The following is a 113,457-nucleotide window of genomic DNA, read 5'->3' on the forward strand; positions in this document are numbered from 1 at the left end:
CTCCCCCCCCAAAAAACGTTGCCGTGGCCCCCCCCCCCCCAACACACCCCCCCCCAGTGGGCGGCCCCCCGGGGCCTCCCCGCGGGGCGGGGCCCGCGCGCCCCCGCCCCGTTCGCATGCCCGCGGGCGGTGGCGTCCGCGGGCGGTGGCGCCTCGGGCAGGGGCGGCGGACGCGCTAGCCGGGCATCTCCGTCCGCTCCCACCACTCGTACACGGGCAGCCTGCCCTCCGGCGTGTCCTCGTGACGCGAGGTCGGCCGGAAGTGCTCGTAGCCGCCCCGCAGCTCGATCTTCACGTCCTCGCCCGGCGCCGGGAGCGCGACGATCCGTTCGGGCAGGTCCTGAGGACCGCCCTCCAGAAGTGCCTTGGCCGTGTCGTTCATGACCTCACCCGTTCCCGCGCCGCGCCGGGATGCCGCCTGCCGGGCCGAGGATCAGCCGGGTGGACGATGAGGGTCCGGCCCGCGGAGCGGCCCGCGGCGGCCGGGGAGAGCGGAGGCCGCCCCGCGTACGGCCCGCTCCCGCCGACGCGCACGGCCCCGGGCCGCACCACTCTCCGACCCGCCGAACCGAACAGCGCTCCGACCGGCGGCTACGGCGGTGTCCTCCGACCGGGTTCCGCTGAAACCCCAGCTCACAGCGGTGCGGCAGGGTGCGCCGTCTCAGATGGTAGGAAGTCCGAGTAATTGTGCAGACAGCCGCGCGCTCCTCGCATAGCTTTGTAGAAGCCGAACGTCACGCTCGATCCAGCGAAGGGCGGTCGTGAGCCGGGCCCCGTGCAGGCAACCCCTGCGGCACCGTGCTCCCCGCCCACTCCGGCGTCTCGAAACCCCCCTGCCCCACGCACTCCGTGTGTTCCTCGAAGGAGTCGATCCCCCATGGCCGAGACGACCGTCCGCCGCCGAGTCCGCCACGTCTCCCGTACGAGCGAGTCCGACCGCAAGAACGCCGCCGCCGCCCTCCAGCGCGCCCTCGACCGCCGCGACAACGGCGGCCAGACCGGACACTGAGCCGCCCCACGGGCGCCGGACGGTCCCGGTCCGGCGCCCGGCCGGGCGACAGCGGGTGTCCATATGGCGGACATCGTGTGTCATCTCTCGGGACGAGGAGTAGGGTGCCGACATGTCTCGCAGCATCGATCTCGCAGTGATCCCCGGTGACGGAATCGGCCAGGAAGTCGTGGCCGAGGGCCTGAAGGTCCTGACCGCCGTCCTCCCGCAGGACGTGAAGCTGGAGACCAAGGAGTTCGACTTCGGCGCCCGGCGCTACCACGCCACCGGTGAGACGCTCACCGACGCCGACCTGGACGCCCTCAAGGCGCACGACGCGATCCTGCTCGGCGCGATCGGCGACCCGTCGGTGCCCTCCGGGGTCCTGGAGCGCGGCTTCCTGCTCAAGCTCCGCTTCGCCTTCGACCACCACGTCAACCTGCGCCCGAGCAAGCTGCTGCCCGGCGTCGCCACCCCGCTCGCCGGCGACCCGGAGATCGACTTCGTGGTCGTCCGCGAGGGCACCGAGGGCCCCTACACGGGCAACGGCGGCACCATCCGCAAGGGCACCGAGCACGAGGTCGCCACCGAGGTCTCCGTCAACACGGCCTTCGGCGTCGAGCGCGTGGTGCGCGACGCCTTCGCCCGCGCCCAGGCCCGCCCGCGCAGGAAGCTCACTCTGGTCCACAAGAACAACGTGCTGACCTTCGCCGGCCACCTGTGGACGAACATCTTCAACAAGGTGGCCGAGGAGTACCCCGAGGTCACCACCGAGTACATCCACGTCGACGCGGCGACCATCTACCTGGTCACCCAGCCCGAGCGCTTCGACGTCATCGTCACCGACAACCTCTTCGGCGACATCATCACCGACCTCGCCGCGGCCGTCTCCGGCGGCATCGGCGTCGCCGCCTCGGGCAACATCAACCCGAGCGGCGAGTTCCCGTCCATGTTCGAGCCGGTCCACGGCTCGGCCCCGGACATCGCCGGCCAGGGCAAGGCCGACCCCACCGCCACGGTGCTCTCCGTCGCCCTGCTCCTGCGCCACCTCGGCTACGAGGCCGAGGCGACCCGGATCGAGGACGCCGTCTCCGCCGACCTCGCGGAACGCGGCGCCCTGCCCGCGCGCAGCACCTCCGAGATCGGCGACGCCCTCGTCGTACGAGTAGCAGGCTGACCCGCCGCCGCTCGAAACAGCGAAGCCGTCGGGTCGCATTCCGCGCCCGGCGGCTTTCCTGCGTCCGCCGCCGGGTGCCACCATCAAACCCCGGGTCGCCGCTCACCCCGATTCCGTTCACCGCCGGCCCCGCGCGATAATCGAACGCGGAGCCGCGGTATGAGGGAATGCTCGGACGTCCAACCACTGACCGGTCACGGTCGTGCGGGCGTGAATGCGGCCCGTCACGACAACCGGTGAAGGACATCCACTCATGACGACGCCCACGATCGAGCTCAAGCCCTCCGCCAACCCGCTGTCCGCCGCCGAGCGTGAGGCGATCCTGACCAGCCCCGGGTTCGGCCGCCACTTCACCGACAACATGGTGACGATCCGGTGGACCGAGGGCCGCGGCTGGCACGACGCGCAGCTCGTTCCGTACGGCCCGATCTCCATCGACCCCTCCTGCCACGTCCTTCACTACGGCCAGGAGATCTTCGAGGGTCTCAAGGCCTACCGTCAGCCCGACGGCTCGGTCGCGGTCTTCCGTCCGGAGGCCAACGCCCGCCGGTTCCGCAACTCCGCCCGCCGGATGGCCATGGCCGAGCTGCCGGAGGAGCTTTTCATCGAGGCGCTGGACGCGCTGCTGGCCCAGGACGCCGACTGGGTGCCGCCGCACGGCGGCGAGGAGGCGCTGTACCTGCGTCCGTTCATGTTCGCCTCGGAGACCGGGCTCGGCGTGCACCCGGCCAACGAGTACCTGTTCATGCTGATCGCCTCCCCGTCGGGCGCGTACTTCGCCGGCGGAGTGAAGCCGGTCACCATCTGGGTCGCCGAGGACCACGTCCGCGCGGTGCCCGGCGGCACCGGCGACGCCAAGACCGGCGGCAACTACGCGGCCTCCCTGCTGCCGCAGGCCGAGGCCGCCGCGCACGGCTGCGACCAGGTCGTCTACCTCGACGCGGTGACCCGCACCAAGGTCGAGGAGAGCGGCAGCATGAACGTCGCCTTCGTCTACGGCGACCGGATCGTCACCCCGGAGCTGAGCGGCTCCATCCTCGAAGGCATCACCCGCGACTCCCTCCTCCAGGTCGCCCGCGACCTCGGCCTCACCGCCGAGGAGGGCGTGATCACCCTGGAGCAGTGGCGGGCGGACGCCGCCTCCGGCGCGCTCACCGAGGTCTTCGCCTGCGGCACCGCCGCCGTGGTCACCCCGATCGGCCACGTGAAGACCAAGTCGGACTCCTGGACCCACGGCGACGGCACCCCCGGCGAGGTCACCCTGCGCCTGCGCGAGGCCCTGCTGGGCGTCCAGCGCGGTGTCGTCGAGGACCGGCACGGCTGGATGCACAAGATCGGCTGACCTTCGCCGGTCGTCAGGGCCGCCGCGGACTTCCGTCCGCGGCGGCCCTTCGGCGTTCTCGGCCGCCGAAGACGGGACCCGTGCCCGCGCGAGTTAGAGCAGCGCTCGATGTGGCATACCCAATACTGCCCTGCGCTGCTTCCCCTCCCGAGGATCTCGCACTTAGAGTGGTGTTCTAAAGTACGGATGCAAGGAGGTGCCGACGCGTGCGACTGACCCCCACCGAACGTGACCGGCTGCTGCTCTTCGGGGCCGCCGAACTGGCCCGCGCCCGCCGGGCCCGGGGCCTGAGGCTCAACGTGCCGGAGGCCACCGCCCTGATCGCCGACACGGTGTGCGAGGCCGCCCGCGACGGCGCCCGCCTCGCCGAGGCGATCGAGCGCGCCCGTACCGTGCTCGGCCCCGACGACGTCCTGCCGGGCGTCGCCGACGTGGTCACCGAGGTCCATGTGGAGGCCGTCTTCGACGACGGCTCCCGGCTCGCGATCGTCACCGACCCGCTGGCGGGCGGCGGCCAGGGCGAGGACGCGCCCGGCGCGCTGCTGCCCGGGCCGCGGCACGCCGACCCCGAGCCCGCCGTGTGCCTCACGGTCACCAACACCGCGGCCGTCCCCGTCTCCGTCACCTCCCACTTCCACTTCTTCGAGGCCAACCCCCGCCTGGACTTCGACCGCTCCGCCGCCTACGGCATGCGGCTCGCGGTGCCCGCCGGTTCGTCGGTGCGCTTCGGGCCCGGGGAGAGCGCCGAGGTGGGCCTCGTGCCGATCGGCGGCGAGCGCGTCGCGATCGGCTTCGCCGGCCTGGTCGACGGGCCGCTGGACGCGCCGGGTGCGAAGCGGGAAGCGCTGCGCCGGGCCGCCGCCTGCGGATACCTCGGCATCTCACCGGAAGGAGGCGACCGATGAGCCGCTCCAAGGGACGCGAGGTGAGCCGGGCGATCCACGTCGACCCGCACGCCTACGCCGCCACCCACGGCCCTCGCGCCGGCGACCGTGTCCGCCTCGGCGACTCGGGCCTCGTCGTCCGTGTGGAGTCCGACGCCCAGAAGTACGGCGACGAGTTCCTCGCCGGCTTCGGCAAGACCGCCCGCGACGGACTCCACCTCAAGGCCGCCGCCGTCCGCGAGACCTGTGACGTAGTGATCAGCAACGTCGTCGTGATCGACGCGGTGCAGGGCGTCCGCAAGGTGTCCATCGGCATCCGCGAGGGCCGGATCTCCGCGATCGGCCGGGCGGGCAACCCCGACACCCTCGACGGCGTGGACGTCGTCGTCGGCACCGGCACCACCATCGTCTCCGGCGAGGGGATGATCGCCACCGCCGGCGCCGTCGACACCCATGTCCACCTGCTGTCGCCGCGCATCATGGAGGCCTCGCTCGCCTCCGGCGTGACCACGATCATCGGCCAGGAGTTCGGGCCGGTGTGGGGGGTCGGCGTCAACTCGCCGTGGGCGCTCCGGCACGCGTTCGGCGCCTTCGACGCGTGGCCGGTCAACATCGGCTTCCTCGGCCGTGGTTCGTCCTCGGACGAGGCGCCCCTGATCGAGGCGCTGGCCGAGGGCGGCGCCTCGGGCTTCAAGGTGCACGAGGACATGGGCGCCCACACCCGCGCCCTGGACACCGCCCTGCGCGTCGCCGAGGAGCACGACGTCCAGGTCGCCCTGCACAGCGACGGCCTCAACGAGTGCCTGTCGGTCGAGGACACCCTGCGCGTCCTTCAGGGCCGCACCATCCACGCCTTCCACATCGAGGGCTGCGGCGGCGGACACGTCCCCAACGTGCTGAAGATGGCGGGCGTGCCGAACGTCATCGGCTCCTCCACCAACCCCACCCTTCCCTTCGGCCGGGACGCGGTCGCCGAGCACTACGGCATGATCGTCTCCGTCCACGACCTGAAGACGGACCTGCCCGGCGACGCCGCGATGGCCCGCGACCGCATCCGGGCCGGCACCATGGGCGCCGAGGACGTGCTGCACGACCTGGGCGCGATCGGCATCACCTCCTCCGACGCGCAGGGCATGGGCCGCGCCGGCGAGACCGTCCGCCGCACCTTCGCGATGGCCGGCAAGATGAAGGCCGAGCTGGGCCCGATCGACGGCGACGGCGAGGGCGACGACAACGCCCGCGTGCTGCGCTACATCGCCAAGCTGACCATCAACCCGGCCATCGCGCACGGACTCTCGCACGAGGTCGGCTCGCTGGAGGTCGGCAAGCTCGCCGACATCGTGCTGTGGCGCCCGGAGTACTTCGGCGCCAAGCCGCAGCTGGTCCTGAAGTCCGGTTTCCCGGCGTACGGCGTCGTCGGCGACCCGGGCGCGGCCACCGACACCTGCGAACCCCTGGTGCTCGGCCCGCAGTTCGGCGCGCACGGCGCCACCCCCGCCGAGATCTCGGTCGCCTTCGTCGCCCAGGCCGCACTCGACCAGGGCCACGACACGATGCCCACCCGCAGGCGCCGGGTCGCCGTCCGGAACACCCGCGGCATCGGCCCCGCCGACCTGCGGCTCAACTCCCGCACCGGAGCGGTCGACGTCGACCAGCGCACCGGCCTGGTCACCCTCGACGGCGACCCGCTGCGCTCCGCGCCCGCCGACTCCGTCTCCCTCAACCGCCTGTACTTCCTCTAAGGAAGCTCCTCTAAGGACCCGACACACATGACCACCCCCGCCGCCGACGGCTTCCGCATGCCCGCCGAGTGGACGCCGCACGAGCGCACCTGGATGGCCTGGCCGGGCCCCAACCCGACCTTCGACACCCCCGAGGACGTCGCCGGCTCCCGCGCCGCCTGGGCGTCCGTGGCCCGCGCGATCCGCCGCTTCGAACCGGTCACCGTGGTGTGCGGCCCCGGCCAGTCGGCCGACGCCCGCGCGCTGCTCGGCGACGGCATCGACACCGTCGAGCGCGACCTCGACGACGCCTGGATGCGCGACATCGGCCCCACCTTCCTCACCAACGACTCGGGTGAACTCGCCGCCGTCGACTGGACGTTCAACGGCTGGGGCGCGCAGGACTGGGCGCGCTGGGAGCACGACTCCAAGATCGGCGCGTACGTCGCCGACCTCGCGGGCGCGAAGACGTACGCCTCGGAGCTGGTCAACGAGGGCGGCGCGATCCACGTCGACGGCGAGGGCACCGTTCTGCTGACCGAGACCGTGCAGCTCGGCCCCGAGCGCAACCCGCACTGGACGAAGGAGCAGGTCGAGGCGGAGATCCACGCCCACCTCGGCACCGAGAAGGCGATCTGGCTGCCGCGCGGCCTCACCGGCGACTACCCGCCCTACGGCTACGGCACCCTCGGCCACGTCGACATCGTCGCCGCCTTCGCCCGCCCCGGCGTCGTCGTCGCCCACCACCAGCCCGACCCCGCCCACCCCGACCACGAGGTCACCAAGGAGGTCATCGGCCTCCTGCGCGCCGCCACCGACGCCCACGGCCGTCCCCTGGAGGTCGTCGAGGTCCCCGCCCCCACCGCCCTGGAGGCCGACGGCCACTGGGCCGACTACTCCTACATCAACCACTACCTCTGCAACGGCGGCGTCGTCCTGTGCGGCTTCGACGACCCCCGCGACGAGATCGCCGCGGGCATCTTCCGCCGTCTCTTCCCCGAGCGGACGGTGACCCTGGTGGACGCCCGCACGATCTTCGCGGGCGGCGGAGGCATCCACTGCATCACGCAGCAGCAGCCGAAGACCCGGTGACGACCGGGGTCGGGTAGAACAGACGGATGAACGTCCTGGTCTGCGCGGCCTGCGGCCGCCGTCTCAGCGAGCCGCTGCGGCTGCTTCCCGTGCTGCCCGAACGCCCGGGCCGCGACGGGCGCGAGGGCCCCGACGGCACGCGGCACGCCCCGTCGACCGTGCCGCGGGGCACCTGCGCGGTCGATCCCGAGCCCAGCGGAGCGCCGTACGTGCCGCACCCGGATCCGGAGTGGATGGGAGCCGCCGTCCCCGGCACGGTCGTCCTCGACCCCGACGGGCCGGGCTGCCTGATGTCCGCGGGCCCGCGCGACACCCTGGTGGTCCACCCCGACGACGCCCGCGGGTTCCTCGAACCCGACCCGTCCTCCACCGAGATCGGCTGCTGCGGCCCGCCCGGCCGGGAGGGGCCGAACGAGCTGTGCCCGGGGTGCGGGGCGCGGGTGGCGACGCTGTTCGCCGACTGTTCCGGGCCGTACGAGACGCATTACCTGCCCGGTGCCGTACGGACGGTCCTGGTATGAGCGCGAGCCCGTCGCCCCGCAGACGCACCCCCGCACCGCCCCGCGAGGAAGTCCTCGCCGCCGCCATGGAGATGATCGCCGCACGCGGTCTGGAGAAGCTCACCATGGCGGCGCTCGGCCGCGAGGTCGGCATGAGCAGCGGCCATCTGCTCTACTACTTCGGCTCCAAGGACGAGCTGCTGCTGCGCACCCTGGAGTGGAGCGAGAGCCGGCTCGGGGCCGAACGCGGACGGCTGCTGACCCGTGCCGCCCCCGCCCGCGAACGCCTGGACGCCTACGTCGACCTGTACGTCCCCGACGGCCACCGCGACCCGCACTGGACGTTGTGGCTGGAGGTCTGGAACCGCTCGCTGAACGCCGCCGACGACGCCCGCGACCGGCAGGCCGCCATCGAGGGCGCCTGGCACCGCGACCTGGCCGCCCTCGTCGCCGAGGGCGTCTCGCGCGGCGAGTTCCAGGCCGTCGACGCCGACCGCTTCGCCACCCGGCTGCGCGCCCTCCTCGACGGCTTCTCCATCCACGTCGCCATCGGCCTGCCGCGCACGGACCGCGAGCAGGTCCTCGGCCACGTACGGGAGTTCCTGGACGAGTCGCTGAACCCCTGAGGGCTGTCCGGCGGAGCACGCCGCGGACGCGGGACCTCGATCCGACCCGGGCGAAGGCGGCGGAGGAGTCCAGCTCCGCGCCCGCATCCTGAGACGGCGGGGAGTGCGGGGGTGGGACTGTGCCAAAATGCCCCCGTGCTCTCGTTCGCCATGATTATTGGCAGCAGGCGCGCCGGTCCGCAGTGACCGTCACGTACGACCAGGTACGGGCGGCCACCGTCGTCCTCGACCCGCGCGCAGACCTCTCGCACCCGCGAGGGGTTTTTCGTTTTCCTGGCCCACCTTCAGCCGGGGGCGAGGCGCGAGGGAGTATTGGGGGGACGGTGGAGCCGGTCATTCCGGTAAGACCGAGATCCCACTTCAGGAGCCCTGAGACATGACCGAAACCAGCCGGCTGGACGATTCGTTCCACGTCTTCGACACCACCTTGCGCGACGGCGCCCAGCGCGAGGGCATCAACCTCACCGTCGCCGACAAGCTGGCCATCGCTCGGCACCTCGACGACTTCGGCGTGGGCTTCATCGAGGGCGGCTGGCCCGGCGCCAACCCGCGGGACACCGAGTTCTTCGCCCGCGCCCGCGAGGAGATCGACTTCCAGCACGCCCAGCTCGTCGCCTTCGGCTCCACCCGGCGGGCCGGCGCCAAGGCGGCGGACGACCCCCAGGTCAGGGCGCTCCTGGACTCCGGCGCCGAGGTGATCACCCTGGTGGCCAAGTCGCACGACCGGCACGTGGAGCTGGCGCTGCGCACCACCCTGGAGGAGAACCTGGAGATGGTCCGCGACACCGTCTCCCACCTGCGCTCCCAGGGCCGCCGCGTCCTCGTCGACTGCGAGCACTTCTTCGACGGCTACCGTGCCAACGCCGAGTACGCCAAGTCGGTCGTCCGGGCCGCCGCCGAGGCCGGCGCGGACGTCGTCATCCTCTGCGACACCAACGGCGGCATGCTGCCCGCCCAGATCCAGGCCGTCGTCGCCACCGTCCTCGCCGACACCGGGGCCCGCCTCGGCATCCACGCCCAGGACGACACCGGCTGCGCCGTCGCCAACACCCTCGCCGCCGTCGACGCCGGCGCCACCCACGTCCAGTGCACCGCCAACGGCTACGGCGAACGCGTCGGCAACGCCAACCTCTTCCCGGTCGTCGCCGCCCTGGAACTGAAGTACGGCAAGCAGGTGCTGCCCGAGGGACGGCTGCGCGAGATGACGCGGATCTCCCACGCCATCGCCGAGGTCGTCAACCTCACCCCTTCCACCCACCAGCCCTACGTCGGCGTCTCCGCCTTCGCCCACAAGGCCGGCCTGCACGCCTCCGCCATCAAGGTCGACCCCGACCTGTACCAGCACATCGACCCCGAGCAGGTCGGCAACACCATGCGGATGCTCGTCTCCGACATGGCCGGCCGGGCCTCCATCGAGCTCAAGGGCAAGGAACTCGGCATCGACCTCGGCGGCGACCGCGAGCTGGTCGGCCGCGTCGTCGAGCGGGTCAAGGAGCGCGAGCTCAAGGGCTACACCTACGAGGCCGCCGACGCCTCCTTCGAGCTGCTGCTGCGCGCCGAGGCCGAGGGCAGGCCGCTGAAGTACTTCGACGTCGAGTCCTGGCGGGCCATCGTCGAGGACCGCCCCGACGGCACCCACGCCAACGAGGCCACCGTCAAGCTGTGGGCCAAGAGCGAGCGCATCGTCGCCACCGCCGAGGGCAACGGCCCGGTCAACGCCCTCGACCGCGCCCTGCGCGTCGCCCTGGAGAAGATCTACCCGCAGCTCGGATCACTGGAGCTGGTGGACTACAAGGTCCGCATCCTGGAGGGCAAGCACGGCACCTCCTCCACCACCCGCGTCCTGATCTCCACCTCGGACGGCAAGGGCGAGTGGGCCACGCTGGGCGTGGCCGAGAACGTGATCGCCGCCTCGTGGCAGGCCCTGGAGGACGCCTACACCTACGGCCTGCTGCGCGCCGGGGTGGAACCGGCCGCCTGATCCGCGCGCGGGGTCCCGGGTACGGCGGCCGGCCGCCGTACCCGAGACCGGAGCCGCCGCTCCTCGGGCGGGAGGCCCCTTGCCGGGCGAGCTCCCCCTTACGAGTGGGCGAGCTCCCGCGGGGCGAGCGAGACTGTGCTTCGGGGGCGAGCCGGGCCCCGCTCCTCAGGGCGAGCGCCAGATGTTCTGGAACGCGGCGTCCTCGACCGACCGCCGCTGCCGTACCGCCTCCAGCTCCGTCACCGCGTCGTTCACGGCGGCGAGCACCGTGACCGCGGCCTCGTCCTCGGGGACGGGGATCTCCCCGGCCCCCTCCGGCTCGATGCCCAGCGCGGCGGCCAGCCCGGCGAGGACCGGCTCGTGGAAGGCCCAGCGGTCGCCGGCCGCCCGCCGCGCCGTCCCGTCCACCGGCACCGGCCGCTCGGTCCCCCGGGGCATCAGCCGGCGGCGCGGCGTCGCGAGCTGCCCCTCCGCCTCCAGCGCGGAGACGTAGGCGGCGGCCAGCCCGCGCCCGCGCCGCCACAGCCACTCCTCGACCGGCTCGTACGGCGCCTCGGTGACCAGCGCGGCCGCCGCCTCGTCCAGCGGCCGGTCGCCCGTGGCCGACCCGGCCCCCGGCACGACACGGTCGCCGTCCAGCGAGACGCGGCCCGCCGCGAGCAGGTCGACCAGCTCGGCCCCGGCCAGGGCCAGCGACAGGTCGCCCTGCTCGACGGGGCGCGTACCGGGCACGTCCAGGGCGACGATCAGCAGGTCCCGCGGTGTGGTCATACGCACCAGCATGTCGCGGGCCCCGCCGATCCGCAGCACGGGCCGCCGGTCCGCGGCACGGGCCGCCGGTCCGCGGCACGGGCCACGAGTGCGCGGCACGGGCCACCGCCCGTGCCGCGGACCGCGATCCCCGCTCCCGGGGCTCCTACTGAAGCCGCCACTTCTGATTGGCCGCCCCCGTGCACGACCAGATCTGCGCCCGCGCCCCGTTCGCCGAGGAGTTGTCCGTGACGTCCAGGCACTTGTCGGCGGCCGTGTTCACCACATCCCCCGTGGAGGCGTTGTACGACCACTGCTGGGCGCCGGTCCCGTTGCAGCCGTAGAGCTGCACCTTCGCGCCGTTCGAGGTCGAAGCGGACGTCACGTCCAGGCACTTGCCGAGCGCCCGGACCGTCCCGTCGCCCCGCACGGTCCACTGCTGCGCGGTGCTGCCGTTGCAGTCGTAGAGCTGCACCGCCGTGCCGTCGGCGCTCGAACCGCCCGCGACGTCCAGGCACTTGCCCGCGAGCCCGCTGAACGTCCCGGTCCGGTCGCCGCCGCCGGACTGGGCGCCGGACCAGGTGAAGGTGGCCGAGGTCTTCGCGGGCAGCGAGTAGGTGGCGTGCTGGGAGCCCCAGTTCACCGTCACCGTCCTCGCGCTCGACGCGCCGTTGTAGGCGATCAGGGCCTTGGAGCCGTCCGGGTTGCGCCACGCCACGTTCGGCACGGCCGTGGAGGCGGTGGAGGCGATGCGCTGTGCCCCGGGCCGGACGAACTTGGTCAGGTGCCCCATGTCGTAGTACTCGACGGTGTAGTCCACCTGCCCGGAGCGCCCGTCCCCGTCGTGCACGGTGACCAGCCCGGTGCAGGTGCCGCAACCGCCGTTGTGCGGGCCCATGTTCTGGTCCACGGCCAGCGACCACTTGGTGACCGACTTCGCCCAGTTGCGGGTGTAGTCGATGATGTCGGACATGTCCTGGTGCTGCTGGTCGGTGATCCAGGTGCCGCCGGAGTGCTCGGTGCCGAAGGCGTCCAGCGAGGGGTACTGGTTGTGCACACTGGTCTGCTTGGTCACGTCGCCGCCGTAGCCGTGCCAGGCGATCCCGCCGAAGTTCGGGTGGGTGCGGATGGCCGCGTCGTCGACGCTGGGCGCGGCGTAGGAGTCGTACGTGTCCCAGTTCCAGTCGAGCGCGAGGACCTTGGTGCTGAGGCCCGCCGCCTGCAGCCTGGGCAGCAGCTCGCTCTTCAGGAAGTACTGCAGGCCGCTCGCGTTCCAGCTCATCGAGGGGTAGCCCGAGCAGCAGGTCGGCTCGTTCTGCGCGGTGACGTAGGAGACCGGCACGCCCTGGTCCCTGTACGCCTGGAGGTACTTCACGAAGTACGAGGCGTAGGCCCCGTAGTCCTCCGCCTTGAGCCAGCCGCCGTTGAGCTGTCCGCTGTCCTTCATCCAGGCCGGCGCGGTCCACGGCGAGGCCATCACCGTCAGGGACGGGTTCAGCTGGAGCGCCTGCCTGGTCAGCGGGACGACGTCCGCGAGGTCGTGCGCGAGGGAGAACTTCGCCAGCGAGGCGTCGCTCTGCCCGGCCGGCACGTCGTCGTAGGTGTACCCGGTGCGGGCCAGGTCCGAGGCGCCCATCGGGTTGCGCAGGAACGACAGCCCGATGCCGTCCGTGGGGGAGAACAGCTTGCGCAGGGTGGCGTCCCGGGTCGCCTGGGAGAGCGCCCCGCTGCTGTTCATCAGCCAGGCCGCGGTGTCGGTGAAGGACGCGCCGCCGCCGGTGAACGTCTGGTACCGGGTGTTCTCGTCGACGGTGATGTTCTCGCCGGCGCCGCCGGTCCCGGACTGGAAGGCGAACGGCGTCTGCGGCTCCAGGCCGCGCACCACGTGCCGGCCGCCGCTGTCGTCGGTCGTGGTCAGCCAGGCGGTGACCTGCTCGCCGGCCGCGTGCGCGGACGGAGCGGCCAGGGTTGTCAGCCCGGCGGTGGTGAGCAGCCCGGCCAGCAGCAGCCGGACCGCGCGCAGGGGTCTTCTCCTCATGTGCGCCGCCCTTTCGGAAGGTGGGGGAGGGGAGGCGTGCGAGCCGTGAGTAAATGACGGCGGCAACCGCCCGTCAAGGGGTCGCGCGTTCACAAGCCGAAGTGACAACGGTGCGGAACGGGCCGGGAGTTGAGACGCGTACCAGTTCCGGTGTGAAGTCTTGACGGATCGCCGCCACCCCATTTAACTCACGCCCTGATCTAAGTCATGAGTGAATCGTGAGCCTCAGGAAGTCCCTGAGACGAGGGAAGGTCCGTGCATGCGAAGAACCGCCCTGCTCGCCTCCGCCGCCCTGCTCACCGCGCTGGTGCCGCTCGCCACCGCGCAGGCGGCCCCCGCCTCCGACGACCCCGCCCCCGTGCCCGTCGACCGCTTCGAGGGTGAGGTGCCGTTCGCCGGCCAGCCGGCCGAGGGCATCTTCACCTGGGGCGGTGACAGCGACGACCCGCCCGCCCTCCAGCTCTCCGCCCGCTCCGACGCCCCCGAGGGCGAGAAGGTGCTGACCGGGACCTACGACATCAGCGGGTACGGCGGCTTCACCCACGACTACGCCGCCGACCTGCCCGCCCACGACTGGTCCGCCCACAAGGGCGTCCGCCTGTGGTGGGAGGGCCGGAACGACGGCAGGAAGATCCCGTTCGAGATCAAGGACGGCGGCGCGAACGGCGAGGCGTCCGAGCTGTGGACGACCTCCTTCACCGACGACTTCACCGGCTGGAAGCAGATCGAGCTGCCCTTCGCCGACTTCGCCTATCGCACGGACTACCAACCGGTCGGCGGCATCGACCACGTGCTGGGCCTGACCCGGATGTGGGGCTACTCCGTCACCCTGCCCACCGGCGTCAAGGGCCGCTTCGCCATGGACGGCGTGGAGCTGTACGGCAAGGCCGACCAGTCGCTGCGCGCCTCCGTCACCACCGACGCGACCGTCTACCCGGTCAAGGAGGGCGCCACCGCCAAGGTGCGGATCACCCTCGCCACCACCGGCTCCGCCCCGATCGAGGAGCCCGTGACGGTCGCCTACCGGACCGCGGGGGGCACCGCCGACGCGGGCAAGGACTACACCCCCGTCTCCGGCACCCTCACCTTCCCCGCCGGCACCGCCTCCGGGACCTCGCGGACCGTCGAGGTGCGCACCCTGAAGGACAGGCCCGCCGAGGCCGCCGAGACGATCCCGCTGGACCTCGCCGTCACCGGCGCCAAGGCCCCCGCGCAGCGGCCGCAGGTCGTCGTCGACGCCCACGGACTGCCGTACCTGGACGCGAAACTGCCGGTGAAGAAGCGCGTCGCCGACCTGGTGCCGCGGCTGTCGCTCGCGGAGAAGGCCGGGCAGATGACCCAGGCCGAGCGCGGCGCGATGAGCGACCCGGGCGACATCGGGACCTACGCCCTCGGCTCGCTGCTGTCCGGCGGCGGCTCCACGCCGACGCCCAACACGGCCGAGGCCTGGGCGAAGATGATCGACGGCTTCCAGCTCCAGACGCGGGCCACCCGCTTCCAGATCCCGCTGGTCTACGGCGTCGACGCCGTCCACGGCCACAACAACCTGTCCGGCGCCACGATCATGCCGCACAACATCGGGCTCGGCGCGAGCCGCGACGCGAAGCTCGCCGAGCAGGCCGCGTCGGTCACCGCCTCCGAGGTCCGCGCCTCCGGCCCGCAGTGGGACTTCGCGCCCTGCCTGTGCGTCACCCGCGACGAGCGCTGGGGCCGCTCCTACGAGTCCTTCGGCGAGGACCCGGCGCTGGTGGAGTCCATGGAGACCGTGATCCAGGGCCTCCAGGGCCGCGCCGACGGCAGCGACCTGGACCGTGCCGACAAGGTGCTCGCCACCGCCAAGCACTTCGTCGGCGACGGCGGCACCGAGTACGGCTCCTCGACCACCGGCACATACACCATCGACCAGGGCGTCACCAAGGTCACCCGGCAGCAACTGGAGGACATCCACCTCGCGCCGTACCAGGGCGCCGTGGACCGCGGGATCGGCACCGTCATGCCGTCCTACTCGTCCCTGGACATCACCGGCGACGGCGAGGGCGCGGTCAAGATGCACGCCCGCGGCGACATGATCAACGGCGTGCTCAAGGACCGGATGGGCTTCGACGGCTTCGTCATCAGCGACTACAACGCCCTCGACGCCCTGCCCGGCGCCTACCCGCAGCAGGTCACCGCGTCCGTCGACGCGGGCGTCGACATGATGATGGTCCCCTACAGCTACGCCCGGTTCACCTCCACCCTGATCGACGAGGTGAAGGCGGGCCGGATCAGCGAGAAGCGGATCGACGACGCCGTCTCCCGCATCCTCACCGAGAAGTTCCGGCTCGGCCTCTTCGAGCACCCGTACGCCGACACGGGCAACGCCTCCAAGATCGGCTCCGCCGGCCACCGCGCGGTCGCCCGCAAGGCCGCCGCCGAGTCGCAGGTGCTGCTGAAGAACGCCGGCGACGTGCTCCCGCTGAAGAAGAGCCAGAAGGTCTACGTCGCCGGTTCGAACGCCGACGACATCGGCAACCAGACCGGCGGCTGGACCATCACCTGGCAGGGCTCCTCCGGGAACATCACCAAGGGCACGACGATCCTTCAGGGCATGAGGAACGCCGGCGGGGACGTCACCTACTCCAAGGACGCCTCCGCGCCGCTGAAGGGCTACGACGTCGGTGTGGTCGTCGTCGGCGAGACGCCGTACGCCGAGGGCGTCGGCGACGTCGGCAACGGCCACGGCATGGAGCTGTCGGCCGCCGACAAGGCGGCCGTGGACAAGGTGTGCGCCGCGATGAAGTGCGCGGTGCTGATCGTCTCCGGCCGCCCGCAGCTGATCGGCGACCGGCTCGGGGACATCGACGCCCTGGTCGCCTCCTGGCTGCCGGGCACCGAGGGCGACGGCGTCGCCGACGTGCTCTACGGCAAGCGGGCCTTCACCGGGCAGCTCCCGGTGACCTGGCCGAAGAGCGAGGCACAGCTTCCGATCAACGTCGGCGACTCCTCCTACGACCCGCAGTTCCCCTACGGCTGGGGCCTGACCACGCTGACGAAGGTCCCGTCGGGCGGCGCGGTCACCCTGAAGGCGCTGGAGTCGGCGGCGACGCTCGCCGAGCGGACGCACGCCCATGAGGCGGGCCGTGCCCTGGTCGCCCAGGCCCGGCTGATCGTCCAGCGGAAGGCCGCGGACGGCATGAGCGCGGCGGTGGCGAAGCCCTTCGCCGATGCCGACCACCTGCTGCTCACCGGCGAGTACGGGGCCGCGGTGGAACGGCTGACGGCGGCCTACCGGGCGGCCTGACCGGGTAGCCGCACGCCAGGGCGGGCGCACCTCCGGGTCTCCCGGGGGTGCGCCTCTCCGTGGTGGCGCGTGGCGGCACCCCGCACCCCTCGCGGTCATCCCGCCTGAATAACCGATGCACACCCTTTCGGGTAATTTCCGGTAATTTCGAAGTATGAAGGCCGTCGCCGTGACTCGAGCACGCGTTCCCGTGCAGCTGCTGCTGGCGCTGGCGGTGGCCGTCATGGCCGCCCTGTCGACCGGTGTCTCCCCGGCCGCCGCCGACACCTCCGTCTCGGCGGTCGCCCAGGCGCTGCGCAAGAGCCCCGTCTACGTCGACCCGGCGGCCAGGGCGCAACTGTCGCCCGCCGACGCGGACGCGCTGGCCCGCACCGTCGAAGATGCCGACAAGCCCCTGTTCATCGCCGTCCTGCCCGCCGGCTACCCCACCCAGGACCTCTTCAGCGACCTGCGCACCGCCACCGGCGTCACCGGCGCCTACGCCATCCGCCTCGGCGACCGCTTCGACGCCCGCGCCGACTCCGCGGTGCTGTCCCGCACCGCCGTCCAGAACCTCGTCACCAGCGTCCAGGGCGAGGACGCGAAGACCCAGCTCACCGACTTCACGGACCGGGCCCTCACCACCATGCGCGGCTCGGCCCCCGCCTCCTGGGGCGGCTCCGCCCGCGGCGGCGCGTCGAGCACCGCGCTGATCACCGCCGGCGCGGTCCTGGTGGCGGGCGGCGTCGGCGCGTACGCCCTGGTCCGGCGCAGCCGGAACCGGAAGGCGGCGGAGCAGCGGGCCGCCCTGGAGCGGCTGCGGGTCGTCGTCGACGAGGACATCACCGCCTTCGGCGAGGAACTGGACCGCCTCGACTTCCACCCGGCGGAGGCCGGCGCGGACGACGCCATGCGCGCCGACTACGAACGCGCGCTGAACGCCTACGACCAGGCGAAGCAGTCCATGGCCGAGGCCCGCAGACCCGAGGACGTGCGGCCCGTCACCGAGGCCCTGGAGGACGGCCGCTTCTGCCTGGCCCAGCTCGCCGCGCGCCGCGAGGGGCGGCCCCTGCCCGTACGCCGCCCGCCCTGCTTCTTCGACCCCCGCCACGGCCCCTCGGTCACCGACGCCACCTGGACGCCCGCGGGCGGCGCACCGCGCGAGGTCCCCGTCTGCGCCGCCGACGCCACCCGCCTGGCCGACGGCCGCGACCCGGTGGTCCGCGAGGTCGACACCGACTGGGGCCGCCGCCCCTACTGGGACGCGGGCCCCGCCTACGGCCCCTGGGCCGGCGGCTACTTCGGCGGCGGCATCCTCCCCGGCCTGCTCGTCGGCACCCTGCTCGGCAGCATGATGTCCGCCCCGGCCTACGGCGCCTACTACGGCACCGGCTACGGCGACTTCGGCGCCTACGGCGATCCCGGGGGCTTCGGCGGCTACGACGGCGGCGACGTCTCGGGCGCCGACTTCGACCCGGGCGACTTCGACGGGGGCTTCGGGGGCGGGGACTTCGGTGGGGGCGGCGACTTCGGCGGCGGTGGCGGGGGTGGCGGGGACTTCGGCGGCGGATTCTGAGGCGGATCCGGCGCGCTTCACCGCGCCTGCTTCACCGTGCTCCCCTCACCGCGCCCGCCTCCACCGCACTCGGATCCACCGCAGCCGTCCCACCGCACCGGCCCGGCCCCGCCCTCTCTCACATGCGCGCGCCGAAGTCCTGCGTCCACCACGGGCCGCCCGAGCCCTTGTGGACGCCCACGCCGAGGTTCTTGAACGAGCAGTTGAGGATGTTGGCGCGGTGGCCGGGGCTGTTCATCCAGGAGTCCATCACCGACTCCGGCGTCTGCTGGCCCCTGGCGATGTTCTCGCCGTACGTCGACCAGCGGTAGCCCGCCGCGGTGATCCGGGCGCCGGGGTCCTTGCCGTCGGGGTTGGTGTGCTCGAAGAAGTTCCGGGCGGCCATGTCGTCGGAGTGGCCCTGCGCGGCCGCGTCCAGCTGGGAGTCCTCGGTGACCGGACCGCACCCCGCCTTGGCACGCTCCTGGTTGACCAGCGCGATCACCTGCGCGACGGTGCCGGCCGGAGCGGGCTGGGCGGGCGGGGCGCTGGGCGCGGTGCGGGTCGGCCGGGGCTGCGGCTTCCTCGCCGGCGAGGGCGTGCTCCTCGTGGGGCGCGGGCTCCTGGAGGCGCTCGGGCTCTTCGACGGGGAGGGGGACGGGGACGCGGAGGGCGAGGGGGAGGCCGACGTGGACGGCGAAGAGGATCCGGCGGGGCTGTCGGCGGGGGCGGCCAGGTCCGTGACCGGGGTGGTCGGGGCCCCGGCCACCGTGTCGCCGCCGTCCGTACCCGCGCCCGGACCACTGCTGAAGTACCAGGCGCCGGTACCGGCCAGGCAGGCGGCCACGACCGCGGCGGCCGTCGCGCGCCGCCGCACGCGCCGCTTGCGGCGGGCGGCGTCCCGGGCGGTGCCCCGGCCGCCGGCCCGCCGCCGCGCCGCCGCCCGGCCGGAGACGCTGTGGCGCGCGGTCAGGTCGGCGACGCCGCTCCCGCCGGACTCCTCACCGGCCGGTCCGGCCGATCCGGCGGGCGTGCCGTCGAAGCCGGACGGCGGGTGCGGCAGCAGTGCGACCGGGACCGGCACCAGGCCGAGGCCCGCCAGCAGCCCCTCGGCCGGCATCAGCCCGCTCCACAGGCCCGCGCAGCGCACGCACTCACGGGCGTGCCGGGCTATTCGCTTGCGCCACAGCGCGGTGGGCCGGCCGTCCCAGCCCGTCAGCACCTCCTCCAGCTCCGCGCAGCCGGGCCGCGTGTCGAGCGCCCGCACGACCACACGGGCCGCCTCCAGTTGGGCCTTCATCCGCTGCACCCGCACGGCGGTGTGCTGCGGCGACAACGACAGGGCCTGCGCGACCTCCGCGCGGGTCAGCTCACCGGCGCACTCCAGCCACCACAGCGACAGCAGCCCCCGGTCGTCCGGCTCCAGCCAGCGGGTCGCGCGCGCCGTCTCCTGGCGCTGCCCGGACAACTGGAGCCGCAGCATGGTCAGGTCCACGAAGTCGGCGCCCGGGTCCGGGACCAGGCCGGCCTCCTCGACGCCGCCCGGCGCGGACTGCCGGTCCTGCCAGTACGCCCGCACCCGGTTCATGGCGATCGCCACCAGCCAGGACCGGAAGCTCTCCGGGGCGCGCAGCTGCGTCAGCCCGTCCAGGGCGCGCAGCATGGTGTCCTGCACGACGTCGTCGACGTCCACGGAACCGTTCAGGGCGCGGCCCACGATGTTGTACACGAGCGGAAGGTGCGCGCTGACCAGGGCGTCCTGGGCCGCCGGGTCGCCGTCGCGGGCGGCCGCCACCAGCGCCGCCAGCTCCACCGTGTCCTGTGTGCTCATAGGAGAAGTTCCCTGTCCCTTGACGTCGGTCGATGATGTCCGATGCCTGGGAGACCGCTGAAGGCGGACCGAATAACAGTTCTTCGCAGATCTGGTCGATTTCTTCTGGGGGGGCCGAAGGACACGGGGACGGGGCCACGACGGCGTCCGGACACGCCGAAGCGCCCGCCCTCCTCGTACGGGGGAGTGGAGAGCGGGCGCGTTCCGGGGCGGCGGAGGCCGTGAGGCGGGCCCGCCGGGGCGGCCGGCGGCGGATCAGGCGTTCCGGATCGCGGAGATGTCGAAGTTCAGCTTGATCTTGTCGGAGACCAGGACGCCGCCCGTCTCCAGCGCCGCGTTCCACGTCAGGCCCCACTCGGAGCGCAGGATCTCGGCCCTGCCCTCGAAGCCGACGCGCTCGTTGCCGAAGGGGTCCTTGGCGGCGCCGTTGAACTCCAGGTCGATGGTGACCGGCCGGGTGACACCGAGGATGGTGAGGTCGCCGGTGATGCGGTAGTCGTCGCCGCCCACGGCCTTCGCCTCGGTGGAGCGGAAGGTCATCGCCGGGAACTCGTCGGTGCGGAAGAAGTCCGCGCTCTTGAGGTGCCCGTCGCGGTCCGCGGAGCCGGTGTCGATGCTGCCCATCACGATGTCGAGCGTGGCCGTGGAGGCGGCCGGGTCGGCGCCGTCCAGGTGCAGGGCGCCGGTGAACTCGGTGAACTTGCCCTTGACGTTGGTGACCATGGCGTGCCGGGCCACGAAGCCGAGCGTGGAGTGGGCCGGGTCGATGGTGTAGTCGCCGGTCAGCGCGGCGAGGTCCGGGTTCACGGCGGCGGGGGCGGTGGTGGTGGCGGTGTCGTTCTTGCGGCCGAAGATGCCCATGGGGTGCTCCTTGAGGACGGTGTTGCCGGGCCGGCGACGAGGCGGGACGCCGGTGATGTTGAATGTTCAACCACATCAACGAGGACGACCGTAGACCCATTCCGTTTAATTTTCAACATCGGGGACCGGTCGTCTTCTGCCGGCGAGACCGGGGCGGCCGCTCGACCGGCTCGGGAGGACGGCTCCTCGGCCGGAGCGGCGGCGACGCGCGGCCGCGCCGGGCGGCTCCGCGATACGGTGTGCCGGTCCGCCGTCCGGGTCCGCGCTTCACTCCACGGATGGCATCCGCGGCAGGAGAATGTGAGGCGCCTCTCGCGCCCCGGGTTTGTGTGCCCCCGACAACTCCGATCCCCTCTGAGCAGTCGGAAAGCCTCAATGGCGCCATGGTTCTGTTCAGTGGCACCAGGAAAACGGGCCGGAGACTGTACGGAGTCGACGGCTCGCTTTCCTTGGTGTCCTTCGTAAGGTCGCTACATGACCGTTTTGGAAGAGACGACGGGTGAGCCGACGGGCGAGCCGGCCGGGGAACCGGCGGACGCGCGCGGGCGGGTCGCCGAGCTGCACGGGATCCGTGCGCAGGCGGTGGCCGGCCCCAGCGAGAAGGCGACCGCGGCGCAGCACGCCAAGGGCAAGCTGACCGCGCGGGAGCGGATCGACCTGCTCCTGGACCCGGGCTCCTTCCAGGAGGTCGAGCAGCTGCGCCGGCACCGGGCGACCGGTTTCGGCCTGGAGGCGAAGAAGCCGTACACCGACGGTGTCATCACCGGCTGGGGCACGGTCGAGGGCCGTACCGTCTTCGTCTACGCCCATGACTTCCGCATCTTCGGCGGCGCCCTCGGCGAGGCCCACGCCACCAAGATCCACAAGATCATGGACATGGCCATCGCGGCCGGCGCCCCGCTGGTCTCCCTCAACGACGGCGCCGGCGCCCGCATCCAGGAGGGTGTCAGCGCCCTGGCCGGATACGGCGGCATCTTCCAGCGCAACACCAAGGCCTCCGGGGTCATCCCGCAGATCTCGGTCATGCTCGGCCCGTGCGCGGGCGGCGCGGCCTACAGCCCGGCGCTGACGGACTTCGTGTTCATGGTCCGCGAGACCTCGCAGATGTTCATCACCGGCCCGGACGTGGTCAAGGCCGTCACGGGCGAGGAGATCACGCAGAACGGCCTCGGCGGCGCGGACGTGCACGCCGAGACCAGCGGCGTGTGCCACTTCGCCTACGACGACGAGGAGACCTGCATCGCGGAGGTCCGCTACCTCCTGTCGCTGCTGCCGCAGAACAACCGCGAGAACCCGCCCCGCGTGGAGAGCGCCGACCCCGTCGACCGCCGCTCCGACGTGCTGCTGGACCTCGTCCCGGCCGACGGCAACCGCCCGTACGACATGACCAAGGTCATCGAGGAGATCCTCGACGACGGCGAGTACCTGGAGGTCCACGAGCGCTGGGCGCGCAACATCATCTGCGCCCTGGGCCGTCTGGACGGCCAGGTCGTCGGCATCATCGCCAACCAGCCGCAGGTGCTGGCGGGCGTCCTGGACATCGAGGCGAGCGAAAAAGCTGCGCGCTTCGTCCAGATGTGTGACGCTTTCAATATCCCGATCGTCACCTTCCTGGACGTCCCCGGGTTCCTCCCCGGCGTCGACCAGGAGCACGGCGGGATCATCCGGCACGGCGCGAAGCTGCTCTACGCCTACTGCAACGCCACCGTGCCGCGGATCTCGCTGATCCTGCGCAAGGCGTACGGAGGTGCCTACATCGTCATGGACTCCCAGTCGATCGGGGCCGACCTCACCTACGCCTGGCCGACCAACGAGATCGCCGTGATGGGCGCCGAGGGCGCCGCCAACGTCATCTTCCGCCGTCAGATCGCCGAGGCCGCCGACCCCGAGGCCACCCGGGCCCGCATGGTCAAGGAGTACAAGGCCGAGCTGATGCACCCCTACTACGCCGCCGAGCGCGGCCTGGTGGACGACGTCATCGACCCGGCCGACACCCGAGAGGTCCTCATCAGGTCCCTGGCGATGCTGCACACGAAGCACGCCGACCTGCCCTCCCGCAAGCACGGCAACCCCCCGCAGTAACCCAGCGGACGCTCCGCGGCGACCCCGCGGACCCCTCAGCCACGGAGACCGACTCATGGACATGCCTGACATCCGCGTCGAGAAGGGCCACGCCGAGCCCGAGGAGGTCGCCGCCCTCACGGCCCTTCTGCTGGCCCGTGCCGCGGCCCGCCCCGACGACACCGCCCCGGCCCACCGCGGCCGTGCCAGGGCGGGCTGGCGCCGCCTGGAGCGCGAGGGCGGCTTCCGCGCACCGCACAGCTGGCACTGATCCCACGGCTGCGTAGACAGCCTCGAAGGACAGCTCCGAAGGGGGCCACCCACCCGGGTGGCCCCCTTCCGCGCGTCCGCCGTCGGCCGCAGGACGAGGCGCGCATGACGAGCCGGCCCACGACGAAGGGGGCGTACGACGAAGGGGGCGTACGACGAAGGGGGCGTTCCCTCCCCGTGGGGAGGGAACGCCCCCTTGTCTTCGTCCTCTGCGCCCCGCGACCGGGCCGGGCGTTACCGCAGACGGGCCATCAGCGCGTGCTCGACCAGCGTGATCAGCGCCGACTTGGCGTCGGCGCGGTGCCGGGCGTCGGTGGTGATGATCGGGGTGTCCGGGCCGATCTGCAGCGCCTCGCGGACCTCGTCCGGGTTGTAGGGCTGGTTGCCGTCGAAGCCGTTGAGGGCGATGACGAACGGCAGGCCGCTGTTCTCGAAGTAGTCGACGGCCGGGAAGCAGTCGGCGAGGCGGCGGGTGTCGACCAGCACGATCGCGCCGATCGCGCCGCGCACCAGGTCGTCCCACATGAACCAGAAGCGGTCCTGGCCGGGGGTGCCGAACAGGTAGAGGATCAGGTCCTGGTCGAGGGTGATGCGGCCGAAGTCCATGGCCACCGTGGTGGTGGTCTTGTCCCCGGTGTGGGTGAGGTCGTCGATGCCCGCCGAAGCGGATGTCATGACGGCCTCTGTGCGCAGCGGGTTGATCTCCGAGACGGCGCCGACGAACGTGGTCTTGCCCACGCCGAAGCCGCCCGCCACCACGATCTTCGCGGACGTGGTGGAGCGACTTGGAGAAACCGGCCCTCCGCTAGAGCTTGCGAAGTCCACTGAGCACCCTTTCGAGCAGTGTCACGTCTGGCTGGCCGCCGGCGTTCTCGTCGCCGCCGGGCTGATGGATGGCGACCAGGCCCGCCTCCGCCAAGTCGGCGACGAGGATCCTGGCCACGCCGAGAGGAATCGTCAGCAGGGCCGAGATCTCGGCCACCGACTTGATCTCGCGGCACAGTTGGCAGATCCGCTGATGTTCGGGCAACTGGCCCTGCATCTGGTGCGGTTGCGCGGTGGTGTGCACCAGGGCCTCGATGGCGAGCTGGTAACGCGGCCTGGTGCGGCCGCCCGTCATGGCGTACGGGCGGACCAGGGGGTTGCCCGACGCGCCGGCGGGCGCCGGCTCGGGCGCACGGCGCTGCGGCTGCACCGGCTGGATGCGCGGCGCCTGCGGCTGGTCGTACGGCGAAGGGCCGGGGCCCTGCGGCGAGTACGGCTGCCGGTGACGCGGGACGGAGGGGTAGCCGTACTGGTTCACCGAACCGTCGCCCTGGCCCTGGGCAGGGCCGTACGACCAGTCGCCCGAATGCGAACCGCCTGGGGGTGTTGCCACTCTCTCTCCTCCTCCGATGGCGCCGGGCCTCCAACGGCGTGGAAGCCGCGTCCCGAAACCTTACGGCCACAGGACACCAAAACGCACCGTCTGACTTTCAGTTGAGAAGGCTCCCCTGGAGCTCCGCGCGGAGGTCCGGGGTGAGGACCGTGCCCGCGCGGTCCACCAGAAGGGCCATCTCGTACCCAATGAGACCGATGTCCGCCTCGGGGTGCGCGAGAACCGCGAGCGAGGAACCGTCGGAGATGGACATGATGAAGAGGAATCCCCGCTCCATCTCCACAACGGTCTGGTTCACGCTGCCGCCCTCGAAGATGCGCGAGGCACCCGCGGTCAGCGAGGTCAGACCGGACGCGACGGCCGCGAGCTGGTCGGCACGGTCGCGGGGAAAGCCTTCGGACATCGCCAGAAGGAGTCCGTCGGCGGAGACCACCACGGTGTGGGACACCCCGGGGGTGTTGTCCACGAAGTTGGTGATCAACCAGTTCAGGTTCTGCGCCGCCTGGCTCATCGGGCTCACACTAACGCTCCTGGTTGTAGGTGCTGTCAGGACCACTGTGTTCATTCCTTGTGGCCTGGCCGTTCTTGTCACTTCCTGCGGTGCGTCCCCGTTCGACGCCCCGGCGCAGGTTGCTCAGCCTGCCCCGGACGTCCTCGGGGGCGCGGGAGACCTGTGGGCCGCCCTGCGGGGTCGATTCCGCGGTCCCCTCGACCAGGTTGGCCTTGGGTACCCGCCGCGGCAGGCCGGAGGAGGTCACCCCGCCCGCCTTGGGCTTGCGGAGCTTGGAGGCCTGCTGCCACCGCTCGTCGTTCGCCGAACGCCAGCTGCTGTCGCCGTTGTTCTCCGGGGAGGGGGCCGGCGTCTCCTGGCGCTCGGTCCGCGCGCCGCCCGCACCGCTCGCGGGGGAGCCACGACGGGGAAGCCCCGCGTCGGTCAGCTCGTGGCCGACGGCCGGGTCCGCTCCCGGATGGCCGAAGCCTACGTGGTCCGCCTCGGCCGCGACAGCGGCCTGCGCGGATTCCGCTTGTGGAGCGTACTGCCCAGCGTAGCCGTTCTGGTATCCGTCGCCCTGCGGCCAGTCGTCCTGGTAGGGCTGCTCCTGGAAGCCGGCGTACTGGCCCTGCGCGGCGCCGTGGACGCCCGCGTGCTCCTCGCGCACCGGTTCCGCATAGGCGTCGGGGGCCGGGTAGCCGCCGTCCGCCGGGTAGCCGCCGTTCTGCTGCCCGGAGCCGTCCGGCGCGTAGTACGCCTGCTCGTACGACTGCTGTCCCTGCTGCTCGTACCGCAAGCCGCCGTGCTGGTCGTACGCGGCCTGTCCCTGGCCGTCGTAGGCCTGTGACCGGTCCTCGTAGCCGCCCTGTCCGTCGTAGCCGGCGTTCTGCTCCGGGTACGCGCTCCGGCCGGTGTCGTAGGCCTGCCGCTGACCGGTGGACTCGTCGGGGAACGCGGAGTTCTCCGGGGCCTCGGGCACGGCGCCCGACTGGGACTCCAGGGCGGCGCGGCGCTCCTCGCGCTTGCGCGAGCGGCCCACCGGGTCCAGGCCCCGGATGTCGTCGGGCACGTCGGCGTAGCGGCTGTCGTCGAAGCCGAGCTCGGCGGCGGTCCGCATCGGCGGCAGCTGGGTGAAGCTCTCGCCCTTGAGCTGCTGCTCGGGGATGATCTGGGAGACCGTGAACTCGTCACGCTCCAGCGCCTGTTCGCCGCCGCCACCGTGCGTGATCGCGTCCGGGAGCATCACCAGGGAGGTGGTGCCGGCCTGCTCGCCGGAGGGGCGCAGCTGGACCCGGATGCCGTGCCGGTCCGCGAGGCGGCCGACCACGAACAGGCCCATGCGCTGGGAGATCGCCACGTCCACGGTGGGCGGGTTGGCGAGCTTGTGGTTGATGTCCGCGAAGTCCTCGGCGGTCAGGCCGATGCCCTTGTCGTGGATCTCGACCATGACCCGCCCGTCGGGCAGCCGGGTCGCGGTGACGCGGACCTTGGTCTGCGGCGAGGAGAAGGTGGTGGCGTTCTCCAGCAGCTCGGCCAGGAGGTGCACGAGGTCGGTGACCGCGCGGCCGTGGATCTCGGCCTCGGGGACGCCGGACATCTCGATGCGCTCGTACTGCTCCACCTCGGAGGAGGCGGCGCGCAGCACGTCGACCAGCGGGACCGGCTGGTCCCAACGGCGGCCGGGCTCCTCGCCGGCGAGGACCAGGAGGTTCTCGCCGTTGCGGCGCATACGGGTGGCCAGGTGGTCCAGGCGGAAGAGGTTCTCCAGCTGGTCCGGGTCGGCCTCGTTGTTCTCCAGGTCGGTGATCAGGGTCAGCTGGCCCTCGATCAGCGACTGGTTGCGGCGCGAGAGGTTGGTGAAGATCGCGTTGATGTTGCCCCGCAGCAGGGCCTGCTCGGCGGCGAGCCGGACGGCCTCGCGGTGGACCTGGTCGAAGGCGCGGGCGACTTCGCCGATCTCGTCGGTCGAGGTGATCGGGATCGGCGCGACCCGGGTGTCGACCCGGCCCGGGTCGGTGCGGGAGAGCTGGTCGACCAGCATCGGCAGGCGCTGCTCGGCGATGCCGAAGGCGGCGTTGCGCAGCTGGCGCATGGAGCGGCTCATCTGGCGGGCGACCATACCGGCCAGCAGGAACGCGGCGAGCAGGGCGACCAGGACGACCGCGCCGGTGATGAACGTCGACTGCTTGGCGTCGTCGGCGATGCCGGACGCCTCGTTCACCGCGGTGTCGGCCATGTCCGACTGGATCTTGCGGTAGGCGTCGAACTTGAGGGTGTTGACGGCCCACCAGTTCTGCGCGGTGATGCCCTTCTGGGCGAGTTCCTGGCGGTCGCCGGCATCGGTGGACTTCAGCGTGGCGAGGGCCGTGACCATCTTCTGCGGGTCGGACGGCGGGGCCACGTAGGCGGGGTCCTGGCCTTTGGCCTCCTCGGCCATCGCCGCGGCCTTGGTCTGGATCTCCCGCTTCTGCGCGTCCAGCTTGTCCGAGTCGGCCTGGGTGCCGCCGCCGAGGTACTCCTCGATGGCGATGCCCTCCAGATAGGCGTAGGAGGAGAGGGCGATGCGCTGGCTGGCCAGGTTGCCGCTGTCCGGACCGGGCTTGACCAGCAGGTGCATGCCGATCGAGCGCTCCAGGGACAGGGCCGCCTGGGTGAGCGAGATGGCGTAGACCGTACGGCCGTAGGAGGTGATGTTTCCGGTGCCCAGGCCGAGTTCGTTGGCGAACTCCATCAGCGGGTGGCCGACCTTGACGTAGCCCTCCTCGGTCTGCACGCCGGTCAGCTTGGAGGTGAACGCGGCGGCCCGCAGCGACTGCAGACCGGGCTCGGCCTCGCGGAACAGCTTCAGCCGGCGGACCAGGCCGGGCTTCTGCGGCATGTTCTCGGCGGCCTGGTCGAAGGCGTCGGCGGCCTTGTCGGTGGCGGCGCGGGCCTGGGTGACCGTGGCGTCGTTCTGCCCCTTGCCCTGCAGCAGCGGGGCGGCGGTGACGTCGCGCTCGTTCCAGAGAGCGTTGGCGTAGGACAGGGAGGCGCGCACCAGGCGTGCGGTGTTCTCCGCGTCCTGGGCCTCGTTCCAGGTGTCGATCGAGCTCTTGACCTGGAAGCCGCCCATGACGAGGCCGACCAGCACGGGTATGAGCAGGATCGCGTTCAGCCTGGTCCGCACCCGCCAGTTGCGCGGTGAGAAGGGGCCGCCGCTCGCCGCGGGGGCGCTCGCCGACTCCGCACCGGGTACGTGCGCGGGCGCCGCTCCGCGCGGCGGCGGGGTGAAGTTGCCCCGGGCCGTCGACGGCTCGGGACCGTTCTTGCTTCGCCTCACTCGACCAACAACCTCTCGGCGGTCGGCACCTACGTTGTGCCGCAATGTCTCAAGCCCTGTGCGCCGGCGACGACGTCAGTACTCCTGAGTACGTCTTTGACTATTGGGCAGTTCAGGCATTCCAGCACGCGGGCATGCGGTCTTCCAAACAGTTGGAGCCGGCCGTGCGCACGCTTGTAAGCACCAGATAAAACGGTCATAAAGAGCGAGCGGCGTCAAAAGACGGGCGCGTCGTACGCGCAGTGACACCGGATGTGCGCGACGCGTTGCCGTACCACCCGATTCCTCTGCCGAAACGTTATGAACACCGGGGCCGACCGTGTCAAAGGACACAGTCGGCTCCGGTGCTGCTACGACAACTGGCGTATCGCCATCCCTGCCTGGGTGCTATGTGAGATGTGTCCGTGTCCGCGTCGTTACCGCAGACGGGCCATCAGCGCGTGCTCGACCAGCGTGATCAGCGCCGACTTGGCGTCCGCGCGGTGCCGGGCGTCGGTGGTGATGATCGGCGCGTCCGGCCCGATCTGCAGCGCCTCGCGGACCTCTTCGGGGCTGTACGGCTGCTGCCCGTCGAAGCCGTTGAGGGCGATGACGAACGGCAGGCCGCTGTTCTCGAAGTAGTCCACGGCCGGGAAGCAGTCGGCGAGGCGGCGGGTGTCGACCAGCACGATCGCGCCGATCGCACCGCGCACCAGGTCGTCCCACATGAACCAGAAGCGGTCCTGGCCGGGGGTGCCGAACAGGTACAGGATCAGGTCCTGGTCGAGCGTGATGCGGCCGAAGTCCATGGCCACCGTGGTGGTGGTCTTGTCCCCGGTGTGGGTGAGGTCGTCGATGCCCGCCGAAGCGGACGTCATCACGGCCTCCGTGCGCAGGGGATTGATCTCCGAGACGGCGCCCACGAACGTGGTCTTGCCCACGCCGAAGCCGCCCGCCACCACGATCTTCGCGGAGGTGGTGGCCCGGCCCCCGTCAGAGCTTGCGAAGTCCACTGAGCACCCTTTCGAGCAGCGTCACGTCCGGTGCGCCGCCGTTGTTCTCGTCACCGCCCGGCTGGTGGATGGCCACCAGCCCGGCCTCTGCCAGGTCCGCGACGAGGATCCTCGCCACACCGAGCGGCATGGCGAGGAGCGCCGAGACCTCGGCGACCGACTTCACCTCACGGCACAGGTGGCAGATCCGCTGGTGCTCCGGGAGCAGTCCCATCAGCGCTGCCGGGTCGGCCGTGGTACTGATCAGCGCCTCGATGGCGAGCTGATAGCGCGGCCGGGTCCGGCCGCCGGTCATCGCGTACGGACGGACCAGCGGCTGGTCGCCCTCGTCCCCGTACGGCTCGGCGTACGGATCATGATGGGCGGTGGGCGGGGTCATGAATCCTCCGGGCGGGACAGCAAGTCGGTCGGGCAAGCCGTCGGACGGGGCCGGTGGGGGGATTGTGGCGGCCGGACGGTGATTTGGTGACGTGGGTGGTACCAGGCCGGTCAGTGGAGCAGACTGCCCTGTAGTTCGGCGCGCAGGTCCGGGGTGAGCACCGCGCCCGCCCGGTCGACCAGCAGCGCCATCTCGTAGCCGACGAGGCCGATGTCGCACTCGGGGTGGGCCAGGACCGCCAGGGACGACCCGTCCGAGACGGACATGAGGAAGAGGAAGCCACGCTCCATCTCCACGACCGTCTGCGCCACGTTGCCGCCCTCGAAGATCCGGGAAGCCCCCGCGGTCAGCGAGGTGAGGCCGGACGCGACGGCCGCGAGCTGGTCGGCGCGGTCGCGCGGGAACCCTTCGGACATCGCCAGAAGGAGTCCGTCCGCGGACACCACGACGGTGTGGGACACCCCAGGGGTGTTGTCCACGAAGTTGGTGATCAACCAGTTGAGGTTCTGTGCCGCCTGGCTCATCGGGCTCAACTAACGCTCCTGCTGGTGAGTGGGGCTCGGGTAGCTGCCCGTCTGGCCGTTGCCGGCCTGACGACCCTGTGCGATGCCCCGACGGAGATTGGTCAGCCGGCCGCGTACGTCATCGGGCGCACGCGAGACCTGCGGACCGTTCTGGTGCTGTTGCTGCTGAGCCGTGCCCGGGACGAGGTTCGCCTTGGGCACCCGGCGCGGCAGGCCGGAGGTGGTGACGCCGCCCGCCGCCGGCTGCCGTACGCGCTCCGCCTGCCGGACGAGTTCGTCGTTCGGCGAGCTGCGCCAGGCCGAGGCCGCGGGACGCTCGGGGGCCGCAGGAGCCTGGGGCTGCTGCGGAGCGGGAGCCGGGGCCCCCGCCTGCTGCCGTTCACCGCGGAACCAGTTGGTCTCCAGGGTGTCGAACAGCGGGGTGCGGCCGTCGCCCGGACCCGCCGGCGGCAGCGCCTCGGGCTCCCGGCCCGCGGGCCGCTGCTGCGGGGCCGGCCGGCGCGGGGCGCCGAAGTCGGCGGGACCGCCGACCGCCTGCGGCCGCTCGAACTGGCCGGTGGACGACGGGTCCTGACGGCCCGGCAGCTGAGGCCGGCCTGAGGCTCCGTTGTCGTGACCGGGCTGCTGGTACTGGCCGGCGGAACCGTTGTCGTACGCCTGTGGGGTGGCGAACTGACCGGTGGAACCGTTGTCGTGACCAGGCTGCTGGTACTGGCCGGTCGAGGCGTTGTCGTAGCCGGGCTGCTGGAACTGCCCCGTGGGAGTGTTGTCGTAGCCCTGCTGCTGGTACTGGCCGTTCGTGCCGTTGTCGTACCCCTGCTGCACCGCCGGGAACTGGCCCGTGGAGCCGTTGTCGTAGCCCTGCTGGGCGGCGAACTGGCCGGTGGAGCCGTTGTCGTAGGCCTGGGGAGCGGCGAACTGGCCGGTGTCGGACGGGTTGTTCGGCCGGCCGCCCTGCGCGCCGGCGCCGAATATGTCCGGACGGACGAAGGAGCCGGTGTTCTGCCCGGCGTCCGCGCCGGGAGCCGCGAACCGGTCCGCGTCCCGGCCGCCGGCCGTGCCGGGCCGGGGAGCGTCGAAGTCGGGGCGGGGGAACGCCGACGTGTCCGCCGGGGCGCCCTGGCCCTGCCGGCCCTCGGGACGCGGCAGCGCCGGCATCTCCGCCGTGCCGCCCGGACCCGAGTGGTCCTCGAACCGCGGCGCGCCGGAGGCCTGTGCCTGCTCCGCCTCGTCGTGCCCGCGCGGGGCGTCGAGGGCGGCGGGGCCCATGGCGTTCTCGTTGCCCCAGCTGGGCGTACGCGGCTGGGGGTTGCCGCCCGGCAGCTCGGCGCGCGGACCACCGCGCGGCGGCAGCTGCGGGGTACGGCCCTGCTCGCCGCCGTTGCCCCGCTGCGGGGGCACGCCACCGCGCTGACCGCCGCCGAAGGCGTCCTGCCGGCCACCGTCGCCGAAGGCGTCCTGCCGGCCGCCCGTGCGCCGGCCGTCGCCGAATCCCTGCGCGGCGCCCGGGCCCGCGGCCTGCAGGCCCTGCGGGGCGCCCGGAGCCCGGCCGCCGAAGCCGGCGGCCGAACCCGCGCCGTTGAGGCCCGGACCGTTCTGGCCGGGAGGGTTCTGGCCGGGAGCGTTGTGACCGGGACCGTTCTGAGCCGGCCGGCCCTGCTGCGGCTGCCCCGGACCCTGCGGTCCGCGCGCGCCGCCCGGACCACCGGGACCACCCGGCCGGCCGCCCACGCCGGGCAGTGCGGCCCGCGGGCCCTGACCCGCGCCGACCTGACCGCGCTGAGCGGCACCGGGGCCGAGGCGCCCGGCGCCTCCCGCGCCGAGGGCGCCGCCCGCCTGACCGCTCTGGCGTCGCGCGGCAGCCGCGCCCGCGGCTGCGGCGGCGGCCGCCGGACCGCCGGCGGAGGGACCGCCTGGCTTGCCGGGAGCCGGCTTCTTGCCGCCCTGGGCGACGTCCACCGGCAGCATGACGAGGGCCGTCGTGCCGCCGGAGTCGGACGGACGCAGCTGGATGCGGATGCCGTGCCGCTGCGACAGACGACCGACCACGAACAGACCCATGCGCCGGGAGACGGAGACGTCCACGGTGGGCGGCGAGGCGAGCCGCTCGTTGATCGCGGCGAGGTCCTCGGGGGAGAGGCCGATGCCGGTGTCGTGGATCTCGATCAGGACGCGGCCGTCGGGCAGCGCGTGACCGGTGACCTTGACCTTGGTCTGCGGGGAGGAGAACGAGGTGGCGTTCTCCAGCAGCTCGGCGAGCAGGTGCACGAGGTCGTTGACGACGCGGCCGGCGACCTCGGTGGTCGGCACCGAGGCCAGCTCGATGCGCTCGTACTGCTCCACCTCGGAGGCGGCGGCGCGCAGGACGTCGACCAGCGGGACCGGGCGGGTCCACCGTCGGCCGGGCTCCTCACCCGCGAGGACCAGCAGGTTCTCGCCGTTACGGCGCATGCGGGTGGCGAGGTGGTCGAGCTTGAACAGCGAGGACAGCTGGTCCGGGTCGGCCTCGCGGGACTCCAGCTCGGAGATCAGCGACAGCTGACGCTGGATCAGGCCCTGGGAGCGGCGCGAGAGGTTGGTGAACATCGCGTTGACGTTGCCCCGCAGCAGGGCCTGCTCGGCGGCGAGGCGGACCGCCTCGCGGTGCACCTCGTCGAAGGCCGCGGCCACCTGGCCGATCTCGTCCCGCGAGTGCACACCGACCGACTCCACGGTGGTGTCCACGTCCTGCGGGTCCGACTCCGACAGCTGCTTGACCAGCTCGGGCAGTCGGTCCTGGGCGACCCGGGTCGCGGTGTCCTGCAGCCGGCGCAGCGAGCGGATCATGGACCGCGCCACGACGAAGGCGCCGATCAGCGAGACGCCGAGGACCAGCAGGATCAGCACACCGGAGATGATGGCGTCCTGCTCGGTGGAGCTGCGCAGCTCGCGCGCCTTCTGCTCCATGTTCTCGAGCAGCGTGTGCTCGATCTTCCGCATCTGCTCGATCTTGGTCGAGCTGTCGTCGACCCAGTCGCGGTAGGAGCGCTTGTTCAGCTGTGAGTCCAGGCCCTGCGCGCTGTCCAGCGCGCGCTTGGCGTACTGGTCGGCGGCCTGGATGGTGGGGTTGCCCTCCTCCACCGGCTTGAGGAGGTCCTCGGCGCCGCTGCCGTAGATGTTGCGGAAGCTGTTGAGCTCGGAGGTCTGGCTGTCCAGCGCCGACTGGGCGTACAGGCGGTCGTTGTCGGAGAGGTGGCCCCGGGTGGTGTTGTTGGCCGGCAGGGCCGCCGCGATGACGGCGCGCTGGACGGACGCGTACTCCTTGGCGGAGGAGAAGGCGGCCAGGGCGCGGGTGCGCTGGATCATCTCCGGGTTGCTGGTCGCCTCGGCCATGTCCTGGGAGAGGCCGAGCAGCTCGGTGATGAGGTGGTGGTAGGCCTCGACCGTCTGGGAGGAGTTGTCCGTGGACTCGTAGGCGCCCTTGCGGATCTTGGCCAGGCCGTTGAGCTCGCTGGCCAGGCCCACGAGTGTGTCGCGGACGCCGAGGAGGCTGCCGTTCTTGCTGGCGCTGTCGATCTCCTCGGAGGCCGACAGGAAGTTGGCCTTGGCGCGGTCCGTCTTGTCCCGGAAGCCCTTGACGGTGATGGCGCTCGCGCTGGAGGGGTGGGCCAGCGGGCCGGCGGACTGGTCGCGCTCCTCCTGGAGCGCGGCGGCCAGCTCGGTGGCCTGCTTGGTCATGTCCGTCAGCAGCTTCATGTTGTCGAGCTGCTGGATGTCGTCCAGGTTCTGGTTGATGCGCAGACCGCCCAGCGTGGTGGCCGCGACGACGGGGAGCGCGAGCAGCGACACCAGGCGGGTGGAGATGCGCCAGTTGCGCAGGGCCATGCGCGAGCCGGGGCCGGTGGGCGTCTGGCCCTTGGCCGGCTTCACCGCCGGATCGGGGCCGGCCGGGGCCTGCGCGGGGGCGGAGCCGGCGCGCTCCTTGTCGCCGGACTGGGCCGGACCCGGGTTCTGGGCGTGCTGGGGCGAGGAGCTGACGGCCATGGGGCCAGTCCCGCCGTGCGGCTCCGGCTCCGCCGAAGCGCTGCCATCCCTCTTGAAACGTCCCTGCACTAGCGTCGCAACCTCTGGACCAGGCGTCCTTCCGCACGAGAGGAAGGACGGTGTCGGCGTTGTGGGGGGCGCCCTGAAAACGCACCCCGGGTGGTCGTGAGTGACCGGCGCTGTCTCCCCCTGTCTCGCCGCCACTCGGCGCTGCGTTGCGCCCCTGCGCGCCGGGTCGATCCTGCGGCGGTCCGTGGCATTCCAGCACAGTGCAGGATCTCCAACAAGGCATGTGGGCCATGCTGTGACCTCTGTGACACCGTGTGAGTGACGAGTTACCGGTGGTGGAAAGTGATCTCCCGCATACCGGACATATGGCTACGAGCCGATGAGCGGGGTCAGGTGTCCCAGTCGCCATGATCGGGAGCGGAATGGCTGCTTCAGGCGGTGAATGTCCGTTTCGGCCGCGTGGGATCCGCCCATGAATTGTCCGGATTGTCGATACGTCCGTGAGCAAACTCACATGGAGATCACGGACTCTGCACGCCCTCGGCCGGGAATTGAATGTTTAGCCTGACGCTTTACATAAGGCGCAACGCTGCCAACCCGCGCGCGAGGGCCCTCCGACGCTCCCGGCGCCCGTAGACGACAAGGTCTCTGACAACCGTGAAGACGACGATGATGTTCCGCAACATAGCCAACCCCCGGCGCACGACCCTCGCCCACCTCGAGGACGCCGAGGCGCTGCAGACCCCGGAACTGCCGGAGCACCCCGTCACCCTCCCCACCCAGACCGCCAACCCCAGGCGCACCGTTCTCATGGAGGCGCCGGCCGCGGCCGCCGTCACGCAGTAGTACGCGCCCGGGCCGCGAAGCGCTCGGACCGGCCCGGCGTGCTCGCGCCGACGCACCGGCGCGCACATGGAGATCAGGGGCGTCCCCGGCCCAGGGGGCGCCCCTCCTTCGTGCCCGCTCTCAGGTCCGGGCGCCCCTCCACGGAGGGCCGTCCCCAGGTCCGGCGCTCCTCCTCCGGGCCCGCCCCCGGTTCCGCGGGGCCCGTCCGCACGGGGCCTCCGGGCGCGCGACCGGCCGCTCCGGCGGCGCGATGCGCGAGATGGGGGGCCCGCGCCGCGTTAGCCTGGAGCGTCAGACTCCAGCCGCTTCAGTCAAGGGGCCAAGCAACCCGTGCGCATCGCCAGGTTCTCCATCGACGGGAACGTCGCTTTCGGCGCGGTCGAGGGCGACCAGCCGGACGAGCTCGTCCTCGACATCATCAAGGGCATCCCGTTCGCGGACTTCGAGCTCTCCGGGACCAAGGTGCCGCTGAGCAAGGTACGGCTGCTGCCGCCGGTGCTCCCCAACAAGGTCGTCGCCTTCGGCCGCAACTACGCCGAGCACGCCCGCGAACTCGGCAACGAGGTGCCCGACGCCCCGTTCGCCTTCTTCAAGCCGTCCACCTCGGTGATCGGCCCCGGCGACCCGATCCAGTACCCCTCCTTCTCCGAGGAACTGCACCACGAGGCCGAGCTGGCGGTCGTCATCGGCCGCATGTGCCGCGAGGTCCCGCGCGACCGCGTCAAGGACGTGATCTTCGGCTACACCTGCGCCAACGACGTCACCGCCCGCGACGTCCAGCGCCGCGAGAAGCAGTGGGCGCGGGCCAAGGGCTTCGACAGCTCCTGCCCGCTCGGCCCCTGGGTGGAGACGGACCTCGACCTCGCCGCCGCTGCCGACCTGACCATCCAGCTCACCGTCAACGGCGAGCAGCGGCAGCTGGGCCGCACCAGCGAGATGATCCACCCCATCGAGGATCTGATCGTCAACATCTCCGAGGCGATGACGCTGCTCCCCGGCGACGTCGTCCTCACGGGCACCCCGGCAGGGGTCGGCCCCCTGAACGTCGGCGACGACGTCGCCGTCACCATCGAAGGCATCGGCACTCTCACCAACAAGGTTGTCAAGCGTGGCTAGCGCACCAGTCCGTGTCCGTTTCTGTCCCTCGCCCACCGGTAACCCCCACGTGGGGCTGGTCCGCACCGCCCTGTTCAACTGGGCGTTCGCCCGCCACCACCAGGGCACCCTCGTCTTCCGCATCGAGGACACCGACGCGGCCCGCGACTCCGAGGAGTCCTACAACCAGCTGCTCGAGGCGATGCGCTGGCTGGGCTTCGACTGGGACGAGGGCCCCGAGGTCGGCGGGCCGCACCCGCCCTACCGCCAGTCGCAGCGGATGGACATCTACCAGGACGTCGCCCGGAAACTGCTGGACGCCGGCCACGCCTACCACTGCTACTGCTCCCAGGAGGAGCTGGACGGCCGCCGCGAGGCCGCCCGCGCCGCCGGCAAGCCCTCCGGCTACGACGGCCACTGCCGCGAGCTGAGCGCCGAGCAGGTCGAGGAGTACCGGGCGCAGGGCCGCAGCCCCATCGTCCGCTTCCGGATGCCCGACGAGACGATCACCTTCACGGACCTGGTCCGCGGCGAGATCACCTACCTTCCGGAGAACGTCCCGGACTACGGCATCGTCCGCGCCAACGGCGCCCCCCTGTACACGCTCGTCAACCCGGTCGACGACGCGCTGATGGAGATCACCCACGTCCTGCGCGGCGAGGACCTGCTCTCCTCCACCCCGCGCCAGATCGCCCTGTACAAGGCGCTGATCGAGCTGGGCGTCGCCAAGTCGATCCCCGCCTTCGGCCATCTGCCGTACGTGATGGGCGAGGGCAACAAGAAGCTCTCCAAGCGCGACCCGCAGTCCTCGCTGAACCTCTACCGCGAGCGCGGCTTCCTGCCCGAGGGCCTGCTCAACTACCTCTCGCTGCTCGGCTGGTCGCTCTCGGCCGACCAGGACATCTTCTCCATCGAGGAGATGGTCGCGGCCTTCGACATCGCGGACGTCAACCCGAACCCGGCGCGCTTCGACCTGAAGAAGTGCGAGGCGATCAACGCCGACCACATCCGCATGCTCGACGTGAAGGACTTCACGGAGCGCTGCGCGCCCTGGCTGAAGGCCCCCTTCGCGCCGTGGGCCCCGGAGGACTTCGACGAGACCAAGTGGCAGGCGATCGCCCCGCACGCCCAGACCCGTCTGAAGGTCCTCTCCGAGATCACGGACAACGTCGACTTCCTGTTCCTGCCCGAGCCCGTCTTCGACGAGGCCAGCTGGACGAAGGCGATGAAGGAGGGTTCGGACGCCCTGCTCACGACGGCCCGCGAGAAGCTGGAGGCGGCCGACTGGACGTCCCCCGACTCCCTGAAGGAGGCCGTCCTGGCCGCCGGCGAGGCCCACGGCCTCAAGCTCGGCAAGGCCCAGGCCCCGGTCCGCGTCGCCGTCACCGGCCGCACGGTCGGCCTGCCCCTCTTCGAGTCCCTGGAGGTCCTGGGCAAGGAGACGACCCTGGCCAGGATCGACGCGGCGCTGGCGAAGCTCGCCGCATAACCGGCCGAACGCGACAGGGGCGGCCCCGGACCTCCGGGCGCCGCCCCCGTCGCATCGCGCTCATTGTGCGTCGGCCTCGTCGATCAGGTAGGCGCTCTCGTCGAAGACCTCCAGCACGACGACGACCATGATCGCACCGGCCACCATGTACTCCAGCACCACGCCCGGGGCCACGTACGCCTTGCGCAGGTTCTCGTCCGGGCCGAGCGGTGCGGTCGAGTTCTTCCGGAACGGATCGCGGGCCAGTATGCGCACGGCCCTGTCCAAGTGCGCCCGACGCTCCGCGGGCAGGGCGTCGTACGTGGCGTGCGCCTCGACGGTGAACTGGATGCGGTACTCGCTCATGGATCCACGCTAGGGCATCCGGCAACCCGGCAACCGCGAACCGGAACCGAAGGACCTGGAGCGGACGGCCACGCCGACGGCGCTCGCTGCCTAGGCTGGATCCCATGGCGATCCAAGCCGTCCTGTGGGACGTCGACGACACCCTCTTCGACTACACCACGGCCGACCGGACCGGGATGCGTACGCATCTGCTGGCCGAGCGCCTGCTGGAGCGGTACGGTGACGTGGAGCAGGCCCTCGCCCACTGGCGGCGGATCACCGACGAGCAGTGGGCGCGGTTCTCGGCGGGGGAGGCGACCTTCGAGGAGCAGCGGCGGGACCGGGTGCGGGTCTTCCTCGGCCGGCCGGAGCTGACCGACGCCGAGGCCGAGGCGTGGTTCGCGCGTTACCTGCGCCACTACGAGACCGCCTGGGCGCTCTTCCCGGACGTGCTGCCCGTCCTGGACGCCCTCGCCGCCAGCCACCGGCACGCCGTGCTCTCCAACTCCAGCCTCCGCGTCCAGGAGCACAAGCTGCGGGTGCTCGGCGTGCGCGACCGCTTCGAGCTGGTGCTGTGCGCCGCGGAGCTGGGGGTGTCCAAGCCGGCCGCCGGTGCCTTCCACGCGGCCTGCGAGGCGCTGGAACTCGCCCCGCACCAGGTCGCGTACGTGGGCGACCACCCGGAGATCGACGGGCGGGGCGCCGCCGAGGCGGGGCTGCTGTCGGTCTGGATCGACCGTGGCGGCGTGTACACCGTGGGTGACGCCGAGGGCGGTCCGCGTCGGATCTCCTCCCTCTCCGAACTGCCGGCGACGCTCGGTGCGGATAGTCGTTTTGGAGCCCCGTCCACCTTCGGGTAATGTTCTTCCTGCGCCGAGGGGAACGGGCCGAAAGGCCGGAAACCCGAAGCGCACTACTAGAACAAGAACCCCACAGGGGCTTGCGTTCCAGTGGCCTATGGTGTAATTGGCAGCACGACTGATTCTGGTTCAGTTAGTCTTGGTTCGAGTCCAGGTAGGCCAGCTCGCAGATGCTTCAATCTGCACCGCGGATCTGATCCGCGAGCCCCCGTTGTGTAGCGGCCTAGCACGCTGCCCTCTCAAGGCAGTAGCGCCGGTTCGAATCCGGTCGGGGGTACAGATCCTTCCCGCGAGGACAGTCAGGGTAGCTCCCGCCGTCTCTCGATGCAGGATCGCTAGGGCCCCCGTTGTGTAGCGGCCTAGCACGCCGCCCTCTCAAGGCGGTAGCGCCGGTTCGAATCCGGTCGGGGGTACGACTGGTCTAAACCATCATTGGTCTATGGTGTAATTGGCAGCACGACTGATTCTGGTTCAGTTAGTCTTGGTTCGAGTCCAGGTAGACCAGCTCGGACCTGCGGCGGAGCAGTATGAAACGCATGCAGTGTCCACGCCCCCGTTGTGTAGCGGCCTAGCACGCCGCCCTCTCAAGGCGGTAGCGCCGGTTCGAATCCGGTCGGGGGTACACCATCCGATGGGCCCCGCTTCGGCGGGGCCCATCGGCGTTCCCGCACCGGCTCACTCGAAGCCGTACCGGCGCGCCGACTCCTCCTCCTGGGCCAGCCGGCGCAGGGCCAGCAGCATCGGCTCGGCCAGGACCGCCCCCAGTACCGCGGTCTCCGCGCGCTCGGCCTCCGAGGGGCGCGTGTCCACGAAGTCCAGGTCGAGCACGGCCGCCTCGTGCATCAACCGCGCGTACGGCGCCATCCGTTCCGCGCCCCAGTCGTGCCCGAGCCGCCGGAACGCCGCGAGCGCCACCACCAGCGAGCGGTAGGAGGGCGAGATGGTCACCAGCGCCTGCGCGTTCGACCAGCCCAGGGTGTGGAGGAGTTGGTCCACCTCCTGCCGGGCGGTCCGCACGAACTCGTCGTCCTCGTCCGGCTCCGGCACCTGCGGCAGCGCCCACAGCGCGGCGCCCATCCGGATCGTGCGGCCCAGGGAGTCGTCGTCGATGTGCCCGAGCACCTCCCGGACCGTCGCCACGGGCAGCCGTCCCACCTGGATCAGCGAACGCACCAGCCGCAGCCGGCGCAGATGGTCCTCGTCGTACTCGGCGGTCGTCGCGTTGATCTGCCGGCCGGGCGCCAACAGCCCTTCGCGCAGGTAGTACTTGATCGTCGCGGCGGCCACACCGCTGCGCTCGCTCAACTCGGCCAGCCGCATCTCTTGCGTCCTTTCTCGGATACCGGCACTATCCAAGCATGCGGCGATTGGATAGCGTCGCTCACCGAACGGGGGAAGTCATGTCCGCACGCAAGGTCGTCGCCGGCCGCACCACCGCCGACGCGCGGGGGGAGGTCGCGGTCCTGCTCATCGGCATGCGCGTCAACCGCTTCTGGGCGGTCCACCAGTGGGTGCCCGTGATGGCCGCGATGCTGCGCATGCTGGCCGAGCTGGCGAAGGCCCCGGAGCGCGGACTGCTCGGCCGCGTCCTGCTGACGGCCTCGCCGCGCACGTACTACGTCGTCCAGTACTGGGAGTCCAAGGAGAAGCTCTACGCCTACGCGAGCGCGCCCGACGCCCACCACCACCGGATGTGGGCGCTGGTCAACCGCGAGGAGCGGGCCGGGAAGGTGCGCGGGCACGTGGGGATATGGCACGAGGCGTACGTCGTGCCGGAGGGCTCCTACGAGGCGATCTACGGCGACATGCCCGCCTTCGGGCTCGCCGCGGCGCACGGGCAGGTACCCGTCGAGCGGCGGGGACGCTCCGCGCGGGACCGGTTCGCGCACCGGACGCGGGAGCCCGCCGAAAAAGCCGTGTGACCGGGGGGATCGGGGGACGGGAAGGGCCTGCCGCGGCGTTGGGGCAGGCCCTTCCCGGCTGTACGGGAGGTGCGGGGAGGGGGAGGGGGGTCAGGCGGAGCGGCGCAGGGCCTCGGAGAGGCGGGCGGCGGCGTCGATGACCGCCTGGGCGTGCATCCGGCCGGGGTGACGGGTCAGCCGCTCGATGGGGCCGGAGACCGACACGGCGGCCACCACGCGGTTGGAGGGGCCGCGCACGGGCGCGGAGACCGACGCGACGCCCGGCTCGCGCTCGCCGATCGACTGCGCCCAGCCGCGCCGCCGCACGCCCGACAGGGCCGTCGCCGTGAAGCGGGCGCCCTGGAGGCCCCGGTGGAGGCGCTCCGGCTCCTCCCAGGCCATCAGGACCTGCGCGGAGGAGCCCGCCTTCATCGTGAGCGTCGAGCCGACCGGGACCGTGTCCCGCAGACCGGACAGGCGCTCCGCGGCGGCGACGCAGATGCGCATGTCGCCCTGGCGCCGGTAGAGCTGCGCGCTCTCGCCGGTGACGTCCCTGAGGTGGGTGAGGACCGGGCCGGCGGTGGCGAGGAGACGGTCCTCACCCGCGGCCGCGGCCAGTTCCGCGAGCCGGGGGCCGAGAATGAAACGGCCCTGCATGTCGCGTGCCACCATGCGGTGGTGTTCCAGGGCCACGGCCAGCCGGTGGGCCGTGGGTCGTGCCAGTCCGGTGGCCGCGACCAGACCCGCGAGGGTGGCCGGACCGGACTCCAGGGCGCTCAGGACAAGGGCTGCCTTGTCCAGGACGCCGACGCCGCTACTGTTGTCCATGCAACGATACTCGCGTCTCACTCTGTGAAACGCAAGTTCAATTTTCCGTGGAACACGCCACCCTGGTAGTCACAGCGGCCCGTGGACCGGCGGGCCCGGCGGCGGCTGCCCGTAGGGGGGCGCGGTGCCGCCTCCTCAAGATCTCTAGTTGGGCCGGTGCGCGCTGTCGCGTCCGGCCGGAGGGAAAGCGATGGGTAGGACACTCGCGGAGAAGGTCTGGGACGACCACGTCGTCCGGCGCGCCGAGGGCGAGCCCGACCTCCTCTTCATCGATCTGCACCTGCTGCACGAGGTGACCAGCCCCCAGGCCTTCGACGGCCTCCGCAAGAGCGGGCGCGGTGTGCGCCGGCTCGACCTGACCATCGCCACCGAGGATCACAACACCCCGACCCTCGACATCGACAAGCCCATCGCGGACCCGGTCTCCCGCGCCCAGCTGGAGACGCTGCGCAAGAACTGCGCGGACTTCGGCGTGCGGCTGCACCCGCTGGGCGACGTCGAGCAGGGCGTCGTGCACGTGGTCGGCCCCCAGCTGGGTCTGACCCAGCCGGGCACCACCGTCGTCTGCGGCGACTCGCACACCTCCACGCACGGCGCCTTCGGCGCTCTGGCGTTCGGCATCGGCACCTCCCAGGTGGAGCACGTGCTGGCCACCCAGACGCTGCCGATGGCCCGCCCGAAGACCATGGCCATCACCGTCGACGGCGAACTGCCCGAGGGCGTCACCGCCAAGGACCTGATCCTCGCGATCATCGCGCGCATCGGCACCGGCGGCGGCCAGGGCTACGTCCTGGAGTACCGCGGCTCCGCCATCGAGAAGCTCTCGATGGAGGCCCGCATGACCATCTGCAACATGTCGATCGAGGCCGGCGCCCGCGCGGGCATGATCGCCCCCGACCAGACCACCTTCGACTACCTGAAGGGCCGCCCGCACGCCCCCGAGGGCGAGGACTGGGACGCCGCCGTCGCGTACTGGAGGACGCTGCGCACCGACGACGACGCCCGGTTCGACGCCGAGGTCGTGATCGATGCCGCCGAGCTGTCCCCGTTCGTCACCTGGGGCACCAACCCCGGCCAGGGCGCGCCGCTTTCGGCCGCCGTCCCCGACCCGGCTTCGTACGAAGACGCTTCGGAGCGCCTGGCCGCCGAAAAGGCCCTGGAGTACATGGGGTTGGAGGCCGGTCAGCCGCTGCGCTCCATCGATGTGGACACCGTCTTCGTAGGCTCCTGCACCAACGGCCGCATCGAGGACCTGCGCGCCGCCGCCGACATCGTCCGGGGCCGCAAAGTCGCCGACGGCGTACGGATGCTGGTCGTCCCCGGCTCCGCGCGGGTCGGTCTGCAGGCCGTCTCCGAGGGCCTGGACGTGGTCTTCAAGGAGGCCGGCGCCGAATGGCGGCACGCGGGCTGCTCCATGTGCCTGGGCATGAACCCCGACCAGCTGGCCCCCGGCGAGCGCTCCGCCTCCACCTCCAACCGCAACTTCGAGGGCCGGCAGGGCAAGGGCGGCCGCACCCACCTGGTGTCCCCGCAGGTCGCCGCCGCCACCGCGGTCCTCGGCCACCTGGCCTCCCCGGCCGACCTGTCCGACGCCGACGCCCCCACGCCCGCTGGAGTCTGAGAGATCATGGAAGCCTTCACCACCCACACCGGCCGGGCCGTCCCGCTGCGCCGCAGCAACGTCGACACCGACCAGATCATCCCCGCCCACTGGCTCAAGAAGGTCACCCGCGACGGGTTCGAGGACGGGCTGTTCGAGGCCTGGCGCAAGGACCCCGAGTTCGTGCTCAACCGCCCCGAGCGGCAGGGCGCCACCGTGCTGGTCGCCGGCCCCGACTTCGGCACCGGCTCCTCCCGCGAGCACGCGGTCTGGGCGCTGCAGAACTACGGCTTCAAGACCGTGATCTCCGCCCGCTTCGCCGACATCTTCCGCGGCAACTCGCTGAAGAACGGCCTGCTCACGGTGGTCCTGGACCAGAAGGTCGTGGAAGCGCTGCAGGAGCTCACGGAGAGCGACCCGACCGCCGAGATCACCGTCGACCTGGTGGCGCGCGAGGTGCGCGCCGAGGGGATCACCGCCTCCTTCGAGCTGGACGAGAACTCGCGCTGGCGGCTGCTGAACGGCCTGGACGACATCTCCATCACCCTCCAGAACGAGGAGGACATCGCCGCCTACGAGGCGAAGCGCCCGTCGTTCAAGCCGCGCACGCTGCAGGTGTGATCCACCGCCCCGACCGGTGACGGACCGGTGAACCGGTCCGGTGATCCGGGACCGTGACAAGTCGAGTTTCGGCCACCGTGAAACGCCGCTGTACCCCCGATCGCCACGATCGGGGGTACAGCCGTTTTGGGGCCCTGCCCTTCGCCGCACCGTCGGGCGGCATGCCAACTTCCCACGTTAAACGGGTTGTTGCCGGGGTACGTGGGGTTCGAGGCCCCGGCCGGCGACGATGCCCGGAAGGCTGTCCGAGGCGGCAGTTGCCCCCTGCGCAGGCGACAACTCGCCCCAGATGGCACAATCTGTGCATGGACGACGACGGCCAACTCGAGCTCTATGCGGCGGTCGCGGCCCAGCTGAAGGAAGCGCACTCACGAGTGCGCGCACTGCAAGTCCCGGAGGGCGTACGGATGGCGCTGACCCGGAAGCTGCTGGTCATTACGGCCGCGGCCAAGCACGATCTCGCCGGGGCGACAAGGCGTCTGGAGCGGTTCACGGCGGACCTCGACGAGGGGCGAATCCCCGGCGAGGAAGCCTGAACAGCCCGAGACCGTCGAGTCTGTTGCGGCACAAGGGTGATTAGCCCGTTTCGTGTTTGATTTGCGGTATATATCTGCCTAACGTGCGAAAAAGCTTGAACATCTTCGTTCTGGCGAGGTCTCCGAAGGGGAAGACGTGAACAAGGCGCAGCTCGTAGAAGCGATTGCCGACAAGATGGGCGGCCGGCAGCAGGCAGCCGACGCCGTCGACGCGGTACTGGACGCCATCGTCCGAGCGGTCGTCGCGGGAGACCGGGTCTCGGTCACCGGCTTCGGGTCCTTCGAGAAGGTCGACCGCCCGGCCCGCTACGCCCGTAACCCGCAGACGGGTGAGCGGGTGCGGGTCAAGAAGACCTCCGTTCCCCGCTTCCGGGCCGGCCAGGGCTTCAAGGACCTGGTGAGCGGCTCGAAGAAGCTTCCGAAGAACGACATCGCGGTGAAGAAGGCGCCCAAGGGCAGCCTGTCCGGCCCGCCCCCCACCATCGCCAAGGCCGCCGGCAAGAAGGCCGCCGCGAAGAAGACCACCGCCGCCGCCGCGAAGAAGGCGACCGCGAAGAAGGCGACGCCGGCGGCGAAGAAGACCACCGCCAAGAAGACGACGACGGCGGCGGCCAAGAAGGCCACCCCGGCCGCCAAGAAGACGACGGCGACGAGCGCCGCGAAGAAGACCGCGGCGAAGAAGGCCCCCGCGAAGAAGGCGACGGCGAAGAAGGCCCCGGCCAAGAAGTCGACCGCCCGCAAGACCACCGCCAAGAAGACCACCGCTCGCGGCAAGTAGGCGCACCGCGGTTCTCTGCGCCGGGCCGGACTCCTGAGGGAGCCCGGCCCGCGGTGCGTTCGTGGGCCCGTGAGCGCCGGGCCCGCTCAGAAGGTCTGCAGCGTCACCAGGGTGATCCGCAGGGCCTCGCCCTCGCCCGCGGTCTCGATCCGCACCCGCTGGCCCGGGCGCAGCAGCCGCAGACCGCCCGCGTCGAACGCCGCGCTCGCGAAGGGCACCGGGGTGCCGTCGTCCAGGAGTACCTGCCCGCTGCGGCTTTCGGGGTCGTACGTGTATGCGGTCGCCTGCATGACCGCAGCCTACTGCTCCCGGCCGCGCCCCGCCCCGCGCCGTCGCGGGGCCGGCCTCGCCGCCGTCACGGCACACGCGCTTTCGGGGCCGCCCCCCGTCGCCGTGGGGCCGCGGCCCGGCGTCGCGGGGCCGGGCCGCCTCACTGTTCCGGGATCAGCAGGTGCGCGGCGGCCGCGGCCGTCCGAGGGCCCACGCCCAGGGCGAGGGCCGCGCGCAGATCGGCGCCGGTGTCGACGTCCTGGCGCACCGAGTCCACGGCGTCGAGTTCGAGTTCCGCGGCTCCCGAGGCGCGGTGCCGAAAGCGGGAGGCGCCTTCGAATGCCGGGCGCAATTCCTGGGCGGCCGACGCCGCCAGCAAGGTGGTGCCGACCCGCGCCGCGTCCGCGAGAAAGGCGCGCGGGAATTCGGCCGCCGCCCGCAGGACGCGGGCCAATTCCACGGGCCGCAGTGCCGGGAGATCGGCGTTGAGCGCGGCCACCGGACTTTCGGGACGCGCCGCCCGTACCGCCGTCGCGCCGTGCGCGAGCGCGGCGTTCAGTCCGGCGCGCGGCGCGTCCGCGACGATCCGGGCGCCCAGCGCCGCCAGCTCCCGCCCGGCCAGCGCGTCGTCCGTGACGACCGCCACATCCGCGACCGCCGGGCAGGCCAGGGCGGCCGCCACGGTGTCCTGCGCGAAGGCGAGGACGAGGCCCGGACGGACCCCGTCGCCGGCGGTGTCCGAGAGCCTGCTCTTGGCCCGCGCCAGGGGCTTCAGGGGGATGACCAAGGTCCACTGCACGGGCGTTCGTCCCTCTCTTCGTCCCGGACATTCTCCCCGGTCGGCCGGTGCCGCCGGGGCAGGGGGGTGGCACGCGAAGCTCCTTCCAAGGGCGGTGGCGGGCGACGGGCGGGCGTACGGTGTTCTCGACAGACCGGCGGCCTGGGGCGACACTTGTGCGGCTCCCGGCCCCCGGGGGCAGACCTAGAGGAAGGTGTCCGCGTGCCCCGCCGCAGAATCGGCTTCTGGTACCGCTTCGCAGCGGTGATCTGCAAACCGCCGCTGGTGGTTCTGATCAAGCGGGACTGGCGCGGAATGGAGAACATTCCGGCCGATGGCGGATTCATCACCGTGGTGAATCACAATTCGCACATCGACCCCTTCGCCTACGCCCACTTTCAGTACAACACCGGGCGGGTCCCGCGATTCCTCGCGAAGAGCGGGCTTTTCAAGAAGGGACTCGTGGGCGCCGCCATGCGCGGCACCGGCCAGATCCCCGTCTACCGCGAGAGCACGGACGCGCTGAGCGCCTTCCGCGCCGCCATCGACGCCGTGGAGCGCGGCGAGTGCGTCGCCTTCTACCCGGAGGGCACCCTCACCCGCGACCCGGACGGCTGGCCGATGACCGGCAAGACGGGCGCCGCCAGGGTCGCCCTGCAGACCAGGTGCCCGGTGATCCCGGTCGCCCAGTGGGGCGCCAACGAACTCCTGCCGCCCTACGCCAAGAAGCCGAACCTGCTGCCGCGCAAGACGCACCAGGTGCTGGCCGGTCCGCCGGTGGACCTGTCGCGCTTCTACGGCGAGGAGATGACCCCGGACGTGCTGAAGGAGGCGACCGAGGTCATCATGGCGGCCATCACCGGCCTGCTGGAGCAGGTCCGCGGCGAGAAGGCGCCCGCCGTGCCGTACGACCCGCGCCGAGAGCGGATCGAGCAGCGCCGCAGGACCCAGGCCCAAGCCCAAGCCCAAGCCCAGGCGCGGGCACACGGCCAGGCACGGACCCAGGACGCCGCCGTCCCGGTCGCCCCGCAGGAGCCGGCCGTCCGGGAAGCCGTGCGGGAAGAGGGGCAGGGCGCATGAGCCGGCCGGTCAAGGCGGCCGTCTTCGGGACCGGGTCGTGGGGCACCGCCTTCGCCGTGGTCCTCGCCGACGCCGGCTGCGACGTCACCCTGTGGGCCCGCCGCGAGGACGTCGTCGAGGCGGTCAACTCCACGCGGACCAACCCGGACTACCTGCCCGGCGTCGAACTCCCGCGCACCGTGCGGGCCACGACGGACGCCGCCGAGGCCGCCCGCGACGCGGACTTCACGGTCCTCGCCATCCCCTCGCAGACCATGCGCGACAACCTCGCGAAGTGGGCTCCGCTGCTCGCGCCGGACACCGTCCTCGTCTCCCTGATGAAGGGCGTCGAACTGGGTTCGGCGATGCGCATGAGCGAAGTGATCGAGGACGTCACCGAGGTCGCCGCCGACCGCGTCGCCGTCGTCACCGGGCCCAACCTCGCCCGCGAGATCGCCGCGCGCATGCCGGCCGCCGCCGTGGTGGCCTGCACCGACGAGGCGGTCGCCCGGCGGCTCCAGGCCGCCTGCCACACCCCGTACTTCCGGCCCTACACCAACACCGACGTCGTCGGCTGCGAACTCGGCGGCGCCGTCAAGAACGTGATCGGCCTGGCCGTCGGCATCGCGGACGGCATGGGGCTCGGCGACAACGCCAAGGGCTCGCTCATCACCCGCGGCCTCGCCGAGACCACGCGCCTGGGCATGGCGCTGGGCGCCGACCCGCTCACCTTCTCCGGACTGGCCGGCCTCGGCGACCTGGTGGCGACCTGCTCCTCGCCGCTGTCGCGCAACCACACCTTCGGCACCAACCTCGGCAAGGGCATGACCCTCCAGGAGACCATCGCCGTCACCAAGCAGACCGCCGAGGGTGTCAAGTCCTGCGAGTCGGTGCTGGACCTGGCCCGCCGGCATGGCGTCGACATGCCCATCACCGAGACGGTGGTCGCCATCGTGCACGAGGGCAAGTCGCCGGTGGTCGCGGTGAAGGAGCTGATGTCGCGCAGCGCGAAGCCCGAGCGACGCTGAGCGACCCCGCCTCGCCAACGCTGTCTCGGGGCACTACCACCGGGTACTCTCATCGCGATATGAGCACCGAGAACCTCCCCCAGAGTCCCGAGCAGCCGTCCCGCAAGCCGCGCGTGGCCGTCGTGTGCGGCGGACGCAGCTCCGAACACGGGATCTCCGTGGTCACCGCCGGAGCGGTGCTGCGCGCCATCGACCGGTCCAAGTACGAGGTCCTGCCGATCGGCATCACCACGGACGGCCGTTGGGCCCTGACCGCGGACGACCCGGAGCGCATGGCGATCACCGACCGCCGCACTCCCACCGTCGACGAACTCGCCGAGTCCACCGAGGGCGGCGTGGTGCTCCCCGTCGACCCGAACGACCGCGAGGTCGTCTACACCGAGCCCGGCTCGGTGCCCAAGGCGCTCGGCGAGGTCGACGTCGTCTTCCCGGTGCTGCACGGCCCCTACGGCGAGGACGGCACCCTGCAGGGCCTGCTGGAGCTGTCCGGCGTGCCCTACGTCGGCTCGGGCGTGCTCGCCTCGGCCGTCGGCCAGGACAAGGAGTACATGAAGCGGGTGTTCACCTCCTTCGGGCTCAGGGTGGGCCCGTACGTGGTGATCCGGCCGCGCGAGTGGGAGCAGGACCCCGCCGCCGCCCGCGGGAAGATCGTCGACTTCGTCGGCGAGCACGGCTGGCCGCTGTTCGTGAAGCCCGCCCGTGCCGGTTCGTCGATCGGCATCACCAAGGTGGACGACCTCTCCGGCCTCGACGAGGCGATCGAGGAGGCCCGCCGGCACGACCCGAAGGTGCTCGTGGAGGCCGCGGTGCGCGGCCGTGAGATCGAGTGCGGGGTGCTGGAGTTCGAGGACGGCCCGCGCGCCTCCGTGCCGGCCGAGATCCCGCCGCCCCAGGAGCACGCGTACTACGACTTCGAGGCCAAGTACATCGACTCCACCCCCGGCGTCGTGCCCGCCCCGCTGACCGAGGAGCAGACCGCCGAGGTGCGGCGGCTGGCGGTGGAGGCGTTCGAGGCGGCCTCCTGCGAGGGCCTGGTCCGCGCGGACTTCTTCCTCGCCGAGGACGGCGGGTTCGTCATCAACGAGATCAACACCATGCCCGGCTTCACGCCCATCTCGATGTACCCGAAGATGTGGGAGGCCACCGGCATCTCCTACGAGGAGCTGGTGGACCGTCTCATCCAGGCGGCGCTGCGCCGCTCGACGGGCCTGCGCTGAGGGACAGCACCCCCTTTTCGCGGCGGTGGGCGATCAGTCGGCGATCCCTTCGGGGATCGCCTTCTTGACGGCCGGGGCGAGACCCACCAGGACGGTGGAGCTGTCCCGGCCCTCGGGCACCTCGACCTCGACGTAGGCCTTGCGGTTGGCGGTGGTGAAGCGGTACGCGCCGCCGCCCTGCTTCTCCATCAGCCAGTCGACGCCGTTGACCGCGCCCGCCACCGCGTCGCGGTCCTTGCCCTCGGCGACCTTCGGGTCGATCATCTTCGGCGGCCGGGGGACACCGCAGCGCAGTATGATCACCGGGCTTCCCCAGCCCGCGGTCAGCGCGGAGGCGGGCCGGGGGTCCTTGCGGCCCAGTCCGTCCAGCTTCCGCGGCAGCGCCCCGTCCAGGTCCCGGCACAGCTTCGCGGCCGCCGCGCCCGGACTGGGAACCGCCGCGGTGGCACTGTCGTCGCTCGAGGAGCAGCCCGTGGCGACGATCAGCGCGGCGAGGGCGGGCAGGCCGTAAAGCCGGTGACGAGAAGAGCTCACCGGCCCAAGGGTAGACGGGGGCTACAGATGCACGACCGGGCAGGTCAGTGTGCGGGTGATGCCGTCCACTTGCTGGACCTTCGCCACCACCATGCGGCCCAGGTCGTCGACCGTGTCGGCCTGCGCGCGCACGATGACGTCGTAGGGACCGGTCACGTCCTCCGCCTGGATCACTCCAGGGAGTCCGCTGATCGTCTGGGCGACGGCCGAGGCCTTGCCGACCTCGGTCTGGATCAGGATGTACGCCTGTACCACGGAACCTCCAGGGCGGCCACGAGGATCATGTGGGGAAAAGGAACGCCACGGTATCGCGTCGCCGCGCGTCGCGGGGAGACCTGCGCGGGACGTGACCCGCGCGCCGTGGTGCAGGTAGGACAGAAGTTGACGGTCATCAGGGCCGCGGCGCGGACCGCGTGGACGCGCGACGGGGAACGCACAGGGACAGAAGGGGCGTAAGGGCTATGAAGGGCACTGTTGGTGAGCTCGGTGAGTTCGGGCTCATCAGGGAGCTCACCTCCCGTCTCACCACCACCCCGGCGGTCCGGGTCGGTCCCGGCGACGACGCCGCGGTGGTGGCCGCGCCCGACCGAAGGGTCGTGGCGAGCACGGACATACTCCTGGAGGGCCGGCACTTCCGCCGCGACTGGTCCACGGCCTACGACGTGGGCCGCAAGGCCGCCGCGCAGAACCTCGCGGACATCGCCGCCATGGGCGCCGTGCCGACGGCGCTGCTGCTCGGCCTGGTCGTCCCCGCGGAACTCCCCGTCACCTGGCCCACCGAGCTGATGGACGGCCTGCGCGACGAGTGCCAGGTCGCCGGCGCCAGCGTGGTCGGCGGCGACGTGGTCCGCGGCGACACCATCATGGTGTCCATCACCGCCCTCGGCGACCTGCGCAACCACGAGCCGGTGACCCGCGCCGGCGCACGGCCCGGCGACCTCGTCGCCGTCACCGGCTGGCTGGGCTGGTCCGCCGCCGGGTACGCGGTGCTCTCCCGAGGCTTCCGCTCGCCGCGCGCCTTCGTCGAGGCCCACCGCCGCCCCGAGCCGCCCTACCACGCGGGACCCGCGGCCGCCGGGCTCGGCGCCACCGCCATGTGCGACGTCAGCGACGGACTGATCGCCGACCTCGGGCACATCGCGGAGGCCAGCAAGGTCCGCATCGACGTCCGTTCCGGCGCCATCGACGTCCCCTCGCAGATGAACGACATCGGGCAGGCCGTCGGCGTCGACCCGCTGCAGTGGGTGCTGACCGGGGGAGAGGACCACGCGATCGTGGCGACCTTCCCCCCGGACGTGAAGCTGCCGGCCCGCTGGAAGGTGATCGGCGAGGTGCTCAACCTCTCGGCCCTGCCCCAGGTCACGGTCGACGGGGCGCCGTGGACCAAGAAGGGCGGCTGGGACCACTTCGGGGACATCGAGTCATGAGCGCCGCACCCGCACCCGCACCCGCCCCCGTGCCCGCGTCCCGGCCCGCACCGCCCACAGTCCTCACCGTCGCCGGCTCCGACTCCGGCGGCGGCGCCGGGATCCAGGCCGACCTGAAGACCATGCTCGCCCTCGGCGTGCACGGGATGAGCGTGCTCACCGCGGTGACCGCGCAGAACTCGCTCGGCGTGCAGGGCGCCTGGGAGCTGCCCGCCGAGGCGGTCCGGGCCCAGTACCGCAGCGTCGTCGACGACATCGGCGTCCAGGCGGTCAAGACCGGCATGCTGTCCTCGGCGGAACTGGTCGAGACGGTCGCCGACCTGATCGCCGCGACCGACGCGCCGGCGGTCGTCGACCCGGTCGGCGTCTCCAAGCACGGCGACCCGCTGCTGGCCGCCTCCGCGCTGGAGTCCGTGCGCGCGAAGCTGCTGCCCGCGGCGACCGTCGCCACCCCCAACCTGGACGAGGTGGCCCAGCTCACCGGCGTGCGCGTCACCCGCGAGGAGCAGCTGCCCGAGGCCGCGGCGGCCGTCCTCGCCTTCGGGCCCGAGTGGGTGCTCGTCAAGGGCGGTCACCTCGCCGGGGACGCCGTCGACCTGCTCACCGACGGCGCCGAGGAGTACTGGCTGCGCGCCCCGCGGCACGACAACCGCCACACCCACGGCACCGGCTGCACCCTCGCCTCCGCGATCGCCGCCGGGCTCGCCGGGGGACGGACCGTGCCGGAGGCGGTGACGGCGGCCAAGGAGTACGTCACCGGGGCGATCGCCGCCGGCTTCGCGCTCGGCGGCGGGATCGGCCCCGTCGACCACGCCTGGACCTTCCGCACCCCTCAGGCGGCCGGGTAGCCGGGCCGTCGGCCGTGGTGGCCACCCCCGGCCGGCTTCTCGAAGAGGCCGGGGGCGGCGGGCCGGCCGTTCAGGCATCGCCGGGGCGACCCGGCGGCGCCGCGGGCTCCACTCCGGCACGGGCCCTTGTCGGGGACCGTGCGGCCGGGTACGGCAAAAAGCCGGCCCACCAGAGGTGGACCGGCTTAGTGCAGCGAACCAGCAGTGGCCGCGCGCTTAGCTGTTGCTGTGCGTCAGCGCGAGACCTTGCCGGCCTTGATGCACGAGGTGCAGGCGTTCACGCGCTTCGGCGTCCCGCCGACCACGGTACGCACACGCTGGATGTTCGGGTTCCAGCGACGGGACGTACGGCGGTGCGAGTGCGAGATGTTGTTGCCGAAGCCCGGCCCCTTGCCGCAGACGTCGCAGTTGGCAGCCACGGGTCACTCCAAAGACTTCAGATGCACTTACGGTTGATCCCGGCATGCCGGGATCGGGGGCTCTAGGAGCACTCTGATCTGAGTGGCGTTGCCAGGGGGAAAGCCCGATCAGGATCGGGCAACCGGAGCAGCATACAACGACTGCTTCCGTGCCACGAAACTACCACGGCGCCGGAGGACTCCGCCCGGGCCCTCTTCCGGCGGGACCCGCCTCTGGGTCTACGCTGCCGTCCAGTCCAGCAGCTCAGGGAGGCGCAGGTGGCGCAGGTGCCGCAGACGTTCGACGCGCCGGCGGTGCGCACCTGGTGCGGGCTGGCCCTGCGGGCGCTGGGCCGGGCGCGCGAGGAGATCGACGCGATCAATGTGTATCCCGTCGCCGACGGGGACACCGGCACCAATCTGTACCTGACCGTGGAGTCCGCCGTCGCGGCGGTGGAGGCCGTGTTCACCGCCCACGAGACCGGCCCGGGCGCCTTCGGCGGACCGTCCGTCGCGGAGGCTGCGCGGGCGATGGCGCACGGCGCGCTCATCGGCGCGCGGGGCAACTCCGGGACGATCCTCGCCCAGCTGCTGCGCGGCATGGCCGAGGTGCTCGCCGCCGACGGTGACAGTGCTCACACCGACGGGCGCGGTCTGCGGACCGCTCTGCGACGCGCCGCCGACTCCGCCCGGCTGGCGGTGGCGCACCCGGTCGAGGGCACGGTCCTGACGGTCGCCTCCGCGGCCGCCGACGCGGCCACCGGGGCGGAGGGCGACTGCGGCACGGTCGCGCGGGCCGCCTACGAGGGCGCGCGCACGGCCCTGGCCGCGACCCCCGGCCAGCTGGCGGCCCTGGGGCGCGCCGGCGTGGTCGACGCGGGCGGACGCGGACTGGTGACGGTGCTCGCGGCGCTGGTCGAGACGTTCACGGGGGAGTCGGTCGCGGGGGAGACGTTCACGGGCGGGCTGTTCTCGGACGGGGCGGTCACGGGCGGGGTGCTCGCTGACCGGACGGCTCCGGACGGGACGCTGCCGGACGGTGCCGTCGCCGGGGGGCCGCCGGGGGCGGAGGCCGGCACGGCACCGTCCGGCATGGCGGCGGCCCGGCCGACCGTGCCGCACGCGCGCGCGGGCCGCGCCGACGCGGGCGAAGCCGGAGCGGAGACCGGTGTCGAGGGCGTCGAGGGCGTGTCCGGGACGGGTGGGGGAGCGCAGACCGAAGCGGCGGGGGCGGCCGTCGGGACCGGCGGGGGAACCAGGACCGGAACCGGCGGGGCGGAGCCGGCCGGGCCGGGCGGCTGCGCGTCCGCCGTCCCGCCGGCCGACGGGCCCGCCTTCGAGGTGATCTACCTCCTGGAGGCCGACGACCTCGCCGTGGCCCGGCTGCGGGAGCGGCTGGACGGGCTCGGGGACTCCCTCGTCGTGGTCGGCGGCGACGGCCTGTGGAACGTGCACGTGCACGTCGACGACGCCGGCGCGGCCGTGGAGGCGGGCGTCGAGGCCGGCCGCCCGCACCGCATCCGGATCACCCACTTCGGCACGGGCGACGCGCACGCGGCCGGCCCCGGCCGACCGCCCCGCGCGCGTGCCCAGCGCGCGGTGGTGGCCGTGGTCCCCGGCGAGGGCCTGGCCGGCCTGTGCGCGGAGGCCGGCGCGACCACGGTGCTCGCCCGTCCCGGGGAGCCCCCGGCCAGCGGCGAGCTGGTCGAGGCCGTACGGCGGGCCCACGCGCGCGAGGTGGTCCTGCTGCCCAACGACGCCGAACTGCGCGACACCGCCGCCGCGGCGGCCGAACAGGCCCGCGGCGAGGGCGTTCGCGTCGCCCTCATCCCGACCCGCTCGGCGGTCCAGGGTCTCGCCGCCCTCGCCGTGCACGAGCCCGGACGCCGCTTCGACGAGGACGTCGTCGCGATGACCTCGGCGGCCGGCGCCACCCGTCACGCCGAGGTCACCGTCGCCGAGCACGAGTCCTGGACCACGGCCGGCGTCTGCCAGGCCGGTGACGTCCTCGGCCTCATCGACGGCGACGTCGCCGTGATCGGCTCGGACGTCACGGCCACCGCCGAGACCGTCCTGGACCGCATGCTCGCCGCCGGCGGCGAACTGGTCACCCTCGTCCTCGGCGACGAGGCCCCCGACACCGTCGCCGCCCGCCTGGAGAGCCGCGTGCGCGACTCCTACCTGGCCGTGGACACGGTGGTCTACCACGGCGGCAGACAGGGCGCCCTGCTCCTCATCGGCGTGGAGTAGCCCCCGGCCGCCGGCGTGGGCCGCGCCTGCCCGTACGGCGACGCAGAGCGGCTTCGTGCCCGTACCGGCCTCACGCCCGGCACGGACGTGTCCGTGGGCGCGCGTCCGTACGCACGCGTCCGTACGGTGCCGGATCCGGGGCGCCGGCTCACCACCGGCCTGGCCCGCCCCCTGTCCCCGCACCGCCCGCCGGACGGCTGCACCGCCGCGTCCGGGCGGAGCCGTCGGTCCGCCCCGGTGCGCGACGCGCCCACCGGTGGCGTTCCGTCGCGTCCCGTGCGCCGCTCAGGACCCCCGCCGCTCCTCCAGGCGCCGCAGCAGCCGTGAGGCCTCCGCGCGGTGGGCCGCGGCCAGGTCGTCCGCGGCGTCCGCGGTCTCGCAGGCCGTCAGCGCGGCACGCGCGTGCGCCGTCGCCTCGGCGGGGCGGCCCAGGTCGGCGGCCAGCCGCGCGGCGGCGAGTTCCGCGCCGGTCCGGTCGTGCAGGGCGTCGGGGCCGAGCCGGGCGAACACGGCGACGGCCTGCTCCACCTGGGACAGCGCCTCCTCCAGGACGGCCCCGTCCCCACCGGCGCACCGGGCCAGCATGTCCCCGAACTGCCGGTGTGTGTGGGCGAGTTCGTCGGTGAGCCGGATCCGCTCCGCCTCGTCGGCCGCACGGCCCAGCGCCGTACGGCACTCCTCGACGGCGCCCGCCATCAACTCCCGCGCCGCGCCCGCGCCGGAGCCCGAACCGGATTCCGAGCCCGAACCGGATTCCGAGCCTCCGACCGAGCCGATGTCCGAGCCGGCGTCTCCGCCCGAGCCCGAGCCGATGTCCGAGCCGGCGTCTCCGCCCGAGCCCGAGCCGATGTCCGAGCCCGCGTCCCCGTCCGAGCCCGCGTCCCCCCGCGCCGCCAGCCAGGCGCGGGCGCGCAGGGCGCGGACCAGACCGTGGACGCTGTCCACCGACCGCCACAGCTCGCCCGCGCGCCGGTAGGCGGCGTCCGCCTCGGCGAGCAGTCCCGCGTGGCTCAGCGACTCGGCGGCGAGGTGGGCGAGCGTCGCGTGGTCCTGCTGCTCGGGCCAGTGCCGGGCGATCTCGGCGGCCTGGAGCCGCTGTTCGGCCGCCGCGCGGTGCTCGCCCAGCTCGCCCAGGGCGTCCCCGAGCCACCACCGCGTCTGCACCACCGCCCCGTCGCCGTGCGTCCGGGCGCTCAGGTCCGCGAGCGCCGATTCCAGCACCTCCGCGGCCTCCGCCCACCGTCCCAGCCGCAGCAGCAGGCCGCCCAGATGCTGCCGGGCCCACGCGCCGAGCACCGGCCCCTCGCCCGCCGCGTCGGCCCAGTGCGCCGCCTCCAGCGCGTGGTCCGCCGCCTCCGCGACCCGGTCCAGCCCGCCGAGGACCTCCGCCAGCTGGAGGTGCAGCCGGGCCCTGCCGGGGGCCTCCAGCACCGCCTCGCCGTGCTCCAGGGCCGCCCGCAGCGCCCGCTCGGCCCCGGCCGCGTCGCCCAGGTGGTGCACCAGCGCGGCGAGCCGGGCCTCGTACTCCACCGCGAACCACGGCAGACCCGCGCCCACGTACTGCGCCGCCGCCCGCTCGAACGACTCGGCGGCGCCCGGCAGGTCCCCGGCGCGCGCGGCCACCTCCGCGAGCATCGCCCGCGCCTCCGCCGACCGCGCGGCCAGCCGTACGTCCTCGCCGGTGCGGCCCCCGACGAGCGCCAGCACCTCCCGCGCGGCCTCCTCGGCCGCGGCCAGGACCGGCGGATCGACCGGGCCGTCCGCCTCGTGCACCGGCCGCATCAGGATCCGCGCCCGCGCCGTCAGCACGGACGCGGTCTGCCGCACCCCGGTGCCCTCCTCGGCGTACAGCGCGAGGACCGCCTCGTACGGCCCGGCGACCTCGGCGAGCGCGCCCTCCGGGTCGCCCGACAGCGCCCGTACGTACGCCGCACGAGCGCGGGCGGCCAGCGCCTCGCCCGGATCGCCCGCCGCCGCGTACAGCCCGGCGGCCCGCTCGAAGAGCGGCGCGCCCTCGGGGCCCCGGTCCATCGCCTCGTGCTCGGCGATCTCGGCCCGGTCCCGGTCGGTCAGCCCGGCGTCCCCGGCGCTCTCGGCGGCCCGCGCCACCGCCGCCCACGCCTCCACGGCGTGCGGCCGCAGCGTGTCCGACAGCCGCCGTGCCTCGGCCACCAGCTCGGCCAGGGCGGCCGGCTTCGGCCCGGCGGGAGCGGCGGCCACGGCGGCGGGCCGCGCCGCGGCGGGCCGGGCGGCCACCGGCCGGGCCGTGCGCACGCCCAGCGGCAGCCGCTCCAGCAGCGGCCGCCGCGCCATACGCGCGCGTGTCCACTCGCCGACGTGGGACGTGCCGTTGCGCGCGTCGAACCGGGCAGCCAGCGCCTCGGCCTGCCCGCGCGCGTGGACGGCCAGTCGGGCGGCCGTCCAGGAACGCCCCGCCGGCCCCGGCACCGCCTGCCCGCCCAGCCCCAGCTCCACCAGGCGCTCCATCAACAGCGCCACCACCGCCAGGAAGTCGAGCCGGCTGCGCGGATGCCCGGAGTCGGTGAAGTACGCCGGACGCTCGGCCAGCAGCTCCAGGGCGCGCGCCTCGTTGCCGGTCAGCGCGCAGAACTCCACGTGGGCGGCGTACGCGGCACGCATGCTCTCCATCGGCCGCACCAGCCGGAACCCGCGCAGATGGTGGGCGCGCGCCTCCTGCGCGCGGCCCAGCCGCAGCAGCGGCAGCAGCGACGACGCGAGCACCGTGTGCGGCTCGTGCGCGCAGGAGAACTCCCCCTCCAGCACCGGCCGCCACAGCCGTACCGCCTCCTCGTCCCGGCCGCGCTCGGCCTGCCACCAGCCCTGCGCGTGCAGCTCGCACGCGTGGCAGTCGGCCATCCGGTCCCGGTCGGCGGCCAGCCACGCCGCGTACGCCCGCTCCGCCCGCGCCACGTCCCCCACATGGGCGGCCACACTGAACTCCGCGCCGCGCACCGCCCGTTCGCTGTACCCGGCGAGCCGGTAGCGGTGCTCCATCTCGCCGAGCCACTTCTCCGTCGACGCCAGCGGGACGTGCGGCTGGTCCACCATGCCGGCCGACATCCACTTGAAGACCCAGTGCAGCGAATGGGCCTCGTACTCGTCGAAGTCCTCGGGGCGTTCGTCCCACAGGCGCAGCAGCCGCGCGAAGGGGACGAACATCTTGTCCTTCTCGGAGCTGTAGTTGTAGACCTTCAGCTGGTGCCCGAGCGCCTCGATCACGCCCAGGGGCACGCCCAGCCGCTCCGCCTCGGCGAGCAGCTCCTCCGCGCGCGCGTTGCGGGCCGGTCCCTCGGGCCGCTCGCCGTTCTCCGCCATCGCCCGCCGCAGCGAGTCCAGATCGGTGATCGCACTCATCGGCGGCCGTCCTCCCCGTGGGTGGCCCATTCCAGCAGGCCGATGAAAGCGCGGTTGAGCAGTGCCGAGTCCGCCGGCCGCAGCGGGCGCTGCGCCATCAGCAGCGCCTGCCCGTACAGGGACTCCGTCGCCGTGCCGATCAGCTCCGGCTCCGTCAGGGAGGCGATCCGGCGGATCAGCGGGTTGAGGTGGTTGAGCACCAGCCGCGCCCGCGGCGCGCCGCCCCGCAGCGAACCGAGGATGCCCGCCCACAGGTCGTCGGCCCGCTCCTCGGCCTCGGCGCGGGCCCGCTCGTGCCGCGCGGAGCGGTCGTCCAGGTGCAGCGCGGGCACCGAGAGCGGATGGAAGGCGCGCAGGACGACGTCGCAGCCCAGCGGGTCGAGCCTCGCCCGCGCGGCCGCCAGGAAACCGCCGAGGGCCAGCTCCTCGGCCGGGTCGACGGAGTCGAGGTGGGCGGTCACCGTGTCCGCGTCCAGCTCGGCGACCACCGTCCCCGGCCGCACCGACGGCAGCGCCTCGACCAGCTCGCTGTCGTAGGTGTAGCCGCCGTTGACGACGCCGACGCCCTGCGCGGAGGCGATCGCCGCGACCTGCCGGAACTCCTCCACCGTCCGCGTGAAGTGCACCACCGGGTGACGCTGCGCGAACTCCTCCAGGGACAGCCGCCCGTCGCTCGTCTCGAAGGGCAGCCAGGGCAGCATCGTGCGCAGCATCTCCGGGTCGTGCCGGGCCAGCGACTTCACGCCCAGGTGGTGCACCGACAAGAACGCGGCCAGCCGCTCCGGATCGCCGGCCGCGAGTCCCGTCAGCCACGACCGGATCCGCTCCCCGAGCGCGTCCCGCACGACGGCCAGCGTCTCGTCCTCGTACAGCGACTCCCGCGAGGCGGTGGGCCGCAGACTGTCCGTGTCCAGCACGCAGCGCACGAAGAACGCCCAGTCGGGCAGCAGCTGTTCGGCCCGCTCGGTCAGCAGCATGCCCTTCAGGTGCACCCGGTGGCCCGCCCGCTGCGCCGGGCCGACCGCGGCCGGCAGCACGTACGCCACCCCGCGCACCCCGGCCGGCGGCACGTCCAGGTCGACCGAGTCCAGCGGGGTGAAGCCGAACAGCTCGTGGCAGTGCCGGGCGAGCGCCGCCCGGCGGGCGGCGGGGGAGGGGTGCGAACGGTCCCAGGGCGCCGGCAGACCGGTGACACGCTCCTCGCCGACCCGCACGTCGTACGGCAGCAGCGACCCGAAGTCCCGCGCCAGGGCGAGCACCCGTTCCTCGGTCAGCCACTCGCCGGCCCCTGCCCGCGCCGTCAGGTGCACCGTGGTGCCGGGCTCCGGGCGGGCGGAGCCGGGCAGCGTCCGCACCGTGTACGAGCCGTCGTCGCGCGCCGTCCACTCCACCGGCGCCGCGTCCGGCGTACGGGCGCTGCGGCTGACCACCCGGATCCGCTCGGCGACCACGAAACACGCCAGCAGGCCGATCCCGAACTGGCCGAGGAACTCCGACCGGGCCTCGCGCAGCCCGTCGGCCCGCTTGGAGCTGCGGCCGATGGTGGCGAGCAGTTCGTGCACGTCGGACTCGGTGAGGCCGATGCCGGTGTCCTCCACCCGCAGCGCGCCGCCGTCCGCCGTCAGCCGCACCCGGGCGGGCGCGTCCGGCTGCTCGGCGCGCCGCGCGGTGACGGCGTCCACGGAGTTCTGCAGCAGCTCGCGCAGGTAGACCCGGGGACTGGAGTACAGGTGGTGCGACAGCAGGTCCACCAGACCACGCAGGTCGACCTGGAACGTGTGTGCGGACGGGGAGCCTTCGGCTGATGACTGTGGGGTCTGGGAGTCCATCGTCGCAGCGCCGCCGGGTGGGGGCTTGCCGACGGCGCGGGGTCGGGCGGCACCGGTGGGGCGGTGGACCGCGGGGGAAGGTCCGTGAGCGCGTCATCCTAGGGCCCACACGACCCTGCTGACCAGGGGTTTTGAGGGACGTATACGGCTTTGTCAGCGGTGTGGTGTGCAATGGGTCCCGTGCCCGCACTGCCAGAACCATTGCGCCGACCGCTGAAGTCGGTGCTCGGCCCCGCCACCGCGAAGGTGATGGCCGAGCACCTCGGCCTGCACACCGTCGGCGACCTGCTCCACCACTACCCGCGCAAGTACGAGGAGCGGGGCCGGCTCACCCACCTGGCCGACCTCCCCATGGACGAGCACGTCACGGTGGTCGCCCAGGTCGCCGACGCCCGCCTGCACACGTTCGCCTCCTCCCGGGCGCCCCGCGGCAAGGGGCAGCGCCTGGAGGTGACGATCACCGACGGCAGCGGCCGGCTCCAGCTGGTCTTCTTCGGCAACGGCGTGCACAAGCCCCACAAGGAGCTGCTGCCGGGCACGCGCGCGATGTTCGCGGGCAAGGTCTCCGTCTTCAACCGCAAGCTCCAACTGGCCCACCCCGCCTACGAACCGCTCCAGGGGGACGACGGGGAGAGCGTGGAGTCCTTCGCCGGCGCCCTCATCCCGCTCTACCCGGCCACCGCCAAGATGGAGTCCTGGAAGATCGCCAAGGCGGTCCAGACCGTCCTGCCGGACGCCCGGGACGCCGTCGACCCGCTGCCCGAGGCGCTGCGCGCCGGCCGCGGCCTGGTCGCCCTCCCCGAGGCCCTGCTCAAGATCCACCGTCCGCACACCAAGGCGGACATCGCCGACGCCCAGGCCCGGCTGAAGTGGGACGAGGCCTTCGTCCTCCAGGTCGCCCTCGCCCGCCGCCGGCACGCCGACGCCCAGCTCCCCGCCGTCGCGCGCCGCCCCCGCCCCGACGGCCTCCTCACCGCCTTCGACGACCGCCTCCCCTTCACCCTCACCGAGGGCCAGCGGAAGGTGTCCGACGAGATCTTCGCCGACCTCGCCACCGAGCACCCGATGCACCGGCTGCTCCAGGGCGAGGTGGGCAGCGGCAAGACCATGGTGGCCCTGCGCGCCATGCTCGCCGTGGTCGACGCGGGCGGCCAGGCCGCGATGCTCGCGCCCACCGAGGTGCTCGCCCAGCAGCACCACCGGTCGATCACCGAGATGATGGGCGAGCTCGCCGAAGGGGGGATGCTCGGCGGTTCCGAGCACGCCACCAAGGTGGTGCTGCTCACCGGCTCCATGGGCGCCGCCGCCCGCCGCCAGGCCCTGCTCGACCTCGTCACCGGCGAGGCCGGCGTCGTGATCGGCACCCACGCGCTGATCGAGGACAAGGTCCAGTTCCACGACCTCGGCCTGGTCGTCGTCGACGAGCAGCACCGCTTCGGCGTGGAACAGCGCGACGCCCTGCGCGGCAAGGGCAAACAGCCCCCGCACCTGCTGGTCATGACCGCCACCCCCATTCCGCGCACGGTCGCGATGACCGTCTTCGGCGACCTGGAGACCTCGGTCCTGGACCAGCTCCCGGCCGGCCGCTCGCCCATCGCCAGCCATGTCGTCCCGGCCGCCGACAAACCGCACTTCCTCGCCCGCGCCTGGGAGCGGGTGCGCGAGGAGGTCGCCAAGGGCCATCAGGCGTACGTCGTCTGCCCTCGCATCGGCGACGAGGAGGACGACCCGAAGAAGGCCGCCAAGAAGTCCCCGGACGCCGACGCCACCGCCGACAGGCGCCCGCCGCTCGCCGTCCTGGACGTCGCCGACCAGCTCGCGAAGGGACCCCTCCAGGGGCTGCGCGTGGAGGTGCTGCACGGCCGGATGGCCCCCGACGACAAGGACGCGGTCATGCGCCGCTTCGCCGCCGGGGACACCGACGTCCTGGTCGCCACCACCGTCATCGAGGTCGGCGTCAACGTCCCCAACGCCACGGTGATGGTGATCACGGACGCCGACCGCTTCGGCGTCTCCCAGCTCCACCAGCTGCGCGGGCGCGTCGGCCGCGGCTCCGCGCCGGGACTGTGCCTGCTGGTCACCGAGATGCCCGAGGCGAGCGCGGCCCGCCAGCGGCTGAACGCGGTGGCCGCCACCCTCGACGGCTTCGAGCTCTCCCGCATCGATCTCGAACAGCGTCGCGAGGGCGACGTCCTCGGCCAGGCCCAGTCCGGGGCCCGCTCCAGCCTGCGCGTCCTCGCGGTCATCGACGACGAGGAGATCATCGCCGAGGCGCGGCAGGAGGCCACGGCGGTCGTCGCCGCGGACCCGGAGCTCACCGGCCTGCCCGGCCTGCGGACGGCGCTGGACGCCCTCCTGGACGACGAGAAGGAGCAGTACCTGGAAAAGGGCTGAGGCAGACGCCTGGGGTGGTCGAGGCCCGCGAGCCGCCCGAGCCGCCCGAGGAGCGCGGGCCCCGCCGACCCGTGGCGCCCGAGGAGCGGGCCCCGCCGGCGCCGCGCGCGGACGCGACCCGTCCCGACCCGCCGACGCGTCGGCCGCCGCCCACAAGGCGCGGCACCCCGCGTCCCGCCTGCGAGACTGAACCCACAGCGCACCCACGACCAAGGACCCGAAGATGACTCGCGTGATCGCCGGCACAGCCGGCGGACGCCGCCTGGCCGTCCCGCCCGGGACCGGCACCCGCCCCACTTCCGACCGGGCGCGCGAGGGCCTGTTCTCCACCTGGCAGTCCCTCCTCGGCGGCCCCCTCGACGGCGAACGGGTCCTGGACCTGTACGCCGGCTCCGGCGCCGTCGGCCTGGAGGCGCTCTCCCGCGGCGCCGGCCACACCCTGCTCGTCGAGGCCGACGCCCGCGCGGCCCGCGTCATCCGGGAGAACGTGCGGTCCCTCGGCCTGCCCGGCGCCGAGGTGCGGGCGGGCAAAGCGGAACAGATCGTCCAGTCGCCGCCCCCCGCCGAGCCGTACGACCTCGTCTTCCTGGACCCGCCGTACGCCGTCTCCGACGACGATCTTCGCGAGATCCTGCTCACACTCCGCTCGCAGGGCTGGCTCGGCGGTCAAGCCCTCGTCACCGTGGAGCGCAGCACCAGAGGCGGTGAATTCAGGTGGCCGGACGGTTTCGACGCGCTCCGGGCCCGTCGCTACGGCGAGGGAACGTTTTGGTACGGTCGCGCCGCCTCTACGTGCGAAGACGCACGATGACCGGACCGGAGAGCGAGGGAACGCAAGTGCGCCGTGCCGTCTGTCCCGGGTCGTTCGACCCGATCACCAACGGACACCTCGACATCATTGCCCGCGCCTCCCGTCTGTACGACGAGGTCTACGTGGCGGTGATGATCAACCAGTCCAAGAAGGGCCTGTTCGAGATCGACGAGCGGATCGACCTCATCCGGCAGGTCACCGCCGACTACGGCAACGTCCGCGTCGAGGCCTTCCACGGCCTGCTCGTCGACTTCTGCAAGCAGCGCGAGATTCCCGCCATCGTCAAGGGCCTGCGCGCCGTCAGCGACTTCGACTACGAACTCCAGATGGCCCAGATGAACAACGGGCTCTCCGGCGTCGAGACGCTCTTCGTGCCCACCAACCCCACCTACAGTTTCCTGTCCTCCTCCCTGGTCAAGGAGGTCGCGGCCTGGGGCGGCGACGTCTCCCACCTGGTGCCGCCGCAGGTCCTGGAGGTCCTCACCGAGCGGCTGGCGCGGGACTGAGCCGCTGACCCGGCGTCACCCGGTGTCCCGCGGCCGCCCGGTGGTCGTACAGTCGTCCCGTCCGTTACCCGCACATCGGTAGAGAGTGGCGAGCACACCGTGGACGTGCAGAAGAAGCTCGACGAGATCGTGGCCACGGTCTCCGGCGCCCGGTCCATGCCCATGTCGGCGTCGTGCGTGGTCAACCGCGCCGATCTGCTCGCGCTGCTCGAAGAGGTGCGCCAGGCCCTGCCCGGCTCGCTCGCGCAGGCCCAGGAACTGATCGGCGACCGCGAGCAGATGGTCGAGGAGGCCCGGCGCGAGGCCGACCGGATCATCGAGTCCGCGCACGCCGAGCGCGGCTCGCTGGTCTCCGGCACCGAGGTCGCCCGCCGCTCCCAGACCGAGGCCGACCGGATCCTCACCGAGGCGCGCCAGGAGGCCGAGGAGGTCCGCGCCGAGGCCGACGACTACGTCGACTCCAAGCTCGCCAACTTCGAGGTGGTCCTCACCAAGACCCTCGGCTCGGTCGGCCGCGGCCGGGAGAAGCTGCTCGGCACCGGCCCCGGCCTCGACGAGGACGGCTACGAGGACGAGGACGCCCCCGAGCGCAGCCACGACCCCGAGACCCTGCGCCGCAACGCCGACGCCTACGTCGACGCCAAGCTCGGCGCCTTCGAGGCGGTCCTCGCCAAGACCCTGGAGGCCGTCGGCCGGGGCCGGCAGAAGCTGCACGGCCGCATCGCCACCGACGACCTCGGCGCCCTCGCCGACGACACCAGCACCGTCCAGCACTCCAGCGACGCCGACTACCTGGCCGACCTCGCCGCCCTCACGGACGCCCCCTTGGCACCGGCACCCCGGACGGCCCCGGCCGCCGAGCGGTCCGCACCGCCCCAGCCGCAGTACGAACCGCAGCCGGCCTACGGATACCAGCAGGCGCAGAGCGACCCGTACGGCTCCGGCTACGCCCCGGCGGCGGACGGCGCCCCCTTCCAGGGCTACGACGCCCAGCAGGACCCGTACGGCTACCAGCAGGCCGACCCGTACGCGGCCCCCGGCTACGCCCCGGCGGCGGGCGCCGCCTACCAGGGCTACGAGGAGGGCTACGACGCCGCGCAGCCGCCCGCCTACGACCCGAACCAGGCCCAGCACGCCCAGGCGGGCCACGCCCAGGGGCAGGGTCACCAGAGCCCGCAGCCCCAGCAGGGCTACGCGCTCGACGAGACCAGCCTCTTCGACACCAGCATGATCAGCGCCGAGCAGCTGCGGGCGTACGAGCAGGGCCGCGGACTCTAGCCAGGGCCTCTCGTTCGGATCACGCCGGGCTCGCGGGCTCTGGCACCGCACTCCAAGGACTTCAGGGGCCGGCCGGCCGGGGACCCCTGGACGGCCCCCGGGGCGGACTTCGCTGACTCGTCCGGCCCGATCCGCCGGGAGACCCCGGGCGCCGCACCGGCGCCGCCGGTCCCCGCACGGCCCGCCGGGGCCGGATTGGGACGAGAGCGAAAGGTCCAGTATCCTGGCTCTTCGGTCGCGTGTACGTCCGCGATCAGCGCTGCCCGGGCGACACCTCCCAGGCGGCGTCCCTCCTAGCTCGGAAACCGAAAGCAGGAATGGCTCAGAACGCCCGCCTCGACCACCGCAACCCTCTCGTGTTCGACACACATGAGCTGGGGCGGCGTCCTGGTGCGCTGCAGCGCCTGACCCGCACGGTCGCGGCCCCCCGGGACCTCGGCATCCAGTCGGTGATCGGAGTGCCGGAAGGCGCCCCGGTCGAGCTCGACCTCCGCCTCGAGTCGGTCATGGAAGGGGTGCTCGTCACAGGCACCGCCCGTGCACAGGCCGAGGGGGAGTGCGTAAGGTGTCTGGAGCCGGTCGAGCTGGAGCTCGAAGCGGACTTCCAGGAACTGTTCTCGTACCCTGACGCCGACGACCGGGGCCGTGTGATCGCGGAACCGGGCGACGACGCCGAGGACGACGAGGACAGGTTCTTCCTCGAGGACGGACTCTTCGACCTCGAACCTCTGCTGCGCGATGCGGTGGTGCTCGCACTGCCGATGCAGCCGGTGTGCCAGGAAGACTGCCCGGGTCTGTGCTCCGAGTGCGGAGCACGGCTCGCGGACGACCCGGACCACCACCACGACGCCGTCGACATCCGTTGGGCGGCTTTGCAGGGACTCGCCGGTTCACTCGAAGACGGCGAGAAGGACGAGATGAGCGGCGGCGCGCCTCGACCGGCACGCCCCGACGAGAAGCAGGAGAAGTAGCCGTGGCTGTTCCGAAGCGGAAGATGTCGCGCAGCAACACGCGCCACCGCCGGTCGCAGTGGAAGGCTGCGGTCCCCACCCTGGTTGCGTGCGAGCGCTGCCACGAGCCCAAGCAGCAGCACATCGCGTGCCCGTCTTGCGGCACCTACAACAAGCGCCAGGTCCTCGAGGTCTGAGCGGCTGGTGAGAGGCACCGTGTCCACTGCCAAGAAGGCGGCTGACGCCAAGGCGGAAATGTCCGCCAGGAAGAAGTCGGACAACACGGCCTCGTCCCACACGCTTCTGGAAGGGCGGCTCGGCTACAAGCTCGAGTCCGCCCTTCTGGTGCGCGCCCTGACCCACCGTTCCTACGCGTACGAGAACGGCGGCCTGCCGACGAACGAGCGGCTGGAGTTCCTCGGTGACTCCGTCCTCGGTCTCGTCGTCACGGACACGCTGTACCGGACCCACCCCGATCTTCCCGAAGGCCAGCTGGCCAAGCTTCGGGCCGCGGTGGTCAACTCGCGTGCGCTGGCGGAAGTGGGCCGCGGCCTCGACCTGGGTTCCTTCATCCGGCTCGGCCGCGGTGAAGAGGGCACGGGCGGACGGGACAAGGCATCCATCCTTGCCGACACCCTTGAAGCGGTGATCGGCGCGGTCTATCTCGACCAGGGCCTCGACGCGGCCTCCGAACTGGTGCACCGCCTGTTCGACCCGCTGATCGAGAAGTCCTCGAACCTCGGAGCCGGCCTGGACTGGAAGACGTCCCTCCAGGAGCTCACCGCGACCGAAGGGCTCGGCGTCCCCGAGTACCTGGTCACGGAGACCGGCCCCGATCACGAGAAGACCTTCACTGCTGCCGCCCGCGTCGGAGGCGTCTCGTACGGCACCGGCACCGGCCGCAGCAAGAAGGAGGCGGAGCAGCAGGCCGCCGAGTCCGCGTGGCGGGCCATCAAGGCCGCCGCGGACGAGCGCGCCAAGGCGGCCGAGGCCGCCGGAGACGCTCACGGCGCCGACGAGGCTCCGGCCTCCGCCTGACCCGCAGCACGATCCGAGCGCCCGCCCCCACCCGGGGCGGGCGCTCGGCGCATGTCCCATACAGTTCATATGACGAGTAACTGTTCCGAACGACCGCGGAAGTGAGGGCGGGGGAGCGATGCCCGAGTTGCCCGAGGTGGAGGTCGTACGGCGCGGCCTGGAGCGGTGGGTCGCCCACCGCACCGTCGCCGACGTCGCCGTGCTGCACCCGCGCGCGGTCCGCCGCCACCTGGCGGGCCCGGACGACTTCGCGCGGCGTCTCACCGGCCACCGCGTCGGCACGCCCAGCCGCCGCGGCAAGTACCTGTGGCTGCCCCTCCAGGACAGCGGCCAGGCGATCCTGGCCCACCTCGGCATGAGCGGACAGCTGCTGGTCCAGCCGAGCGAGGCGGCCACCGAGAAGCACCTGCGCATCCGGGTCCGCTTCGCCGACGCGGAGGACACCGAGCTCCGCTTCGTCGACCAGCGCACCTTCGGCGGCCTGTCGCTGCACGACACCGTCCCAGACGGGCTGCCCGACGTCATCGCGCACATCGCCCGTGACCCCCTCGACCCGCTGTTCGACGACGAGGCCTTCCACCTGGCACTGCGCCGCAAGCGCACCACCGTCAAGCGCGCCCTGCTCGACCAGTCGCTGATCAGCGGCGTCGGCAACATCTACGCCGACGAGGCGCTGTGGCGGGCCCGCCTGCACTACGAGCGGCCCACCGCCACCCTGACCCGGCCGCGCACGGCCGAACTCCTCGGCCACATCCGGGACGTGATGAACGAGGCCCTCGCCGTCGGCGGCACCAGCTTCGACAGCCTGTACGTCAACGTGAACGGCGAGTCCGGCTACTTCGACCGCTCCCTCGACGCCTACGGCCGCGAAGGTCTGCCCTGCCGCCGCTGCGCCACCCCGATGCGCCGCCGCCCCTGGATGAACCGCTCCAGCCACTACTGCCCGAAGTGCCAGCCCACCCCCCGGCTCCGTCCGGCCGCCGGCGGCCGGATCTGAGGACGCGGACAGCCGGGACGCCCGAGGGAGTCCGGGGCGCGGGATTCAGGCCCGGTGGGCGTCGTAGCGCTCGCGGGAGGCGAGCACCTCGTCCATCCGGCCCTCCACGCAGTGGATGAGGGCCAGCAGCCGTTCGGCGACGTCGTGCCCCAGCGGAGTCAGCTCGTAGTCGACGCGCGGCGGGTTCGTCGGCTGGGCCTCGCGGTGCACCAGACCGTCCCGCTCCAGCGCCTGGAGGGTCTGCGACAGCATCTTCTCGCTCACCCCGTCGACCCGGCGCCGCAGTTCGTTGAAGCGCAGGGAGCCTTCGTGCAGGGCGCCGACGGTGAGCGCGCCCCAGCGCCCCGTGACGTGTTCCAGCGTGCCGCGCGAGGGGCAGGCCTTGGCGAACACGTTGTAGGGGAGATCCAGCTCCTCGGTGCGCTCCTGCGTGCCGCTCATGACAAGAGCGTACGCGAGCACAGCGCCACCCGTCGGCCGACGCCCGGCATCAGCCCGCGCCGACGGACGACCAGCGCCACCCGTCGGACAGCGCCCGCCCCCAGGCCCCGCCACCCGTCGGACAGCGCCCGCCCCCAGGCTCCGCCACCCGTCGGACAGCGCCCGCCCCCAGCCCACGCCACCCGTTCGGACGGGCGCCCACCTCCGTCCCGCGCCGACCAGGAGACCGCCCAGAGTCCCCGCCCGGGCGTCAGCGCCCGAAGCACGCCCCGCCGGGCCTCAGTAGCCGAAGTCCTGGGTCCACCACGGGCCGCCCGCGCCGAAGTGCACGCCGACGCCGAGGGTCTTGAAGTCGCAGTCGAGGATGTTGGCGCGGTGGCCGGGGCTGTTCATCCAGGCGTCCATGACCGCCGCCGCGTCCGCCTGGCCCCGGGCTATGTTCTCGCCGCCCAGGTCGGTGATGCCGAGCTTCGCCGCCCGGTCCCACGGGGACGCGCCGCTGGGATCGGTGTGGTCGAAGAAGCCCTCGTCGGCCATGGCCTTGCTGAAGTCCTCCGCCAGGGAGGCCAGCGCGCTGTTCGCGGTGACGGGGCTGCAGCCCGCCTGTGCCCGCTCCTGGTTGACCAGGCTCAGCACCTCCGCCTCGGCCGCGGCCTGCGGGGAGCCCGTCACCGGGGGCTGGGTCCGCTGCTGCGGGACCTTGGTGGCGGGCTGGGCCGGGGCGGTCGTCCGCGGCGCCCCCGTGCCGGCCGGCCCGGTCGTCGGCCCGGCCGCGGGCGGCTTCGCCGGCGCCGCGGCGGAACGGCTCGCCGACGCGGACGGGGCGGACGGGCTCGCGGTCGCCGAGGGCCGGGCGGCGGAGTGCGTCGGCGAGGCCGGCCGCTCCGCCCCGCGCCCGGCGGCGGGCGCGGCGGTCCTGCCGTCCGGGAGCACCCCGCCGGACGTGCCGCCCTGCGGGCCCGCGCTGTTCGTGGGCGTGCCGGCGGCCTGCACCTTGTCCGCGCCGGCGCTGCTGTCCCCGCCCAGCTTGTAGTTCTGCAGTCCGGGCACCGCGCCGGTGGCGACCGCGACGGTGCCTAGGGCGACCGCCGCCGAGACGCCGAGCAGGCCCGTGCGGACCGGCGTCGCCGCCTTCCTCCTGCGGCGGCGGCCACGAGCGCGCGGCCCCTGCGAGGGGCTGTAGCCCTCGGGCGGGAAGACCACCGTGTCCGTGGCGCGGGCGTAGTCGTCGTCGGTCGCGAAGAGGTACTCCCGCGCCTTCGCGTAGGCGTCGGTGTACCTCTCCGGGTTCAGATAGGGCGCGATGCCCATGCCGTCGTCCGGGTACGAGTCCCCCGGGCCACGGCCCCGCCCGTACGAGCCGTGCGTGTCTGTGTCCCCCGTGGCACGGTCCGTGGCGGCGCGGCCGGCGTCCGAGCGTCGGTGGCGTCCCATGTCCTGGCCTTCCTCGTCCCCTCGGCCGACGCGCGCGCTGAGCCGTCGCGGCCAACCAGACTCACTCGATCGAGTGAGTTTCATATGAGATTCATTGGGTGGGGACGGTACCGCATGACGCGGGGGGCGGACGTGCCCGGAGAGACATTGCCCGGTTAGGTTGCACTCATGAGCGAGGATGTTCGACTGGTCGCCTGGGTGCGTGGACACGTCCAGGGCGTGGGTTTCCGCTGGTTCACGCGGGCGAGGGCACTGGAGATCGGCGGTCTCAGCGGCTTCGCCCTCAATCTCGGCGACGGACGCGTGCAGGTCGTCGCCGAGGGGGCGCGCGAGGCCTGTCAGAAGCTCCTCGACTGGCTCCAGGGCGACGACACGCCGGGCAGCGTGGAGGGCGTCACCGAGATCTGGGACACACCGCGTGGCGGCTACGACGGCTTCGCGATCCGCTGAGGCGGCCACGGCCTCCACCGGACACCGGCCGGCGCATCTGCCGCGGGCAACTGCCCGGGGGGAAAAGAGCAGGTGGTCGGCGGAAGGCGCTTGCCCCGGCAGACCGCGCACGGCAGGATGACCGCCACGCCCCGAGGGGCCCGCAGGAGCCGCAGCGCCACCTTTTCCGGTCGCGCGCCCCCGGGACGCCCACCGACACGGGGTGTGATCGTGTTGACCGTCAAACTTTTTGGTGAGACGCTGAAAGCCCGCGCACCTTAGCTGTTTGGCATGGATGAACGGCACCACAACTCAACAGTGCCAAGCACCGCGGGTGCGAATCCCTCACGACCCGCACCGCTTCGGTCGGTCACTCATTGTGGAGGACCATCCATCATGGCAAAGGCGCTTCTCGGTTACGTCGGCGGCTCCGACCCTCGACTCCTCGCCGAGATGCGACGGCTCCAGCAACGCGTCCAGGACCTGGAATCCGAGCTTGGACGGATCCAGGCGGAGAACGACGCGCTGACGGCTGCCGCTTCTCACGACAGGATCATGGAGCGTGTCGACGCACACCAGGCGGAGCCTGCGCTCACCTGATCACTGCATCGCTCAACGGACACAGTGGTTGGGCTGCCCGTATCAACCGCTCAGTCGTCAGAGTTGCAAGGGACGCTTCGGCGTCCCTTCTTTCTTGCCCCCCGCCCCCGGCCTTCCCCCGCGCATCCTTTCACCCTCTTCAACGTCTGGTGTGCCCTGCATGCTCTCGGGTGAAACCGCGCGGTCGCGAGGGTTCGTGGAGTGGTCTGTCGGCGGCGGGTAGAGTCCGACGGCGTGCACCTCAAGGCCCTGACCCTCCGCGGCTTCAAGTCGTTCGCCTCCGCGACCACGCTCCGCTTCGAACCGGGGATCACGTGCGTCGTCGGCCCGAACGGCTCGGGCAAGTCCAACGTCGTGGACGCGCTCAGCTGGGTCATGGGCGAGCAGGGCGCCAAATCGCTGCGCGGCGGCAAGATGGAGGACGTCATCTTCGCCGGCACCACCGGCCGCCCCCCGCTGGGCCGCGCCGAGGTGTCCCTGACCATCGACAACTCCGACGGGGCCCTGCCCATCGAGTACGCCGAGGTCACCATCACGCGGATCATGTTCCGCAACGGCGGCAGCGAGTACCAGATCAACGGCGACACCTGCCGTCTCCTGGACATCCAGGAACTGCTGTCCGACTCCGGCATCGGCCGCGAGATGCACGTCATCGTCGGACAGGGCCAGCTCGACTCCGTCCTGCACGCCGACCCCACCGGCCGCCGCGCCTTCATCGAGGAGGCCGCCGGCGTCCTCAAGCACCGCAAGCGCAAGGAGAAGGCGCTCCGCAAGCTGGACTCGATGCAGGCCAACCTCTCCCGCGTCCAGGACCTCACCGACGAACTGCGCCGCCAGCTCAAGCCGCTGGGCCGCCAGGCCGCGGTCGCCCGGCGGGCCGCCGTCATCCAGGCCGACCTGCGCGACGCCCGCCTGCGCCTGCTCGCCGACGACCTCGTACGCCTCAGGCAGGCACTGGACGCCGAGATCGCCGACGAGGCCGCCCTCAAGGAACGCAAGGAGGCCGCCGAACGGGAACTGGCCGGTGCGCTCAGGCGCGAGGCCGGCCTGGAGGACGAGGTGCGCCGCCTCACCCCGCGCCTCACCCAGGCCCAGCAGACCTGGTACGAACTCTCCCAGCTGGCCGAACGCGTCCGCGGCACGATCTCCCTCGCCGACGCCCGGGTCAGGAGCGCCACTTCCGCGCCCGACGAGGAGCGGCGCGGCCGTGACCCCGAGGACCTGGAGCGCGAGGCCGCCCGCGTCCGAGAGCAGGAAGCCGAACTGGAGGCCGCCCTGGAGGCCGCCCAGCGGGCGCTGGAGGACACCGTCGCCCACCGCGCCGAGCTGGAGGGCGAACTCGCCGCCGAGGAACGCCGCCTCAAGGACGCCGCCCGGGCCATCGCCGACCGCCGCGAGGGCCTGGCCAGGCTCGCCGGCCAGGTGAACGCGGCCCGTTCCCGCGCCGGCTCCGCCCAGGCCGAGATCGACCGTCTGGCCGCCGCCCGCGACGAGGCCCAGGACCGCGCCGTACGGGCCCAGGAGGAGTACGAGGCGCTGAAGACCGAGGTCGACGGCCTGGACGCCGACGAGGACGAACTCGCCGAGCGGCACGAGACGGCGAAGACCGCGCTGGCCGAGGCCGAGGCCGCGTTCACCGCCGCCCGCGAGGCGGCCACCGCCGCGGAACGCGAACGCGCGGCCACCCGGGCCCGGCACGACGCCCTGGCGCTGGGGCTGCGCCGCAAGGACGGCACCGGCGCCCTGCTCGACGCCGCGGACCGCCTCACCGGACTGCTCGGCCCGGCGGCCGGACTCCTCACCGTCGCCCCCGGCCATGAGACCGCCCTCGCCACCGCCTTCGGCACGGCGGCCGACGCGCTCGCCGTCACCACCCCCACCGCCGCGGCCGACGCCCTGCGCCTGCTGCGCAAACAGGACGCGGGCCGGGCCGCGCTCCTGCTCGCCGGAGCCCCGGAAGACCCCGTGACGGCCCCGGCCGCGCCCCCGGCGTCGTCCCCGGCGGCCACCGGGGCGACGGACGGCCCGGTGGTTCCGGCCGCCCCCGGGCCCGGCCCCGGCCCGGACGGTCCCGTCGCCGGGCGCCCCTTCGCCGCGGACCTCGTCAGCGGACCCGTCGAACTCATGCCCGCCGTGCGCAGGCTGCTGCACGGCATCGTCGTCGTCGACACCCTGGAGGACGCCGAGGAGCTGGTCCGCGCGCACCCGCGCCTCACCGCCGTCACCGCCGAGGGCGACCTGCTCGGGGCGCACTTCGCGCACGGCGGGTCGGCCGGCGCGCCCAGCCTGCTGGAGGTCCAGGCCTCCGTGGACGAGGCAGCCGCCGAGCTGGCGGAACTCGCCGTGCGCTGCGAGGAGCTGGCCGAGGCGCAGCAGCGGGCCGGGGAACGGCGCAAGGAGTGCGCCGCGCTGGTCGAGGAGCTGGGGGAGCGGTGGCGGGCCGCCGACCGGGAGAAGTCGGCGGTCGCCCAGCAGCTCGGCCGGCTCGCCGGACAGGCGCGCGGCGCCGCGGGCGAGGCCGAACGCTCCACGGCCGCCGCCGCCCGCGCCCAGGAAGCCCTCGACGACGCCCTCCAGGAGGTGGCGGAACTCGCCGAACGGCTCGCCGTCGCCGAGGAGGCGCCCGTCGAGGAGGAACCCGACACCTACTTGCGTGACCGGCTCGCCGCGGACGGGGCCAACGCCCGCCAGACCGAGATGGAGGCCCGCCTCCAGGTCCGCACCCACGAGGAGCGCGTCAAGTCGCTGGCCGGCCGCGCCGACTCCCTCGACCGGGCCGCCCGCGCCGAACGCGAGGCACGCGCGCGCGCCGAGCAGCGGCGTGCCCGGCTGCGCCACGAGGCGGCCGTCGCCGGGGCCGTCGCCTCCGGCGCCCGGCAGCTGCTGGCGCACGTCGAGGTCTCCCTCGGCCGCGCCGAGCGGGAGCGCGCCGCCGCCGAGGACGCCAAGGCCCTGCGCGAGCAGGAGCTGACCGCCGCCCGCACCGAGGGCCGCGACCTGAAGGGCGAGCTCGACAAGCTGACCGACTCCGTGCACCGCGGCGAGGTGCTGGGCGCCGAGAAACGGCTGCGGATCGAGCAGCTGGAGGCCAAGGCCCTGGAGGAGCTGGGCGTGGAGCCGGCCGTCCTGGTGGCGGAGTACGGGCCGAACCAGCTCGTCCCGCCCTCGCTGCCCGCCGAGGGCGAGGAGCTGCCCGAGGACCCGGACCATCCCCGCAACCGGCCCCGGCCCTTCGTGCGGGCCGAGCAGGAGAAGCGGCTCAAGGCCGCCGAGCGCGCCTACCAGCAGCTCGGCAAGGTCAACCCGCTGGCGCTGGAGGAGTTCGCGGCCCTGGAGGAGCGCCACAAGTTCCTCAGCGAGCAGCTCGACGACCTGAAGAAGACCCGCGCCGACCTGCTCCAGGTCGTCAAGGAGGTGGACGAGCGCGTCGAACAGGTCTTCACCGAGGCCTACCGGGACACCGCGCGCGAGTTCGAGGGCGTCTTCAGCCGGCTCTTCCCCGGCGGCGAGGGCCGGCTCGTGCTGACCGACCCCGAGAACATGCTCACCACCGGCGTGGACGTCGAGGCGCGCCCGCCGGGCAAGAAGGTGAAGCGGCTGTCGCTGCTCTCCGGCGGCGAGCGCTCGCTGACGGCCGTCGCGCTGCTGGTCTCCATCTTCAAGGCCAGGCCGAGCCCGTTCTACGTCATGGACGAGGTCGAGGCGGCACTCGACGACACCAACCTCCAGCGGCTCATCCGGATCATGCAGGAGCTGCAGGAGGCCTCGCAGCTGATCGTGATCACGCACCAGAAACGCACGATGGAGGTCGCCGACGCGCTGTACGGCGTCTCCATGCAGGGCGACGGCGTCTCGAAGGTCATCAGCCAGCGCCTGCGCTGACCCCGCCCCCGGCCCCTTGGTCATCAGCCGGCGCCCGCGCCGACCCCGCGCAGGCCCCTCGCCCCCTTCGTCCGTTTCGTGATCAGGGCCCCGCGTGCACACGTGACTTCGGGGTAGACGGACCTTGTCCGATACTTGATTTCAATACTTGAACGCAAGCTCGCCACGCGGGTGGGTCAAAGTCACAGCAGGGGAACTCTTGACTTCGAAAATTGAAGGCATAGTCTCTGCAACGTTGCTTTTACCTTCAGGTCTCACGATCTGAGGGCAGACCCCCCACCCCGGCAGCGTTGCCGGTGTGCCCGAGGAGTACACGTGACCAGCACAGCGCAGGCACCCAGGCCAGGAGCCACGGCTCACCCCGATCATCTCGGGCACGTCATCTTCATCGCCGCGGCGGCGGCCATGGGCGGCTTCCTCTTCGGCTACGACAGCTCCGTGATCAACGGCGCCGTCGAGGCCATCCGGGACCGCTATGACGTCGGTTCCGCGGTGCTGGCGCAGGTCATCGCCATCGCACTGATCGGCTGCGCCATCGGCGCCGCGACCGCCGGCCGCATAGCCGACCGCATCGGCCGCATCCGCTGCATGCAGATCGCCGCGGTCCTGTTCACCATCAGCGCCGTCGGCTCGGCCCTGCCCTTCGCCCTGTGGGACCTCGCCATGTGGCGGGTCATCGGCGGCTTCGCCATCGGCATGGCCTCGGTGATCGGCCCGGCCTACATCGCCGAGGTCTCCCCGCCCGCCTACCGCGGCCGGCTCGGCTCCTTCCAGCAGGCCGCGATCGTCGTCGGTATCGCCATCTCCCAGCTGGTCAACTGGGGCCTGCTCAACGCGGCCGGCGGCGACCAGCGCGGCAAGCTGATGGGCCTGGAGGCCTGGCAGGTCATGCTGGGCGTCATGGTCGTCCCGGCCGTCCTGTACGGCCTGCTCTCCTTCGCGATCCCCGAGTCCCCGCGCTTCCTGCTCTCCGTCGGCCGCCGTGAGCGGGCCCGCGAGATCCTGGCCGAGGTCGAGGGCAAGGACGTCGACCTCGACGCGCGCGTGCACGAGATCGAGAGCGCCATGAAGCGCGAGCACAAGTCCACCTTCAAGGACCTGCTCGGCGGCGGCTTCTTCTTCAAGCCGATCGTCTGGATCGGCATCGGCCTGTCGGTCTTCCAGCAGTTCGTCGGCATCAACGTCGCGTTCTACTACTCCTCGACGCTGTGGCAGTCGGTCGGCGTCGACCCGTCGCAGTCGTTCTTCTACTCCTTCACGACATCGATCATCAACATCGTCGGCACCGTGATCGCGATGATCTTCGTGGACCGCGTCGGCCGTAAGCCGCTCGCCCTGGTCGGCTCGGCCGGCATGGTCGTCGGCCTGGCGCTGGAGGCCTGGGCGTTCTCGCACCCGCTGGTCGACGGCAAGCTGCCCGCCACACAGGGCTGGGTCGCCCTGGTCGCCGCCCACGTCTTCGTCCTCTTCTTCGCCCTGTCCTGGGGCGTGGTCGTGTGGGTCTTCCTCGGCGAGATGTTCCCGAACCGGATCCGCGCCGCCGCCCTCGGTGTGGCCGCCTCCGCGCAGTGGATCGCCAACTGGGCCATCACCGCGAGCTTCCCGTCGCTGGCCGACTGGAACCTCTCCGGGACGTACATCATCTACACGGTCTTCGCCGCGCTCTCCATCCCGTTCGTCCTCAAGTTCGTCAAGGAGACGAAGGGCAAGGCACTGGAGGAGATGGGCTGAGCCCACGGGAGCCGCGCGCCCGGACTCCGTACGGAGCCCCGCGAACCCGCGGCTCCCCCGGCCCCCCCGAGGCCGAGGAGACGGGCCCAATCCCCGCTGCCCTCTCCTCGTATCCACCGCCGCCCCCGCCGGTTCCGACCGGACGGGGGCGGCGGTTTCGCATGCGACGGGCCGCGGTCCCGGGGGCCGACGGCCGACGCCGGTCACCGGACCAGGACACCGCCGCCGAACCCCAGGGCCTTGCGGGCGCCGTCCCCGACGATCCCGAGCCGGACCGCGATCCGGCCCCGGTGCTCCTCGGCGTGCTCCTCGGCGTGCTCCTGGACCGTCCGTGGCCGCCCGGTCCGCAGCGCGACCTCGGCCAGCCGCTCGCGCGGCAGGGCGACCTCGCGCAGCGGCCCCGGCCCCTGCTCGGCCTCGACCCTCATGATCTCCTCGGCCGGCACCGGCGGTGACCGCGCGCCCAGCGAGCGTACGGACTCCGGACCCCGCCCCCCCGTACGCCAGGACCCGGAACCGCCGCCGGGACCGGAACACCTCGTCCGGCGCGTCGAGGACGCGCGTCTCTCCGTCAGGCACCCGGACGAAGCCCACCACCAGCACAGTCATGGGGATCAGTGCGGCACGCGCCGCCGCGCGGGGGCCACGGAGTTCCGGCGCCCCGCAGACACGCGGAAGTCCCCCTCCGGTCAGGCGGGAGGGGGACTTCGGTACGTGAGGCGGGTGCGCGGGGCTCAGACGGTCAGCGACTCCGGCTGTCCGGCGCGCTCCCCGGTGGCCTCCTCGGCGGCCGGCGTCACCACGGCCGGCTTGGGCAGCGCCAGGTACAGCAGGCCGGAGACCACGATCGTGGCGACCCAGCCGAGGCCGTACTCGCCGATGACGTTGCCCGTCGCGAGGGGGCCGGTGAACCAGTCCGAGGTGGTGAACATCAGGCCCGCTGCCAGACCGATCGCCCACGCCGCCACCGCGGCGGGCGAGAAGCCGCCCCGGTACCAGTAGGCGCTGGTGCGCGTGGTGTCGGCCATGGCCCGGCCGTCGTACTCGGTGCGCCGCAGCATGTCCGCGCCGAAGACGCCGACCCAGGCGGAGAAGGCGACCGCGAGCAGCGACAGGAAGGCGATGAACGAGCCCATGAAGCTGGTCGCCACCAGCATCAGCACCCCGCCGAAGGCCAGCGAGATGACGGCGTTGACCGAGACCGCCCAGTGCCGCGGCACCTTGAAGCCGAGGGTCTGCGCGGTGAAGCCCGCCGAGTACATCGACATCGAGTTGATCAGCAGCATGCCGACCAGCGCCGTCAGCAGGTACGGCACCGCGATCCAGGTCGGCAGGATCTCGCCGAGGAAGGAGACCGGGTCGGCGGCCGAGGCCAGATCGGGCGTGGAGACCGCCATCACCGCGCCCATCAGCACCATCGGCAGCACGACGACGCCGGCGCCGCCGACCGAGGTGCCGACGATCGCCTTGGAGGAGGCGGTGCGCGGCAGGTACCGGGTGAAGTCCGGCGCGGTCGGGATCCAGCTGACGCCGCCCGCGGCGATCATGCCGATCCCGGTGATGACCGCGGCCGTGGAACCGGCGGAGTGGTCGAAGACCGCCGACCAGTCGGTGTCCACGACCAGATAGCCGAGGACCAGCACCGAGAAGACGCCGAACAGGTAGGCGGCGTACTTGTTGCACTTCTGCACGGCGTTGATGCCGAGCCCGGAGATCGCGAAGGTGGCGACGACGAACGCCAGCAGCGTCACCAGGTCCAGCGCGCTGTTCGCGGACACGCCGAACAGGATCTTCAGGATGGTGAGCACGGCGTACGCGCCGGTCACCGCGTTGATCGTCTCCCAGCCCCAGCGGGCGATCCAGATCAGCGAACCGGGCAGCAGGTTGCCGCGCTGGCCGAACACCGCGCGGGACAGCGCCATGCCGGGCGCTCCGCCGCGCTTGCCCGCGATGCCGATCAGCCCGACCAGGCCGTACGACACGACGGGCGCGGCGACGGCCACGACGAGCGCCTGCCAGAAGTTCAGGTGGTACGCCACGACGAGGCTGGCGCCCATGGTGAGCAGCAGCACGCTGATGTTGGCGCCGACCCAGGTGGGGAACAGCTCACGGGTCCTGGCGGTGCGCTCATGGTCGGGCACCTGTTCGATGCCACGGGTTTCCAGGGCGCCGTCGGTCTCGGCGGTCTTGCTCATGAAGAAGGGTCCGGCCTCGTTCGTGGGGGGAGAGGGCGCCGTCGTGGGGAACGGCGACGTCGGGACTCTACGCGTACGGACGCGATGCACACCATCGTACTTTGATCCGACTCATGCCATTCGGTGGCGATTGTCTCCTGGCGGAAGCCACAAACGGCCTCCGGCCGGGACCCATGGCTGATACTGGACGCGTTATGGAAACCATCATCCTTGCTGTAGTCATCGCCGTGGTGGTGCTCGGCGCGCTCGGCGGGCTCGTCGTCGGCAGCCGGCGCCGCAAGCCGCTGCCCCCGCCGCCGCCCGGTCCGCTCGACATCACCGCCCCTCCGGCCGAGCCGCAAGTCGGCGAAGAGGCCGAGACGCCGCGCGAGGAAACGCGGCGGACGATCGAGGAGGTGGACCTCCCCGACGCGTCTTCTCCCGTCGTCGTGGAGGAGCCGCCCGTCGTCGAGGAGTTTCCGGCACCCGCGATCGAGGTCCCGGAGCCGACGGCCGGCCGTCTGGTCCGGCTCCGCGCCCGCCTCTCCCGGTCGCAGAACGCCCTGGGCAAGGGCCTGCTCACCCTCCTGTCCCGCGAGCACCTCGACGAGGAGACCTGGGAGGAGATCGAGGACACCCTGCTGACCGCCGACGTCGGCGTGCAGCCCACCCAGGAGCTGGTCGAGCGGCTGCGCGAGCGGGTTCGCGTGCTCGGCACCCGCACCCCCGCCGAGCTGCGCACCCTGCTGCGCGAGGAACTGCTCACGCTGGTCGGCACCGACGTCGACCGCACGGTGCGCACCGAGCCGGACGGCCGCAAGCCGGGCATCGTGATGGTCGTCGGCGTCAACGGCACCGGCAAGACCACCACCACCGGAAAGCTCGCCCGCGTCCTGGTGGCCGACGGGCGCACGGTCGTCCTCGGCGCCGCCGACACCTTCCGCGCCGCCGCCGCCGACCAGCTGCAGACCTGGGGCGAGAGGGTCGGCGCCCACACCGTGCGCGGCCCGGAGGCCGGCGACCCCGCCTCCGTCGCCTTCGACGCGGTGAAGGAGGGCAAGGAGATGGGCGTCGACGTGGTGCTCATCGACACCGCCGGCCGCCTGCACACCAAGACCGGGCTCATGGACGAGCTCGGCAAGGTCAAGCGCGTCGTCGAGAAGCACGCCCCGCTGGACGAGGTGCTGCTCGTCCTCGACGCCACCACCGGACAGAACGGCCTGGTCCAGGCCCGGGTCTTCGCCGAGGTCGTCGACATCAGCGGCATCGTGCTGACCAAGCTGGACGGCACGGCCAAGGGCGGCATCGTGGTCGCCGTCCAGCGCGAGCTGGGCGTGCCGGTCAAGCTGATCGGTCTCGGCGAGGGCGCGGACGACCTCGCGCCGTTCGAGCCGGAGGCGTTCGTTGACGCCCTCATCGGAGACTGACCGGTCTCCCTCACCCACCACAGCGCCCGTCCCCGGAACCAGGGGGACGGGCGCTGTCGTACGAGCGGGCAGCCCGCGCGGGGCGGGGCCGAGGACGGGGCCGGGCTACGCCCGTGAACGGAGGGCCACGTACGCCAGCGTGCCCAGCAGCAGACGGGCCTCCGGCGGGTTCGCCGTGTCCAGGGCGGGGCGCCGCAGCCAGCGGACCGGGCCGCGGCCGCCGCGGTCGGAGGGCGGGGCCGTCAGGTACGCGCCCGGTCCGAGACCGCGCAGATCGAGGGCGGCGGGGTCGTCCCAGCCCATGCGGTACAGCAGGGCGGGCAGCTCGGCGGCGGCGCCCGGGGCGACGAAGAAGTGGGCGCGGCCGTCCGGGCTCACGGTCACCGGGCCCAGGGGGAGGCCCATGCGCTCCATCCGGGCCAGGGCGCAGCGCCCGGTGCCCTCGGCCACCTCGATCACGTCGAACGCGCGCCCGACCGCCAGCATGACCGCGGCCCCCGGCACCTCGGCCCACGCCCTGGTCACCTCGTCGAGCGTGGCTCCGGCCGGGATCGCCGGGGCGAACTCCAGGGGATGGGCGCCCGGCGCCGCGCAGTCGGCACGGCCGCACGAACAGGCGCCGCCGACGGCCCGCGCGCCGCGCGCCACGTCCCAGCCCCACAGTCCCGTGTACTCGGCCACCGCCGTGCACTCCGACGAGCGGTACGACCGGCCGCGCCGTCGCGTGCCGGTACGGTTCTCGCGCATGCCGCCGATCGTGAAGCCCATGCCCCCTCCAACGGGTCCGCCGCCTCGATGGTTACGCGGCGGATGCGTGCGGTGACTCTCCGTCTTCGAGTCCCTGCCCGGCGCCGCGGAGTTCAGACGGCGTCCGGAAGCACTCGGGGTGGTGCGGTCGGCGACGCGCGCCCTCCGGTGCACCGCTCCACCCGCTCGTGGACGTGTGGTGTCAAGTGAATCGCGACATGGCCGCCGAGAGTTCATTCGAAGGGGTGGCGAATGGTGGCGTTTCCAGGATCCGCATGGCCGTACCGGTGATCGTGGGATTACTGTGAGTGTGCGAGTCCTGGGGGCACATCCGCTCGTGGGTATGCCGGAGGCAAGTCGCCTTCCCGTTCGAAGGCCGAGAACCGACGGACGGGCGGCGGTGCCGACCGGCATTCTGATAGGGCTTGGCGCACTCAGCGACAAGTGGTCTCAGGAATGGGGGCGTTCCAGTGAGCGGCAACGGCGGTGGCGGGACGAACGCTGCGAGTGGGGACAAGCGCCCGAACGAACTGCTCGCCTCGTGGTTCGTGCGCAGCGGCTGGTCCAAGGGCGAGCTCGCCCGCCAGGTCAACCGCCGGGCCCGTCAGTTGGGCGCCAACCACATCTCCACCGACACCTCCCGCGTGCGCCGCTGGCTGGACGGGGAGAATCCGCGCGAGCCGATCCCCAGGATCCTGTCGGAGCTGTTCTCCGAGCGCTTCGGATGCGTGGTCTCCGTGGAGGACCTCGGCCTGCGCAGCGCCCGCCAGTCGCCCTCCGTGACCGGCGTCGACCTGCCCTGGACGGGCCCGCAGACGGTGGCCCTGCTCAGCGAGTTCTCCCGCAGCGACCTGATGCTGGCGCGGCGCGGCTTCCTCGGGAGCTCGCTGGTGCTGTCGGCCGGCCCGTCGCTGATCGAGCCGCTGCAGCGCTGGCTCGTGCCCACGCCCCCGTCCCCCTCCCGCGAGCCCGAGCCGGCCGCGGCCCGCCGCCCCGGCCGGCTGTCCCGCCCCGAGCTGGAGCTGCTGGAGACCACCACCAAGATGTTCCGGCAGTGGGACGCCCAGTGCGGCGGCGGCCTGCGCCGCAAGGCGGTCGTCGGCCAGCTGCACGAGGTGACGGACCTCCTCCAGGAACCGCAGCCCGAGGCCACCACCAGGCGGCTGTTCAAGGTCGCCGCGGAGCTCGCCGAACTGGCCGGCTGGATGAGCTACGACGTCGGGCTGCAGCCCACCGCGCAGAAGTACTTCGTGCTCGCCCTGCACGCCGCCAAGGAGGCCGGCGACAAGCCGCTGGGCTCCTACGTCCTGTCCAGCATGAGCCGGCAGATGATCCACCTCGGCCGGCCCGAGGACGCGCTGGAACTCGTCCACCTCGCCCAGTACGGCAGCCGCGACTGCGCCGGCCCGCGCACCCAGTCCATGCTGTATGCGATGGAGGCCCGCGCCTACGCCAACATGGGCCAGCCCGGCAGGTGCAAGCGCGCGGTGCGGATGGCCGAGGACGCCTTCGCCGACGCCGAGGACTGGGACGAGCCGGACCCCGACTGGATCCGCTTCTTCTCCGAGGCCGAGCTGTACGGCGAGAACAGCCACTCCTACCGCGACCTCGCCTACGTCGCCGGCCGCAGCCCCGCGTACGCCTCGCTCGCCGAACCCCTCATGGAGAAGGCCGTCCAGTTATTCGCCGACGACCGTGAACACCAGCGGTCCTACGCGCTCAACCTCATCGGCATGGCCACCGTCCACCTGCTCCAGCGCGAGCCCGAGCAGAGCACCCGCTATGTCACACAGGCCATGAAGGTGGCCAAGAAGGTCCGCTCCGAGCGCGTGAACACCCGTATCCGCAAGACCGTCGACAACGCCGTACGCGACTTCGGCGACCTCAGCGAGGTCATCGACCTCACCGAGCAGCTCGCCGCCGAGCTACCCGAGACGGCCGAGGCCGTCTGAGACACCGGCGGCCCACCGAACCCCGGCCGCGGCCGGCCCTCCCGAACTGCCCGACTCGGCTCCCCCATGCCAGGTCATCGGAAGGCCGCCCGCGGCCGGACCTCTGCCGACCGAACCCTTTCCCCGGCCGAACCCTTTCCCCGGCCGGTCCTCGCGCCCCGGCGCTCCCGCGCCTGCGGCCCCCGCGCGCCCGGCTCCCCGTGGTTCCCCCATCTCTTCGCACTCCGCGTCCTGCCCGGCTCGCCGTGCCTTTCGGCGCGTCCCCGCGCGCACGCGATTCACCGACGCGTAACACAGCAGGCGTCTTCGTCACCCCGGCGAAACAACGAGGGGCGTCCACCGAAACCGCGCTGCGTCAATCTCATGGCGCATAACCGGCCCACCCCTCATGGCCGGGAATCGCTTCCCGGACCGCCCGAGGCCTCACCCGCACGGGCCTACCGACCGACGAGGAGACGCCGATGGCACCAGCCGTCATGCTCGCGGCGGACGCACCCAAGCTGTCGTCCGCCAACACAGGCTTCATGCTCATCTGTTCCGCCCTGGTGATGCTGATGACCCCGGGCCTGGCCTTCTTCTACGGAGGCATGGTCCGCGTCAAGAGCACCCTCAACATGCTGATGATGAGCTTCATCAGCCTCGGGATCATCACCATCCTCTGGGTCCTCTACGGCTTCTCCATGGCCTTCGGCGCCGACAAGGGCTCACTCGTCGGCTGGACCTCCGACTTCGTCGGCTTCGGCGGGATCGGCAAGACGGACCTGTGGCCCGGATACACCATCCCGGTCTTCGTCTTCGCCGTCTTCCAGCTGATGTTCGCGGTCATCACACCGGCCCTGATCAGCGGCGCCCTGGCCGACCGGGTGAAGTTCACCGCCTGGTCGCTGTTCGTGGTGCTGTGGGCGACGATCGTGTACTTCCCCGTCGCCCACTGGGTCTGGGGGACCGGCGGCTGGGCCTTCGACCTCGGTGTGATCGACTTCGCCGGCGGCACCGCCGTCCACATCAACGCCGGCGCGGCGGCGCTCGGCGTGATCCTCGTCATCGGCAGGCGCGTCGGCTTCAAGAAGGACCCGATGCGCCCGCACAGCCTCCCGCTGGTCATGCTGGGCGCGGGCCTGCTGTGGTTCGGCTGGTTCGGCTTCAACGCCGGCTCCTGGCTCGGCAACGACGACGGCGTCGGCCCGCTGATGTTCGTCAACACCCAGATCGCCACCGCCGCCGCCATGCTCGCCTGGCTCGGTTACGAGAAGATCCGCCATGGCGCCTGCACCACGCTCGGCGCCGCCTCCGGCGCGGTCGCCGGCCTCGTCGCCATCACTCCCTCCGGCGGCGCGGTCTCCCCGCTCGGCGCGATCGCGGTCGGCGCCATCGCCGGCGTGCTGTGCGCCATGGCCGTCGGCCTGAAGTACCGGTTCGGCTACGACGACTCCCTCGACGTCGTCGGCGTCCACATGGTCGGCGGCGTCATCGGCTCCCTCCTGGTCGGCCTGTTCGCCAGCGGCAGCGGCCAGTCCGACGTCAAGGGCCTCTTCTACGGCGGCGGCCTCGACCAGTTCTGGAAACAGTGCGCCGGCGTCTTCGCCGTCCTCGCCTACTCCCTCGTCGCCTCCGCCGTCCTCGCCTTCCTGATCGACAGGACGATCGGCATGCGGGTCACCGAGGACGAGGAGATCTCCGGCATCGACCGCGCCGAGCACGCCGAGACCGCGTACGACTTCACCGGCGCGGGCGGCGGCGTCATCGCCACCGCCTCGGCCGGGCAGGGCAGCGCGGCGCAGGGCAAGCAGAACAAGAAGGTGGACGCATGAAGCTCATCACCGCCGTCGTGAAGCCGCACCGGCTGGACGAGATCAAGGAGGCCCTCCAGGCCTTCGGCGTCCACGGCCTCACCGTCACCGAGGCCAGCGGCTACGGCCGCCAGCGCGGACACACCGAGGTCTACCGCGGCGCCGAGTACACCGTCGACCTGGTGCCCAAGATCCGTATCGAGGTGCTGGCCGAGGACGACGACGCCGAACAGCTCATCGAGGTCGTCGTCAAGGCGGCCCGCACGGGCAAGATCGGAGACGGCAAGGTCTGGTCCCTGCCGGTCGAGACGGCCGTACGGGTGCGCACCGGCGAACGCGGCCCGGACGCGCTCTGACAGCCACGAGGACAGGAGTCGCCGGGTGACGGACACCGACGTGCCCAACCGAGCGAAGGACCCAGGACCCGGCGGCTACGCGGCGGCCCGGCTGCGTCTCCTCACCGAGGAGACGCAGCCGGGGCCGCCGCGCCGTGCCGCCCTCGCCGCCCTCACCGACGACTGGCTGGCCGCCCTCCACGACGCCGCGGCCCAGGACCTTCCCGGGGTGTCCCTGATCGCCGTCGGCGGCTACGGCCGCGGCGAGCTCTCCCCGCGCAGCGACCTCGACCTGGTCCTGCTGCACGACGGCTCGGCCCCCGAGGCGGTCACCGCCCTCGCCGACCGCCTCTGGTACCCCGTGTGGGACCTCGGGATCGCCCTCGACCACTCGGTCCGCACCCCGGCCGAGGCCCGCAGGACGGCGGCGGACGACCTCAAGGTCCAGCTCGGCCTGCTGGACGCGCGGCACCTGGCGGGCGACCGCGGGCTGACCACCGCGCTGCGCACCCAGGTCCTCGCCGACTGGCGCAACCAGGCCCCCCGCCGCCTTCCCGAACTGCGGGACCTGTGCGCCGAGCGCGCCGAACGCCAGGGCGAACTCCAGTACCTGCTGGAACCCGACCTGAAGGAGGCCCGCGGCGGTCTGCGCGACGCCACCGCCCTGCGGGCCGTCGCCGCCTCCTGGCTCGCCGACGCCCCCCGCGAGGGCCTGGCCGACGCCCGCCGGCGGTTCCTGGACGTGCGTGACGCCCTCCACCTGACGACCGGCCGCGCCACCGACCGGCTCGCCCTCCAGGAACAGGACCAGGTGGCGGCCCGGCTGGGGCTGCTCGACGCCGACACCCTCCTGCGCCAGGTCTACGAGGCGGCCCGCGTCATCTCCTACGCCGGCGACGTCACCTGGCGCGAAGTGGGGCGCGTTCTGCGCTCGCGCGCCGCGCGTCCGAGACTGCGCGCCCTCCTCGGCGGCGGAAGGACCGGCCTCGCGGAGCGGACCCCGCTCGCCGAAGGCGTCGTCGAACAGGACGGCGAGGTCGTCCTCGCCCGCACCGCGCGCCCCGAACGCGACCCCGTCCTCCCGCTGCGCGCCGCGGCCGCCGCAGCGCAGGCCGGCCTCCCGCTCTCCCGGCACGCCGCGCGACGTCTGGCGGCCACCGCGCGCCCCCTGCCCACCCCCTGGCCGGCCGAGGCCCGCGAACAGCTCGTCACCCTGCTCGGCTCCGGCCGCCCGACCGTGCAGGTCTGGGAGGCCCTGGAGGCGGAAGGGGTGATCAGCCGGCTCCTGCCCGACTGGGAGCGGGTGCGCTGCCGCCCGCAGCGCAACGCCGTCCACGTCTGGACCGTCGACCGCCATCTGATCGAGACGGCCGTACGCGCCGCCGGCTTCACCCGCCGCGTCCACCGCCCCGACCTCCTCCTCGCCGCCGCCCTCCTCCACGACATCGGCAAGGGCTGGCCCGGCGACCACTCGGTGGCCGGCGAGACCATCGCCCGCGACGTCGCCGGCCGGATCGGCTTCGACCGCGCCGACGCGGCCGTGCTCGCCGCCCTGGTCCGCCACCACCTGCTGCTCGTCGAGACCGCCACCCGCCGCGACCTGGACGACCCCGCCACCGTCCGCGCCGTCGCCGACGCGGTCGGCACCCACGGCACGCTGGAGCTGCTGCACGCCCTGACCGAGGCGGACGCCCTGGCCACCGGCCCCGCCGCCTGGTCCTCCTGGCGCGCCGGTCTCGTCGCCGACCTGGTCCGCCGGGTGGCCGCCCTCCTCGCCGGCGACATGGACGGCGGCCCCGAACCCGCCACCGCGCCCAGCGCCGAACAGGAACGGCTCGCCGTCGAGGCCTTCCGCACCGGCGGCCCGGTCCTGGCGCTGCGCCCGCAGACCGAACCCCCGGCGGAGGACCCGGCGCACGCACCCGAACCGCGCGCACCCGAACCGCTCGGCGTCGAACTGGTCCTCGCCGTCCCCGACCAGCCCGGCGTGCTCCCGGCGGTCGCCGGCGTCCTCGCCGTGCACCGGCTCACCGTCCGCACGGCCGAGCTGCGCAGCCTGGACCTGCCCGACGGCGTCGACGACTCCACCGTCCTGCTGCTGGACTGGCGGGTCGCCGCCGAGTACGGCTCACTGCCCCGGGCGGACCGGCTGCGCGCCGATCTGGCGCGGGCGCTGGACGGCACCCTGGGCATCGCCGGCCGCCTCGCCGAGCGCGACGCCGCCTATCCGCGCCGCCGGGGCGTCGTGCCGCCCCCGCCGCGGGTGACGGTCGCCGCGGACGCCTCCCGGCACGCCACCGTGATCGAGGTCCGTGCCCAGGACGCGCCCGGCCTGCTGTTCCGTCTCGGGCAGGCCCTGGAGGACGCGAAGGTACGGGTGCGGAGCATGCACGTCAGCACGCTCGGAGCCAACGCGGTCGACGCCTTCTACGTCACCGGCCCCGACGGCGCCCCGCTGCCGCGGGAGGAGGCGGCCTCGGTGGCCCGGCGGCTGGAGGAGGCGCTGCGGTGACCCGTCCCCGGTGAGACGTCCCCGCCCACTGGAGGCGGGCGGGGACGATTCGCTCGCGGGGCCGGATACCCTGGAGGGCAGCCCAAGACGACTCCTACCCCGAGGACCGACGCCGCCGTGTTCGATACTCTCTCCGATCGCCTCTCAGCGACTTTCAAGAACCTGCGCGGCAAGGGGCGGCTGTCCGAGGCGGACATCGACGCCACGGCGCGCGAGATCCGCATCGCCCTCCTCGAAGCGGACGTGGCCCTGCCGGTCGTCCGCACGTTCATCAAGAACGTCAAGGAGCGTGCCCTCGGCGCCGACGTCTCCCGGGCCCTCAACCCGGCCCAGCAGGTCCTGAAGATCGTCAACGACGAGCTCGTCACCATCCTCGGCGGCGAGACCCGCCGGCTGCGCTTCGCCAAGCAGCCGCCCACCGTGATCATGCTCGCGGGTCTCCAGGGCGCCGGCAAGACCACCCTCGCGGGCAAGCTCGGCCGCTGGCTCAAGGAGCAGGGCCACTCCCCGCTCCTGGTCGCCTGCGACCTCCAGCGCCCCAACGCCGTCAACCAGCTCAGCGTCGTCGCCGAGCGGGCCGGCGTGGCCGTCTACGCCCCCGAGCCGGGCAACGGCGTCGGCGACCCGGTCAAGGTCGCCAAGGACTCCATCGAGTTCGCCAAGTCCAAGGTCCACGACATCGTGATCGTGGACACCGCCGGCCGCCTCGGCATCGACGCCGAGATGATGCAGCAGGCCGCCGACATCCGGGACGCGGTCGGGCCCGACGAGATCCTCTTCGTCGTCGACGCCATGATCGGCCAGGACGCGGTCAACACCGCGGAGGCCTTCCGCGACGGCGTCGGCTTCGACGGCGTGGTGCTCTCCAAGCTCGACGGCGACGCCCGCGGCGGCGCGGCCCTGTCGATCCGGCAGATCACCGGCAAGCCGATCATGTTCGCGTCCAACGGTGAGAAGCTCGACGACTTCGACGCCTTCCACCCGGACCGGATGGCCTCCCGCATCCTCGACATGGGCGACCTGCTCACCCTGATCGAGCAGGCGGAGAAGACGTTCAGCCAGGAAGAGGCCGAGAAAATGGCCTCCAAGCTGGCGTCGAAGAAGGGCCAGGACTTCACCCTGGACGACTTCCTGTCCCAGATGGAACAGGTCAGGAAGATGGGCAGCATCAGCAAGCTGCTCGGCATGCTGCCCGGCATGGGGCAGATCAAGGAGCAGATCAACAACATCGACGAGCGCGACGTCGACCGCACCGCCGCGATCATCAAGTCGATGACCCCGGGCGAGCGCCAGGACCCGACGATCATCAACGGCTCGCGCCGCGCCCGTATCGCCAAGGGTTCCGGCGTCGAGGTCAGCGCCGTGAAGAACCTGGTCGAGCGGTTCTTCGAGGCCCGCAAGATGATGTCCCGCATGGCCCAGGGCGGCGGCATGCCCGGCATGCCGGGGATCCCGGGCATGGGCGGCGGCCCCGGCCGCTCCAAGAAGCAGCCGAAGAAGGCCAAGGGCAAGCAGCGCTCGGGCAACCCGATGAAGCGCAAGCAGCAGGAGCAGGAGGAGGCCGCGCGCCGCGCCGCCGCGGCCCAGGGCGGCGGTGCCCTCGGGCTGCCGCAGCAGGGCGCCGAGGACTTCGAGCTGCCGGACGAGTTCAAGAAGTTCATGGGCTAGGGTCTTTCGTCTCCGCGACCGGAACGACGGTTTCGAGGGCGCCCCTTCCACGCGGAGGGGGCGCCCTCAGCGCGTGCCGGGCGCCGGCATCTGCCGTAACGTCCAGATATGAGCAATGCCGCGCCACCACGCAAGGCCCCAGACCAGCCGTGGCGCACCGAGGGCACCCCTGACCAGCCGCCCAGGCGGTCCGGTGGCAGGAGGACGCGCGGCAGATGGTGGGGGCTGCTCGTCACGGCGGTGATCGTCTTCCTGCTCGCCTACGCCGGGCTGAGCTACTACAGCAGCGGCGGCGAGCCGACGATCTCGTACACCGAGTTCAGCAGGCAGGTCGACTCGGGCAACGTCGGCAAGATCTACGCCAAGGGCGACGCCATCCAGGGCCAGCTGAAGACCGCCCGGAGCAAGCCCGGCGGCCACGGCACCTACACCAAGTTCAGGACCCAGCGGCCGTCCTTCGCCGACGACAGGCTCTGGCAGAGCCTGAGCAGCCACGGTGTCACGGTGACCGCGCAGCCCGTCGTGCAGGAGCGCGGCCTGCTGTCCAACCTGCTGCTGTCGCTCGCGCCGATCGCGGTCCTGGCCGCGCTGTGGGTCTTCTTCGCCCGGCGGATCGGCTCCGGGCTCGGCGGCCCCGGCGGTCTGCTGGGCCGCAAGACACCGCCGCGGCCGGTCGAGCTGCAGCCGGGCACCCAGCGCACCACCTTCGCCGACGTGGCCGGCATCGACGAGGTCAAGGGCGAACTCGACGACGTCGTCGACTTCCTCAAGCACCCCGACGACTACCGCCGCATGGGCGCCAAGATGCCCCGCGGCGTGCTGCTCACGGGACCGCCGGGTACCGGCAAGACACTGCTCGCCCGGGCCGTCGCGGGCGAGGCGGGCGTGCCCTTCTTCTCCGCGTCCGCGTCCGAGTTCATCGAGATGATCGTCGGCGTCGGCGCCTCCCGGGTGCGCGAGCTGTTCGCGGAGGCCCGCAAGGTGGCCCCGTCGATCATCTTCATCGACGAGATCGACACCATCGGCCGGGCGCGCGGCGGCGGCGCCTCGATGGGCGGCCACGACGAGCGCGAGCAGACGCTGAACCAGATCCTGACCGAGATGGACGGCTTCTCCGGCTCCGAGGGCGTGATCGTCCTGGCCGCGACCAACCGCGCCGACGTCCTGGACCCGGCCCTGACCCGGCCCGGCCGTTTCGACCGGCTGGTCCAGGTGGCGCCGCCGGACCGGGGCGGACGCGAGGCGATCCTGAGGATCCACACCCGGGAGATCCCCCTCGCCCCCGGCGTGGACCTGGGCCGGGTGGCCCGCACCACCCCGGGCATGACCGGCGCCGAACTGGCCAACCTCGCCAACGAGGCGGCGCTGCTCGCGGTCAAGCGGCGTCAGCGGCAGGTGACGCAGACCGACTTCTCCCAGGCCCTGGAGAAGGTGCAGCTCGGCGCCGAACGCGCCCTGGTGATGCCCGAGGAGGAGCGCCGGCGCACCGCGTACCACGAGAGCGGCCACGCGCTGCTCGGCATGCTCCAGCCCGGCGCCGACCCCGTCCGCAAGATCACCATCGTCCCGCGCGGGCGGGCGCTCGGCGTGACCCTCTCCACACCCGAGTCCGACAAGTACGCGTACACCGAGGAGTACCTGCGCGGCCGGATCATCGGCGCGCTCGGCGGCATGGCGGCCGAACACGTGGTCTACGACGTCATCACGACCGGCTCGGAGAGCGACCTCGAACAGGTCACCAACATCGCCCGCGGGATGGTGGCCCGCTGGGGCATGAGCGAGCACCTGGGCCGGCTCTCGGCCCTGCCGAACGACGCCCAGCAGGCCTACGGGCTCGCCGCCGCCCCGCAGACCCTGGACGCCATCGACACCGAGATGCGGCGCATCGTCGACGAGTGCTACGAGGAGGCCTGCCGCAAGCTGCGCGACCACCGCCCGCAACTGGACGCGCTGGCCGCGGCCCTCCTGGAGAACGAGACCCTGGAGGAGGCCGACGCCTACCGGGTCGCCGGGATCACCCGCCTGAAGAAGGACCTGGAGGCGAGCGCGGACGTCGCGGCCGACGAGGGCCACATCCCGGGCCGGGACGCCTAGGGCGTGTTTCGAAAGTGGCGCAATACACCTGGACGAGTTGATCCGAAGTTTCGGCCCGTCAAAGGGGCGAGGGTGTCCAAGATCCGTGTGTGACGACAGACCTGAACACCCTCTTGACCGCACTGTATGTGAAGATCGACGACGAGATCGGGGGAACCCGATGCATGGGCGGGCCGCCGCTGCTCAGCGACTCCGAACTCGTCTGCCTGGCCGTGGCCCAGGCCCTGCTCGGCTACCACTCTGAGTCGCGCTGGTTGCGCTACGCGAACAAGCACCTGACGGGTATGTTCCCGTACCTGTTGCAGCGCGCGGGCTACAACAAGCGGCTCCGCTCCACGCTCGGGCTGGTCAAGCGCATGATCCGGGAACTGGCGATGGATAGCGGCTTCTGGTTCGACAACCTCCGGATCACCGACTCGACTCCGGTGCCGTGCGGGATGTCGCGCCCGACCGTGCAGCGTTCCAATCTCGCGGGCTGGGCCGGCTACGGCTACTGCGCCTCCCACTCCCGGTTCTTTTGGGGCCTACGCTTGTACCTGGTGTGCACCCCGACCGGAATGCCGATCATGTGGGCGCTGGCCAACCCGAAGATAGGCGAGCGCGAGGTCCTTGCGGCGATGCTGGAGGTCGACGCCGACCTGGTCGCCGACCGCGAGGGCATCGTGCTGATCTCGGACAAGGGCTTCGCGTCCAAGCCATTCGAAAAGGCCCTCGCCGGGCAAGGCATCGAGCTGCTGCGGCCCTCGCGCAAGCGGGAGAGGCAGCGGTACGGCGAGCCGGTGCTCAAGAAGGTCCGCCAACTGATCGAGTCGGTCAACGACACCCTCAAGGGTCAGCTCGACCTGGAGCAACACGGTGCACGCACCATCGAAGGTGTGGCGGTCCGCGTCGCCCAGCGCGTCCTGGCCCTGGCCGCAGCGATCTGGCACAACAACAAGACCGGTGCAACCGTCCCCCGATCACTGATCGCCTACGACCACTGAACCGATCAGGAACTTCGCGCCTGGCTAGACCGTCGGAATGCTGCCGCCGTCGACGACGTACTGGCTGCCGGTGAGGAACGCCGCGCGGTCGGAGGCGAGGAACGCGACGAGTTCGGCGACGTCGGCGGGCTGGCCGGGGCGCCCGAGCGGGATGCCGACCCGGTCGATCAGCTGCCGGCGGGCCGTTTCGGCGTCCTGGCCGCTGTCGGCGGTGATCTGGTTCAGACGCCGGGTGACGGCCGGGGTCTCGATGAGTCCGGGGACGACGGTGTTCACTCTGATCCCGTGCTTGCCGACCTCGTTGGCCAGGCCCTTGCTGTAGACGGTCGTCGCGGCCTTCGCCGCCGCGTACGGGAGGGACGCGGGGCCGGGCAGGCGGGCTTGGCCCGATGTGACGTGGACGATGACTCCGCGGTTTTGCGCGATCATCCCCGGCAACAGGGCCCGGTCCAGGCGGACCGCGGACATCAGGTTGGTGTCGAGGTCGCGGTACCAGTCGTCGTCGGCCGCGTCGAGCGCCCCGCCTGGGATGTGCGTCTGGCTGCCGGCGTTGTTGATCAGGACATCGATTCCTCCGAGCAACTGCGTCGCCTGCGCGGCGAGGGCGGCGGCCCCGTCGGCGGTGGCGAGGTCGGCGGCGACGAACCTGCCGGCCGGCGGCTCGTCGACCGGCGTGCGGGCCGCGACGACGACGTCGGCCCCGGCCTCGGCGAACCGGACCGCGACAGCCGCGCCGATTCCCTTCGTGCCGCCGGTGACCAGGACTCGAACGCCGGCAAACTCGCCAGCTGGTCCAGAGGCGGATGTCACGGTGGTGGATGTCATGTGACACAACTCCTTCGTCGGAGGGCGCCGCCTTCCGGGAGTCGGCGGTCGGTTAGGGTGAGCCTCACTCTACAATAAAACGAGAGGTCGTTCTTTTTATGCCCAAGGTTACCCAGGAGCACCGCGACGCCCGGCGCCGGCAGATCCTGGCCGCCGCCCGCGAGGTGTTCGCGGCCAAGGGCTTCGCCCAGACCTCCACCGGTGAGATCGTCGCCGCCAGCGGACTGTCCACCGGAGCGGTCTACAGCTACTTCCCCAGCAAGAACGACCTGGTGGCGGCCGTCTGCGAGGACGCCGTGGATAACCTCATCGACCTCGCCAGCATCCGCGACGCTGCCGAACTGCTCGACCGGGTCCGCGCCCGCCACGGCGGCCACGCCCGGCTGATGGCGCAGGTCTGGGCCGAGGCCGCCGTCTCGCCCGACCTCGCCGCCCAGATCCGGGCGCAACTGGCCAAGGACCAGGAGAAGGTCGCCGGGCTCATCCGCCAGGACCGCTGCGCCCGCGGCCTGCCCGACTCGCCGGACCCCTCCGGCGTGGCCGGCGCACTGCTCGCCATGCTCACGGGATATTCGCAGCGCCTGGCCATCGGCCAGGACATCGACACCGCCGCCTTCCGGCAGGCCCTCCAAACCCTGCTTGGCGACGCGACCTGAAAGCACAGATCTGGGCAGACGGCGCCGTATCAGCTGCTAGTGACCAAGACTGAGGCGAAGTGGATCAGCCCTTTTACCCCGGCGACATTAGGAACAACTCGTCTAGGGCGTCAGCGCGATCAGGTAGCGGAACACGTTCGGCATCCACACCGTGCCGTCGGAGCGCCGGTGGGCGTGCAGGGCCTCGGCCAGCTCCTTGCCGACCTGGTCGGCATCGCCCGCCTCGATCGCCGCGTCGAACAGTCCGGTGGACAGCATGCCGCGCACCGCGCTGTCGAGACCGGCGTAGCCGAACGGGCAGGCGACCCGCCCGGAACCGTCCGGCCGCAGACCGGCGCGCCGGGCCACTTCCTCCAGGCCGTCGCGCGGGGCGGGGCGCGGCCCGTCCGGCCCGTTCGCCACCCGCAGCACGGAGGAGGTGGCGCAGCGCTCCGGCGGCCCCCAGCCGGCCAGCACGACGGGCGCCCCGCGCTCGGCGAGCGGCGCCACCGCGGACAGCAGCTCGCCCAGCCGCTCCCCGTCGCCCGCGAGGCACCCGATGGGGTCGAACGCGGTCACCAGGGTGTACGGGGGCCTCGGGGCGCCGTCCGCGCCGGCGTCGTCGAGGAGGTCGCTGAGCGGCCCGTCGAGGATCCGGGCCTTGGCGTCCGCGTGCGCGCCCCGGGGCCGCGGCAGCAGCCGGCGGCGCGCGAGGGCGAGCCGTTCGGGGCAGGAGGGCCCGATGCCCGTGACCGCCGCCCCTCTGGCCGCCGCCATGAGCAGGGCGAGCCCGGACCCGCAGCCCAGGGCCAGCAGCCGGGTGCCCGCGCCCACTTCCAGTCGCTCGTACACGGCCTCGTAGAGCGGGACGAGCATCCGCTCCTGGATCTCGGACCAGTCACGCGCGCGTGCACGCTGGTCCACCCGGGGAGCCGGCCCCGCGGGGGAGACGTGCTGACGCACGAGCGTAGGTGTCATGGATAAGCGCCCCAATCCGCCGAGAGTTGCCGCTGTGCGGGTTCCGTGGCCCCCGTGCCGTGCGCTCGCACTTCCCGTATGCCAGGTAACTCCCACCTCCCCATCGCGTCCAGGGGGCGTGGGCCCCCGCTTGCCCGCTTCGGGCGCACGGGCCGAGATTTCACATCCCGGTAACCGGAGCCTCGACCAACCGTTTCCGGACATGGCCGAGTCGCTGCGGTCCCAGGCCGCGCCGGTCCGCCGCGACCGGTCCGGTGCGGCCCGGTGCCGGACGCCCGGAGCGGGCCCGGTAACGTCACGGTCGTCGCGCACGCCGACCGAGTGACGGCATGCCTCCGAAAGCGGCCGAAACGTCTCTTGCCCCGACCCGCGCCCCGTGCGCACCGGGCGCTACTCGCCGCGGCGTACGCGGGACTACGCACCGGCTTGTTACGAGCTGTGAGGCTTCTCCGCAGATCAGCGCACCCGCCCTCGTCAGGACGCATCAGCGGCAACTGACGGGTACGTGCAAATTATTTGGGATGCCCCGGAATAGGAACACGGCGGCACCCCCGCTCGTTGTCATTACGTGAGCACGACACAGACACCACCTGTTCTCGCGGCGGAACTGGCACAGGCGTGGGCCGACATTCAGCGGAACCACCCCGAACTGCCGGATCTGGCCGCGCCGGAATCCCTGATCGGAGAGTCGTCGTCCGCGTGCGGGCACGAACTCTCCTTCGAGCGACTGCTGCACGAGGCAGTCCACGGCATCGCCGCCGCGCGCGGGGTGCGCGACACCTCCCGCGCCGGCCGCTACCACAACCGCCGCTTCCTCGCCATCGCCGAGGAGCTGGGCCTGGACCACCCGGACGAGCCGCATCCGAGCAGCGGGTTCTCCCTGGTCACGCTCAGCCCCGAGGCCAAGCGGCGCTACCGCCCGACCATGGAGCGCCTCCAGCGCGCCCTGAAGGCGCACACCGTCGCCACCTCCGCCGACACCGACCGCACCTTCCGCGGCCCGGCCGCACGCCACGGCTCCTCCGGCGGCGGCGTGCGGGTCAAGGCGGTCTGCGACTGCGGCCGCAACGTACGGGTCGTCCCCTCGGTCCTGGCCCAGGCCCCCATCGTGTGCGGGGGGTGCGGCAAGCCGTTCCGGATCCCGGAGGCGGTGGGAGCGGCGGCGAGCTGACCGCGTCCGGCATCTCGTGGGTGCCGGACGCGCGACGGCGGCCGGGGCGACGGCGGGACCGCGGACAGCCGCGCCGCGAGGCCGTCGCGCCGGGTGCCGCGAAGTCATGCCCGGATACGGCCCGATTCCCCCCGCGCCCGGTCCGTCCCTTCGGGTGTGGCACAATGGCTAGCTGTACTCGACAGTCGCACAGGACCCCTCTCTCCTCCGGCTGACGCGTCCATCGGGCACTCGGGTACCGCAACCCCACGCGGCGTCTCGCCGTGCCCAACCACGTCAATTCCAGGAGAACCCACTCCCGTGGCAGTCAAGATCAAGCTGAAGCGTCTGGGCAAGATCCGTTCGCCTCACTACCGCATCGTCGTCGCCGACTCCCGTACCCGCCGTGACGGCCGGGCCATCGAGGAGATCGGTCTGTACCACCCGGTGCAGAACCCCTCGCGCATCGAGGTCGACGCCGACCGCGTGGCGTACTGGCTCTCCGTCGGCGCCCAGCCGACCGAGCCCGTGCTCGCCATCCTGAAGAAGACCGGCGACTGGCAGAAGTTCAAGGGCGAGCCCGCCCCCGCGCCGCTGCTGCAGCCCCAGGAGAAGGCCGCGCGTCCGTCGTTCGAGGCTCTCGGCGGCGACGACGAGGGCAAGGGTGAGGCGATCACCCAGAAGAAGAAGGCTGAGAAGAAGGACGAGGCGGCTGCCGAGTCCGAGTCGACCGAGGCCTGAGCAGCATGCTCGAAGAGGCGCTTGAGCACCTCGTGAAGGGCATCGTCGACAACCCTGACGATGTGCAGGTCGCCTCGCGCAACCTGCGTCGCGGACGCGTGCTGGAGGTCCGGGTGCACCCCGACGACCTCGGCAAGGTGATCGGTCGCAACGGCCGTACCGCACGCGCGCTGCGCACCGTCGTGGGCGCCATCGGCGGCCGCGGTGTCCGCGTCGACCTCGTCGACGTGGACCACGTCCGCTGACGCTTATCGCAACCGGCTCGGGCCGGGGAGGGCCACACGGCCGTCCCCGGCCCGAGTCGTATGGGCAGCAAGTCGCATGAGCAGGAAGACGACAGGAGAATTGGACACGTGCAGCTGGTAGTCGCACGGATCGGCCGTGCCCATGGCATCAAGGGCGAGGTCACCGTCGAGGTGCGTACCGACGAGCCGGAACTGAGGCTCGCGCCCGGCGCCGTACTCGCCACCGATCCCGCATCCACGGGCCCGCTCACCATCGCAACCGGCCGCGTCCACAGCGGCCGCCTCCTCCTGCGGTTCGAGGGCGTCGCCGACCGCACCGCCGCCGAGGCCCTGCGCAACACCCTGCTCATCGCCGAGGTGGACCCGGACGAACTGCCCGAGGACGAGGACGAGTACTACGACCACCAGCTGATCGACCTCGACGTGGTCACCGAGGACGGCACGGAGGTCGGACGGATCACCGAGATCTCGCACCTGCCGTCCCAGGACCTGTTCATCGTCGAACGCCCCGACGGCAGCGAGGTGATGATCCCCTTCGTCGAGGAGATCGTCACCGAGATCGACCTGGAGGAGCAGCGGGCCGTCATCGCGCCCCCGCCGGGCCTGATCGACGACCGGGCCGAGATCGCCTCAGCGCGCGAGGCCGCGCAGGAACGGCCTGACGAGCCCGGGGACGAGCCGCGCGAGTCCGCGCAAGCGCCGCGCGAGTCCGGGGAAGAATCCTGATGCGCCTCGACGTCGTCACGATCTTCCCCGAGTACCTCGAACCGCTGAACGTCTCACTCGTCGGCAAGGCACGCGCGCGCGGACAGCTGGACGTGCACGTGCACGACCTGCGCGCCTGGACCTACGACCGCCACAACACGGTCGACGACACGCCCTACGGCGGCGGCCCCGGCATGGTCATGAAGACCGAGCCCTGGGGCGACGCCCTGGACACCGTCCTGGCCGACGGCTACGAGAGCGGCGCGCACGCCCCCGCGCTGATCGTCCCGACGCCCAGCGGACGGCCGTTCACCCAGGAACTCGCCGTCGAGCTCTCCGAGCGCCCCTGGCTGATCTTCACCCCGGCCCGCTACGAGGGCATCGACCGCCGGGTCATGGACGAGTACGCCACCCGTGTGCCGGTGTACGAGGTGTCCATCGGCGACTACGTGCTGGCCGGCGGCGAGGCGGCCGTCCTGGTCGTCACCGAGGCGGTCGCCCGCCTGCTGCCCGGCGTCCTCGGCAACGCCGAGTCCCACCGGGACGACTCCTTCGCCCCCGGCGCCATGGCGAGCCTGCTGGAGGGCCCCGTCTACACCAAGCCGCCCCTGTGGCGCGGCCGGGACATCCCGGACGTGCTGCTCAGCGGCCACCACGGGAAGATCGCCCGCTGGCGGCGCGACGAGGCCCTGCGGCGCACCACCGACCACCGGCCCGACCTCATCGAACGCTGCGAGCCCGCGGCCTTCGACAAGAAGGACCGCGAGATGCTCTCCATCCTGGGCTGGGCCCCGGACGCCGAGGGCGAGCCGTACGGGCGATTTTGGCGCAGGGCCGACGACGTGGAAGAATAAGCCGCTGTTGTGCGCCGTCCGGCGTGCGCCCCTGCCACAGGGGGACACGACGCCCGCCCCGATCCGCGCAGCACCATCCCAGAACCTCTAGTTCCGTTGATGACCTGTGGCATCAACGAGGAAAGCAGACGAAATGTCTCACCTGCTCGACACCGTCGACGCCGCGTCGATCCGCGACGACATCCCCGCCTTCCGCCCGGGCGACACGGTCAACGTGCACGTCCGCGTCATCGAGGGCAACCGCTCCCGTGTGCAGCAGTTCAAGGGCGTCGTGATCCGCCGCCAGGGCTCCGGCGTGCGCGAGACCTTCACGGTCCGCAAGGTCTCCTTCTCCGTCGGCGTCGAGCGCACCTTCCCGGTGCACACCCCGATCGTGGAGAAGATCGAGCTCGTCACCCGTGGTGACGTGCGCCGCGCCAAGCTGTACTACCTCCGTGAGCTGCGCGGCAAGGCCGCGAAGATCAAGGAGAAGCGCGAGAACTGAGCGCCTTCCGGGAGCGCGCCGCGCGGAGCCTCGTCGCTCCGGAGGTGAGCGACCGGACAGCGTGTCCACGGCGGGGCGGGATAGCATTCCGCCCCGATGGACACCGAAGCACAGTCGATGGAGCGCGACCGCTCCTCGCACCCCGGCGAAGCCGGATCCGAAAGGACTCCGGACCCGCGGGGGCGCGAGGGGCGGTCGCGTTCGTCGTTGACGGCGCGGATCACCGGCTCGGTCCCCGGCGGGCGGATCACCCTGGCCGCGCTGCTCTGCCTGGCCCTGCTGCTCCTGCTCAACACGTTCGTGGCGCAGCCGTTCCAGATCCCCAGCGGTTCCATGGAACCGGGATTGAGGATCGGCGACCGCGTTCTCGTAAACAAGTTGGCGTACCGTTTCGGGACCGGACCGCGGCGCGGCGATGTCGTCGTGTTCGACGGCTCCGGGTACTTCGGGCCCGGCGACTACGTCAAACGCGTCGTGGGTGTGGGGAGAGACCACGTGGTGTGCTGCGACAAGGAGGGCAGGATCGAGGTGAACGGCCGGTCGGTCGACGAGTCGACGTTCCTCCACAGCGGCGACCGCCCCTCGGCGGTGCCCTTCGACGTGGTCGTGCCCGAGGGCGCCCTGTTCCTGCTCGGCGACCACCGCGACGACTCCAGCGACTCCCGCGACCACCTGGGCTCGCCGGGCGGCGGCATGATCCCGGTCGGCAGGGTGATCGGCCGGGCCGAGCGGATCGTGTGGCCCCTCGGCCACTGGACCCGCCTCGCCCGCCCCGACGCCTATGCGCGGGTGCCCGCGCCCGGCCGCCAGGACGGCGCCCATGGGTAGCCGCGGCCGACCACGCGGCGCGTCGCCGGCGGCGGACGCCGCCGCCGGACTGCTGCCCACCGGGGCCAGGCGCGCCGCCGGCCCGTCCGGCGGGCGCACCCGCGCGGAGCGGCGCAAGCTGCAGCGCAAGGTCAAGCGCAAGCGCAGGCGCTCCGCCGTCCGGGAGGTCCCGCTGCTGGTCGGCGTCGCCGTGCTCATAGCCCTGGTGCTGAAGACCTTCCTCGTCCAGGCCTTCGTGATCCCGTCGGGCTCCATGGAGCAGACGATCCGGATCGGCGACCGGGTCCTGGTCGACAAGCTCACCCCGTGGTTCGGCTCCGAGCCCCAGCGCGGGGACGTCGTCGTCTTCCACGATCCGGGCGGCTGGCTCAAGGACGAACAGCCGGCCAAGAAGAACGACCCCGTCGGGGTCAAGCAGGTCAAGGAGGGCCTCACGTTCATCGGGCTGCTGCCCTCCGACAACGAGAAGGACCTCATCAAGCGGGTCGTCGGCGTCGGCGGGGACCACGTCAAGTGCTGCGACGCGCAGGGCCGGATCACCGTCAACGGCGTTCCCCTGAACGAGCGGGACTACATCTATCCGGGTGACGCCCCCTCCGACACCCCGTTCGACATCACCGTCCCCAAGGGGCGGCTGTGGGTGATGGGCGACCACCGGGGCAACTCCGCGGACTCCCGCTACCACCAGAACACCTCGTACAAGGGGACCGTCTCCCTGGACTCGGTGGTCGGGCGGGCCATGGTGATCGGCTGGCCGTTCGGCCACTGGAGCACGCTCGACGAACCGGGAACCTTCGCCGCGGTGTCCGACTCGGCGGCCGGATCGACCGCCGCCGCCCGGCTGTCGCATAGGGTTGCCCCCTACGATCCCAACAGATCGGTTCAACTCCCGAGCCCTGCGGAACTCCCGCTCGTTATGGGAGTGGTGGGCCTGCGCCGCGAACGGCGCGGGCGGCGGCACGGAGTGAGGAGTTGGCGTGGGGGATGTGGCGGTTGGCGCACGGTCCGGAGGCGACGGCGAGGAGCACCGCCGACGTCCCATGGGAGCGGCGGTCCCCGCCGCGGACGGCGCCGGGCCCTCCGGGAGTGAGAGCGACACAGCCGAGGACGGCACGGTGACGGAGCACAGCCAGAGCGATGAGCAGGGGACCGGCGGCGGCTCCCCGGAACCGAAGAAGCCGCGCTCCTTCTGGAAGGAGCTGCCGATCCTGATCGGTATCGCGCTGGTGCTGGCGCTGCTGATCAAGACATTCCTCGTGCAGGCGTTCTCCATCCCGTCGGACTCGATGCAGAACACCCTGCAGCGGGGCGACCGCGTCCTGGTCGACAAGCTGACCCCCTGGTTCGGCTCCGAGCCCGACCGCGGCGAGGTCATCGTCTTCCACGACCCGGGCAACTGGCTCGCCGGCGAGCCCACGGCCAAGCCCAATGCCCTGCAGACGGTCCTCAGCTGGATCGGGCTGATGCCGTCCGCGGAGGAGAAGGACCTCATCAAGCGCGTCATCGGCGTCGGCGGCGACACCGTCGAGTGCAAGGGCTCCGGCCCGGTGCTGGTCAACGGCAAGGCGCTGGACGAGGGGTCCTACGTCTACGCGGGCAACACCCCGTGCAGCGTGGACGACCAGGGCGGCCAGTTCAAGGTGAAGGTGCCCAAGGGCTACGTCTGGGTCATGGGCGACCACCGGCAGAACTCCCGCGACTCGCGCTACAACCAGATGGACAAGTTCCACGGCATGGTGCCGGTCAAGGAAGTCGTCGGCCGCGCCATCGTGCGGGCCTGGCCGGTCAACCGCTGGGGCACCCTGCCGGTTCCCGACACCTTCGACCAGCCGGGCATCGGCGGGCAGCAGTCCTCGGCCGCGGGCGCCCTGACGGTCGCCCCGAGCGGTGTGGCCCTCACCGCGGTCGTACCCGTGGTGGTGTGGCGCCGCAGGCGCTCGCTGAAGGCCGCGACCGGCACGGGCACCGCGACCACGGCCGCCGGAAGCCGCTGAGTCGAAGAGGTGGCGGGAGCGGGGATCCGGCGCAGGCCGTCCCCAAGGCTCCCGCCGGGGCGGTGGGGAGCATTCCGCTCACACCGCCCGGCGGCTGTGAAGCCCAGGTGGAGCTGTGGCCGCGATCGCGGAAGAGGGGCTGCCCCCTTTCGGTACCGCCGGGTAGGGTGCGGGTCCATGGGTGGCGAGAGCACGACGCGTACGGCCCCGCTGAGCGGCGGCACGAACAGGGCACCGGCGGGCGGCAGGACGGGACAGCGACTGTCCGGGCTGGCCGTGGCGCTGGGACTGGTGCTGTTCCTCGGCGGCTTCGCCTGGGCGGCCGTGGTCTACCGCCCGTACACCGTGCCCACCAGCTCCATGACGCCGACGATCGGCATGGGCGACCGGGTGCTCGCCCAGCGCGTCGACGGCGGCGAGGTGCGCCGCGGTGACGTCGTCGTCTTCCGCGACGACAGCTGGGTGGCGAACTCAGCCGTTGTCAAGCGCGTGGTGGCCGTCGGTGGCGACACCGTCGCCTGCTGCACCAAGGGCAAGCTGACCGTCAACGGCAAGGAGATCGACGAGCCGTACCTCAAGGGCGGCGTGGCCGAGATCCAGGGCTTCCCCACCGTCAAGGTGCCGGAGGGCCGCCTGTTCCTGCTCGGCGACGAGCGCGAGGGCTCCCTGGACTCCACCGCCCACCTCACCGACGCCGCCAAGGGCACCGTCTCCCGCAGCGCCGTGACCGCCCGCGTGGACGCCGTGATCTGGCCCGCCAAGGGCATGCTGGAGCGCCCCACCGGATTCGAGGCGCTCGGCGCCCTCTCCGAACCGGGCCCGCTGCGCACGATCACCGCCCTGATCCTCGCCGGCGCCGTGCTCGTCCTGGCCGGCGGCGCCTACGGCCCCGTCGCCAAGCTGCTGGGCCGCTCGCGCGCCCGCGCCCGGACGGAGCCGGCCGGTGCCCGCTGAGGCCGTGGACACCGGCGAGGAGACCTACGCGGGCGGGCCGCGCAAGGTGGCCCGGGTGGTCCTGCTCGACCGCGCGGACCGCATCCTGCTGCTGCACGGCCACGAGCCGGACGACCCGACCGACGACTGGTGGTTCACACCCGGCGGCGGCCTGGAGGGCGAGGAGACCCGTGAGGAGGCGGCCCTGCGGGAACTCGCCGAGGAGACCGGCATCACCGAGGTCGAACTCGGCCCGGTCCTGTGGCGGCGCCGGTGCTCCTTCCCGTTCGCCGGCCGCCGGTGGGACCAGGACGAGTGGTACTTCCTGGCCCGCACCGACCGGACGGCGACCGCGGCCACGGCCCTGACCGAGCTGGAGCGGCGCAGCGTCGTGGGCGCACGCTGGTGGACGTGTCAGGAACTGGCCCGGGCCCATGAGACGGTGTACCCGACCAGACTCGCCGAGTTGCTGCGCACGCTGCTCGACGAAGGTCCTCCGGCCCGGCCCATGACCCTGGACACCGAAATCGTCTAGGGGTGCGGGGGACTGGCGCACAATGGGGGGACCGTACGGCTGAAGGGGAACATGCCATGAGCGCCGAGGACCTCGAGAAGTACGAGACCGAGATGGAGCTTAAGCTCTACCGGGAGTACCGCGATGTCGTCGGTCTGTTCAAATACGTGATCGAGACCGAGCGGCGTTTCTACCTCACCAACGACTACGAGATGCAGGTCCACTCGGTCCAGGGTGAGGTGTTCTTCGAGGTGTCGATGGCCGACGCCTGGGTGTGGGACATGTACCGGCCGGCCCGGTTCGTCAAGCAGGTGCGTGTCCTCACGTTCAAGGACGTGAACATCGAGGAGCTGAGCAAGAGCGAGCTGGAACTGCCCGGCGGCTGACGGGGCCGGGCCTGTGGGTGTCGCTGCGGACGCCGCTCGTGTGGGTGACGGAGTTGTCCACAACCGGTGAGTAGCCCACCAAGATCCACTCGGTGGGCCCGGTTGCGTGACGGTTGGCGCCGGAGGTGGTGCCGACATGAACACCCATCAGGCACTCGGCGACAGCCGTCAGGCCCACAGCGGCACGCATCAGGCCCGCAGCAGCACCCATCAGGCGTGGAGCCGCACCCATCAGGCGCGCAGCGCACTCGGCAGGTACGGCGAAGGGCTGGCCGCGCGCCGGCTGGCCCTGGCCGGGCTCACGGTCCTGGCGCGCAACTGGCGCGACGGCAGGTCGGGCGAGATCGACATCGTGGCCCGGGACGGTGACGTCCTGGTCGTCTGCGAGGTGAAGACCCGCAGGGCGGGCGGCTTCCAGCATCCGATGGCCGCGATCACCCAGGAGAAGGCGGAACGACTGCGCGGCCTCGCGCAACTCTGGATCCAGACCCACGGAGGGGCACCCCCGGGCGGCGTCCGCATCGACCTCGTCGGCGTCCTCCTGCCCCGGCGCGGCGCCCCGGTGGTCGAACACGTGCGGGGGGCCGCCTGATGGGATTCGCACGCACGTGCTCCGTGGCCCTCGTCGGGGTCGAAGGCGTGGTCGTCGAGGTCCAGGCCGATCTGGAACCCGGCGTCGCCGCCTTCACCCTGGTGGGCCTGCCGGACAAGAGCCTGACCGAGAGCCGGGACCGGGTGCGGGCGGCCGTGGTCAACTCCGGCGGCGAGTGGCCGCAGAAGAAGCTCACGGTCGGACTCAGCCCCGCCTCGGTGCCCAAGGCCGGCAGCGGCTTCGACCTCGCCGTCGCCTGCGCGGTGCTGGGCGCCGCCGAGCGCATCGACCCGAGGGTGCTCGCCGACATCGTCATGATCGGAGAACTCGGCCTGGACGGCCGGGTGCGTCCGGTGCGGGGCATCCTGCCCGCCGTGCTGGCCGCCGCCGACGCCGGCTACGAGCAGGTGGTGGTGCCGGAGTGCGCCGCGGCCGAGGCCACGCTGGTCCCCGGCGTCTCCGTGCTCGGGGTGCGCAGCCTGCGCCAGCTGATCGCCGTGCTGACCGACGAGCCCGTGCCCGAGGAGGAGCCGGACGATCAGGGGCGCCCGGACCCGCTGCTGGCCGGGCTGCGCCTTCCCGGCGCCGGCTCGGCCACCGGCATGCACTCCATGGGCGCGGCCCACCACGACCAGGGCCACGACCTCGCCGACGTGATCGGCCAGACCTCCGCCCGTACGGCGCTGGAGGTCGCCGCGGCCGGCGGCCACCACCTGTTCCTGGAAGGCCCGCCCGGCGCGGGCAAGACCATGCTCGCCGAGCGGCTGCCCGCCGTCCTGCCCGCGCTCGGCCGGCAGGAGTCGCTGGAGGTCACGGCGATCCACTCGGTGGCCGGACTGCTGCCGCCGGGCAAGCCGCTGATCGACCTCGCCCCGTACTGCGCCCCGCACCACTCGGCGACGATGCAGGCCCTCGTCGGGGGCGGCCAGGGGGTCGCCCGCCCCGGCGCCGTCTCGCTCGCCCACCGGGGCGTGCTGTTCCTGGACGAGACCCCCGAGTTCAGCAGCCATGCCCTCGACGCCCTGCGCCAGCCGCTGGAGGCCGGCCATGTGGTGATCGCCCGCAGCGCCGGGGTGGTGCGGTTCCCGGCGAGGTTCCTGATGGTGCTCGCGGCCAATCCGTGTCCCTGCGGCCGGTTCTCGCGGCGCGACACGCTGTGCGAGTGCCCGCCCTCGGCGATCCGGCGCTACCAGGCCCGGCTCTCCGGACCGCTGCTGGACCGGGTGGACCTGCGGGTCGAGGCGGACCCGGTCACCCGGGGCGAACTGGCGCGGCGCGGAGCGCGGGGCGAGTCAACCGCGGCCGTGGCCGAGCGGGTGCGGGCGGCCCGGGATCGCGCGGCGGCGCGGTTCGCGGACACGCCGTGGCGGACCAACGGCGAGGTGCCGGGACACGAGCTGCGCACCCGCTGGCACGCGGCGCCCGGAGCGATGGACGAGGCCGAACGCGGCCTGGAGCGCGGCGTCCTCACCGCTCGCGGCCTCGACCGCGTGCTCCGGGTCGCCTGGACGGTCGCGGACCTCCGCGGCCACGGCCGTCCCGAGGCCTCCGACGTCACGCTGGCCCTCCAGCTGCGCACCGGAGTGCCCCGGGGCGTCCCCATGGCCCTCGGAGTGCCGGCATGACCGCGCCACGGTCCCAGGACCGGCCCGAGCCCGGGGACGGGGCCGGTCAGCGGGACGGCATGGGAGGTGCGGAGCGCGATGGGGGCCAGGACCGCCTGGACGGTCTGAAGCACCGGGACGCGCCGGACCGTGTGGATCGCGGGGTCGCTTCCGGTCGGCGGGGCGGTCAGGACCGGGAGGAGCGCCCGGACGGGGCGGCCGGGGGCCGGGAGGAGCCGGACGGCGAGCTGCTCGCCCGGGTCTTCCTGAGCCGTGTCGTCGAACCCGGGGACGCGACCGGGGGACGGTGGCTGCGGGAGCTGGGGGCCGTGGCGGTGGTCCGGCGGCTGCGGGAGGGCGGGCCACGGCTCGCCGGGGTGTCGGGCAAGCGGTGGGCCGGACTGTGCGCGCGGGCCGCCCTGGCCGACCCCGAGCGGGACCTCGACGCCGCCCGGGCGGCCGGGGTGCGGTTCGTGCGCCCCGGCGTCCCCGAGTGGCCGGCCCAGCTCGACGACCTGGGGGACGCCCGCCCCGTGGGGCTGTGGGTGCGCGGACGGCCCAGCCTGCGGATGTGGGCCCTGCGTTCGGTCGCCGTGGTCGGCGCCCGCGCCTGCACCGAGTACGGCGCGCACATGGCCGCCGACCTCGCCGCCGGTCTCGCCGACCGCGGCTGGGTGGTGGTCTCCGGCGGCGCCTACGGGGTCGACGGCGCCGCCCACCGGGGCGCGCTCGGCAGCGCGGGCGCCACCGTCGCCGTCCTGGCCTGCGGCGTCGACCGGCCCTACCCGCGCGGCCACACCGCGCTGATCAACAGGATCGCGGAGCAGGGCCTGGTCGTCGGCGAGCTGCCGCCCGGCGACCACCCGACGCCGAGCAGGTTCATCGTCCGCAACAGGGTCATCGCCGCGCTCACCCGGGGCACGGTGGTGGTCGAGGCCGCCCACCGCAGCGGATCGCTGGTCACCGCCCGCGCGGCGCAACGGCTGGGACGGCACACCATGGGCGTCCCGGGCCCCGTCACCAGCGCGCGCTCCGCCGGCGTCCACGAACTGCTGCGCGACGGGGCGACGCTCGTCACCGACGCCTCGGAAGTCGTCGAACTGGTCGGCGACATGGGCGAGCTGGCCCCTGAGCGGCACGGCCCCGTGCTCCCGCGCGACCTGCTGGAACCGGACGCCCGGCAGGTTCTGGCCGCGCTGCCCGCCACCGGCGCGCTGACGGCGGCCGCCGTCGCCCGCGACGCCCGGACGACGACGGACGACGCGATCGCCCGACTGTACGAACTCCGATCGCTTGGCTACGTCGAACGACACGGCGAGGGATGGAAGTTGACACGCCAGGCGGTGATATCGGCCCGGGCCAGCCGTGACGGGTGCTGACCGAGCGTGTTCGGCCGTCCGGGGGAACGCCGATGCCTGCGGAAATTCCGGCAGTTGAGCGTTCTCCTTGTGACGCTGAGTAATCGAAGTGACTCGGTCGTGCGCGGTGCGGAACGAATCCGCGCACGCCCCGCGCCCCGCCGTTCGCGCACCGCGACACTCCAGTCACGCTACGCTCACGGGGTTCCGGCGCGGAGATCCCGGCCGCCGGAGCCCATACCGACCCAGACCGACCGACACCGGCCGACCGAGACCGACAGCTCACCCCGACGTCCAGAACCTCCAGAAGCCCGCACTCCACGGCAGAACGGCACAAGGCGACGAATGCCCCAGCACACCTCCGGGTCCGACCGGGCGGCGCTCCCCCCAGCCGCCCGTGACGGTGGCAGCGTGCGGCCGCCCGCTCCCTCGACGCTCGACGAGCTGTGGCGGTCGTACAAGGCGACGGGGGACGACCGGCTGCGGGAGCAGCTGATCCTGCACTACTCGCCGCTGGTGAAGTACGTGGCGGGACGGGTCAGCGTCGGCCTGCCGCCCAACGTGGAGCAGGCCGACTTCGTCTCCTCCGGCGTCTTCGGGCTCATCGACGCGATCGAGAAGTTCGACATCGACCGCGAGATCAAGTTCGAGACGTACGCGATCACCCGGATCCGGGGCGCGATGATCGACGAGCTGCGCGCGCTGGACTGGATCCCCCGCTCCGTGCGGCAGAAGGCGCGCAACGTCGAGCGGGCGTACGCGACGCTGGAGGCGCGGCTGCGGCGCACCCCGACCGAGACCGAGGTGGCCGCCGAGATGGGCATCGCGGTGGACGAACTCCACGCTGTTTTCAGCCAGTTGTCACTCGCCAACGTCGTCGCCCTGGAGGAGCTGCTGCACGTCGGCGGCGAGGACGGGGACGGGCTGAGCTTCATGGACACCCTGGAGGACACCGCCGCGGACAATCCGGTGGAGGTGGCCGAGGACCGCGAGCTGCGGCGCTTCCTGGCCAGGGCGATCAACACCCTGCCCGAGCGGGAGAAGACCGTCGTCACGCTGTACTACTACGAAGGCCTCACGCTCGCCGAGATCGGCAATGTGCTCGGTGTGACCGAGAGCCGGGTCAGCCAGATCCACACCAAGTCGGTGCTGCAGCTGCGCGCCAAACTGGCGAGCTTCGGGCGGTGAGCGGCCCGGCCCGCGCCGGGGGAGTCGCTCCCGTCGCGGGCGGCGCGTCCGTAGAGTGGTCGGCGTGCCAAGGATTCGAGCGGCCTCCGTGGCCGAGCACCGGTCGATGCAGCGAGCCGCCCTGCTGGACGCGGCGCGGACCCTGCTGTCCGAGGGCGGGACGGAGGCGCTGACCTTCCCCGCCCTGGCCGAACGGACGGGGCTGGCGAGGTCGTCGGTGTACGAGTACTTCCGGTCGCGGGCCGCCGTGGTCGAGGAGCTGTGCGCCGTCGACTTCCCCGTCTGGGCCGCCGAGGTCGCGGCGGCGATGGCGGCCGCCGACGGGCCGGAGGCCAAGGTCGAGGCGTACGTCCGCAAGCAGCTGGAGCTGGTCGGCGACCGCCGCCACCGGGCGGTGGTGGCGATCTCGGCGAGCGAACTGGACGCGGGGGCGCGGGAGAAGATCCGGGCCGCGCACGGCGAGCTCGTCGCCATGATCGTCGAGGCGCTGGGCGAGCTCGGGCACGGCCGGCCCCGGCTGGCGGCGATGCTGCTCCAGGGCGTCGTGGACGCGGCCGTGCGCCGGATCGAACTGGGAGCGGCCGAGGAGCCCTCGGTGGTCGCGGAGGCGACGGTGGGGATGGCGTTGCGGGGAGTCCGCGGCTGACGCCATGCCCGAGGCGAGGTCGGCCTCGGCAGCGGCTGACCCTCAGGCACTCCCGGTCGGGCGCCGCCCCAGAAAGCGGCGTTCCGGCTTTCCGGCACCGCCCGGGAGCCCGGGCGCGGCACCCGGACAGTCGGTGCTGCAGGGTACGCCGGCGGGAGCGGCACACCCAGGCCTTCGGGCGTCGCCCGGTTCGTCGGTGACCGCTATGCCGGTGTCGGCACCCCCAGCACCGGCAGCAGTCTCGACGGGCCGCCGTCGAGCAGCCAAGGGGGCAGGAGCAGCAGCGGGTCGAGATAGGTCTCCCCCCGCAGCAGGCCCCAGTGCAGGCAGCCGCCCCCGCAGTGCGATCCCGGGGCCGGCCCTGACTCCTCCACCGTGCCGACGACCTGGCCCGCCGCCACCGTGTCGCCCTCCTTCACCGAGGCCCGCACCGGCTCATACGTCGTCCGCAACGGCGGAAGACCCGTCCCCGACAGTTCCACCGCGACCACGCCGCGCCCCGCCACCGAGCCCGCGAAGGAGACCCGGCCCGCCGCCACCGCCCGTACCGGGGCGCCCGGCGGCGCCCCGAGGTCCACGCCCCGGTGGCCGGGCCCGTACGGCGTGGCCGGCGGCTCCCAGCCGCGCAGCACCGGCGGCCGTGCCCCCACGGGCCAGACCCGCCCCACGGCCGGCACCGACCCGCCTGCCCCCGCCGCCCCACCCGACCCCCATGGGCCGTCCGCGGGCACAGATCCGTCCGCGGGCACAGGTCCGGCACCCGCCGCGGACCCGCCGCCCGCCCCGGACCCGCTACCGCCACCGGACCGGCCCATCGTGACCTCCGTCCCCGCCGTCCCCTGACCGTTCGGCGGGCCGGGGACCGTCCCGTCCGCCCACGCCGCCGGGGCCGGCACGCCCACGGTCAGGCCCAGCAGCGCCCCCAGCCAGAGCCGCCCGTTCACCCATCGCATCCCGCGCGTCGAGCGCGTCCCACGCATCCCAGACATGCGCCCACGGTGCCCCGCACCGCCGTCCGCCGCCGGATCCTGTGGACAACCCGCCGGTTGTGGACAGCGGCGTCACCCGGCGCCTTCCGTGTCCCGTACACTTCTGGTGGCGACCCGGGTCACCGGGTCGACTTCGCACGCCCCGACACCCCGGCCGGCAACGGTCGGTGTCAGCGCCCCTCGGTCCTTCGCGGCAGGCGCACGCGGGCGTCAGGCGCGGAAGCCGTCCGGCATCCGCGGCACAACCGAGAAAATCAAGGAGATACGGCCATGGCCGTCGTCACGATGCGGGAGCTGCTGGAGAGCGGCGTCCACTTCGGTCACCAGACCCGTCGCTGGAACCCGAAGATGAAGCGCTTCATCTTCACCGAGCGCAACGGCATCTACATCATCGACCTGCTCCAGTCGCTGTCGTACATCGACCGCGCCTACGAGTTCGTCAAGGAGACCGTGGCCCACGGCGGCACGGTCATGTTCGTCGGCACGAAGAAGCAGGCGCAGGAGGCCATCGCCGAGCAGGCCACCCGCGTCGGCATGCCCTACGTCAACCAGCGCTGGCTGGGCGGCATGCTCACCAACTTCTCGACCGTCTACAAGCGCCTGCAGCGCCTGAAGGAACTCGAGCAGATCGACTTCGAGGACGTGGCCGCCTCCGGCCTCACCAAGAAGGAGCTCCTGGTCCTCTCCCGCGAGAAGGCCAAGCTGGAGAAGACCCTCGGCGGTATCCGCGAGATGCAGAAGGTGCCCAGCGCCGTCTGGATCGTGGACACCAAGAAGGAGCACATCGCGGTCGGCGAGGCCCGGAAGCTGAACATCCCGGTCGTCGCCATCCTCGACACCAACTGCGACCCCGACGAGGTCGACTACAAGATCCCGGGCAACGACGACGCGATCCGCTCCGTCACCCTGCTCACCCGCGTGATCGCCGACGCCGTCGCCGAGGGCCTCATCTCCCGCTCTCGCGTCGCCACCGGTGACAAGGGCGAGAAGGCCGCGGGCGAGCCGCTCGCCGAGTGGGAGCGCGACCTGCTCGAGGGCGAGAAGAAGGCCGACGAGGCGCCGGCCGCCGAGGCCGAGAAGCCGGCTGAGGCCGCCGAGGCTGAGGCCGCCGAGGCTCCGGCCGCCGAGGCGCCGGCTGCCGAGGCCCCGGCCGCCGAGGGCGAGCAGCAGGCCTGACCCGTCAGCGTCAGTGTTGACGGCGGGAGCGGGTGTCAACTCCGCTCCCGCCGTTCACCCGTAGGTCAGCGGCGCGTCAGCGGGCTCGCGCTCCATGGGCGCGGGGGACCGCAGGCCCCCTGATCTTCGATCTTCCAGACTTCGAGAAAGATTCACAGACTCATGGCGAACTACACCGCCGCCGACGTCAAGAAGCTTCGTGAGCTCACGGGCGCCGGCATGATGGACTGCAAGAAGGCGCTGGACGAGGCCGAGGGCAACGTCGAGAAGGCCGTCGAGGCGCTGCGCATCAAGGGCCAGAAGGGCGTCGCCAAGCGCGAGGGCCGCTCCGCCGAGAACGGCGCCGTGGTCTCGATCATCGCCGACGACAACTCCTCCGGTGTCCTGGTCGAGCTGAAGTGCGAGACGGACTTCGTCGCCAAGGGCGAGAAGTTCCAGGCCGTGGCCAAGGCCATCGCCGAGCACGTCGCCCAGACCTCCCCGGCCGACCTGGAGGCCCTGCTCGCCTCCGAGATCGAGGCCGGCAAGACCGTCCAGGCGTTCGTGGACGAGGCCAACGCCAACCTCGGCGAGAAGATCGTCCTGGACCGCTTCGCGCAGTTCACCGACGGTTTCGTGATCGCGTACATGCACCGCACGATGCCCGACCTGCCCCCGCAGATCGGTGTCCTCGTCGAGCTGGACAAGCCGAACGCCGAGGTCGCCAAGGGCATCGCCCAGCACATCGCCGCCTTCGCGCCGAAGTACCTCTCCAAGGAGGACGTGCCGGCCGAGGTCGTCGAGTCCGAGCGTCGCATCGCCGAGGAGACCACCCGCGCCGAGGGCAAGCCCGAGGCCGCGATCGCCAAGATCGTCGAGGGTCGCGTGAACGGCTTCTTCAAGGACGCCACGCTGCTCGGCCAGCCCTACGCGCTGGACAACAAGAAGTCCGTCCAGAAGGTTCTGGACGAGGCCGGTGTCACCCTGAAGCGCTTCACGCGCATCAAGGTCGGCATCTGAGTCCACAGTCCGTACCGCGACGGACGCCCGACCCGGATAGGGTCGACAGCAGTCGTCCATGTCGCCCGCGTATGGCGCCACGCACACGCGCGTGACGGACGACAGCAGATCTGACGAGGAGGCCATTGCCGAGCATGGGATGCGAAACACGCCCCACCGGCAATGGCCTTCTTCGCATGTGCACCACGTAACAGAGGCGGAATCTCAATGACCACCAAGGCCCAGAAGAGCGACGACGGCAAAGTGACCGGCCGGTTTCTGCTGAAGCTGTCCGGAGAGGCCTTCTCCGGCGGCGGGGGTCTGGGCGTCGACCCGGACGTGGTGCACGCCATCGCCCGCGAGATCGCGGCCGTCGTCCGGGACGGCGCGCAGATCGCGATCGTGATCGGCGGCGGCAACTTCTTCCGCGGCGCCGAGCTCCAGCAGCGCGGCATGGACCGCGCCCGCTCGGACTACATGGGCATGCTCGGCACCGTGATGAACTGCCTCGCCCTGCAGGACTTCATCGAGAAGGAAGGCATCGACAGCCGGGTCCAGACCGCCATCACCATGGGCCAGGTCGCCGAGCCGTACATCCCGCTGCGCGCCGTGCGCCACCTGGAGAAGGGCCGCGTGGTCATCTTCGGCGCCGGTATGGGCATGCCGTACTTCTCCACCGACACCACCGCCGCCCAGCGCGCCCTGGAGATCGACGCCGAGGCGCTGCTCATGGGCAAGAACGGCGTGGACGGGGTCTACGACTCCGACCCGAAGACCAACCCGGACGCGGTGAAGTTCGACGCCCTCGGCTACGGCGAGGTCATCACCCGCGACCTGAAGGTCGCCGACGCCACGGCGATCACGCTCTGCCGCGACAACCGGCTCCCGATCGTCGTCTTCGAGCTCCTGAAGGAGGGCAATATCGCCCGCGCCGTCAAGGGTGAGAAGATCGGCACGCTTGTGGGTGACCAGGCCGGTCGGGGCTGACCCGACCCGACGGGGACCCGTCGACCGGACGACTCACCTCGTCCACGGCACGACACCCCGTCCGGGGGCACGAGACCCGTCCCGGGCGCGACACCTGTCCGGGGGACGGGCGGGACGGACCCGGACCGGGGGATGGACAATGGCCTGCCGGTCGGGAACCGTGCAGGAAGAAGACGCGACGCAGCCGGCCGTCGGCCCCGACGAGGAACCGCAGCCGGGCCTACTCAAGACACGCAGGAGCAAGTGGTGATCGAAGAGACCCTCCTCGAGGCCGAGGAGAAGATGGAGAAGGCCGTCGTGGTCGCCAAGGAGGACTTCGCCGCGATCCGCACCGGCCGTGCGCACCCGGCGATGTTCAACAAGATCGTGGCCGACTACTACGGGGCGCCGACGCCGATCAACCAGCTGGCTTCGTTCTCCGTGCCGGAGCCGCGGATGGCGGTCGTGACCCCGTTCGACAAGACCGCGCTGCGCAACATCGAGCAGGCGATCCGGGACTCCGACCTGGGCGTCAACCCGAGCAACGACGGCAACATCATCCGTGTGGTGT

The 113,457-nt window shown here is 72.4% G+C and carries 100 protein-coding genes, 5 tRNA genes and 1 pseudogene (1 of these 106 only partly in view); 75 read left to right on the plus strand and 31 right to left on the minus strand.

Going from position 1 to position 113,457, the window contains the following annotated elements:
• Positions 1-175: 175 nt before the first annotated feature.
• Positions 176-382 carry a DUF5988 family protein gene (locus ACH5A8_RS28615; RefSeq protein WP_399006748.1) on the minus strand — a complete coding sequence of 69 codons (207 nt, stop codon included), beginning with the start codon at positions 380-382 and terminating at the stop codon, positions 176-178.
• Positions 383-877: 495 nt separating this feature from the next.
• Between ACH5A8_RS28615 and ACH5A8_RS28620 the strand changes: the two genes are divergently transcribed.
• The 9 genes from ACH5A8_RS28620 (at position 878) to cimA (ending at position 10,311) form a co-directional block, all read left to right on the plus strand.
• On the plus strand, positions 878-1,009 hold the full coding sequence (locus tag ACH5A8_RS28620) for a hypothetical protein (RefSeq protein ID WP_086025501.1): 132 nt from the start codon (positions 878-880) through the stop codon (positions 1,007-1,009).
• Positions 1,010-1,121: 112 nt separating this feature from the next.
• Positions 1,122-2,165, plus strand: a complete 1,044-nt coding sequence (locus tag ACH5A8_RS28625; protein ID WP_399006750.1) for a 3-isopropylmalate dehydrogenase — start codon at positions 1,122-1,124, stop codon at positions 2,163-2,165.
• A gap of 253 nt (positions 2,166-2,418) precedes the next feature.
• Positions 2,419-3,507 (plus strand): branched-chain amino acid aminotransferase, encoded by a 1,089-nt coding sequence (locus tag ACH5A8_RS28630; protein WP_399006752.1) that lies wholly within the window; start codon positions 2,419-2,421, stop codon positions 3,505-3,507.
• 206 nt (positions 3,508-3,713) lie between these two features.
• Entirely contained in the window at positions 3,714-4,412 is a 699-nt protein-coding gene (gene ureA, locus ACH5A8_RS28635; protein ID WP_399006754.1) for an urease subunit gamma, read from the plus strand.
• Positions 4,409-6,133, plus strand: a complete 1,725-nt coding sequence (locus ACH5A8_RS28640) for an urease subunit alpha (protein WP_399006756.1) — start codon at positions 4,409-4,411, stop codon at positions 6,131-6,133. Before ureA ends, ACH5A8_RS28640 begins: the two co-directional genes overlap by 4 nt.
• A 27-nt stretch (positions 6,134-6,160) precedes the next feature.
• On the plus strand, positions 6,161-7,204 hold the full coding sequence (locus ACH5A8_RS28645; protein WP_399006758.1) for an agmatine/peptidylarginine deiminase: 1,044 nt from the start codon (positions 6,161-6,163) through the stop codon (positions 7,202-7,204).
• Between the two features lie 26 nt (positions 7,205-7,230).
• Positions 7,231-7,725, plus strand: a complete 495-nt coding sequence (locus ACH5A8_RS28650; protein ID WP_399006760.1) for a hypothetical protein — start codon at positions 7,231-7,233, stop codon at positions 7,723-7,725.
• A complete protein-coding gene (locus tag ACH5A8_RS28655) occupies positions 7,722-8,330 on the plus strand; it encodes a TetR/AcrR family transcriptional regulator (RefSeq protein ID WP_399006762.1) in 609 nt (202 codons plus the stop codon). Before ACH5A8_RS28650 ends, ACH5A8_RS28655 begins: the two co-directional genes overlap by 4 nt.
• A 376-nt stretch (positions 8,331-8,706) precedes the next feature.
• On the plus strand, positions 8,707-10,311 hold the full coding sequence (gene cimA, locus ACH5A8_RS28660) for a citramalate synthase (protein WP_399006764.1): 1,605 nt from the start codon (positions 8,707-8,709) through the stop codon (positions 10,309-10,311).
• 165 nt (positions 10,312-10,476) lie between these two features.
• Here cimA and ACH5A8_RS28665 read toward each other — a convergent pair whose 3' ends face one another.
• Together ACH5A8_RS28665 and ACH5A8_RS28670 are read right to left on the minus strand one after the other, a co-directional pair.
• Positions 10,477-11,082 (minus strand): GPP34 family phosphoprotein, encoded by a 606-nt coding sequence (locus ACH5A8_RS28665; protein ID WP_399006766.1) that lies wholly within the window; start codon positions 11,080-11,082, stop codon positions 10,477-10,479.
• A 145-nt stretch (positions 11,083-11,227) separates the two neighbouring features.
• Positions 11,228-13,099, minus strand: a complete 1,872-nt coding sequence (locus ACH5A8_RS28670; RefSeq protein WP_399006768.1) for a ricin-type beta-trefoil lectin domain protein — start codon at positions 13,097-13,099, stop codon at positions 11,228-11,230.
• A gap of 259 nt (positions 13,100-13,358) precedes the next feature.
• On the opposite strand from ACH5A8_RS28670, the gene ACH5A8_RS28675 reads away from it, so the two are divergent.
• Positions 13,359-16,379 carry a glycoside hydrolase family 3 protein gene (locus tag ACH5A8_RS28675; RefSeq protein ID WP_399006770.1) on the plus strand — a complete coding sequence of 1,007 codons (3,021 nt, stop codon included), beginning with the start codon at positions 13,359-13,361 and terminating at the stop codon, positions 16,377-16,379.
• Positions 16,380-16,533: 154 nt separating this feature from the next.
• A complete protein-coding gene (locus ACH5A8_RS28680) occupies positions 16,534-17,934 on the plus strand; it encodes a hypothetical protein (RefSeq protein WP_399006771.1) in 1,401 nt (466 codons plus the stop codon).
• A 118-nt stretch (positions 17,935-18,052) separates the two neighbouring features.
• Here the strand turns inward: ACH5A8_RS28680 and ACH5A8_RS28685 are convergent, their stop codons facing one another.
• Positions 18,053-19,744: a sigma-70 family RNA polymerase sigma factor gene (locus ACH5A8_RS28685; RefSeq protein ID WP_399006773.1), complete on the minus strand. Its 1,692-nt coding sequence runs from the start codon at positions 19,742-19,744 to the stop codon at positions 18,053-18,055.
• A 255-nt stretch (positions 19,745-19,999) separates the two neighbouring features.
• Complete coding sequence (locus tag ACH5A8_RS28690) at positions 20,000-20,605, minus strand: YceI family protein (protein ID WP_399006775.1); 606 nt, start codon at positions 20,603-20,605, stop codon at positions 20,000-20,002.
• A gap of 474 nt (positions 20,606-21,079) precedes the next feature.
• On the opposite strand from ACH5A8_RS28690, the gene ACH5A8_RS28695 reads away from it, so the two are divergent.
• Entirely contained in the window at positions 21,080-22,687 is a 1,608-nt protein-coding gene (locus tag ACH5A8_RS28695; RefSeq protein ID WP_399006777.1) for an acyl-CoA carboxylase subunit beta, read from the plus strand.
• Between the two features lie 55 nt (positions 22,688-22,742).
• On the plus strand, positions 22,743-22,937 hold the full coding sequence (locus tag ACH5A8_RS28700; RefSeq protein ID WP_399006779.1) for an acyl-CoA carboxylase epsilon subunit: 195 nt from the start codon (positions 22,743-22,745) through the stop codon (positions 22,935-22,937).
• 233 nt (positions 22,938-23,170) lie between these two features.
• On the opposite strand, the gene ACH5A8_RS28705 is transcribed toward ACH5A8_RS28700, so the two are convergent.
• The 8 genes from ACH5A8_RS28705 to ACH5A8_RS28740 form a co-directional block, all read right to left on the minus strand.
• Complete coding sequence (locus ACH5A8_RS28705; RefSeq protein WP_399006781.1) at positions 23,171-23,761, minus strand: GTP-binding protein; 591 nt, start codon at positions 23,759-23,761, stop codon at positions 23,171-23,173.
• The gene (locus tag ACH5A8_RS28710; protein ID WP_399006783.1) at positions 23,742-24,314 is read right to left on the minus strand and encodes a DUF742 domain-containing protein; all 573 of its coding nucleotides are present in this window, start codon (positions 24,312-24,314) and stop codon (positions 23,742-23,744) included. The genes ACH5A8_RS28705 and ACH5A8_RS28710 overlap by 20 nt, the downstream gene beginning before the upstream one ends.
• Before the next feature lie 97 nt (positions 24,315-24,411).
• Positions 24,412-24,825 (minus strand): roadblock/LC7 domain-containing protein, encoded by a 414-nt coding sequence (locus ACH5A8_RS28715; protein WP_004983065.1) that lies wholly within the window; start codon positions 24,823-24,825, stop codon positions 24,412-24,414.
• Positions 24,826-24,835: 10 nt separating this feature from the next.
• On the minus strand, positions 24,836-28,126 hold the full coding sequence (locus ACH5A8_RS28720) for a nitrate- and nitrite sensing domain-containing protein (RefSeq protein WP_399006785.1): 3,291 nt from the start codon (positions 28,124-28,126) through the stop codon (positions 24,836-24,838).
• A 416-nt stretch (positions 28,127-28,542) separates the two neighbouring features.
• Positions 28,543-29,118: a GTP-binding protein gene (locus ACH5A8_RS28725; RefSeq protein WP_399006787.1), complete on the minus strand. Its 576-nt coding sequence runs from the start codon at positions 29,116-29,118 to the stop codon at positions 28,543-28,545.
• Positions 29,099-29,497 carry a DUF742 domain-containing protein gene (locus tag ACH5A8_RS28730; protein ID WP_009190816.1) on the minus strand — a complete coding sequence of 133 codons (399 nt, stop codon included), beginning with the start codon at positions 29,495-29,497 and terminating at the stop codon, positions 29,099-29,101. Before ACH5A8_RS28730 ends, ACH5A8_RS28725 begins: the two co-directional genes overlap by 20 nt.
• A 110-nt stretch (positions 29,498-29,607) precedes the next feature.
• Positions 29,608-30,021 carry a roadblock/LC7 domain-containing protein gene (locus ACH5A8_RS28735; RefSeq protein WP_003973453.1) on the minus strand — a complete coding sequence of 138 codons (414 nt, stop codon included), beginning with the start codon at positions 30,019-30,021 and terminating at the stop codon, positions 29,608-29,610.
• A 9-nt stretch (positions 30,022-30,030) separates the two neighbouring features.
• A complete protein-coding gene (locus ACH5A8_RS28740) occupies positions 30,031-34,113 on the minus strand; it encodes a nitrate- and nitrite sensing domain-containing protein (protein WP_399006789.1) in 4,083 nt (1,360 codons plus the stop codon).
• 597 nt (positions 34,114-34,710) lie between these two features.
• On the opposite strand from ACH5A8_RS28740, the gene ACH5A8_RS28745 reads away from it, so the two are divergent.
• The 3 genes from ACH5A8_RS28745 (at position 34,711) to gltX (ending at position 37,483) form a co-directional block, all read left to right on the plus strand.
• Complete coding sequence (locus ACH5A8_RS28745; RefSeq protein ID WP_399006791.1) at positions 34,711-34,899, plus strand: hypothetical protein; 189 nt, start codon at positions 34,711-34,713, stop codon at positions 34,897-34,899.
• A gap of 330 nt (positions 34,900-35,229) precedes the next feature.
• On the plus strand, positions 35,230-36,015 hold the full coding sequence (locus ACH5A8_RS28750) for a fumarylacetoacetate hydrolase family protein (protein WP_399006793.1): 786 nt from the start codon (positions 35,230-35,232) through the stop codon (positions 36,013-36,015).
• Positions 35,999-37,483 carry a glutamate--tRNA ligase gene (gene gltX, locus ACH5A8_RS28755; RefSeq protein WP_399006795.1) on the plus strand — a complete coding sequence of 495 codons (1,485 nt, stop codon included), beginning with the start codon at positions 35,999-36,001 and terminating at the stop codon, positions 37,481-37,483. The genes ACH5A8_RS28750 and gltX overlap by 17 nt, the downstream gene beginning before the upstream one ends.
• Positions 37,484-37,543: 60 nt before the next feature.
• On the opposite strand, the gene ACH5A8_RS28760 is transcribed toward gltX, so the two are convergent.
• Positions 37,544-37,828, minus strand: a complete 285-nt coding sequence (locus ACH5A8_RS28760) for a hypothetical protein (RefSeq protein ID WP_399006796.1) — start codon at positions 37,826-37,828, stop codon at positions 37,544-37,546.
• Between the two features lie 104 nt (positions 37,829-37,932).
• Between ACH5A8_RS28760 and ACH5A8_RS28765 the strand changes: the two genes are divergently transcribed.
• The 6 genes from ACH5A8_RS28765 to ACH5A8_RS28790 all read left to right on the plus strand — a co-directional run bounded on the left by ACH5A8_RS28765 (position 37,933) and on the right by ACH5A8_RS28790 (position 39,289).
• A complete protein-coding gene (locus ACH5A8_RS28765; RefSeq protein WP_399006798.1) occupies positions 37,933-38,667 on the plus strand; it encodes an HAD family hydrolase in 735 nt (244 codons plus the stop codon).
• Between the two features lie 91 nt (positions 38,668-38,758).
• Positions 38,759-38,830: transfer RNA gene (locus tag ACH5A8_RS28770), tRNA-Gln, on the plus strand.
• A gap of 41 nt (positions 38,831-38,871) precedes the next feature.
• Positions 38,872-38,944 (plus strand) — tRNA-Glu (locus ACH5A8_RS28775).
• A 63-nt stretch (positions 38,945-39,007) separates the two neighbouring features.
• Positions 39,008-39,080, plus strand: a tRNA-Glu gene (locus tag ACH5A8_RS28780).
• A 20-nt stretch (positions 39,081-39,100) separates the two neighbouring features.
• Positions 39,101-39,172: transfer RNA gene (locus ACH5A8_RS28785), tRNA-Gln, on the plus strand.
• Positions 39,173-39,216: 44 nt separating this feature from the next.
• Positions 39,217-39,289, plus strand: a tRNA-Glu gene (locus ACH5A8_RS28790).
• A gap of 53 nt (positions 39,290-39,342) precedes the next feature.
• Here ACH5A8_RS28790 and ACH5A8_RS28795 read toward each other — a convergent pair.
• Positions 39,343-39,987, minus strand: coding sequence for a MerR family transcriptional regulator (locus ACH5A8_RS28795; RefSeq protein WP_399006800.1), 645 nt, complete (start codon positions 39,985-39,987; stop codon positions 39,343-39,345).
• 80 nt (positions 39,988-40,067) lie between these two features.
• On the opposite strand from ACH5A8_RS28795, the gene ACH5A8_RS28800 reads away from it, so the two are divergent.
• Positions 40,068-40,589 (plus strand): DUF4188 domain-containing protein, encoded by a 522-nt coding sequence (locus ACH5A8_RS28800; protein ID WP_399006802.1) that lies wholly within the window; start codon positions 40,068-40,070, stop codon positions 40,587-40,589.
• Between the two features lie 90 nt (positions 40,590-40,679).
• On the opposite strand, the gene ndgR is transcribed toward ACH5A8_RS28800, so the two are convergent.
• Complete coding sequence (ndgR, locus tag ACH5A8_RS28805) at positions 40,680-41,396, minus strand: IclR family transcriptional regulator NdgR (RefSeq protein WP_009190822.1); 717 nt, start codon at positions 41,394-41,396, stop codon at positions 40,680-40,682.
• 190 nt (positions 41,397-41,586) lie between these two features.
• Between ndgR and leuC the strand changes: the two genes are divergently transcribed.
• The 4 genes from leuC to ACH5A8_RS28825 all read left to right on the plus strand — a co-directional run bounded on the left by leuC (position 41,587) and on the right by ACH5A8_RS28825 (position 44,931).
• Positions 41,587-43,017, plus strand: coding sequence for a 3-isopropylmalate dehydratase large subunit (leuC, locus tag ACH5A8_RS28810; RefSeq protein WP_399006804.1), 1,431 nt, complete (start codon positions 41,587-41,589; stop codon positions 43,015-43,017).
• A gap of 6 nt (positions 43,018-43,023) precedes the next feature.
• Positions 43,024-43,617: a 3-isopropylmalate dehydratase small subunit gene (gene leuD, locus ACH5A8_RS28815; RefSeq protein ID WP_399006806.1), complete on the plus strand. Its 594-nt coding sequence runs from the start codon at positions 43,024-43,026 to the stop codon at positions 43,615-43,617.
• 305 nt (positions 43,618-43,922) lie between these two features.
• Positions 43,923-44,153 (plus strand): hypothetical protein, encoded by a 231-nt coding sequence (locus tag ACH5A8_RS28820; protein WP_399006808.1) that lies wholly within the window; start codon positions 43,923-43,925, stop codon positions 44,151-44,153.
• 136 nt (positions 44,154-44,289) lie between these two features.
• On the plus strand, positions 44,290-44,931 hold the full coding sequence (locus tag ACH5A8_RS28825) for an HU family DNA-binding protein (protein ID WP_399006810.1): 642 nt from the start codon (positions 44,290-44,292) through the stop codon (positions 44,929-44,931).
• 86 nt (positions 44,932-45,017) lie between these two features.
• Here ACH5A8_RS28825 and ACH5A8_RS28830 read toward each other — a convergent pair whose 3' ends face one another.
• Both ACH5A8_RS28830 and cofC read right to left on the minus strand, forming a co-directional pair.
• Positions 45,018-45,221, minus strand: coding sequence for a hypothetical protein (locus tag ACH5A8_RS28830; protein ID WP_399006812.1), 204 nt, complete (start codon positions 45,219-45,221; stop codon positions 45,018-45,020).
• A gap of 140 nt (positions 45,222-45,361) precedes the next feature.
• Complete coding sequence (gene cofC / locus ACH5A8_RS28835) at positions 45,362-46,000, minus strand: 2-phospho-L-lactate guanylyltransferase (RefSeq protein WP_399006814.1); 639 nt, start codon at positions 45,998-46,000, stop codon at positions 45,362-45,364.
• A gap of 201 nt (positions 46,001-46,201) precedes the next feature.
• Here cofC and ACH5A8_RS28840 point away from each other — a divergent pair, with 201 nt between their 5' ends.
• From ACH5A8_RS28840 to ACH5A8_RS28850, 3 genes are read left to right on the plus strand one after another with little or no spacing between them, the layout of a single operon-like run.
• Entirely contained in the window at positions 46,202-47,059 is an 858-nt protein-coding gene (locus ACH5A8_RS28840) for a lysophospholipid acyltransferase family protein (RefSeq protein ID WP_399006816.1), read from the plus strand.
• Positions 47,056-48,066, plus strand: coding sequence for an NAD(P)H-dependent glycerol-3-phosphate dehydrogenase (locus tag ACH5A8_RS28845; RefSeq protein WP_399006818.1), 1,011 nt, complete (start codon positions 47,056-47,058; stop codon positions 48,064-48,066). Before ACH5A8_RS28840 ends, ACH5A8_RS28845 begins: the two co-directional genes overlap by 4 nt.
• A 59-nt stretch (positions 48,067-48,125) precedes the next feature.
• Entirely contained in the window at positions 48,126-49,283 is a 1,158-nt protein-coding gene (locus tag ACH5A8_RS28850) for a D-alanine--D-alanine ligase family protein (protein ID WP_399006820.1), read from the plus strand.
• Between the two features lie 33 nt (positions 49,284-49,316).
• On the opposite strand, the gene ACH5A8_RS28855 is transcribed toward ACH5A8_RS28850, so the two are convergent.
• Positions 49,317-49,817, minus strand: coding sequence for a DUF3515 domain-containing protein (locus ACH5A8_RS28855; RefSeq protein WP_399006822.1), 501 nt, complete (start codon positions 49,815-49,817; stop codon positions 49,317-49,319).
• A gap of 21 nt (positions 49,818-49,838) precedes the next feature.
• Positions 49,839-50,072: an Lrp/AsnC family transcriptional regulator gene (locus tag ACH5A8_RS28860; RefSeq protein ID WP_399006824.1), complete on the minus strand. Its 234-nt coding sequence runs from the start codon at positions 50,070-50,072 to the stop codon at positions 49,839-49,841.
• Positions 50,073-50,278: 206 nt separating this feature from the next.
• Between ACH5A8_RS28860 and ACH5A8_RS28865 the strand changes: the two genes are divergently transcribed.
• Together ACH5A8_RS28865 and thiD are read left to right on the plus strand one after the other, a co-directional pair.
• Complete coding sequence (locus tag ACH5A8_RS28865; RefSeq protein ID WP_399006825.1) at positions 50,279-51,244, plus strand: thiamine-phosphate kinase; 966 nt, start codon at positions 50,279-50,281, stop codon at positions 51,242-51,244.
• Complete coding sequence (gene thiD / locus ACH5A8_RS28870; protein WP_399006827.1) at positions 51,241-52,092, plus strand: bifunctional hydroxymethylpyrimidine kinase/phosphomethylpyrimidine kinase; 852 nt, start codon at positions 51,241-51,243, stop codon at positions 52,090-52,092. Before ACH5A8_RS28865 ends, thiD begins: the two co-directional genes overlap by 4 nt.
• Positions 52,093-52,325: 233 nt before the next feature.
• Here the strand turns inward: thiD and rpmB are convergent, their stop codons facing one another.
• A complete protein-coding gene (gene rpmB, locus ACH5A8_RS28875; protein WP_003993230.1) occupies positions 52,326-52,511 on the minus strand; it encodes a 50S ribosomal protein L28 in 186 nt (61 codons plus the stop codon).
• Between the two features lie 258 nt (positions 52,512-52,769).
• Between rpmB and ACH5A8_RS28880 the strand changes: the two genes are divergently transcribed.
• Positions 52,770-54,740: a DAK2 domain-containing protein gene (locus ACH5A8_RS28880; protein WP_399006829.1), complete on the plus strand. Its 1,971-nt coding sequence runs from the start codon at positions 52,770-52,772 to the stop codon at positions 54,738-54,740.
• Positions 54,741-55,025: 285 nt separating this feature from the next.
• On the opposite strand, the gene ACH5A8_RS28885 is transcribed toward ACH5A8_RS28880, so the two are convergent.
• Positions 55,026-58,115 (minus strand): tetratricopeptide repeat protein, encoded by a 3,090-nt coding sequence (locus ACH5A8_RS28885; RefSeq protein WP_399006831.1) that lies wholly within the window; start codon positions 58,113-58,115, stop codon positions 55,026-55,028.
• Positions 58,112-59,944 (minus strand): HSP90 family protein, encoded by a 1,833-nt coding sequence (locus ACH5A8_RS28890; protein WP_399006833.1) that lies wholly within the window; start codon positions 59,942-59,944, stop codon positions 58,112-58,114. Before ACH5A8_RS28890 ends, ACH5A8_RS28885 begins: the two co-directional genes overlap by 4 nt.
• Positions 59,945-60,115: 171 nt before the next feature.
• Between ACH5A8_RS28890 and recG the strand changes: the two genes are divergently transcribed.
• The 8 genes and pseudogenes from recG to mutM all read left to right on the plus strand — a co-directional run bounded on the left by recG (position 60,116) and on the right by mutM (position 67,918).
• Positions 60,116-62,338 carry an ATP-dependent DNA helicase RecG gene (gene recG, locus ACH5A8_RS28895; RefSeq protein WP_399006835.1) on the plus strand — a complete coding sequence of 741 codons (2,223 nt, stop codon included), beginning with the start codon at positions 60,116-60,118 and terminating at the stop codon, positions 62,336-62,338.
• A 217-nt stretch (positions 62,339-62,555) separates the two neighbouring features.
• Positions 62,556-63,149, plus strand: a pseudogene (gene rsmD, locus ACH5A8_RS28900) (16S rRNA (guanine(966)-N(2))-methyltransferase RsmD); the annotation flags it as partial.
• Between the two features lie 26 nt (positions 63,150-63,175).
• Positions 63,176-63,655, plus strand: coding sequence for a pantetheine-phosphate adenylyltransferase (gene coaD, locus ACH5A8_RS28905; protein ID WP_399006837.1), 480 nt, complete (start codon positions 63,176-63,178; stop codon positions 63,653-63,655).
• Positions 63,656-63,754: 99 nt separating this feature from the next.
• On the plus strand, positions 63,755-64,933 hold the full coding sequence (locus ACH5A8_RS28910; protein WP_399006839.1) for an ATP synthase F0 subunit B: 1,179 nt from the start codon (positions 63,755-63,757) through the stop codon (positions 64,931-64,933).
• A 317-nt stretch (positions 64,934-65,250) separates the two neighbouring features.
• Entirely contained in the window at positions 65,251-65,904 is a 654-nt protein-coding gene (locus ACH5A8_RS28915) for a YceD family protein (RefSeq protein ID WP_399006841.1), read from the plus strand.
• A gap of 2 nt (positions 65,905-65,906) precedes the next feature.
• Complete coding sequence (gene rpmF, locus ACH5A8_RS28920) at positions 65,907-66,080, plus strand: 50S ribosomal protein L32 (protein WP_003951102.1); 174 nt, start codon at positions 65,907-65,909, stop codon at positions 66,078-66,080.
• Positions 66,081-66,087: 7 nt separating this feature from the next.
• Positions 66,088-66,921 carry a ribonuclease III gene (gene rnc / locus ACH5A8_RS28925; RefSeq protein ID WP_399006843.1) on the plus strand — a complete coding sequence of 278 codons (834 nt, stop codon included), beginning with the start codon at positions 66,088-66,090 and terminating at the stop codon, positions 66,919-66,921.
• A gap of 118 nt (positions 66,922-67,039) precedes the next feature.
• Positions 67,040-67,918 carry a bifunctional DNA-formamidopyrimidine glycosylase/DNA-(apurinic or apyrimidinic site) lyase gene (mutM, locus tag ACH5A8_RS28930; RefSeq protein ID WP_399006845.1) on the plus strand — a complete coding sequence of 293 codons (879 nt, stop codon included), beginning with the start codon at positions 67,040-67,042 and terminating at the stop codon, positions 67,916-67,918.
• Between the two features lie 45 nt (positions 67,919-67,963).
• Here the strand turns inward: mutM and ACH5A8_RS28935 are convergent, their stop codons facing one another.
• On the minus strand, positions 67,964-68,359 hold the full coding sequence (locus ACH5A8_RS28935) for a winged helix-turn-helix transcriptional regulator (RefSeq protein WP_399006847.1): 396 nt from the start codon (positions 68,357-68,359) through the stop codon (positions 67,964-67,966).
• A gap of 279 nt (positions 68,360-68,638) precedes the next feature.
• Positions 68,639-69,793, minus strand: a complete 1,155-nt coding sequence (locus tag ACH5A8_RS28940; RefSeq protein ID WP_399006849.1) for a CAP domain-containing protein — start codon at positions 69,791-69,793, stop codon at positions 68,639-68,641.
• A 168-nt stretch (positions 69,794-69,961) separates the two neighbouring features.
• On the opposite strand from ACH5A8_RS28940, the gene ACH5A8_RS28945 reads away from it, so the two are divergent.
• From ACH5A8_RS28945 to ACH5A8_RS28960, 4 genes are all read left to right on the plus strand, one after another.
• Positions 69,962-70,243 (plus strand): acylphosphatase, encoded by a 282-nt coding sequence (locus ACH5A8_RS28945; RefSeq protein WP_399006851.1) that lies wholly within the window; start codon positions 69,962-69,964, stop codon positions 70,241-70,243.
• Positions 70,244-70,618: 375 nt separating this feature from the next.
• On the plus strand, positions 70,619-70,822 hold the full coding sequence (locus tag ACH5A8_RS28950; RefSeq protein ID WP_190180834.1) for a hypothetical protein: 204 nt from the start codon (positions 70,619-70,621) through the stop codon (positions 70,820-70,822).
• A 234-nt stretch (positions 70,823-71,056) separates the two neighbouring features.
• Positions 71,057-74,704 carry an AAA family ATPase gene (locus tag ACH5A8_RS28955; RefSeq protein WP_399006853.1) on the plus strand — a complete coding sequence of 1,216 codons (3,648 nt, stop codon included), beginning with the start codon at positions 71,057-71,059 and terminating at the stop codon, positions 74,702-74,704.
• A 315-nt stretch (positions 74,705-75,019) separates the two neighbouring features.
• Positions 75,020-76,435, plus strand: a complete 1,416-nt coding sequence (locus ACH5A8_RS28960; RefSeq protein ID WP_399006855.1) for a sugar porter family MFS transporter — start codon at positions 75,020-75,022, stop codon at positions 76,433-76,435.
• Between the two features lie 203 nt (positions 76,436-76,638).
• Here ACH5A8_RS28960 and ACH5A8_RS28965 read toward each other — a convergent pair whose 3' ends face one another.
• Complete coding sequence (locus ACH5A8_RS28965) at positions 76,639-76,863, minus strand: hypothetical protein (RefSeq protein WP_399006857.1); 225 nt, start codon at positions 76,861-76,863, stop codon at positions 76,639-76,641.
• A gap of 306 nt (positions 76,864-77,169) precedes the next feature.
• A complete protein-coding gene (locus ACH5A8_RS28970) occupies positions 77,170-78,630 on the minus strand; it encodes a cytosine permease (protein ID WP_399006859.1) in 1,461 nt (486 codons plus the stop codon).
• 194 nt (positions 78,631-78,824) lie between these two features.
• Here ACH5A8_RS28970 and ftsY point away from each other — a divergent pair, with 194 nt between their 5' ends.
• On the plus strand, positions 78,825-80,036 hold the full coding sequence (gene ftsY, locus ACH5A8_RS28975) for a signal recognition particle-docking protein FtsY (RefSeq protein WP_399006861.1): 1,212 nt from the start codon (positions 78,825-78,827) through the stop codon (positions 80,034-80,036).
• A gap of 105 nt (positions 80,037-80,141) precedes the next feature.
• Here the strand turns inward: ftsY and ACH5A8_RS28980 are convergent, their stop codons facing one another.
• A complete protein-coding gene (locus tag ACH5A8_RS28980; protein WP_399006863.1) occupies positions 80,142-80,804 on the minus strand; it encodes a bifunctional DNA primase/polymerase in 663 nt (220 codons plus the stop codon).
• A 449-nt stretch (positions 80,805-81,253) separates the two neighbouring features.
• Here ACH5A8_RS28980 and ACH5A8_RS28985 point away from each other — a divergent pair, with 449 nt between their 5' ends.
• The 7 genes from ACH5A8_RS28985 to ACH5A8_RS29015 all read left to right on the plus strand — a co-directional run bounded on the left by ACH5A8_RS28985 (position 81,254) and on the right by ACH5A8_RS29015 (position 92,117).
• Positions 81,254-82,735 (plus strand): hypothetical protein, encoded by a 1,482-nt coding sequence (locus ACH5A8_RS28985; RefSeq protein ID WP_399006865.1) that lies wholly within the window; start codon positions 81,254-81,256, stop codon positions 82,733-82,735.
• Between the two features lie 461 nt (positions 82,736-83,196).
• Positions 83,197-84,546 (plus strand): ammonium transporter, encoded by a 1,350-nt coding sequence (locus tag ACH5A8_RS28990; protein ID WP_399006867.1) that lies wholly within the window; start codon positions 83,197-83,199, stop codon positions 84,544-84,546.
• A complete protein-coding gene (locus ACH5A8_RS28995) occupies positions 84,543-84,881 on the plus strand; it encodes a P-II family nitrogen regulator (protein WP_039656487.1) in 339 nt (112 codons plus the stop codon). The genes ACH5A8_RS28990 and ACH5A8_RS28995 overlap by 4 nt, the downstream gene beginning before the upstream one ends.
• Positions 84,882-84,906: 25 nt before the next feature.
• Positions 84,907-87,372 (plus strand): [protein-PII] uridylyltransferase, encoded by a 2,466-nt coding sequence (locus ACH5A8_RS29000; RefSeq protein WP_399006869.1) that lies wholly within the window; start codon positions 84,907-84,909, stop codon positions 87,370-87,372.
• 117 nt (positions 87,373-87,489) lie between these two features.
• Positions 87,490-89,040: a signal recognition particle protein gene (ffh, locus tag ACH5A8_RS29005; RefSeq protein ID WP_399006871.1), complete on the plus strand. Its 1,551-nt coding sequence runs from the start codon at positions 87,490-87,492 to the stop codon at positions 89,038-89,040.
• A 108-nt stretch (positions 89,041-89,148) separates the two neighbouring features.
• Complete coding sequence (gene ftsH / locus ACH5A8_RS29010) at positions 89,149-91,134, plus strand: ATP-dependent zinc metalloprotease FtsH (protein ID WP_399006873.1); 1,986 nt, start codon at positions 89,149-89,151, stop codon at positions 91,132-91,134.
• A gap of 89 nt (positions 91,135-91,223) precedes the next feature.
• Positions 91,224-92,117 (plus strand): IS982 family transposase, encoded by an 894-nt coding sequence (locus ACH5A8_RS29015; RefSeq protein WP_399006875.1) that lies wholly within the window; start codon positions 91,224-91,226, stop codon positions 92,115-92,117.
• Positions 92,118-92,141: 24 nt separating this feature from the next.
• Here ACH5A8_RS29015 and ACH5A8_RS29020 read toward each other — a convergent pair whose 3' ends face one another.
• Positions 92,142-92,942 (minus strand): oxidoreductase, encoded by an 801-nt coding sequence (locus ACH5A8_RS29020; protein ID WP_399006877.1) that lies wholly within the window; start codon positions 92,940-92,942, stop codon positions 92,142-92,144.
• A 98-nt stretch (positions 92,943-93,040) separates the two neighbouring features.
• Here ACH5A8_RS29020 and ACH5A8_RS29025 point away from each other — a divergent pair, with 98 nt between their 5' ends.
• On the plus strand, positions 93,041-93,598 hold the full coding sequence (locus tag ACH5A8_RS29025) for a TetR/AcrR family transcriptional regulator (protein WP_030399878.1): 558 nt from the start codon (positions 93,041-93,043) through the stop codon (positions 93,596-93,598).
• 102 nt (positions 93,599-93,700) lie between these two features.
• Here ACH5A8_RS29025 and ACH5A8_RS29030 read toward each other — a convergent pair whose 3' ends face one another.
• Positions 93,701-94,555: an SAM-dependent methyltransferase gene (locus ACH5A8_RS29030; protein ID WP_399006879.1), complete on the minus strand. Its 855-nt coding sequence runs from the start codon at positions 94,553-94,555 to the stop codon at positions 93,701-93,703.
• Positions 94,556-95,123: 568 nt separating this feature from the next.
• Here ACH5A8_RS29030 and ACH5A8_RS29035 point away from each other — a divergent pair.
• The 17 genes from ACH5A8_RS29035 (at position 95,124) to ACH5A8_RS29115 (ending at position 108,777) form a co-directional block, all read left to right on the plus strand.
• Positions 95,124-95,726, plus strand: coding sequence for a hypothetical protein (locus ACH5A8_RS29035; protein ID WP_399006881.1), 603 nt, complete (start codon positions 95,124-95,126; stop codon positions 95,724-95,726).
• Positions 95,727-96,026: 300 nt separating this feature from the next.
• Positions 96,027-96,446, plus strand: coding sequence for a 30S ribosomal protein S16 (gene rpsP / locus ACH5A8_RS29040; RefSeq protein WP_399006883.1), 420 nt, complete (start codon positions 96,027-96,029; stop codon positions 96,444-96,446).
• Positions 96,447-96,451: 5 nt separating this feature from the next.
• Complete coding sequence (locus ACH5A8_RS29045) at positions 96,452-96,691, plus strand: RNA-binding protein (protein WP_003973401.1); 240 nt, start codon at positions 96,452-96,454, stop codon at positions 96,689-96,691.
• 108 nt (positions 96,692-96,799) lie between these two features.
• Positions 96,800-97,417 (plus strand): ribosome maturation factor RimM, encoded by a 618-nt coding sequence (gene rimM / locus ACH5A8_RS29050; protein ID WP_399006885.1) that lies wholly within the window; start codon positions 96,800-96,802, stop codon positions 97,415-97,417.
• Complete coding sequence (trmD, locus tag ACH5A8_RS29055) at positions 97,417-98,250, plus strand: tRNA (guanosine(37)-N1)-methyltransferase TrmD (protein WP_399006887.1); 834 nt, start codon at positions 97,417-97,419, stop codon at positions 98,248-98,250. The genes rimM and trmD overlap by 1 nt, the downstream gene beginning before the upstream one ends.
• 133 nt (positions 98,251-98,383) lie before the next feature.
• Positions 98,384-98,734, plus strand: a complete 351-nt coding sequence (gene rplS, locus ACH5A8_RS29060) for a 50S ribosomal protein L19 (protein WP_064535471.1) — start codon at positions 98,384-98,386, stop codon at positions 98,732-98,734.
• Between the two features lie 96 nt (positions 98,735-98,830).
• A complete protein-coding gene (gene lepB, locus ACH5A8_RS29065) occupies positions 98,831-99,562 on the plus strand; it encodes a signal peptidase I (protein WP_399006890.1) in 732 nt (243 codons plus the stop codon).
• Positions 99,555-100,652: a signal peptidase I gene (gene lepB / locus ACH5A8_RS29070; RefSeq protein WP_399006892.1), complete on the plus strand. Its 1,098-nt coding sequence runs from the start codon at positions 99,555-99,557 to the stop codon at positions 100,650-100,652. The genes lepB (ACH5A8_RS29065) and lepB (ACH5A8_RS29070) overlap by 8 nt, the downstream gene beginning before the upstream one ends.
• Complete coding sequence (lepB, locus tag ACH5A8_RS29075; protein WP_399006894.1) at positions 100,540-101,556, plus strand: signal peptidase I; 1,017 nt, start codon at positions 100,540-100,542, stop codon at positions 101,554-101,556. The genes lepB (ACH5A8_RS29070) and lepB (ACH5A8_RS29075) overlap by 113 nt, the downstream gene beginning before the upstream one ends.
• 177 nt (positions 101,557-101,733) lie before the next feature.
• The gene (gene lepB, locus ACH5A8_RS29080; RefSeq protein WP_399006896.1) at positions 101,734-102,510 is read left to right on the plus strand and encodes a signal peptidase I; all 777 of its coding nucleotides are present in this window, start codon (positions 101,734-101,736) and stop codon (positions 102,508-102,510) included.
• Entirely contained in the window at positions 102,500-103,024 is a 525-nt protein-coding gene (locus tag ACH5A8_RS29085; protein WP_399006898.1) for an NUDIX hydrolase, read from the plus strand. The genes lepB (ACH5A8_RS29080) and ACH5A8_RS29085 overlap by 11 nt, the downstream gene beginning before the upstream one ends.
• Before the next feature lie 56 nt (positions 103,025-103,080).
• Positions 103,081-103,389, plus strand: a complete 309-nt coding sequence (locus tag ACH5A8_RS29090; protein ID WP_009190879.1) for a DUF2469 domain-containing protein — start codon at positions 103,081-103,083, stop codon at positions 103,387-103,389.
• 106 nt (positions 103,390-103,495) lie between these two features.
• A complete protein-coding gene (locus ACH5A8_RS29095) occupies positions 103,496-103,981 on the plus strand; it encodes a YraN family protein (RefSeq protein WP_399006900.1) in 486 nt (161 codons plus the stop codon).
• Entirely contained in the window at positions 103,981-105,606 is a 1,626-nt protein-coding gene (locus ACH5A8_RS29100; RefSeq protein WP_399006902.1) for a YifB family Mg chelatase-like AAA ATPase, read from the plus strand. The genes ACH5A8_RS29095 and ACH5A8_RS29100 overlap by 1 nt, the downstream gene beginning before the upstream one ends.
• On the plus strand, positions 105,603-106,964 hold the full coding sequence (dprA, locus tag ACH5A8_RS29105; protein ID WP_399006904.1) for a DNA-processing protein DprA: 1,362 nt from the start codon (positions 105,603-105,605) through the stop codon (positions 106,962-106,964). Before ACH5A8_RS29100 ends, dprA begins: the two co-directional genes overlap by 4 nt.
• Positions 106,965-107,288: 324 nt before the next feature.
• Positions 107,289-108,131, plus strand: coding sequence for an RNA polymerase sigma factor WhiG (gene whiG, locus ACH5A8_RS29110; RefSeq protein ID WP_399006906.1), 843 nt, complete (start codon positions 107,289-107,291; stop codon positions 108,129-108,131).
• An 88-nt stretch (positions 108,132-108,219) separates the two neighbouring features.
• Entirely contained in the window at positions 108,220-108,777 is a 558-nt protein-coding gene (locus ACH5A8_RS29115; RefSeq protein ID WP_399007004.1) for a TetR/AcrR family transcriptional regulator, read from the plus strand.
• 203 nt (positions 108,778-108,980) lie between these two features.
• Here the strand turns inward: ACH5A8_RS29115 and ACH5A8_RS29120 are convergent, their stop codons facing one another.
• On the minus strand, positions 108,981-109,592 hold the full coding sequence (locus ACH5A8_RS29120) for a murein hydrolase activator EnvC family protein (protein WP_399007005.1): 612 nt from the start codon (positions 109,590-109,592) through the stop codon (positions 108,981-108,983).
• Positions 109,593-110,036: 444 nt separating this feature from the next.
• On the opposite strand from ACH5A8_RS29120, the gene rpsB reads away from it, so the two are divergent.
• The 4 genes from rpsB to frr form a co-directional block, all read left to right on the plus strand.
• On the plus strand, positions 110,037-110,942 hold the full coding sequence (rpsB, locus tag ACH5A8_RS29125; protein WP_399006908.1) for a 30S ribosomal protein S2: 906 nt from the start codon (positions 110,037-110,039) through the stop codon (positions 110,940-110,942).
• Between the two features lie 162 nt (positions 110,943-111,104).
• Positions 111,105-111,941, plus strand: coding sequence for a translation elongation factor Ts (gene tsf / locus ACH5A8_RS29130; RefSeq protein WP_399006910.1), 837 nt, complete (start codon positions 111,105-111,107; stop codon positions 111,939-111,941).
• A 207-nt stretch (positions 111,942-112,148) separates the two neighbouring features.
• The gene (pyrH, locus tag ACH5A8_RS29135) at positions 112,149-112,907 is read left to right on the plus strand and encodes a UMP kinase (RefSeq protein ID WP_399006912.1); all 759 of its coding nucleotides are present in this window, start codon (positions 112,149-112,151) and stop codon (positions 112,905-112,907) included.
• 246 nt (positions 112,908-113,153) lie between these two features.
• A protein-coding gene (gene frr, locus ACH5A8_RS29140) for a ribosome recycling factor (protein ID WP_399006914.1) crosses the window boundary here: on the plus strand, positions 113,154-113,457 show its 5' portion. Its footprint extends 254 nt past the window's final position; the window shows 304 of its 558 coding nt (coding positions 1-304); it begins with the start codon at positions 113,154-113,156; its stop codon lies off the right edge, out of view.

The sequence above is a fragment of the Streptomyces sp. NPDC018610 genome (assembly GCF_044391765.1).
Classification (GTDB): Bacteria; Actinomycetota; Actinomycetes; order Streptomycetales; family Streptomycetaceae; genus Streptomyces.

Bases quoted from the DNA above. Each gene is read 5' to 3' on its own strand.
- ACH5A8_RS28820 (WP_399006808.1), top strand. From the start codon at position 43,923: ATGGACGACGACGGCCAACTCGAGCTCTATGCGGCGGTCGCGGCCCAG.
- ACH5A8_RS28760 (WP_399006796.1), bottom strand. From the start codon at position 37,828: ATGAGCGAGTACCGCATCCAGTTCACCGTCGAGGCGCACGCCACGTAC.
- rplS (WP_064535471.1), top strand. From the start codon at position 98,384: ATGTCTCACCTGCTCGACACCGTCGACGCCGCGTCGATCCGCGACGAC.
- ACH5A8_RS28915 (WP_399006841.1), top strand. From the start codon at position 65,251: ATGGCTCAGAACGCCCGCCTCGACCACCGCAACCCTCTCGTGTTCGAC.
- ACH5A8_RS29090 (WP_009190879.1), top strand. From the start codon at position 103,081: ATGAGCGCCGAGGACCTCGAGAAGTACGAGACCGAGATGGAGCTTAAG.
- trmD (WP_399006887.1), top strand. From the start codon at position 97,417: ATGCGCCTCGACGTCGTCACGATCTTCCCCGAGTACCTCGAACCGCTG.
- ACH5A8_RS28700 (WP_399006779.1), top strand. From the start codon at position 22,743: ATGGACATGCCTGACATCCGCGTCGAGAAGGGCCACGCCGAGCCCGAG.
- mutM (WP_399006845.1), top strand. From the start codon at position 67,040: ATGCCCGAGTTGCCCGAGGTGGAGGTCGTACGGCGCGGCCTGGAGCGG.
- ACH5A8_RS28950 (WP_190180834.1), top strand. From the start codon at position 70,619: ATGGCAAAGGCGCTTCTCGGTTACGTCGGCGGCTCCGACCCTCGACTC.
- pyrH (WP_399006912.1), top strand. From the start codon at position 112,149: ATGACCACCAAGGCCCAGAAGAGCGACGACGGCAAAGTGACCGGCCGG.
- ACH5A8_RS28800 (WP_399006802.1), top strand. From the start codon at position 40,068: ATGTCCGCACGCAAGGTCGTCGCCGGCCGCACCACCGCCGACGCGCGG.
- ACH5A8_RS28715 (WP_004983065.1), bottom strand. From the start codon at position 24,825: ATGAGCCAGGCGGCGCAGAACCTGAACTGGTTGATCACCAACTTCGTG.
- lepB (WP_399006896.1), top strand. From the start codon at position 101,734: ATGGGTGGCGAGAGCACGACGCGTACGGCCCCGCTGAGCGGCGGCACG.
- ACH5A8_RS28735 (WP_003973453.1), bottom strand. From the start codon at position 30,021: ATGAGCCAGGCGGCACAGAACCTCAACTGGTTGATCACCAACTTCGTG.
- ACH5A8_RS28830 (WP_399006812.1), bottom strand. From the start codon at position 45,221: ATGCAGGCGACCGCATACACGTACGACCCCGAAAGCCGCAGCGGGCAG.
- lepB (WP_399006890.1), top strand. From the start codon at position 98,831: ATGGACACCGAAGCACAGTCGATGGAGCGCGACCGCTCCTCGCACCCC.
- ACH5A8_RS28665 (WP_399006766.1), bottom strand. From the start codon at position 11,082: ATGACCACACCGCGGGACCTGCTGATCGTCGCCCTGGACGTGCCCGGT.
- ftsH (WP_399006873.1), top strand. From the start codon at position 89,149: ATGAGCAATGCCGCGCCACCACGCAAGGCCCCAGACCAGCCGTGGCGC.
- dprA (WP_399006904.1), top strand. From the start codon at position 105,603: ATGACCGCGCCACGGTCCCAGGACCGGCCCGAGCCCGGGGACGGGGCC.
- leuD (WP_399006806.1), top strand. From the start codon at position 43,024: ATGGAAGCCTTCACCACCCACACCGGCCGGGCCGTCCCGCTGCGCCGC.
- ACH5A8_RS28850 (WP_399006820.1), top strand. From the start codon at position 48,126: ATGAGCACCGAGAACCTCCCCCAGAGTCCCGAGCAGCCGTCCCGCAAG.
- ACH5A8_RS28645 (WP_399006758.1), top strand. From the start codon at position 6,161: ATGACCACCCCCGCCGCCGACGGCTTCCGCATGCCCGCCGAGTGGACG.
- ACH5A8_RS28640 (WP_399006756.1), top strand. From the start codon at position 4,409: ATGAGCCGCTCCAAGGGACGCGAGGTGAGCCGGGCGATCCACGTCGAC.
- whiG (WP_399006906.1), top strand. From the start codon at position 107,289: ATGCCCCAGCACACCTCCGGGTCCGACCGGGCGGCGCTCCCCCCAGCC.
- ACH5A8_RS28990 (WP_399006867.1), top strand. From the start codon at position 83,197: ATGGCACCAGCCGTCATGCTCGCGGCGGACGCACCCAAGCTGTCGTCC.
- lepB (WP_399006892.1), top strand. From the start codon at position 99,555: ATGGGTAGCCGCGGCCGACCACGCGGCGCGTCGCCGGCGGCGGACGCC.
- ACH5A8_RS28995 (WP_039656487.1), top strand. From the start codon at position 84,543: ATGAAGCTCATCACCGCCGTCGTGAAGCCGCACCGGCTGGACGAGATC.
- ACH5A8_RS28935 (WP_399006847.1), bottom strand. From the start codon at position 68,359: ATGAGCGGCACGCAGGAGCGCACCGAGGAGCTGGATCTCCCCTACAAC.
- ACH5A8_RS29030 (WP_399006879.1), bottom strand. From the start codon at position 94,555: ATGACACCTACGCTCGTGCGTCAGCACGTCTCCCCCGCGGGGCCGGCT.
- ACH5A8_RS28940 (WP_399006849.1), bottom strand. From the start codon at position 69,793: ATGGGACGCCACCGACGCTCGGACGCCGGCCGCGCCGCCACGGACCGT.
- recG (WP_399006835.1), top strand. From the start codon at position 60,116: ATGGGTCCCGTGCCCGCACTGCCAGAACCATTGCGCCGACCGCTGAAG.
- ACH5A8_RS29100 (WP_399006902.1), top strand. From the start codon at position 103,981: ATGGGATTCGCACGCACGTGCTCCGTGGCCCTCGTCGGGGTCGAAGGC.
- ACH5A8_RS28615 (WP_399006748.1), bottom strand. From the start codon at position 382: ATGAACGACACGGCCAAGGCACTTCTGGAGGGCGGTCCTCAGGACCTG.
- ACH5A8_RS28685 (WP_399006773.1), bottom strand. From the start codon at position 19,744: ATGAGCACACAGGACACGGTGGAGCTGGCGGCGCTGGTGGCGGCCGCC.
- ACH5A8_RS28630 (WP_399006752.1), top strand. From the start codon at position 2,419: ATGACGACGCCCACGATCGAGCTCAAGCCCTCCGCCAACCCGCTGTCC.
- ACH5A8_RS29020 (WP_399006877.1), bottom strand. From the start codon at position 92,942: ATGACATCCACCACCGTGACATCCGCCTCTGGACCAGCTGGCGAGTTT.
- ACH5A8_RS29045 (WP_003973401.1), top strand. From the start codon at position 96,452: ATGCTCGAAGAGGCGCTTGAGCACCTCGTGAAGGGCATCGTCGACAAC.
- ACH5A8_RS29120 (WP_399007005.1), bottom strand. From the start codon at position 109,592: ATGGGCCGGTCCGGTGGCGGTAGCGGGTCCGGGGCGGGCGGCGGGTCC.
- ACH5A8_RS28890 (WP_399006833.1), bottom strand. From the start codon at position 59,944: ATGGACTCCCAGACCCCACAGTCATCAGCCGAAGGCTCCCCGTCCGCA.
- ftsY (WP_399006861.1), top strand. From the start codon at position 78,825: ATGGAAACCATCATCCTTGCTGTAGTCATCGCCGTGGTGGTGCTCGGC.
- ACH5A8_RS28865 (WP_399006825.1), top strand. From the start codon at position 50,279: ATGAAGGGCACTGTTGGTGAGCTCGGTGAGTTCGGGCTCATCAGGGAG.
- cimA (WP_399006764.1), top strand. From the start codon at position 8,707: ATGACCGAAACCAGCCGGCTGGACGATTCGTTCCACGTCTTCGACACC.
- ACH5A8_RS28695 (WP_399006777.1), top strand. From the start codon at position 21,080: ATGACCGTTTTGGAAGAGACGACGGGTGAGCCGACGGGCGAGCCGGCC.
- ACH5A8_RS28885 (WP_399006831.1), bottom strand. From the start codon at position 58,115: ATGAGTGCGATCACCGATCTGGACTCGCTGCGGCGGGCGATGGCGGAG.
- thiD (WP_399006827.1), top strand. From the start codon at position 51,241: ATGAGCGCCGCACCCGCACCCGCACCCGCCCCCGTGCCCGCGTCCCGG.
- tsf (WP_399006910.1), top strand. From the start codon at position 111,105: ATGGCGAACTACACCGCCGCCGACGTCAAGAAGCTTCGTGAGCTCACG.
- ACH5A8_RS28650 (WP_399006760.1), top strand. From the start codon at position 7,231: ATGAACGTCCTGGTCTGCGCGGCCTGCGGCCGCCGTCTCAGCGAGCCG.
- ACH5A8_RS28680 (WP_399006771.1), top strand. From the start codon at position 16,534: ATGAAGGCCGTCGCCGTGACTCGAGCACGCGTTCCCGTGCAGCTGCTG.
- ACH5A8_RS28670 (WP_399006768.1), bottom strand. From the start codon at position 13,099: ATGAGGAGAAGACCCCTGCGCGCGGTCCGGCTGCTGCTGGCCGGGCTG.
- ACH5A8_RS28965 (WP_399006857.1), bottom strand. From the start codon at position 76,863: ATGAGGGTCGAGGCCGAGCAGGGGCCGGGGCCGCTGCGCGAGGTCGCC.
- ACH5A8_RS28690 (WP_399006775.1), bottom strand. From the start codon at position 20,605: ATGGGCATCTTCGGCCGCAAGAACGACACCGCCACCACCACCGCCCCC.
- ACH5A8_RS29025 (WP_030399878.1), top strand. From the start codon at position 93,041: ATGCCCAAGGTTACCCAGGAGCACCGCGACGCCCGGCGCCGGCAGATC.
- ACH5A8_RS28655 (WP_399006762.1), top strand. From the start codon at position 7,722: ATGAGCGCGAGCCCGTCGCCCCGCAGACGCACCCCCGCACCGCCCCGC.
- ACH5A8_RS28845 (WP_399006818.1), top strand. From the start codon at position 47,056: ATGAGCCGGCCGGTCAAGGCGGCCGTCTTCGGGACCGGGTCGTGGGGC.
- ndgR (WP_009190822.1), bottom strand. From the start codon at position 41,396: ATGGACAACAGTAGCGGCGTCGGCGTCCTGGACAAGGCAGCCCTTGTC.
- ACH5A8_RS28730 (WP_009190816.1), bottom strand. From the start codon at position 29,497: ATGACCCCGCCCACCGCCCATCATGATCCGTACGCCGAGCCGTACGGG.
- ACH5A8_RS28970 (WP_399006859.1), bottom strand. From the start codon at position 78,630: ATGAGCAAGACCGCCGAGACCGACGGCGCCCTGGAAACCCGTGGCATC.
- ACH5A8_RS28620 (WP_086025501.1), top strand. From the start codon at position 878: ATGGCCGAGACGACCGTCCGCCGCCGAGTCCGCCACGTCTCCCGTACG.
- ACH5A8_RS28795 (WP_399006800.1), bottom strand. From the start codon at position 39,987: ATGCGGCTGGCCGAGTTGAGCGAGCGCAGCGGTGTGGCCGCCGCGACG.
- ACH5A8_RS28625 (WP_399006750.1), top strand. From the start codon at position 1,122: ATGTCTCGCAGCATCGATCTCGCAGTGATCCCCGGTGACGGAATCGGC.
- ACH5A8_RS28765 (WP_399006798.1), top strand. From the start codon at position 37,933: ATGGCGATCCAAGCCGTCCTGTGGGACGTCGACGACACCCTCTTCGAC.
- ACH5A8_RS28980 (WP_399006863.1), bottom strand. From the start codon at position 80,804: ATGGGCTTCACGATCGGCGGCATGCGCGAGAACCGTACCGGCACGCGA.
- ACH5A8_RS28675 (WP_399006770.1), top strand. From the start codon at position 13,359: ATGCGAAGAACCGCCCTGCTCGCCTCCGCCGCCCTGCTCACCGCGCTG.
- leuC (WP_399006804.1), top strand. From the start codon at position 41,587: ATGGGTAGGACACTCGCGGAGAAGGTCTGGGACGACCACGTCGTCCGG.
- ACH5A8_RS28945 (WP_399006851.1), top strand. From the start codon at position 69,962: ATGAGCGAGGATGTTCGACTGGTCGCCTGGGTGCGTGGACACGTCCAG.
- rpsB (WP_399006908.1), top strand. From the start codon at position 110,037: ATGGCCGTCGTCACGATGCGGGAGCTGCTGGAGAGCGGCGTCCACTTC.